A 101,525-nucleotide genomic window follows, 5' to 3' on the forward strand; every position below is an offset into this window, starting at 1 on the left:
CAAGCTGTTTTGGAAGTCTGGTCTTTGCCTACGGGAGAAGATCAAGGTTCAGTTTTAAATTGTATCTTTAATAATCTTAGTCTTCCTTTCAAAGGCATTGGAGTGGCCATTGGACCTGGAAGATTTTCCGCAACTAGAGTGGGGGTTTCTTTTGCCCAAGGCCTTTCTTTGGCTAAAAAGGTTCCTTTAGTTGGATATAGCTCTTTAGAAGGGTACCTTCCCTTGGGTGAAAAAGAGACTGCTCTTCTTCTTCCTCTTGGGAAAAAAGGAGGCGTTGTGGCTTTGGATTCAGAGGTTTCTGCTGATGGATTTCTTTTTACTGACAAAAGCATTGTTCCTGGAGCTTTGATGACTTATCCCGAAGCTTTGGAATACTGTTTAGAGAAAAGATGTTGTCAAGTAGTGTCTCCGGATCCTTTACATTTTATAGAGATTTTTTCTCCACATATCCCAGTAAAAAAAGTTGCGCCTCGTATTGATCAAATTCGTAAGTATGTTGTTTCGCAGTTTCTTTTACCTCAAGATCTTCCCTTGAGCTTGGATTATCGAAGTGTCTCTTCTTTTTTTTAAAAGGTCTTTCTCTAAGAAAAATACTTTTTCAATAGTTTATTTAATTTACCTGTTTGATAAATTCTGTAATTCGAAGGCTGTTACGTAGTCTAAGTATCTCTTGAAACCTAAATAAAAGAGATGCTACAATCCCCGGTCTTTAGTGCGTTCGAGCTAGGCGCGCGTTGTTAGTAGAACCAATTATGCAATAAGGTTGTTCATGCCCAGTGTTAAAGTTAGAGTTGGAGAGCCTATAGAGCGAGCTCTAAGAATTTTAAAGAAAAAAATTGATAAAGAAGGAATTTTAAAAACTTCCAAGTCGCATAGGTTTTATGATAAGCCTTCCGTTAAAAAACGGGCAAAGTCTAAAGCTGCAGCCAAGTATCGTGGTCGTTAGAAAATCTTTGTTAGTGGTGTTTCATCATGGATTACTACACTGTGCTGGGCGTAGCTAAGACTGCTACTCCTGAAGAAATAAAAAAAGCCTACCGTAAGCTTGCGGTAAAGTATCATCCGGATAAAAATCCCGGAGACGCTGAAGCTGAGCGGCGTTTCAAAGAAGCCTCTGAGGCCTATGAAGTATTAGGTGATGCGCAAAAGCGAGAATCTTATGATCGCTACGGTAAAGATGGTCCTTTCGCTGGTGCTGGAGGATTTGGTGGAGCTGGCATGGGGAACATGGAAGACGCTCTGCGGACATTTATGGGTGCGTTTGGCGGAGATTTTGGTGGTAACGGGGGTGGTTTCTTTGAAGGTTTGTTTGGCGGCCTAGGAGAAGCCTTCGGGATGCGCGGAGGTTCTGAAAGTTCTCGACAAGGAGCTAGCAAGAAGGTACATATCACGTTATCCTTTGAGGAGGCTGCTAAAGGTGTTGAGAAAGAACTTTTGGTTTCTGGATATAAATCCTGCGGTGACTGCTCCGGTAGTGGTGCAAAGACTTCTAAAGGAGTAAAAACCTGTGATCGATGCAAAGGATCTGGTCAGGTTGTTCAAAGCCGAGGTTTCTTTTCCATGGCATCCACCTGTCCTGATTGCAGTGGAGAGGGCCGTGTGATCACAGATCCTTGTTCGGTGTGTCGAGGACAGGGACGTATCAAAGATAAGCGCAGTGTTCATGTCAATATTCCCGCTGGAGTAGACTCTGGGATGAGACTTAAGATGGAAGGTTACGGGGACGCTGGACAAAATGGAGCTCCTTCAGGAGATTTATATGTTTTTATTGATGTAGAGCCACATCCGGTTTTTGAGCGTCATGGAGATGACTTAATTTTAGAGCTTCCGGTTGGTTTTGTTGATGCTGCCTTGGGAATCAAAAAAGAAATTCCGACTTTACTAAAGGAAGGGACTTGTCGTTTGAGTATCCCTGAGGGGATCCAGAGTGGAACGATTCTTAAAGTTCGTGGACAAGGCTTTCCTAATGTGCATGGTAAAGCTAGAGGGGATCTTTTGGTGAGAGTGTCTGTAGAAACTCCTCAGCACCTATCTAATGAGCAAAAAGAGTTGTTGCGGCAGTTTGCTGCTACAGAAAAAGCTGAAAATTTCCCAAAGAAACGGAGTTTTTTAGATAAAATCAAAAGTTTTTTTTCTGACTTTGCTGTATAGAAAGAGGGATCTTTTTAGCTAGAAGGGAGCTGCTGTGAGACACTCCATATATCAATTAGATTCTGCTGTTGAGAAAATATTCCGTTTGGTATGGACTCTTCGGTTCTCTGAGCAGAAGATGTTGTTGTTATCCCGTCAGAGTGGCTCAGGCGGTTCTTTTCAGTTATCTTGTGCTGGCCATGAGCTTGCTGGTGTTGTAGCGGCAAGAAGCCTTATCCCAGGGAAAGACTGGGCGTTTCCTTATTATCGTGATCAGGGGTTCCCTTTAGGGTTAGGGTGTGATCTCTCTGAAATTTTTGCATCCTTTTTAGCTCGGATAACGCAGAATCATTCTGCTGGTAGGATGATGCCTTACCACTATTCTCATAAAAAATTGCGGATATGTTGCCAGTCTAGTGTTGTTGGGACTCAATTTCTGCAAGCTGCAGGTCGCGCTTGGGCAGTTAAAAACTCCGGGAAAAATGAAGTTGTTTATGTGTCTGGAGGAGATGGATCTACTTCTCAGGGAGAGTTCCATGAAATGCTCAATTTCGCCTCTTTGCATCGACTACCACTTGTTGTCGTTATACAAAATAACCAATGGGCTATTTCTGTCCCCTTTGCAGATCAATGTGGTGCAGATCTGATGGCTCTTGGTAATAGTCATGCTGGTCTTGCTACTTATGCGGTTGATGGCGGAGACTTGACTGCCTTAACACAAACGTTTGATCGTGCTGTATCTGATGCAAGAGAACGATGTATTCCTGCTTTGGTTATCGTAGATGTTGTGCGTTTGGAATCTCACAGCAATTCAGACAGTCAGACTAAATATCGCTCTAAAGAAGATTTATTGTATTGCCAAGCGCGAGATCCTTTGGTGCGTTTAGAGAGATCTTTACTCGAAGATTTTGGAGTTGCTCAGGAAACTATTGAGCAAATTAAAGTGGAGCTTAAAGAAACTGTAAATCAAGCCTACGAACTTGCAGAGACTGCCCCTTCTTATTGCAAAGGAGTTACTAAACATGAGGTTTTTGCTCCTTATAATGTCTCCTTAATAGATTATGAAAATTCTTTGGAAGTTTCTTCCTTACAAAGTTCAGAGCCACGTGTTATGCGTGATGCGATAACTGAGGCTTTAGTTGAGGAGATGCAGAGAGACCCCGGGGTTGTTGTTTTTGGAGAAGATGTTGCAGGGAATAAGGGAGGTGTTTTTGGGGTTACAAGGACTCTGACAGATAAATTTGGAAAGAATCGTTGTTTCAACACACCTTTGGCGGAAGCCACGATTATAGGGACTGCTATTGGGATGGCTTTTGATGGTTTCCATAAGCCTGTTGCAGAGATTCAGTTTGCAGATTACATTTGGCCTGGAATCAATCAACTGTTTTCTGAAGCAGCAAGCATCTATTATCGTTCAGCCGGTGAATGGGAGATGCCTATTGTGATAAGAACTCCTTGCGGAGGATATATTCAAGGAGGCCCCTATCACTCTCAAAATATAGAAGCTTTTCTTGCGCATTGTCCAGGATTGAAGGTAGCTTATCCTTCGAATGCTGCAGATGCTAAAGCTTTGTTGAAAGCTGCTATCAGAGACCCTAATCCTGTAGTTTTTTTAGAACATAAAGCGTTGTATCAACGACGATTGTTTAGTGCGACGCCAGTATTTTCTTCGGATTATCTTCTTCCTTTTGGACAAGCGCGGGTTGTGCTTTCAGGAACAGATGTGACGATTGTTTCCTGGGGCATGTCTTTAGTGATGAGTGTAGAGGTTGCTAAAGAACTTTCAGAATTAGGAATTTCTGTAGAAGTTATTGATTTAAGAACGATAGTACCTTGTGATTTCGCTACGGTTTGCGAGTCTGTAAAAAAGACAGGAAAATTACTAATTGTGCATGAGGCTTCGGAGTTTTGTGGTTTCGGTAGTGAGCTCGCAGCTTCGGTTTCTGAGAGAGCGTATAGATATCTTGATGCGCCCATTAAACGTCTAGGGGGGGTACATTCCCCAATTCCTTACTCGAAGGTATTAGAGAACGAAGTTCTTCCTCAAAAAGAAGGAATTTTTCAAGAAGCAAAGTTATTAGCTGAGTTTTGAGTTACTACTGTAGATAGTTCAGAAGTCTAGAATGATTGAAAGCGCTCTCCATGAGGGGAGCGCTTTTTTCTACGGCTTTAAATGATCACTGAGTAGTCAGCCCAAGGATTATAAGCTCTTCTTATAGATAGAAATGCTCCTAAGTAGAAGAGAAGAATGGAAAAAAGAGTAATCCATTCTAAAGCAAGAGGTCTTAGTGATAACGAGATGAAGAAGTTAGGAGAATGTAGCAAGGAAAGATTGAGAATCCAGGAGATGTAGGATTCAGAGAATCGGGCCATGATAGAGTTGAAAAAGGATAGTGGGACTAGCAGAAAGATGGGCATAACGAGTGTAGGATAAAATAGATTATAAATCAATCCATCTAGAGGAAAAGTCTTAAACATCCTGATCACAGGGAAAAGGATAAAAAGTTGTGCTGAAAGGGAAATAGATAGTGAGGTGAATAGGAAGCGAAGTGGAAAAAGGAACCAGTGGTCTTTGAATAGCAATGTCCAAGGATAATAAAAGAAGCGCATAAGAGGAGCAAAGAAAAGTAAGATACCTAAGGTTGCCAAAAAGCTGAGAATGAGAGCGGGAGAGGACAAAGGGAAAAAAAGAGAGCAGAGAATAAAACTGATTCCCAATCGATTCAAACTAGAGCACGATCCTACAGAAAATGGAGTTAAACAGAAAAGAATAGAAGAGAACCATGTTCTAAACACAGATGGAGAGGTGGGGAAAACTAGATTTAAAAGCGATAACAGAAAGAGTACAAATAGATTACGTGTTTTAGGAGTAACAGTTTTTAATAAGAAGAACAAAGTGTTAGCAAATAACGAGAAGTGCCATCCTGATACAGAAAAAAGGTGAGAGAGACCTTTGCTTTTGAAAAGCTCTTTTTGTTTATAAGAGAGAGGTGTACCTAGGATTAAACTTGAGGAGAACTGACTGATATCTTTACAGAGAAATACGTTGAGAAGTTGTTGGTGAAGGAATAAGCGAACATTTTCTTTGATAGATGGTAGGGAGTGAGCAAAGTTTTGTATTTGTGAAAAGGGAGATTGGGAGGCTGAGTTGATAAGTTTTGATACTCGAAAAGTAGTCGGACATGATGATCTAGAAACTGTTCCTTGCAGATAATAAACCTTTTGCTCGTTGAGTGGAATCTTCGAAATTATAGAACAGGGATGGTTTTGGTAAGTTTGTTTGTCTTCGGTTGTTAAAGAAAGTGCAGTACTTGAGTAAGAGTGTTTTGACATCTTTTTGATAAAGAAAAAACCGGAGGCTTGACCTTTGGTGACTTTCACTTTTGAAAGACCTGTTGGGTGTTGGATGTTGAAAACGGGAAAAGGGGAGAGTAGCGGGTATCCGAAACAGCAAAAGTAGAAAATGAGCGTTTTTAAACAGCGTTTTGGAATAAATGGATGGAGAGCTACAACCAGGAACGCGCAGCAGATGGGGTTTTTGTGAGCAAAAATTCCAGCGAACCAGTAAATCCCTCCAATAAAACAAGGATGTTGTTTTTGAAAAATAGAGCAAGAACTAAATAGCCTTATCCATAAGGCAGATAAGTGATGGAATGAGGTTGAGAATGCAGTGGTATAGAGATGGCTTAACATCAGCTTTTTCTAAGCAACAGATAGAAATTTTTTCTCTGGAGCAGATGCGTAAAACACTTTCTTGGGAAGAAGTGTTTGCTAAAGTCCCACGTTTACCTAGAGGATGGTTTGAGTTAGTTGGCTTGTCTCTAGCAGACCGTATCGAGTTATTTCAAGACTTTTGGTTTTCTGCATTAGGCGTTGAGAATAGCGATTTCCCTGGTATTTGTCATTTTTTTCCTCTTTGAGCTATTTGGATGTTCAGATAGCTCGAAGTAATCAGTTTTCTCCTTACAATGCACGAATGGTGTATGGTTACAGGAACCTAGTGTATGTCGGCGCTCCGCCCTTTGAGTCTATGGGGGTAGTTTTCCCAAGATTAGGAGATGAAACATACCAGCGTTTTTTTTCTATTCATAATGGATTCTTTCGAGAAGGGGAATTGGGGATTTTCCCCTATCGTTATTTAGCTAAAGCCCAACATCTTCTTAGAGAAGAGTTGTTAAGAGAAGGGAAAGTTTCTTCAGAAGATAATTGTAGTTCTTTAGGAATCTTTCCGTTTTATACTCAAAAAAGTATAGCTAATTGTCGTTGTTTCATCATTGATGCTAAACTTCGACAATATTTTTCTTCATATAACGTACGCTTAGGTAGTCAAAGTCTATTTCCTTATGGGAAATTCGCTTTCTCAGATACTTTTTCGGAAAATGATTATCCTTCCTTTTTACTCTGGTTAGAACAGCATCTTTTGTATCAAAAAACTTAGTGTAGCTTTCTTTTTAAAAAAGTTTTCTTTTCTTTAGCTTTGAAAAGAAGCTTCAAGCGTTTATTATCATAGCGTTTTTATGAGTAGACGGAGAAGAATATTATGAACTGGGGAAATGATTTCATTCTTCATGAGTCTGTATCAGCCTCTTCCATGGAAGAGCAAGAACTTAGTGCAATCTTTACTATACGTAATCCTTCTGGGATACATGTGCGACCAGCAGGAACCATTGTTAAATTATTTGATGGCGAGGAATGTGAGGCAACTCTTACCTATTTGGGAAAAACAGTGAATGCTAGGAGTGTTATGAGTATTCTTATGTTAGGAGCTTCTTATAATGGTGAGGTTGTTGTGCGAATAAAAGGCCCTTCAGCATCTCGTGTGATGCGAAAGCTAGAAGAGGTGTTCAATTCTGGATTCGGAGAGTTATAAATGAGCACTACGGATCAGAATGAGAAGTTGCAGGAAGAGTTTGTTATTTCTGGAGAGCCAATTGTTCCTGGAATAGGGTTTGGAAAAGTTTTGCTTCTGGGGAAGTCTTCTTTGTGTATTCGAGAATTAACACTTCCTCAGGAAGAGGTGGAGCATGAAATCAGCCGTTACTATAAGGCTTTGAAGAGATCCCGATCGGATCTTGCTGCCTTAGAAAAAGAAGCTAAAGGAAAACAAGGCTATCAGGAAATAGCTTCTATTTTACAAGCTCATCTAGAGATTATAAAAGATCCTCTTCTTACGGAAGAAGTCGTTAACACCATTCGAAAAGATCGTAAGAATGCAGAATTTGTTTTTTCTTCTGTAATGGGAGAAATAGAAAAATCTCTATGCGCGGTACAAAAGAAAACTTCCACGACTGTAGATCGTATTCAAGATATCCACGATATTTCTAACCGTGTGATAGGACATTTATGTTGCCAGCATAAGAGTTCTTTAGGAGAGCCAGATCAGAATTTAATTGTTTTTTCTGAAGAGCTTACTCCTTCAGAAGCTGCAAATGCGAATCCTGAGTATATAAGAGGACTTGTATCGTTTAAAGGCTCTAAGACCTCGCATACGGCGATCGTGTCATTAGCAAAAAATATTCCCTATGTTGCTAATTTTACTGATGAGTCTTGGAGTAAAATTAAAAAATATACTGGGAACTTAGTTCTTATTAATGGAGAGAAAGGAGAAATAACGTTTAATCCTAGGTTAAGCACAATACAGACTTATTATCATAAGCAATCGATAGTTTCTGTTACTGTACCTATTCAGACAAAGACAGCATTGCCTCTTATTTCTCTGTCAGCTCAAATAGTTGATACAGACGAGCTTCCTATTATTGAAAAAGAAGCTCCAGGAACCTCTGTTGGGTTATTTCGCTCAGAATTCATGGCTTTTTCGTTAGGGCGATTGCCATTTGTGGAGGAACAGGCTGTTCAATATGCTAAATTAGTTCAAGCTTCTCATTCTGGTACGAATGTGTTGCGATTATTTGATTTTGGGGAAGATAAAGCATGTCCTTTTATATCTTCTTTTCATCGTTCGGCACGTTGGTTATTGGAACAAGAAGACGTATTGAGGGGACAATTACGAGCAATAGCTATGGCCTCTCAATTAGGGAAATTAAAAGTATTGATTCCAGGGGTTATAGATGTCTCAGAGATTGTTTTGGTAAAGAGGTTCTTCGAGGAAGAAAAGCGGCTATTGAACGGGATCAGTGAGAATATTTCCTGGGGGAGTATGATAGAAATTCCTTCTGCTGTTTGGATGATAGAAGAGATTTTACAAGAGATCTCTTTTTTAGCATTAGGAACCAATGATCTTACTCAATATACATTAGGTTATTCTAGAGAGCGGTCTTTATCTGGAGATTGGAGTAAGGTTCCGCATCCCTCGATGATTAGAACGATACATTATGTTTCAGAACATGCAAAACAAAGAAAAGTGCCTGTGTCTATGTGTGGAGAGATGGCCGGGGACCCTTATCTTTTACCCATGTTTCTAGGACTTGGGATACAGGAATTATCCGTTGTCATTCCCGCAATAAATTCTTTGAAAAGGCGACTGTTAGATTTGAATTTTAGGGAGTGCTCTAGGCTAGCAAAGCAGTTACTGCGGGCAAAAACACACGAAGAGGTGTATAGACTTCTATATGCGTGATAGGTCCACTAGAATGGCATCCTCATTTGCATAGCAGACATCTCGTTATCTAAGGCTGTTTTAGCTGCTTTAAATGCTGCACGAAACAGGTCTGCTACAACTTCCGGGTCTTCAGGATCTAGACAATCAGGCTTGATCCGGACATCCACAAGATCACATTTCCCGTTGATAGTTACCGATACAAGGCCATTTCCTGCTTCTCCGAAAAATCGTTTTTGTTCGAGAGAAGCTTCCATTTCCATGAATTGGCGTTCCATTAACTTAGCTTCTTTTTTCTTTCTAGCATAACCGCTACCCATGTTTTGGCTCCTTAGTTAAAACTCCAGAAAATTCTACAACTGCAAATTGCAACAGCGTATCAATAGCTGCGGCTTCAGAAAAAGAGGAAGATACAAGTGAGGAAGAGAGCTTCTCTTGGTTAGATGGTTCTTTTTCAAGCGGTGCAGGGGATGAGGCCAATAAACTTCCTTGCGAAAGTTTGGTTGCAATTGCTGGCTGTGACAATGGTTTAGTCTCTTCTTTGATAATAGGTTGCTTGGACGGAGAGCAAGGCTCGAGTATAGAAGAAGGTATGGAGCACGCTTGAATAGGTTGCTTTATCTGCGAAACGAGCTGTGAGAGTGTAGGGCGCGCATAGATGCGCAAGAGACGAATAATCACAGTCTCTAAAAAGGTTTTTTCAAACAAAGCAAGATTAATGTGCCGGGCAGATTCCCCAAGAAAATCAAGAATTTCTAACAAGTGTTCAGAAGAGTATTTGGTTGATATAGAATTAAATTTTGGATTGGACTGCTTTAACAAAAAGCTGCGAAAAAGCAACGTCAGATCTTGAAGAAAGTGTGTTGGGGCCACGCCCATTTGCATCGCATCAGAAACCGGAGCAAGGGCCTGTTCATAATTTTGGGTAGTGATGGCTTCTGCAATTTGATATAAAGTGTCCTCTGAGAGAATGCCGAGAGCTTTAGCTGTACCTTCAGGATCTAAAGATTCAGGGAAAAGACCGATTACGTAATCATATAGGGACTCGGCATCTCGAAGACTTCCTTGCGCAGCTTTAGCTATAGGGAGGAGAGCTTCTCGAGAAGTTGTTGTTCCTTCAAGGTTTGCAATAGTCATCAACTTATCAACGATAACGTTTTCAGGAATCCTCTTTAAGAGCATTTTTTGACAACGACTTGATATTGTATTAGGGATCTTTGCGATTTCTGTAGTGGCAAGGAAAAATTTTACATGTGCAGGAGGCTCTTCTAATGTCTTGAGCAAAGAATTAAATGCTTCCTTTGTCAACATGTGTACTTCATCGATAATATAGATCTTATATCGAGATTTTGAAGGAATAAAAAGAACGGTCTCGTTAATTTGCCGAATATCTTCGATTCCTCTGTGGGATGCGCCGTCAATTTCGATCACGTCCATTGAGGTGCCGAAGGAAATTTCTTTACAAATAGCACATTGGTTACAAGGTTCTTGATTTTCTGTCGGGTGGGTGCAATTAAGAGCTTTAGCAAATACCCGAGCTAAGGTTGTTTTCCCTGTTCCACGAATTCCAGAAAATATATAAGCGTGGGCCGCGCGGTTAAGCCGCAAAGAATTCTTGAGTATAGATACGATAGTATCTTGGCCGAGAATTTCTGAAAAATCGTTGGGACGGTATCTTCTGGAAGAAACTTGATAAGAGGTCATAATTAAGGAATTATGCTGGGCTATTCTTGATAAAGGAGGGCAAAGGGTTCGCCATCTCTTTGCTGATTAGTTTACGCATTTTCCCTTGTATTAATCCACTCTAACTTGCTTAAAAAGGAAAAGATTTAATCTTTTAGTATTTTTGTGTAAGTAGACAGTGCTTTTTGCGTAAAAAATTTTTCATTCAAAGGACGCTGTTTCGAGGTTCAGCAAAGGCTATTCGGCCACGTGTTTGCCCAATTGTGCGTTCCATTTGTATCAAAAAATCTGCATACTGAGAGAAGATTGGATGATTTTCTATGATAACTACGGTATGTCCCAAAGAAACTAAGATGTTTAATTGAGAAAGAAGAGCAGTTTTTTGTTGATAGTCAAGAGAAGTTGCAACCTCATCTAGCAAGAATAAAGCAGGTTGTTTGGGAGGAAGGAAAAGGTATTTAGTTACTTTTATAGCGATTTTTTCACTCAATGAAAGAGATGCCATACTCTGCCCTAAGGATAAATAGCCTAGTCCATTAGTAATGAGTGTTTGTAAAGGCTTTTGGATTTTTTTTAAGAAAGAGAAAGTTTTTGCAACTTCACTTAGAGGAGTTTGTAGTAATTGTCCAAAGTGCTTTCCTTCATATACAACCTCTTGTACAAGAGGTTGTAATCGAAATCCTCCACATGTTGGGCAAAGACGTTTTTCCATGGCATAGAAGGCTCGATCTATTAGTTGATATCCAAGTCCCCAACAATCCGAGCATTGCCCTTGTTTCGTATTAGGGCTGAACATAGAAGCAGAGATATTTAAGGCTTTTGCTTGGGTTAAAGAAGAATAGAAATCTCTTAAAGAAGGGGCGATATCAAAGTAAGTGCCGATATTTGAGCGAGAAGAAGCGATTTGAGGACAAGAATCTAGAAAAATAATTTCTGAGAATAAAGAAGAGTCTTTCTCAAGGAGAGAACAAGCACTCTTGTAGATGCCTTCTAACAGCAAGGTAGTTTTTCCTGATCCTGATACTCCTGAAATAGTAATGAGTCTCTGTAAAGGAATAGAGAGGTTTTTCATGCCAATGGTATGAGTGATTATAGGCATGGTGAGTTCTTGTGTTTGGTAAGGGACTTGTGGTTTTTGAGATACAGGTTGGGCATTTTCAAGAGAGCTGGTTGGCAGAAGATATCCTCCGTGGGGACCAGACTTTGGACCTAAATGGAGAACACAATCTGCATGTTTAGATAACGTCCCATTTCGATCCGTCACTATTACTGTGTTATTATTAGCTACAAGCTCTTTAATAACAGATATAAGGGAGGCCTCGTCTTCAGGATGGAAACCTGTCAAAGGATCTTCTAGAAGGTAGATAATGTCTGTGAGTCCAGAAGAAAAAGCTTTAGCTAACAGTAGGCGATAATGTTCGCCGTCGCTTAAAACACCTTGTTCCTGTCCTAAGATCATGTAGCTAAGACCAACTCGTTCAAGAAGCTCAAGCTTATGAAGGATATCTTGAACAAAAGAGGGAGGTTCTTTCAAAGAAAGAAGAAATTTTTTAAGAAAAGAGACATCTGATTGGTAAATATCTGATAACGAAATATCGTGAATTCGAGTGCAATATTCGTAGGTATAGGTTCCCTTGCCTTGACATTTGTCACAGGGGATTACAGTGATGAATTCAGAAAGAGAATCCGATGTAGATTGTGCCAACATAGCTTTGTTGCATAAAAAATTGAAACCGGGATTGTGGTTTGTCCCTAGACAGAGAGCTCGGAACGAATTTTCCTCGATTTCTTGGAATAGTAAGATAGAAGGAATTCCTAATTCTTCAAGAAGAGAATAGATTGGTGTAGGATCTTGGTTAGGGAATAGGCTAATGAATAATGATATAGGGGTGTGGTGTGCGAAACGTTTTTTGTAAGGAAGTATAGAGAATGTCGATAAAGAGCCTTCCCCATGACAATGAGGACAGAGATATGTTTCACAATCGCTGGGAAACTGCTTTTCTATTTTAGGGAACAAGTTCCCGTAGGAATCTTGTAACCCGAGTCTGTAAGTTTTAGAAACAATTGTTCCGAATTTGTCGATATGAAGACAAACAAAGGAAGATTTACTGAAAGCTAAAGAAAGAGAGGCTAAAATAGAGGAGCAATTTTTTTCTAAAATCTTAGCATGATGGATAACAAGCTCAGGATTTTCCAGAGAAGAAGGGAAAGGTCCTTCTAAATCATACAGTTGCTGGTTGGCATAAAGTTTTAAGAATCCTTCTTGAAGCATTTCCTGAGTATAGGAGAAAAAATCTTCTTCTTTAGGGAAAGGAATAGTGATAGTTACGTACCCTTGTAGGTAATCTGCTAATAATTCCTCGATGATCGTTTGCGGAGAAACTTTTTTTAACAAATGACCTGAGATAGGGGAGTAGGGATGTCCTATTTGGATGAAAAGTTTTTCTAATTTTTCGGAAATTTCCAAAATTGAAGCAACAGAGCAGTTGGAGTTTTTAGTAGTACGATTTTTTTCTATGGCAATAACAGGAGATAACCCTGTTATTTTATCAACAGAAGGAAGTGGTGTTGTTTTTATAAGAGCCTGTCGAATGTAGGGAGGAAACAATTCGGCGTAGGCAATATTTCCTGCTGCATGCAAGACATCAAATACAAGAGAATGTTTTCCTGAGGCAGATGGGCCTGTTACTGTCGTTAGAGCGTAACGAGGTATGGAAACATCAATATGTTTTAAATTGTTATGATGAGCATTTGTGATCGTGATTGCTGCTGGTACTAAAGGTTTTGGTTTTGATTCGGGAAGACAAAGGGGGGCTTGGCGTTGAGACAAGAATGGGCGAAGAGCTATAGCTGTAGGGGTGTGTTTGTGGATTAGCTCTTCAGGAGAGCAGGAAGCTATGAGATAACCACCCTTATTTCCTCCTTCGGGACCAAGTTCAAGTACATAATCTGCAACCTTCACTACATGCATATTATGTTCAATAATGATCACAGAGTGTCCTTGATCAATAAGAGACTGTAAAATGTGAATTAATTGTTTGACGTCATGAGTATGGAGACCTGTAGTAGGTTCATCTAAAATATAAAGAGTAGAATATTGAATGGGAGAGGAGAGTTCATAAGCGAGTTTTAATCTTTGAATTTCCCCTCCAGATAAGCTGAAAAGAGGTCTTCCTAAAGGAAGATACTGTAACCCAAGGGTACATAAAGCGTCTATTTTTCTATGGATGTTAGATTTCTCTAGGAAAAAATTAACCGCTTCATAAGCTGTCATCTCAAGAATATCCGCAATAGTTTTGTCTTTGTATCGGATTTCCAGAACTTGAGGTTGGAATCGTTTCCCTAAACAGGAAGGACATGTTATCGAGTTGTGATTATCAATTGTTATGTATCCGAGACCATCACATTCTAAACAAGCTCCCAGAGATGTATTGAAGCTAAAATGGCTCTTTGTTAGTCCAAGAAGTTTACTGCGAGGTTGGTCAGCAAATAGTTGACGAAGTTCATCAAAAGCTTTGATATAAGTTAAAGGAATGGAGCGTTGGGATCTTCCGGGAAGATCTTTGTTAATATGAACAAGTCGGGAGAGATTCCCTTGAACAGATAAAGAAGGGCAAGATCCTTGTTCGATAAATTCTTCTATACAAGGGACTAAGGTGTCATTGATGAGAGAAGATTTTCCTGAGCCAGAAACTCCGGTTACGACGGTCATTTTCCCTAACGGAAAAGTAACCTGAAGGTCTTTCAGATTATTTGTATTCGCATTGTACAGTATTATCTTTCCTGAAGAGGTAGCGCGTTTAGAAGGAATAGGAATTTGTTGTTCCTGACGCAAATACTGTGCAGTTAAAGTATTGCTCGCCAAAAACTCTTGAGGCGACCCATTGAAAACAATTTTCCCACCAAAAACTCCTGCTCCAGGTCCAATATCAATGACTCGGTCGGCTAAGGAGATCATTTGTTCATCGTGTTCAACAAGTAGGACAGTATTTCCTTGGTCTCTAAGTTTTTGAATCACATTCATGAGTTTATGAGTATCTTGGGGATGAAGTCCGATTGATGGCTCATCTAGAACATAAGTAACACCAATGAGTTCTGCTCCTAAATGTTTGGCTAATGCTGTGCGTTCCTGTTCTCCTCCAGAAAGAGTATTGATAGCTCTTTCTAAAGAAAGATAAGGAAGTCCTAAGTCTATAAGCATAGCAAGACGGGTTTGCAGTCCTTGGATTACCTCTTGAACAGCAGGCTCTTTTTCTGGGAGTTGATGTAGAAAGATGAACAACTCTTGAAGAGACATTTTTTGTAAATCTGCGAAGCTCTTGCCGTGCCATTTGGCAATGTTCGCATAATCTCCGAGCCCTGTTTTTCTACATCTTGGGCATTCTGTGTAGGAAATCCCTTTAGAGAGATAATGAGAAGGTTTACTTGAAAATCTGATTTTTTCTCCAATTTCGTTAAGGACTCCTTTCCATTGCTTATGTATTTGGGTCTTTTTTCCTAAAGTTCCATCAAACAATTTTACTGGGAGAGAGAGACCTTCCTTCCCATATAGAAAAATGTGTTGGATTTCAGGAGGAAGATCTTTCCATGGAGTGTCGAGATCAAACCCTAAGTTATCTGCTAGGGATTGATAAATAGTTTTGTACAAAAATGTAGAGCAATTTCCTGCAAAAGGGCAGCAGTTTTTTTCGATAGAAAGTTCTTTTTGAATGATAGAAAAATCATCAATAGATACAAAAATCCCAGAGCCTAGACATTGGGGACAACGATCTTTATGGCCGTGAGTAGAAAAAAGATCTGGGGATAACGGTCCATAGGTAGTTTGGGTCTCAGGGAGAGTCATTTGTGTAGAAAAAACACGTTTTTGATTATCAAAATGTAAAAAACATTCTCCGTGACCAAATTCTAATGTCGTGAACAAGCTAACTTTTAATCTAGGGGTGTTGGCAGCATTTTTAATCAAAGTATCAATGATGAGTTCACAAGGAACAGGAACTCCTGTTGTAAGAAACTTATAGATGGGAACAACCTCTCCATCGATCAAAACTTTTGTGAATCCTTGACGGAGGCATTCCCGGACAATAAGAACATCTTCAGATGGTAATGGGGCTAATAAAGTGAGTTGAGTTCCGTCTGGAATAGACGCTATTTCGGAAAGAATTTTTTCTTTGCTATATAAAGTTAATGGGAGCAGAGAGGTGGGATCATAAGCCTGTCCATCTAATGAAAAAAGTAAGGCTAAGTAAGCATTGATTTCAGTTGTGCTGCCAACTGTTGCGTGTACATGTTGTTCGAAAAAATTTTGTTTAACAGCAACAGTCGGGGATAAGCCTTCAATCCTTTCTACAGCAGGATCCGGTAGAGTGTGTACTTTGGTTGCAAAAAAAGAAGGCAGAGTTACGATGTAACGCTTTCTTCCTGCTGCATAGATAGTATTAAAAGCTAGAGACGACTTTCCAGACCCAGAGACTCCGGTGAATAACACGATTTCTCTAGGGAAAAACTCTAAGGAGATGTTTTTTAAGTTTCGTAAGTTAATACCAGAAAGTCTGACGATGGAAGACATGCCTACTATGCAATACGTAGATTAAAAACTTATTATGAGATTCCTTCAAAGGATGGGGATAGGACATCATTGACTGTAGTCAATGTTAGATTATTAGTATCTTGCATACCAGCTCCTCTGCTAAAGACAAGGATTTTGTCATAATTCGAAAGAATGCCTTTCTCTACACCATAAACACAGGCTTGATGACGCCAGACAGCACGATTGGATTCTAGTGTTAACATAGGATAGACACCCCATTCCACAGCTAAACGGTAATATACATGGCGGTCAGGAGTAACAGCAATAATGGGGAGATAAGGACGATACTTAGATAAAAACATGGGAGAGCCTCCCGTTTGTGTATACACAATAATCGCCTTGGCAGCAGCTCTCTCTGCTATTTGAATTCCAGCAAAACCTATAGCTTCAAGATAAGGAGAGACTTTGAGAGCGCTATTTTTGTCATTGAGTTGAAGAAGGGCATTATAATCAAAAGTTTTTTCTGTCTCTTGGATAATGGAGCGCATGGTTTTTACTGCTTCCGCAGGGTGAGCTCCTGAAGCTGTTTCTCCTGATAGCATGACGGCTGAAGTGCCGTCATAAATAGCGTTAGCCACATCGGAGACTTCTGCACGTGTGGGAAGAGGATTTCGGATCATAGATTCCAACATCTGCGTCGCTGTGATACAAAAACGACCCGTTTCCCTTGACACGCGAGCCATAAATTTTTGTAAGCCAGGCACTTCTACTATAGATAGCTCGATACCGAGATCCCCCCGAGCAATCATAATACCATCCGCAGCTTGAGCGATTTCCTGGAAATTTTGTACCCCCAGGTGATTCTCTATTTTAGCAATGATTGGCATATTGGCCTGACCAAAGTTTTCTAAAATTTTACGCATACTATGAATGTCTTCACTGCATCGGACGAAAGAAGCTGCAATGAGATCAAGATCTTGTTCTATTCCAAATTTTAGGTCTGCGATGTCCTTTTCTGTCATGAAGGGGAGGGCTATGTCAATATCCTTAATGCTAAGCGATTTATTAGATTTTATTTCCCCTGAGTTTTGAAACTCAATTTCGACTAAATTATCTTGAGCAGTAACAACTACAGCTTGGATATAGCCGTCATCAATAAGGATAGGAGCACGTTCTTGAATATAAGGGAATACACAGCTTGGATAAAGTGTAACTCCAGCTTCTTTAGATCCAAGAATTTCTTTACTAGTTAGAGTAAGGCGTTCGCCAGGGCTGACTTTTATAGGAGACTCTACCTGGCCTAGACGAATTTCTGGTCCTTTTGTATCCAACATGATGGCTAAAGGAGCTTGTCGTTCTTCTCGAATTTCTTTAAGAATATCAATAGTCCGTCCATGGCTTTCGTGAGTTCCGTGACTGAAATTGAGTCGAGCTACATTCATGCCAGCATCCAGAAGTTTTCGTAGCATTTCTGGAGTATTTGTTGCAGGTCCTATTGTACAAATAATTTTTGTTCTTGAGATCATAGAGCAGGATTCCAATATTAGTGTGTGGAATATTTCCTCAGAATATCCGAAATGAACGATGCCTTCAACCATACAAAATATTTGAAATGATTAGAAGGCTAGGCTTTAAACAAGTGTTCAACAGGAATTTGTACAGAAAAATTGAAATAAGAAAGAATTTTTTTGATAATACAGTCACTAGTTAGCCCTATTGATTTTAAAATGGTCTCTGGATCGCCATGAGGGACAAATATATCAGAAACCCCTAATGTGAGAACATCGGCTTTGAGGTTATGGCTGGCCAAGAAAAGCAGAAATTCAGTAGCTAACCCTCCACGAAGAGAATGTTCTTCTAAGATTACTACTTTCGAATGTTGGACAAGTTGGGATTGCAGAAGTTTCTCATCTAATGGTTTTATAAAAATTGGGTCAATGACAGTTGCCGAAATTCCATATTTAAGAAGGTGTTTTTGGACAGTCAAAGCAGTGTTGCACATATGTCCAAGTGCGATTAACAATAGATCTTCTCCCGTGCAAAGAATTTCGGCTTCTCCAGGGAAAATTGGAGGAAAAGGGAGAATATGATTAGAATTTTCTTCCATAGCCGGGAGATTCGGATATCGAATGGCACAAGGTCGTTTCCAAAGCAAAGAGGAAGAGAACAGCCGTCTGAGTATGAGAGCATTTCTCGGTTGGCAAATCACCATATCGGGCATTAAGCGCAAGAATCCCAAGTCGTAAATACCATGATGGCTTTGTCCATCATGGAAAGCTAAGCCTGCACGGTCAATAGCAAAGATTACGGGAAGCTTTTGCATACAGACATCGTGAAACACGTTGTCCATTGCTCTGTGCAAAAAAGTAGAGTAAATAGAGCAGAATACTGGAGCTCCGCTCTTGGCTATTCCTGCTGAAAAAGTTACAGCATGGCTTTCCGCTACTCCTACATCAGTGAACCGATCTGGAAACTGTTTGCGGAAATTTTCCAAGCAGGATCCTAGAGACATAGCTGGAGTTACGACCTGTAGTTGGGGATATTTGTTCCCTAATTGACACAAGATGTTGCCAACATGTTGGGGAAAGGAGAGAGGAAGTTTTGTTTCAGAAATATACGTTTGTTTACAAGAGGAATTAGCTTGAAAATGTGCTTTCACTCCGTGGTAACGAATAGGATCTTTTTCAGCTTCTTTTAGGCCGTTTCCTTTTACAGTGCATACGTGTAAAAGGACTGGATAAGGCAGGTTTTTTACTGTTTGTAGAGTAGAAATAAGTTTTTTGACGTTATGCCCATCGATAGGCCCTAGATAACGAATACCAAAGTGTTCGAACAAAGGATGAGAGATGGATTTTAGAGCTATATCTATCTTATGGGAAAGACCAGGAATGCCTTTGAACCAAGAAAGAATTTTTTGCGATACTCTGTTGAATTTGTGAGAATACATCCATTGAGAGATTTTTTGGGGGATATTTCCTACATTTTCGGAGATCGACATCTGGTTGTCATTGAGGATAATAATGAAATTCGATAGGTTTGGGGGGATGTTATTTATAGCTTCCAAAGTAAGCCCGCAAGAAAAGGCTGCATCCCCCAGAATGGGCAGAATATGTGAAGATTTTTTTTGTGTCCCTTTAGCCAGCCCTAAAGCTAAAGAAAGAGCGTTTCCTACGTGACCGGAGAAAAATATGTCGTGGTTGGACTCGTGGGGACAGGTAAACCCACTCAGTCCGTTATCATGCCGTATGTTAGCGAAAGCTTCTGTATTCCTTCCCGTTAATAACTTATGTACATAAGCTTGATGTCCGACATCAAAAATGAATTGGTCATCGGGAGAAAAAAAAACGTAATGCAAGGCGACAGTAAGCTCAACAGTCCCTAAATTGGAAGCTAAATGCCCTCCAGTTAAAGAAAGACTTGTAATAATTTTATTGCGAAGTTCATCGCACAAAGGAGAGAGCTCCTCTAAGGATAAAGAGCGAAGATCTCGAGGAGAAGATATTCGTTGTATGAGAGAGTTCATCATGCAGGTTTGCCAAGAATAAAAGGATGCTTGATAGGAGCTCCTGAAGCATCTTTAGAAATGAAACCATCGGAGTCCAGCTGTAATTGAAAACATTTTTGCTCGACACGATTTAAGTTTGCTTCTCCTTGACGGACAAGGAAGAACATTTTCTCATAGATAGCTAAAGTAGCTTCCAAGGAAAGGCAACCTTCTAATTGCTTCCTTAGAACGCAAAGACGTTCTACAATGACATCCAAATGACTTTCTTCGAGAACGGACATTTCCTGCATGGGTGGCTACGATTCACTCCGTTTTTCGGAAAGCTGTTTAATGCGTGCTTCCACTTCTTGAATACGAGATTCGCATACATGCATCAACTGATCGGCCTCTTCATATAAAGCAAGAGAAGCTTCTAAAGACGTTGTTGGCAGATTCATAAGATCTATAATCTCTTCTAAACGCTTCATAGCGTCTTCAAAAGGAACTTTTTCCTCGCTTTTAGCTTTTTTCGTCATTGTTAAGCCAAATTTCTTTTACTGATAAAATCGCTTCGCCGTCTTGAAGGCAGACCCGAACAAGATCGCTTTGTTTAATAGATTTCGCTGAGATGATAACAGAGCGTTTATTAAAGTCAAAGAGCTGGGCAAAACCTCGCTTTAAAACATTTTTTGGATTTAAAGAAGCGACCTGTTCTTGTACAGTTCGGCAGCGTTCTTTTGCTTTAGTTAGAAGATGTTGTGTAGAAAAAGAAATCTCTGCTTGCAAACGAGAAAGATCTTGTTGATGCATTTGTTGTGATTTTAATATTGCGGTATGTAGTCTTCGGGAAAATTGATTTAGAACCACTTGGTAATGATGAGTGCGGTGCTGAAAATTAATTAATTCATTTTTTAAGTAAGAAGTATAGAGGTACTGCAAAGAGTTTTTTTTTGCATAAATTTTATTTTTAATAGAAAGAGACAAAGCTTGATAAAGGTCGGATATATGTTTCTTTATTCGGATTGAGGTATCGTTTCTTAACCAACGTTTATATTGTGTCAGGAGTTGTTTGTGATAGTTAAGTTTAGCTTCTATAGCTTTCTCTAGAGCTTGGTGAGCGTAATCTAAGGTTTGTTGCGCTGTTTGATAAAAATCGGCTGTTACCAGACGTTTTTGCCAATAGATTAGCAGATTCTTCTTAGCTTCGATAAATTGCCTTGCGTGAGAGGAAACATAGTGAAGTAGGTTTTGAAGTTCTTGGTGGTATTGTTCACTACTTTTACAGACAATTTCTGCTGCTGCCGAAGGAGTAGGAGCACGTACATCAGCAGCAAAGTCGCAAAGAGTGAAATCGGTTTCATGTCCAACAGCAGAAATAATAGGAATCGAACTTTGTGCGACAGCTTTGACTAAAATTTCTTCATTGAAAGCCCACAGGTCTTCTATACTGCCGCCACCTCTAGCGATAATAAGGACATCAACGCCCATATCTTGTTGATTAAAAGCTTGAATAGCTCGAGAAATTTCTTGAGCGGCTGTGAAGCCTTGGACGGTAACCGGATAAAGGATCATTTGGAATTGATGACAGCGGCGAGAAAGAACGCGTAAAATATCTTGAATTACTGCTCCTGTAGGGCTAGTGATTACGCCTATGGTTCGGGCTCCTGGGGGGAGTTGTTGCTTTAGACTAGGGTTAAAATATCCTTCTGCAGCAAGACGTTGTTTTCGTTCTTCGAATTGTTGTAATAAGTTACCTTCTCCTGAGAAAATAAGAGCATGGGCTACGATTTGGTACTGTCCTCTGGGTGCATAAACGGTAAGCTTTCCATGGAGGATGACATAGTCTCCATTTTTAGGTTTGCGATCGAAATATTTATTTCGAAAATGAAAAAAAGCACCATTGAGCACAGCTTTGCTATCCTTAATGGCAAAATATAAATGGCCGCTTGTTTGTAGAGAAACGTTGCTTAGTTCTCCTTTAACCACCACTCGCAAAAAATTGGTTTCTAAAAGATTTTTGATTGAGTCTGTGAGAACAGAGACTTCTACAGGAGGAGATGATACTGACATGGGTTATATTGATTTATGAGATACCAAATTGTTCTATGATCGCAAGAAAACTTTCAGAAGATAAAGAGGCCCCTCCAACTAAAAGACCATTAATATCGGGGCAGCGAGAAAGATAGCGAGCATTATCTGCTTTTACAGAGCCTCCATAAAGAATAGGAATATGTTTTGCAGAATCTTTGGAAACAAGATTCGAGACGGTTTTTCTACAAAAGGCATGAATTTCTTGAACCTTTTCAGGATTAGCTGCTTTTCCTGTGCCAATAGCCCAGACAGGTTCGTATGCTAGAATAAAAGGGGCCTGTTTAGGGAAATCAGATAATCCTGTGGTTAATTGTTCCGATAAAACATCCTGAGTTGCTCCAGATTCCTGTTCTTTAAGGGTTTCCCCAATGCAAAGAACTGGAATGACGTTATTGTTAATCGCTGCGAGCATTTTTTTTGCGAGTATATGATTTTGCTCATGGAAGATATGTCTTCTTTCAGAATGGCCAATGAGAACAAAGTCTACTCCAATATCTTTGAGCATAGGAGCTGAAATTTCACCTGTAAAAGCCCCCGAATTTTCTTCGTGGACAGTTTGGGCTCCCAAAAGGATGTGAGAGCTTTTTAATACTTGTTGACAAGCCATCAAGACTGTAAAAGGAGGGATAATCCCTACAGTAATTTTTGAATTAGAAAAGGTCTTACAAGAGATAAAATTTTTTAAAAAAGATTGGGTTTCGGAAAAAGTTTTGTTCATTTTCCAATTCCCAAAAATAAACCGTCTTGGTGATTTAGAGGAGAGAAGGTCTGCCCATGTTGGAAACTGTTCTGTAGTTGTATGGATTTCTTTATTTGTAAGCATGAAATTCTTGAAAACCTGTACACTCGTTTTGTAAAATAGATCAAAGCGGAATATTTGATTTCTTGCAAGGAACGCTTTTTATCCGATTTATTTCTATTGCTTTGGTATAAATCTCTTAGACATGCTGGTTGCTTTGTCTTGTTTTTCTTTGAAACATTATTTTAACAATTGGTTTTAGGCCTTTTCCTTATATGAAGGTGAAAATCTGTGGTGTTACACATCCTGATGACGCACGAGAAGCTGCCAAAGCTGGGGCTGATTATGTCGGAATGATTTTCTCTAAGGATTCTCGAAGATGCGTTACTGAAGAAACTGCAAAGTATATTGTAGAAGCAATACGTGATGGTGGAGCTGAGCCTGTAGGAGTATTCCCTAATCGCTCAGTGGAAGAAATTCTGTCAATTGCAGAGACAATAGGGATTTCTAGCATTCAGTTATCCGGGCGGGATATTGTATGCAAATTTACTCAGTTGCGCGAGCTTTTTTCTATTTTTTATGTTGTGTTTGTACATTCCAATGGACAACCATCTGCGATAATTCCTTCGATGAATAAAGCTGTTACAGTAGTTTACGATCATATTGGAGGAGAGAGGGGGCGGCCTTTTGATTGGAAGGCATTTTCTCCATTTCAACACGATAACTGGATGTTGGGAGGAGGAGTAAATTTTTTTAATATCAAAGAAGCTGTACGACTTCTAAATCCTAAAGGGATCGATGTATCCTCTGGAGTTGAGAGACCGGGTCTTCTGCGAAAAGATATTGCTTTGATGCAAAAGTTGATAGATTCTGTTAAAGAACTTTCCGTTTTGACACCTTAGCTTCATAAAGGAAGAGACGAGTCCAACAAATGTGGGGCAACCTGGATTTGAACCAGGGACCTACGGGTTATGAGTCCGCAGCTCTAACCGCTGAGCTATTGCCCCAGAACAACAATAGGAGAGCTTATCACAAGCAGTTAATGTTTGACAAGAGGAAAGCTTTATAGAATAGAATAACCTCTATTTGAGACGATTCAGTTTTATCACAGCCTCCCCCTCTACCCCAATTTCTAAAAAGTTGATATTGTTCTGAACTTTTTCTTGTTTGCTTTTGGTGCTGCGATATCGTTAATTTTTATTTTACAGATGTTTGTTAAAAAAGGTAAAAAAGAACCTTCAGCAAGCGTGTAGAGTGGTTTTATTCTATTGTTTTTGAGTGTGATTTAATTAATGTAGAATATTTATTGAATAATATGTGAATTTTTACGTAATTAAATTGCGCAAAATCTCTTGCGTTTTTTCTTTAAAAAGAATAAACTGAAGTTTTTACATTGAAAAACATATATGAACACATTCAACTATAAAAACATTCTTTCTTTGATTTTAGAGTTGGGTCTGCAGAAGCAGTTCTTCGGGTGTGTTTATGCGCGAATGATGGCTTCGTGTGAAGTCATTTTCTCTAAGGCAATGCATTCTGTTACCAAACGTTGGTTTTCTATTATTAGGGGTTGGGCCGCAGGAGGTTAAACAGAGAAGGGATCAATAGTCCGTAAATAGCGTGAGAAGCTCTTTGTTAGACCTAGAGGGTCTGGCAAAGAGCTTTTTTTTTGGGCCTAATCCCTGTAGTTGGTGCGGTGCAGTTGTATCACTTAGAAAAATTTTTAGTAATTGTCGAAGAAATTTTAAAAAAAGGGGTGTATTTAAGGAGAAGTTATGCCTGATCCATGTTCCAATAATAACAAAGAAGAGACTTGTTTACGTATGTGTAGTGACGAAGAGTACTCTGCTGGGTCGATTGGTCAGAGTTCTTCGGTGGGGGGAGAAGAATCTACAAACACGTCTTCCGTACAGGCTCAGGTTACCGCAGAACATGTGAATGTAATGGTTGTAGGAGAGGGTGATAGTGGTTCTTCCTCAGCTGTAGAAACTGTAGATTGTAGTTTTAATGCTTTTGAGGATGTTCGTGCTGGAGTGCGTATTTGTGATTTTGATGATGATGAGGATAGTAATCAAATTCCATGTGTTGAAGTAGGATATGTTAATGCAAGCGGGTTATCTCCGCGTAGTGTTTGGGGAGAAAGTCTCCAGTTGAGTGAGATGCTGCATCGACCTGTGGTTGCTATCCCTAATGCAGGTGGAAGAGCTTGTAGTATGCTCGCTAGAGGATTAGGTTTATCAAATTGTTGTCAGATCTCAGCCAATCACTCAACTGTACGCGCCTTATTAAGAACGTGGTACAAATTTTTTTTACAAGAAGAAGCAAAAGTCTTTCTGCAGATTTATTATGGGGACGGAGGGTTGTTTGTAGAGAGAGCTCTTCAGCTATTTTCCTGGTCTCCTCACTGTTTACGTATTCGAGTTGTTGGAATCAATCCGTCGTTTTTTGTTTCCACTATTTCGAATAGATACTTCTATATGAGTCCTGGTAGTTGTGGAAGGTTGTTGGATATAAATGGATATTTAGCTGCTAGGCAGGAAGGGTGTGTTTCTTGTATTCCATTTTCTCCATATACACAAGGTATTATCCCTCAAGTTGGAGACGCTTGTTTTGAACTTGCTTTGCGTATGGAATTCATGAATGCCGCCGGTTTAGATTCTTTGATGATAGAGAATCTTCCTGCAGGAGAAAATCTCCATTCTCCTAATTTACAGGTGGTTAGAGTAGTTTCTTCTGAAGAAAGTCGTGCTTTTACTCGTTTAACAGCTGCTTTGAATGAGGATATGAGATCTTCTGTGCGCTCTGGAAATCCTTTCCCTGTGCCTGCTGTACGATTGATTCTTTTGTTAACTTCTCTATTTAGACATGCTCTAACTGCAACGAAGGCAGCATATTCGTATTCTCCGCAATCAATGAGTGTACTGGATGCGTTCGATGCTGGATTTACAGCTTCTTATATTGGTGGGGTTTCTTCAGAAATTTTTCTTTTGTGTACTAATCGTTCTGACAGAGCTCACCGTTTACGTTTGTTTAGGATGCTTGCAAGACTATTCTCCTCTTGGGGAGGGTTAATTGGAATGGTTGAGTTAAGTGTCTGCTATGGAGTAACGATAAACTTATTGATTCAAAATGATCCGCAAACTAGCTGTACAAGAAACGCGCTTTTATGGCTAGAATCTACTCTCACACCTGTAATTATATTAGATCTTGCATCAAGAAATTTCCCTAGATTGTGGGATGCGGTTGTAGGATTAGGAATGAGAATCATGACTCCATCTATGTGGAGAGAAGAAAGAGAGAGGATTGCTTCATCGAATCAAGGAAATATGGCTTTGGTTAGAAGTGGTCGGAGAGGGCGATACAATTCCAGACATCATACGGCTTTTGGGCTTTCTGTAGAACTGATATCCGTAATTTGTGGGGGTCTAGTACAGCTAATGTTTGTGGGATTAGATGGGTTTAATTTAAGACTGTCTGAAGAATGCCGAACATTTTCTTGCAATAATACTATATCTCAATCTTCTTCTCATAACATTACGGCAATTGCAAATACGACTAATGGATGCTCTAACGGTATTAACAGTACTGTAAGAGATATTTACCCTCAAATAATGGGAATAAGGAACGCGGATATTGAAAGTGGAAGTGTTGCTCGAGTTCTCAATACCATACGTATGATCTGGTGTGGAGTCATGCTATTATACTTTCTGTATACTGCATTCCGCTTAGTAAGAAATTCTCATCGAAGAAACTAATATTCTTATGGACACAGAAAGATAGCCAATGGGAGTCATTGGCTATTTTTTTTTTATTTAGTTTTTCGAGTCAGGTATTGAACAGCTATACGTTGCATTCTTAGAAACAGAGATTCTCCTCCACGAGATCGTCCCATAGATAGATGTTTGCTTAATTTTTCAAAAAATAGTGGTTTGCAGGTCAAAATTGTTTCAGGAGTTTCTCCGGAGTAAATATCAGAGAATAGCACCGCAATACCAGAAGAGATTAAAGCTTCAGTATAGGTAAAGAAGAATAGTGCATCATTTCTGAACTCACTATGAAGATAAAGATCACTTTGGCAGCCTAAAACCAAATTCTCTTTTGTTAAAAATTCTTTCGGGAAAGGTTTTGCTGAGAGTCCGATTTGCAAAAGCTGTTTATAAAAGGTGTCCTTAATGAAATTTTCTGGAAAAAGAAGGGTCAGAGCTTTTTCTTGTTTTTCTAGACAAGTTTTATGTTCAGAAGGGATTGTTAATATCATCGTTCAATAACTCGTGTTGGACAATCATAGAGATGAGCAAGCGATTGTTTTAGCTGGGCAATCTTGTGGTTGAGTATAGTGATTGCTGTTTTGGATTTGTTGTATAAAATATCGTTCCCCATATCTCCTGGAATGGAAATACGGTCCGTAAGAGGACGTATTATTATTGTTTTAGTCTGGTTATGAGAGCGTCTCTGTAGTATATCTAGACGCTTTTGTAAGATCATTTGATTACGAACTAACTGGCATTGTAGAATAGCTCTCCGAATCTGTTTTTCTTGCTTATTAAAAAGGTCCCGGTCAGCTACATATCCAGGCCCTGCTTTGAAACGACGTCCATAGGCTGCTAAGATACTAGTTTGATTTCCTAAAAATGCTCCAATAATGAAGCCTATAGCGTGAGGCGATGCATAGATAAGGGCTGAAATCGATGCAATGATTGTAGCAAGAAGAAATTGTCTCGTACCATTGGGATCTAATTGTTGTAACCCATGGTTAGTGATATTCCATAAGCTATTTAGATGGGGATGTTTATTGTGTTTATCCAAAAAGTTAGCGGAAATAATACCGAGAACAACCCCGGCTCCAAATCCTATTCCTAGCCAAATACTCAAAACTACAGCAACAGAACTATGGCAAATCAAAATTAGAGACCAGGCAAGGATATACAGAAGAAGGTATTTCCAATTTCTTTGTAAAAAGTCTCCGATAGTATGAATTACTGCGCGTAATCGATTTTGATTCTGAATTGGCTCTGGAACAAGTGTAGACAAAGCAGCAAGCGAAGAGGTTGAAGCTGTTGGGGTTTCTGCAACAACGGTGTTAGCAGTGTTGCAACAAAGATCCTCAGGAGGGGGTAGGGGTAGAGCACTATGAGGAGCAACAGGTAAAACGGTTTTGACCATGGCCTATCTACTTTTTAAAGCGCAATAAAAGATCTTTAGACAGGATTAACTGGAGTATCTCAGAACGTCTCAAAAAAGAAATTAAGCTTCTTATTCGGAGGACGAGGGGCCTTGCAAATGTTGAGTCTAAACGGCTCAGTCTAAAGCTTAAGGTTTTTGATTGTAAACAAATAAAAATATTATTTGTTTTAGCGTGCGCAAAGAGGAGAGGATACTTCCCTTTGCGTTTTTTGACAAGTTGTTTGACATTTTCTGCTCAGTCGATATAATCGCTCCCTCGAGTTCCCGGAGAATGACAGGTTTGTGGCTTTGTAGGGGCTTAGGCCTGTTTTTTTATTTTAAACTTGGAATAAAGAGATAGAATATTTTTTAGGTTTTTTTAGGAATGGCAAAAAAAGAAGATACGATCGTTCTAGAAGGTAAGGTGGAAGAGCTGCTTCCTGGTATGCATTTCAAGGTAATGTTGGAGAACGGGGTCCCCATTACTGCGCATTTGTGCGGTAAAATGCGTATGAGCAATATCCGTCTTCTAGTTGGAGATCGTGTAACTGTTGAAATGTCCACTTATGATTTGACAAAAGCGCGAGTTGTCTACAGACATCGTTAGAGGGTGTTTTGCTGTCCTTCGAATAAAGTCGCGCAGTTTTGAGGGGGAAAGCTTGATAATAATCTGTATCTGAAGTTACTATGCTCGTGTCGAAGCCGGGGGTGTCCTCAGTTATGTCTTGCACAACTTTTGTTTGCGACTGAGGCGAGGTTAAAACGAATGTTAGGGCTGGTTGAAGGTTTAACACGGGAAATGCGCTGTTGATTAGGTTGCTTCCTCTTTTTACGTATAGGCCCAGGTAGCTCAGTGGTAGAGCACTTGCATGGTAAGCAAGTGGTCGTAGGTTCAATTCCTATTCTGGGCAAAAGATATCGGTAGCAAACTAATTTTTAATTTGAGGATTTTTGAGATGTCAAAAGAAACTTTTCAACGTAATAAGCCTCATATCAACATAGGGACCATTGGACACGTTGACCATGGTAAGACTACGTTGACAGCTGCTATTACGCGTGCGTTGTCTGGAGATGGGTTGGCTGATTTTCGTGATTATAGCTCTATTGACAACACTCCTGAAGAAAAAGCTCGTGGTATTACGATTAACGCTTCCCACGTTGAGTACGAAACTCCTAATCGCCACTATGCTCACGTGGATTGTCCTGGTCACGCCGATTACGTCAAGAATATGATCACCGGTGCTGCTCAAATGGATGGGGCCATTTTGGTTGTTTCTGCGACAGATGGAGCAATGCCTCAGACTAAAGAGCACATTCTTTTGGCAAGACAAGTGGGTGTTCCTTACATCGTTGTTTTCCTCAATAAAATTGATATGATTTCCGAAGAAGATGCTGAGCTCGTTGATTTAGTTGAAATGGAGTTGGCCGAGCTTCTTGAAGAAAAAGGATATAAGGGATGTCCAATTATCAGAGGTTCTGCTTTGAAAGCTTTAGAAGGAGATCCTGCATACATAGAGAAGGTTCGAGAGCTAATGCAAGCTGTCGATGATAATATCCCAACTCCAGAAAGAGAAATTGATAAGCCTTTCTTAATGCCTATTGAGGATGTATTTTCTATTTCTGGACGAGGAACAGTAGTAACTGGACGTATTGAACGTGGAATTGTTAAGGTTTCCGATAAAGTTCAGTTAGTTGGTCTTAGAGATACTAAAGATACGATCGTTACAGGGGTTGAAATGTTCAGAAAAGAGCTTCCTGAAGGTCGTGCAGGAGAAAACGTCGGATTGCTCCTTAGGGGTATTGGTAAAAATGACGTTGAAAGAGGAATGGTCGTTTGTTTGCCAAACAGTGTTAAACCTCATACACAATTTAAGTGTGCTGTTTACGTTTTGCAAAAGGAAGAGGGCGGTCGTCACAAGCCTTTCTTCACGGGATATAGACCTCAGTTCTTCTTCCGTACTACAGACGTTACAGGTGTTGTAACTTTGCCTGAAGGAGTTGAAATGGTTATGCCTGGAGATAATGTCGAGTTTGAAGTGCAATTAATTAGTCCTGTGGCTTTGGAAGAAGGAATGAGATTTGCCATTCGAGAAGGCGGTCGTACAATTGGCGCTGGAACTATTTCTAAAATCATTGCATAAATGTGTAAGTAATGTGTTGGCAAGGCGTTTATGCAGCCTTGCCTTTGGGTGTGTAGCTTAGATGGTAGAGCAGTGGCCTCCAAAGCCGCCGGTCGGGGGTTCGAATCCCTCCGCACTCGTATTAGATAACTGAAAGAAGAATTCATTTATGGGGCAGGATCGCCGAAGAAAATTTCTTAAAAAAGTGTCTTCAGCAAAAAAGCAAGCGGCTTTTGCAGGCAGTTTTATTGAAGAAATTAAAAAGATTGAGTGGGTAAGTAAGCGAGATCTTAGAAGATATGTCAAAATTATTTTGGTAAGTATTTTCGGCTTTGGATTTTCCATCTATTGTGTAGATTTGGCTCTTCGGAAATTTCTTTCATTATTGGGTAAAGTAACAAGCTTTTTCTTTGGTTAATTCATGTTTAAATGGTATGTCGTCCAAGTTTTTACGGCTCAAGAAAAGAAGGTAAAAAAATCTTTAGAAGATTTTAAAGAAGCTTCAGGAATGGCTGATTTTATTCAGCAGATTATTCTTCCTTCCGAAAACGTTATGGAAGTAAAAAAAGGTGAGCACAAAGTTGTTGAGAAGTATATTTGGCCGGGATACCTCCTAATTAAAATGCATTTAACGGACGAATCTTGGTCATATGTAAAAAAGACGCAAGGTGTAGTTGAATTTTTGGGAGGGGGCGTTCCTGTAGCTCTGTCTGAAGAAGAAGTAAAAAATATTTTAGCAGATTTAGAAGAGAAGAAATCTGGAATTGTTCAGAAGCATAAATTTGAAGTAGGGTCGCGAGTTAAAATTAATGACGGAGTTTTTGTTAACTTTGTTGGAATTGTTTCAGAGGTATTTCACGACAAAGGACGACTTAGCGTTATGGTTTCCATTTTTGGAAGAGAGACTCGTGTTGATGATTTAGAATTTTGGCAGGTAGAAGAAGTCTTGCCGGGGCAAGAAAGTGAATAAGAATAAGAAATTCTGTGTATTCTTATTCTCTATGTTCTTATAATTTAACTTTTTCGTTTTTCCCTCGTTATTGAGAGGAGTGCTAAGGCTGAGTAGGGTTGAATATGTCGAATAAAAAAATTATTAAAATTATTAAATTGCAAATCCCTGGAGGGAAAGCTAACCCCGCTCCACCAATTGGTCCTGCTTTGGGTGCTGCAGGAGTAAATATTATGGGTTTTTGCAAAGAGTTCAACGCGGCAACTCAGGATCGTCCGGGTGATTTACTTCCTGTTGTAATCACTGTATATTCAGATAAGACTTTTTCTTTTGTGATGAAACAGCCTCCTGTTTCTTCATTAATTAAAAAAGCTTTAGGCCTAGAATCTGGGTCTAAAATTCCTAACAGAAATAAAGTTGGTAAGTTGTCTCGAGCACAAATAACGGCGATTGCTGAGCAAAAGATGAAAGATATGGATATTGTTCTTTTGGAATCTGCTGAAAGAATGGTTGAGGGGACTGCCCGTAGTATGGGTGTAGATGTAGAGTAATTAGTTAAAGAGCTGCATAATTATGACAAAGCAAGGAAAACGCATTCGTGGTATTCGAGAGAGTTACGATTTCGCAAGATCGTACTCTTTAGGTGAAGCGATAGATATTTTAAAACAGTGTCCTGCTGTGCGTTTTGATCAAACGGTTGATGTTTCTGTTAAATTAGGAATCGATCCTAGAAAAGGCGATCAGCAAATTCGAGGTTCGGTTTCGTTGCCTCATGGTACCGGTAAAGTGTTGCGAATTTTAGTTTTTGCCGCAGGAGATAAGGCAGCAGAAGCTATTGAGGCTGGAGCAGACTTCGTTGGTAGTGACGATTTAGTAGAAAAAATCAAAGGGGGGTGGGTTGATTTTGATGTTGCTGTTGCTACTCCCGATATGATGAGAGAAGTTGGTAAGCTTGGAAAAATTTTAGGGCCTAGGAATTTAATGCCTACGCCAAAAGCTGGTACTGTGACAACCGATGTAGTTAGAGCTATTTCAGAGTTGCGAAAAGGTAAAATTGAGTTTAAAGCTGATCGAGCGGGCGTGTGCAATGTAGGAGTTGCGAAGCTTTCTTTCGGTAGTGCGCAAATCAAAGAAAATGTAGAGGCCTTGTGTGCTGCTTTAATTAAGGCTAAGCCAGCAACTGCAAAGGGACAATATTTAGTTAATTTCACTATTTCCTCGACCATGGGACCAGGTGTTACCGTGGATACTAGGGAGTTGATTGCATTGTAATTCTAAGTTTGAAGAGGAAGAATGAAAGAAGAGAAAAAATTGCTTCTTCGCGAGGTTGAGGAAAAGATAACTGCTTCTCAGGGTTTTATTTTGTTGAGATATCTGGGTTTCACTGCTGCGCGTTCTAGAAGCTTTAGAAATAATCTTTCCGGAGTCTCTGCTGAGTTTGAAGTTTTGAAAAAGAAGATATTTTTTAAAGCTTTGGAGTCTTCTGGAGTGGAGATGGGTCCAGAAGACAGCGAGGGTCACCTTGGAGTTGTGTTTGCTTATGGCGATCCAGTGTCTGCTGCAAAGCAGGTATTGGATTTTAATAAACAGCATAATGATTCTTTGGTTTTTCTTGCAGGAAGAATAGACAATGCTTCTTTGTCAGGACAAGAAATCGAAGCTGTTGCTAAATTGCCTTCTATGAAAGAGCTCAGACAACAAATAGCTGGATTGATTGCGGCTCCTATGTCTCAAGTTGTAGGAATCATGAATTCGGTTCTTTCTGGTGTTATTTCTTGTGTCGACCAGAAAGCAGAAAAAACTCAAGAGTAGTGTTAACATTCTAAAAAATAAGGGTGACAAAGTGACAACAGAAAGTTTGGAAACTTTAGTAGAACATTTGAGCGGCTTGACGGTGCTTGAATTGTCTCAGCTTAAAAAATTATTGGAAGAGAAATGGGACGTCACTGCTGCTGCTCCTGTAGTAGCTATTGCTGGTGCTGCTGCTGGTGCTGGTGATGCTCCTGCTGCTGCAGAGTCTACGGAGTTTGCTGTAATTCTGGAAGATGTTCCTGCTGATAAAAAAATCAGTGTTTTGAAAGTTGTTAGAGAAGTTACAGGATTGGCTTTGAAAGAAGCTAAGGAAATGACCGAAGGATTGCCTAAGACTGTTAAAGAAAAAACTTCTAAAAGTGATGCAGAAGACACTGTTAAGAAGCTACAAGAAGCCGGTGCTAAAGCTGTTGCTAAAGGGCTGTAAAATGTTATGGGAAAGAGAATGCTTGATTGTTGCAAGCTTCTCTTTTCGTTTAGCTGCACAGTAGCTAGGTAAAAAAGAGTTCTCGGTATATCTTAACAGATCCGTCAGGACTTAATTTTTTTAGTGTTTAGCATGGCAAGCAGAGTGTTTCTGTTGCAATGGTTTTTTCTTAGTGGAATCAAGGCGATAATATTTATCGGATGGGCGAATGTATCTGAGACTATCTAACTTTTTAGTAGTGGATTGATTCTTTTTTGCTCTAAAAGGAAAGCGTCTATTGTACGTCTATTTAAGGATTAGATAGGGGCTGAATGAAAGAATAGTATTGCCAAAAGTCTTAAAGTCTTAGGAGAGCTCGCATGTTCAAGTGCCCGGAGCGGGTCAGCGTCAAAAAGAAAGAAGATATTTTAGATCTTCCTAATCTTGTCGAAGTTCAAATCAAGTCGTATAAGCAGTTTCTTCAAGTCGGGAAGCTAGCTGAAGAGCGAGAAAACATTGGTTTAGAAGAAGTCTTCAGAGAAATTTTCCCTATTAAATCTTACAATGAAGCTACGATTTTGGAATATCTCTCCTATAACTTAGGAGTTCCGAAATATTCTCCAGAAGAATGTATTCGTCGGGGAATCACATATAGCGTTACTTTGAAAGTTCGTTTCCGTTTGACGGATGAAACGGGTATCAAAGAAGAAGAAGTCTATATGGGAACTATTCCTATTATGACTGATAAAGGGACCTTTATTATTAACGGAGCGGAGAGAGTTGTCGTTTCTCAAGTTCACCGTTCTCCGGGGATTAATTTTGAGCAAGAGAAACATTCCAAAGGGAATGTTTTGTTTTCTTTCAGAATCATTCCTTATCGGGGAAGTTGGTTAGAAGCTGTTTTCGACATCAATGATCTTATATACATTCACATTGATAGAAAAAAACGTCGTAGAAAGATTCTAGCTATGACGTTCATTCGAGCTCTGGGCTATTCAACAGATGCAAACATTATTGAAGAATTTTTCCCTGTAGAAGAGCGTTTATTACGATCAGAGAAAGATTTCGTCGTTTTAGTTGGTAAAGTACTGGCGGATAATGTTGTTGATGCGGATTCTTCGTTAGTTTACGGTAAGGCTGGAGAAAAGCTCAGCACGGCTATGCTAAAACGTATTTTGGATGCAGGAGTACAGTCTTTAAAAATTGCTGTTGGTGCAGATGAAAATCATCCGATCATTAAGATGCTTGCCAAAGATCCCGCAGATTCTTATGAAGCGGCTCTAAAAGATTTTTATCGTAGATTACGTCCGGGAGAGCCTGCAACTTTAGCAAACGCTCGTTCTACGATCATGCGCTTGTTCTTTGATCCGAAGCGTTATAACTTAGGACGTGTTGGTCGCTATAAGTTAAATAAAAAATTAGGATTTTCTTTAGATGATCAAACCTTATCTCAAGTGACTTTGAGAAAAGAAGATGTTATCGGAGCTTTGAAATACTTGATTCGTTTGCGAATGGGTGATGAAAAGACTTCTATTGATGATATTGATCATTTGGCTAATCGACGAGTTCGTTCTGTTGGAGAGTTAATTCAGAATCATTGTCGTTCTGGATTGGCAAGAATGGAGAAAATTGTTCGAGAAAGAATGAATCTTTTTGATTTTTCTTCTGATACATTGACTCCAGGGAAGATTATTTCGGCGAAGGGGTTAGTAAGCGTATTAAAAGATTTCTTTAGCCGTTCACAGTTATCTCAATTCATGGATCAGACGAATCCTGTTGCGGAATTAACGCATAAGCGACGCCTATCAGCGTTAGGACCTGGAGGATTGAATAGAGAGCGAGCTGGGTTTGAGGTTCGAGACGTTCATTCAAGTCATTATGGTAGAATTTGTCCAATTGAAACTCCAGAAGGACCAAATATTGGATTAATCACTTCTTTATCTTCTTTCGCTAAAATTAATGAGTTTGGGTTTATTGAAACTCCGTATCGAGTAGTTCGTGACGGTATTGTGACGGATGAAATTGAATACATGACAGCTGATGTTGAGGAAGACTGTGTCATCGCTCAGGCGTCTGCAGAGTTAGATGAATACAATATGTTTAAGAATCCTGTATGTTGGGCTCGGTACAAAGGGGAAGCTTTCGAGGCAGATACGAGTACAGTCACGCATATGGATGTTTCTCCTAAACAGTTAGTTTCTGTTGTAACGGGGCTGATTCCATTTTTAGAGCATGATGACGCCAACCGGGCTCTTATGGGATCGAACATGCAACGTCAGGCTGTGCCATTATTGAAAACTGAAGCAGCTATCGTCGGAACTGGATTGGAAGGTCGTGCTGCTAAAGACTCTGGTGCAATTGTTGTCGCTCAAGAAGATGGAGTGGTTGAGTACGTCGATAGTTATGAGATCGTCGTTGCTAAGAAAAATAATCCGACCCTTAAGGATAGATATCAGCTTAAAAAATTCTTAAGATCTAATTCAGGAACCTGCATTAACCAAACGCCATTGTGTTCTGTTGGTGATGTGGTTACGCATGGGGATGTTTTAGCTGATGGGCCTGCTACGGATAAAGGAGAGCTTGCTCTCGGTAAAAACGTGCTCGTAGCTTTTATGCCTTGGTATGGTTACAATTTTGAGGATGCGATCATCATCTCAGAAAAATTGATCAAGCAAGATGCGTATACTTCTATTTACATAGAAGAGTTTGAATTAACGGCTCGAGATACCAAGTTAGGTAAAGAAGAGATTACTAGAGATATTCCCAATGTTTCTGAAGAGGTTTTAGCAAATTTAGGAGAAGACGGGATTGTTCGTATTGGGGCAGAAGTTAAACCCGGGGATATTCTTGTTGGGAAGATTACTCCTAAATCTGAAACTGAATTAGCACCTGAGGAGCGTTTATTACGGGCTATTTTCGGAGAAAAAGCAGCAGACGTAAAAGATGCTTCTTTAACGGTTCCTCCTGGCACAGAGGGTGTCGTGATGGATGTTAAGGTATTCAGTAGAAAGGATCGTTTGTCTAAAAGCGATGATGAGCTTGTTGAAGAAGCTGTACATCTTAAAGATTTACAGAAAGAGTATAAAAGTCAGCTTGCTCAGTTAAAAGTAGAGCACAGAGAGAAATTAGGGGCTTTATTACTTAATGAAAAAGCTCCTGCGGCTATTGTTCATCGTCGTTCTGCAGATATTTTAGTTCAAGAAGGAGCTGTTTTTGATCAAGAAACAATTGAGCTTTTAGAAAAAGAGTCTCTAGTTGATTTGTTGATGGCTCCTTGTGATATGTATGATGTTTTGAAGGATATTCTTTCAAATTATGAAACTGCAGTCCAACGTCTAGAAGTAAATTACAAGACTGAAGCTGAGCACATAAAAGAAGGGGATGCGGATTTAGATCACGGAGTAATTCGTCAAGTTAAGGTCTACGTAGCCTCTAAGCGAAAACTTCAAGTTGGAGATAAAATGGCGGGACGCCATGGAAATAAAGGCGTGGTTTCCAAGATTGTTCCAGAAGCGGATATGCCTTTCTTAGCGAATGGCGAAACTGTACAAATGATCTTGAATCCATTAGGGGTGCCTTCTCGGATGAATCTTGGGCAAGTTTTAGAGACTCATTTGGGGTATGCAGCGAAAACCGCGGGTATTTACGTTAAAACGCCTGTCTTTGAAGGATTTCCTGAGTCGCGTATTTGGGATATGATGATAGAGCAAGGATTACCCGAAGATGGTAAATCTTATCTTTTCGATGGTAAAACTGGAGAGCGCTTCGATAGTAAGGTCGTTGTTGGATACATCTATATGTTGAAGTTAAGTCACCTAATTGCAGACAAGATTCATGCTCGTTCTATAGGACCTTATTCTCTCGTTACGCAGCAACCTCTTGGAGGTAAAGCGCAAATGGGAGGACAAAGATTCGGAGAAATGGAGGTTTGGGCTTTGGAAGCATATGGGGTAGCTCATATGTTGCAGGAGATTTTGACTGTGAAGTCTGACGATGTTTCTGGAAGAACTCGTATCTATGAATCGATCGTTAAAGGGGAAAACCTACTTCGTTCTGGAACGCCTGAGTCGTTCAATGTTTTGATTAAAGAAATGCAAGGTCTGGGGCTTGATGTTCGCCCTATGGTAGTAGATGCTTAAAAAACACTTGTTGGAGAGAAGTTAATGTTCAAAGAAGGTTCTCGAGACGATGCAGCTCTAGTGAAAGAAGGGTTGTTTGATAAATTAGAAATTGGGATTGCTTCAGATGTGACTATTCGTGACAAGTGGTCTTGTGGCGAAATTAAGAAGCCGGAAACGATCAATTATCGCACATTTAAGCCAGAAAAAGGTGGTTTGTTTTGTGAAAAGATTTTTGGACCTACTAAAGACTGGGAGTGTTATTGCGGTAAATATAAAAAGATTAAACATAAAGGGATTGTGTGTGATCGTTGTGGAGTAGAGGTTACGCTTTCTAAGGTACGACGAGAAAGAATGGCTCATATCGAATTAGCTGTTCCTATCGTTCATATCTGGTTTTTCAAAACAACTCCTTCTAGAATTGGGAACGTATTAGGAATGACCGCTTCGGATTTGGAGCGGGTAATTTATTACGAAGAATATGTTGTTATCGATCCGGGTAACACAGATCTTGTGAAGAAACAGCTTCTTAATGATGCAAAATATCGAGAAGTTGTTGAGAAATGGGGTAAAGATGCTTTCGTTGCCAAAATGGGAGGAGAGGCCGTTTATGATCTTCTGAAATCAGAAGATTTAGAAAGTCTCTTGGGAGAGCTGAAAGATCGTTTAAGAAAAACAAAATCTCAACAAGCAAGAATGAAGCTTGCTAAACGTTTGAAGATTGTAGAAGGATTTGTATCTTCTTCTAATCGCCCAGAGTGGATGGTTTTGAAAAATATTCCTGTTGTTCCTCCTGATCTTCGTCCTTTAGTTCCCTTAGATGGGGGGCGTTTTGCGACTTCTGATCTGAATGATTTATATCGTAGGGTTATTAATCGAAATAATCGCTTGAAGGCTATTTTGCGATTAAAAACTCCGGAAGTCATCGTTCGTAATGAAAAACGAATGCTGCAAGAAGCTGTGGACGCTTTGTTTGATAATGGACGTCATGGGCATCCTGTTATGGGAGCAGGAAATAGACCCCTTAAGTCTCTTTCTGAGATGTTGAAAGGGAAGAATGGTCGTTTCCGACAAAATTTATTAGGTAAACGAGTGGATTATTCAGGGCGATCTGTGATTATTGTCGGTCCTGAGTTGAAATTCAATCAGTGTGGATTACCAAAAGAAATGGCGTTAGAGCTGTTTGAGCCTTTTATTATCAAACGGCTGAAAGACCAAGGAAGTGTTTATACTATTCGTTCTGCGAAAAAAATGATTCAACGGGGAGCTCCAGAGGTTTGGGATGTTCTTGAAGAAATTATCAAAGGGCATCCAGTCTTGTTGAACCGAGCTCCTACTTTGCATCGGTTGGGGATACAAGCTTTTGAGCCTGTGTTAATCGAAGGAAAGGCTATTCGAGTTCATCCGTTGGTATGTGCAGCCTTCAATGCTGACTTCGACGGAGACCAAATGGCTGTTCACGTCCCGTTGTCGATAGAAGCTCAGTTAGAAGCTAAAGTTTTGATGATGGCCCCGGATAATATTTTCTTGCCTTCTTCGGGAAAACCTGTTGCAACGCCTTCCAAAGATATGACGTTGGGTATTTACTACTTGATGGCTGATCCGACATATTTCCCAGAGGAACATGGTGGAAAGACTAAGGTATTTAAGGATGAGGTAGAGGTTCTTCGGGCTTTGAATGCAGGAGGGTTTATTCTCAAGGATGAGATATGTGGTTCTCGTCGGGACGAAACTGGACGGGGGATTCATATTCATGAAAAAATTAAAGTCCGAATTGATGGTCAAATTATTGAGACTACGCCTGGTCGTGTATTCTTTAATACGATTGTTCCTAAAGAACTTGGTTTCCAAAATTATAGTATGCCAAGTAAGCGTATCAGTGAATTGATTTTGCAATGCTATAAGAAGGTGGGCTTAGAGGCTACTGTACGGTTTCTGGATGATCTGAAAGAGTTAGGTTTTGTACAATCTACGAAAGCTGCGATTTCTATGGGATTGAAAGATGTTAAAATTCCTGAAATCAAGAAAGAAATTTTGAAAGAGGCTTACGATAAGGTTGCTGTTGTCAAGAAACAGTATGAGGACGGTATTATCACCGACGGGGAACGTCATTCTAAGACGATTAGTATTTGGACTGAGGTTTCTGATCTTTTATCTAATGCTTTATATTCTGAAATCAAGAAGCAAACCAACAGCAAACATAATCCGCTGTTCTTGATGATTGATTCCGGAGCCCGAGGGAATAAATCTCAGTTGAAACAGTTAGGGGCTTTGCGAGGGTTAATGGCTAAACCTAACGGGGCTATTATTGAATCCCCAATTACTTCAAATTTCCGAGAAGGTTTAACTGTACTTGAGTATTCCATTTCTTCTCACGGAGCTAGAAAAGGGTTGGCAGATACTGCGCTTAAAACAGCAGATTCTGGATATTTGACTCGTCGTTTAGTGGATGTTGCCCAAGATGTTATTATTACAGAGAAGGATTGCGGTACTTTGAATCATATTGAGGTATCAACCATTCGTCAGGGCTCTGAAGAACTTTTGCCTTTAAAAGATCGAATTTATGGGCGTACTGTTTCCGAGAATGTTTACCAACCTGGGGATAAAAGTAACGTTTTAGCTTATGCGGGGGATGTATTAACTTCTGCGCAAGCTGAAGCTATTGATGATGCTGGTATCGAGAATGTGAAGATTCGTTCTACACTTACTTGTGAGAGTCGTCGAGGGGTTTGTGCTAAATGTTATGGTTTGAACCTTGCCAACGGTCGTCTGATTGGATTAGGAGAAGCTGTCGGTATTATTGCCGCACAGTCGATTGGAGAGCCAGGAACTCAGTTAACAATGAGAACTTTCCACCTCGGGGGGATAGCTGCGACGTCCTCGACTCCAGAAATTGTTGCCGAATGTGATGGAATTCTTGTTTATTTAGATTTACGTGTTGTTGTGGATCAAGAGGGTAATAATCTTGTTCTTAACAAGATGGGAGCGCTTCATTTAGTTCGGGATGAAGGTCGAAGTCTGAATGAGTATAAGAAGCTTTTAAGTACGAAGTCCATCGAAAGCTTAGCAACATTCCCAGTAGAATTAGGAGCTAAGATTTTAGTTAATGATGGTGCTGCTGTTACTACTGGACAGAGGATTGCTGAGGTAGAGCTTCATAATATTCCTATCATTTGTGATAAGCCAGGATTTGTTCATTATGAAGATTTAGTGGAAGGAGTTTCTACAGAGAAGGTCACGAACAAGAATACAGGGCTTGTTGAGTTGATCGTAAAACAGCATAGAGGGGAATTACATCCTCAGATTGCTATATATGCTGATGCTAATATGAAAGAGTTAGTTGGTACGTATGCTATTCCTTCCGGAGCTATTATCTCTGTTGAAGAAGGGCAACGTATTGCTCCAGGGATGCTGTTAGCAAGATTGCCTAGAGGAGCAATTAAGACTAAAGATATTACCGGAGGTTTACCAAGAGTTGCAGAATTAGTAGAGGCTCGTAAGCCTGAAGATGCTGCTGATATTGCTAAAATTGATGGGGTTGTTGATTTCAAAGGTATTCAGAAGAACAAGCGAATTTTAGTTGTTAGGGATGAGATCACGGGAATGGAAGAGGAGCATCTGATTTCTCTGACTAAACACTTGATCGTTCAAAGAGGAGACAGCGTAATCAAGGGGCAGCAGTTGACTGATGGTCTAGTTGTTCCACATGAGATCCTTGAGATTTGTGGGGTTCGTGAATTACAAAAATATTTGGTTAATGAAGTTCAGGAAGTGTACCGTCTACAAGGCGTAGACATTAATGACAAACATATCGAGATTATTGTTCGTCAGATGTTACAAAAAGTACGCATTACTGATCCGGGTGACACAACGTTGTTGTTTGGGGAAGATGTAGACAAGAAAGAGTTTTATGAAGAAAACCGTCGTACGGAAGAAGATGGTGGGAAGCCTGCGCAAGCTGTTCCCGTACTGTTAGGAATCACTAAAGCTTCTTTGGGAACAGAGTCCTTTATTTCGGCAGCCTCATTCCAAGATACGACTAGGGTGTTAACAGATGCTGCTTGTAGTAGTAAGACGGACTATCTGTTAGGGTTCAAAGAAAATGTAATCATGGGACATATGATTCCTGGTGGTACAGGGTTTGATACGCATAAACGTATTAAACAACATCTTGAGAAAGAGCAAGAAGACCTGATCTTTGATTTCGATAGTGAGTTTGAGTCTGTAGCCGGTTAGTAGCCTACTGAAAAAACTTATAAAAGAGGGGGATTATGGTTTATAACCCTCTTGAATAGTATCGTTTTTTTTGATAGGCTTCACTCAAAGTCAAAAATTGACAAGGTGTTTATGTCTAGCCAGTTCGATCAGCTTAAGCTTTGGAGTGTCCTTGTTGCGGATACCGGGGATCCTGCTGTAATTAAAACATTGGAAGTTCAGGATGCAACAACAAATCCTTCTTTAATTTTAAAAGTTGCCCAGGAGCCCAAGTACCAGTCGATGTTAACAGAAGCGATCGCTTGGGGAATTCGACAGAACGGCGATGATGTCCAGACTCTGGCTTTTGTTTTAGATAAGATTCAGGTGAATCTGGGCCTGGAGATTTTAAAGCGTGTTCCTGGTCGAGTGTCGTTAGAGATTGATGCTCGGCTTTCTTTTAACACAGAGGCAATGGTTCAGCGAGCTGTTTTCTTGTCCCAACTTTTTGAGAAGATGGGGGGAGATAAGAAGCGTTTGTTGATTAAAATCCCTGGGACTTGGGAGGGTATTCGTGCTGCGGAGTTGTTAGAGAAACAAGGAATTGCTTGCAATGTGACTTTGATTTTTAGTCTTGTACAAGCTATTGCAGCAGCAAAAGCAAAGGTGACGTTGGTATCACCTTTTGTTGGTCGTATTTATGATTGGTGGATAGCTGCTTATGGTGCAGAAGGATACTCTATTGAGGCTGATCCTGGAGTTGCTTCAGTAGCCAATATCTATTCTTATTACAAAAAATTTGATATTCCGACTCAGGTTATGGCCGCTTCTTTTAGAACAAAAGAGCAGGTTCTTGCTTTGGCAGGGTGTGATTTTTTGACTATTTCTCCTAAGTTATTAGAGGAGTTAAAAAAAGAGCAACAGCCTGTGGAAAGAAAATTAAGTGTTGAAGAGGCTAAAAAGCTAGATATTCAGCCAGTAGAGTTGTCCGAAAGTGTATTTCGATTCTTAATGAATGAGGATGCTATGGCAACCGAGAAATTAGCTGAGGGTATTAGGCTTTTTTCTGGAGATACTCAGATTTTAGAATCTGCGGTTACGGAGTTTATCAAGCAGATCGCTGCTCAGAATGCATAGTCTTGCTAGGGATATAAGAGTAGCTTCGCTGTTTTAATAAAAAGGATGTCATGAAAAAAAAGGAACAGGCTTTATGCTTTTCTTGTCCACATTGTTGTGACGGAAATGTAGCTTTCTCTGTAATCGATTTAGAAAATGTCCTTACTTGCGATTGCTGCGATGCTTCTTTCGTTTTTGAGGCTGGGATGTGTGATGCGATCAGAAAGTTTTCTGCTCTTTGTTTAAGGATTTATGAAGCTAGATCCATTTTAGGGGAGGCTGCAGTCTCTGTCTCCGTGCAAGGTCAGAGCGTCGAGGTACCTTTTCAGTTACTATTCTCTCGATTTCCTGTTTTTTTGAATTTGGATTTGGCCGGCCGGCCTATTCATATTCGATTCATTTTTGATTCCCTTCGAGGAGAAGTTTTATATCATAAAGGGTAGCTTTTGCTATTTCCCTTTTTGCAAATCTTGTAAAGCTTTTTCTAAAATAGCATCCCCGCGGGCTGCTTCTTCTTTTTCCGAAAGTTGAAAGGAAGAGGCGGCCTTTAGAAGGGCGAGAGAGACGTTAGGGTAATCTTCTACAGTAGATGTACTGGTAAGAATATAGGCTGTACGATCGATTACCGCGACGCTTTGGAGACAAAAAACTCGTCCCCAAGAGGTATTTTTTTCCGTTTTAATGATTGTGAATTTACCACTAGGAGCTTGGATATGAGTAAAGATAGATGACTCCAAAGTCATTTCATTCGCGCGATGATATTCTAAAATTTCCTGAATATAAGCTTCTTCTGTTTTATTAATAAGTTCATGAGCGCTATTTATGGTGGGCGTTAGGCTGCCTGCCCCTTTTCCTATAAAAAGAGCATCTAATTTATCTGGGAGCTGGGTTTTGTCATCAATACATTGCCAATTATTGGGGATAAGAAAAGAGTATTTAAGATTAGAGTAAGTTATCCAACTTATAGAAGGCTTATTTCTTTTAGCCTCTAAAGCACGTTTTTTTAAAGCATAGCGAGGAGAGGGTTTCCCAGAAACATGCAGAAATTCTTTTCGTCTTTCTCGTAATTGTGCTGCTCTAGAAAGAGTTTTTTTTTCTAAAGAAGCTTTGAGAGCAAAAGGAAAACTTGCAAACAAGAGAGAGCAAAGGATAACTCTTTTCATAAAGGTTTAGTATTTGATTTTAAACGTTGTTATGATCTAATCTTAAGGGTTAACCGGATCATAATTGATCGTTTTTTTAAGATAAACGTTGTTTTTCTTGGTATTCAGATATGGCAGATCTCAGCGCTCAAGATAAATTAAAACAAATATGCGATGCTTTGCGAGAAGAGACTTTAAAGCCCGCTGAAGAAGAGGCTAGTTCTATCGTACATAATGCAAAAGAGCAAGCAAGGCGTATTGTTGAGGAAGCCAATGAGGAAGCGCAAAGAATTATTCGTTCTGCAGAAGAGAGAGCTTCCACTATTTTGAGAAAGGGAGAAGCGGCTTTAGTGCAGGCAGGGAAGCGTTCTTTAGAGAATTTGAAGCAAGCAGTAGAGACAAAAATTTTTAGAGAATCTTTGGATGAGTGGTTAGGTGGGGTTGCTACTGATCCTGAAGTAAGTGCTAGGCTTGTACGAGCTTTGGTACAGGCTGTTGAAACACAAGGAATTTCTGGAAATTTTTCCGCGTGTATAGGGAAACATGTATCAGCTAGGGCAGTCAATGAAGCTTTAGGCAAGGAAATTACTTCTAAACTTAAAGAGAAGGGCGTATCTGTAGGAAAATTTTCTGGAGGAGCTCAATTGAAGATTGAAGAGCGCAATTGGGTACTGGATATTAGCTCAGAAGCTTTGTTAGATTTATTGACTAGATTTTTACAAAAAGATTTTCGAGAAATGATTTTTCAATCTTGTTAAAAAATCCTTGCTGTGAAGGCCATCTTGTTTGAATCGTTCTTAGGAAGACTTATTGACAGTAGGGGGGAGCTTTTTTGTGTGGGTTGAGAAAGGAAGGTGGGTCTCTAAACCAGATTAGAGAGTGTCTTAGTTGAGGTTACAAGAGCGCGTTATGAATCAGTATTATTTTTTATCTTCTTTTCTTCCTCCTCAACAACCGGAATCTCCCCCTCTTTATTCACTTCAAGAGATTAATGATTTATTGGCGCTTAACTTTGCGGAGCGTGATTGGAAATCTTATGTGATACTACGGCATTTTTTTGATCTAGAAAATTTTGCTTTTTTTTGGACAGGAAGACCCATCTCATTTTCTTTAGGAACAGTCACAAGTAATAATGTAGAGTCTTTATTACGGCTACAGATGTGGTCAGATGAGTGGGAATTTGAAGATTTCTTTAAAGATTTTTTATTGCGTTATAAAACTTCTCAAGAGCGCTTAGCTAGTTTCTCAGAACTAGTCAGGGGTTTTCTTGATCATTATCAAAATTGTTCTTCAAAATTTCTTAGAACGTACTTTTGTTTTAAGCGAGATTTGCGAATTATTTTAGCTGGTTTTCGAGCTAGAGTAATGCAGAAGGATGTGTCTTTTGTCCTTAGAGATGAAGATAGTTCGAATCCTGTTGTCTTGCATGTATTGATGCAAAAAGATTCTCCAAATTATGAGCTTCCCGATGAATTTTTTGAGCTGAAAGATGTTTTAGGAGATTATGGACGTCTTCCGCACATGTTAAATCAGACTCTTTCTCTTTATGAGTTTCATAAAATAGAAGAGATGGCGCGAGACAACTATTTTAATGCAGATGCGATTCTTTCTCGAGTAACCACATATTTAATGGCTATTCGTAATAGTTGGGCAAATGTTCAGAAAGGGAAAGAATTGATTAATTTGATGGAGAAAGGAATCAAATGGTAGCAACTTCAAAACAAACGACGCAGGGTTATGTCGTAGAGGCTTACGGGAATTTATTGCGAGTACATTTTGATGGGCACGTGCGTCAGGGAGAAGTGGCCTATGTAAGTGTGGACGATACGTGGTTAAAAGCAGAAATTATCGAAGTCGTTGGAGATGAAGTCAAAATTCAAGTTTTTGAGGAAACTCAAGGCATTTCTCGTGGTGCTTTAGTAACTTTTTCTGGACATTTGTTAGAAGCTGAATTGGGTCCGGGCCTTTTGCAAGGAATTTTTGATGGTTTGCAGAATCGTTTAGAAGTATTAGCAGACGCAAGTTTATTCCTGAAAAGAGGAGAGTATGTCAATGCTATTTGTCGGGAAACTGTATGGACCTATACACAAAAAGCCGCAGTAGGGGATGTTCTTTCTCGAGGAGATGTGCTTGGAACAGTAAAGGAAGGCCGTTTTGATCATAAAATCATGGTTCCCTTCTCGTGTTTTGAGGAAGTAATTATAACATGGGTGATCTCTTCAGGAAATTATACGGTTGATACCGTTATTGCTAAAGGACGCACCGCAGCAGGTATGGAACTTGAGTTTACAATGGTTCAAAAATGGCCCATTAAGCAAGCTTTTTTAGAAGGAGAGAAGGTTCCGTCTCATGAGATTATGGATGTCGGTTTGCGAGTATTAGATACGCAGATACCTGTTCTTAAAGGGGGGACTTTCTGCACTCCTGGTCCTTTTGGTGCAGGAAAGACGGTGTTGCAGCACCATTTGTCGAAGTATGCAGCTGTAGATATAGTAGTTTTGTGTGCTTGTGGAGAACGTGCGGGAGAAGTTGTAGAAATTTTGCAAGAATTTCCACATTTAACAGATCCTCATACCGGTCAATCTTTAATGCATAGGACTTGTATTATTTGTAATACATCTTCCATGCCGGTAGCAGCTAGAGAATCTTCTATTTATCTAGGGATTACAATTGCAGAGTACTATCGTCAGATGGGGTTACATGTTTTGTTGCTAGCAGATTCAACATCCAGATGGGCCCAAGCTTTAAGGGAGATTTCAGGGCGATTGGAGGAAATCCCTGGTGAAGAAGCTTTCCCAGCTTATTTAGCATCTCGAATAGCGGCTTTTTATGAGCGTGGTGGGGCTGTAAAAATGAAAGATGGATCAGAAGGATCTCTCACTATTTGTGGAGCAGTTTCTCCTGCAGGAGGAAATTTTGAAGAGCCTGTTACACAAGCAACTTTATCTGTTGTCGGAGCTTTCTGCGGTCTTTCGAAGGCTCGTGCGGATGCTAGAAGATATCCTTCTATTGATCCAATGATTTCTTGGTCTAAGTATTTAGATTCTGTAGCAGGAATTTTGGAAACAAAAGTTCCAGGATGGGGAGATTCTGTTAAAAAAGCATCTCGATTTTTAGAAGAAGGGGCTGAAATTGGTAAGAGAATAGAAGTTGTCGGAGAAGAGGGGATTTCTATGGAAGATATAGAAATCTTTTTGAAATCGGAGTTATATGATTTCTGTTACTTACAGCAAAACGCTTTTGATGCAGAGGACTGTTATTGTCCTTTCGATCGTCAAATTAAGCTCTTTTCTTTGATGAGCTATATTTTTGACTCTAGATTCTGTTTTGATTGCCCGGATAATGCCCGCAGTTTCTTTTTAGAGCTTCAAGGTAAAATTAAGACGCTGAATGGTCAAAAATTCCTCTCTGAAGAATATCAGAAAGGTCTAGAAGTGATCTATAAATTATTAGAAAGCAAAATGGTACAGACGGCGTAGATATGCAAACGATATATACAAGAATTACGGATATCAAGGGAAACTTGATTACTGTAGAGGCTGAAGGAGCTTCTTTGGGAGAGTTAGTGCAGATTGAACGAGCAGATGGACGCTCGTCTTATGCTTCTGTTTTGCGTTTTGATGCTAAAAAAGTGACTCTTCAAGTATTTGGGGGTACTTCTGGATTATCTACCGGAGACAAGGTCGTCTTCTTAGGAAGACCTATGGAAGTTATTTATGGCGATTCCTTATTAGGAAGACGTTTTAATGGAATTGGAAAACCTATTGATAATGAAGATGTTTGCTTTGGAGAGCCTATACCAATTACGACGCCTTCGTTTAATCCTGTTTGTCGAATTGTCCCTAGAGAAATGGTACGTACGAACATACCAATGATTGATATGTTCAATTGCTTAGTGAAGTCTCAAAAAATACCTATTTTTTCTTCCTCTGGAGAGAATCATAATGCGTTGTTGATGCGTATTGCTGCCCAGACTGATGCTGATGTTGTGATCATTGGGGGAATGGGACTGACGTTTGTAGATTATAGTTTTTTCGTTGAAGAGTCCCAACATTTAGGATTTGCTGATAAATGTGTAATGTTCATTCATAAGGCAGTAGATGCTCCTGTTGAATGTGTGTTAATTCCAGATATGGCTTTAGCTTGTGCTGAGCGTTTTGCTTTGGAGCAAAAGAAAAATGTTTTAGTGTTATTAACCGACATGACTGCTTTTGCAGATGCATTGAAAGAGATTGCCATCACGATGGATCAAATTCCTGCGAATAGAGGATATCCAGGTTCTTTGTATTCCGATCTTGCTGTGCGTTATGAAAAAGCTGTGGATATAGCTCAAGGTGGATCTATCACTTTGATCGGTGTAACCACAATGCCTGGGGATGATATTACACACCCTGTTCCTGATAATACTGGTTTTATTACAGAAGGACAGTTTTATTTGAAAGATAATCGAATAGATCCTTTTGGTTCATTATCTCGATTGAAACAGTTGGTTATCGGTAAAAAAACTCGAGAGGATCATGGGGATTTAGCAAATGCTTTGATTCGTCTTTATGCAGACTCTAGAAAATCTGCGGAGCGAATGTCTATGGGGTTCAAGCTTTCTAATTGGGATAAAAAATTATTGGCTTTCTCCGATCTCTTTGAGACCCGGTTAATGAGCTTAGAAGTGAATATTCCTCTTGAAGAAGCGTTGGATATTGGGTGGAAAATTTTAGCTCAAAGCTTTCACTCCGAAGAAGTTGGAATTAAAGAGCAGTTGGTGCAGAAATATTGGCCTAAAGCATGTCTTCACAAATAAAATTAACAAAAAATTCTTATCGGGAAGAAAAACAGAAGCTTAATCTATTAGGGATGTACTTGCCCACATTAAAATTAAAAAAAGCTTTATTACAAGCTGAAGTACAGTCTGCGATGCGTGCTGCTACAGAAAGCCTGGCTGCTAACGAACAGGCTCGAGATAGAATGTATGCTTTTGCAGAACTTTTCAGTATACCTCTATACACAGATGCTGTGGAGCAATGTTTCTCTATTGATATTCTTGAAAAAGATGTGGAGAATATTGCTGGAGTCGAAGTGCCTCTATTGAAGCGAGTTGTGTTAACGTCTCCAGAGTATTCTTTGCTAGATACTCCTATTTGGATAGATTCTCTTATTGCATCTGCAAAAGAGTATGTTTTGAGCAAGATTCATGCTGAAAACGCTCAAGAAAGGCTTCTTCTTTTAGAAGAAGAGCTTCGACGTGTTTCTATTCGGGTTAATCTTTTCGAGAAAAAACTGATACCTACAACTTCGGAAACAATCAAAAAGATAGCCATTTTCTTAAGTGATAGAAGTATTACAGACGTAGGGCAAATGAAAATGGCAAAGAAAAAAATTCAGCAGCATAAGGAGTAGTCTGCATGCGCGTAGACGTAGATAAATATCTATTCATTGGACGTAAAAAGTCTGAATTTTTCTCTGCATGTAGAGAGATTGGAGCTGTCGAATTTTTGGCAAAAAGTAAACTTAAGGATTCAGAAAACGTTCGTAGGCTTTCTGAAGGATTAAAGGTATTAAATGCGTTAACAAAGGAGTATTCTCCAACGGATTTAGTATCGGACAGATCTGGATATCTGACAACGGAACAGCTTCTTCAGGAAATTTTTGAGATTAATCAAGAGATCACGTCCATCACAGAGTCTTTGAAAGCTTTGGGCAAAGAGATTGTTCGTGTCAAACCTTTAGGGAATTTCTCTTCAGAAGAGATTCGTGAGTTGACGTTGAAAACGGGTTTAGCTCTTCGATTTTTCTATAAGAAGCATATAGAGGGAGATTCTTTAGAGGTTAAGGAGGATAACGTTTTTTATCTAACAACGGCATATAACTACGATTACTATGTAGTTGTTGGTATTGTCTCATTATCCAAGGATGTTTTTACAGAGATGGAAGCTCCATGCTCTGTCAATGAGTTGCGAGAAGAAGAAGTTCGGCTTCAGGCTATTTTGCGCAAAAAGAGGGCTCGTGTTTGTGAGTTGCATGCGTATCGAGAGGAATTGTTAGAAGCTTTATGTGAACAATGCAATGAGCAAAACTTGCAACACGCGGAGGCAGGTGCTGATGATTTATTTGGGGACAAAGCATTTAGTGCTGTGGGATGGGTTGTTGTAGATCGTTTGGTTGAAGTCCAGGAGCTTTGTGATCGTTTAGGTGTTCATCTAGAGCGGGTACAGCCTGATCCGAATGAAGTGGTTCCTACACATTTGGAGAATCATGGGCTAGGAGCTTTAGGGGAATCTTTGGTTAATATTTATGATACCCCGGCTTCTACGGATAAGGATCCTTCTTTATGGGTCTTTTTGTCCTTTTTTGTGTTTTTCTCAATGATTATTAATGATGCGGGATATGGATTAATTTTTTTAGCAACATCGTTGTTTTTGTCTATTAAGGCTCGGAAGCAGATAAAGTGTTCTGTCGCATTAAAACGTTTTTTTAAAATGTGTACGATATTAGGGATCGGATGCATTTTTTGGGGAGGAGCTACAACTTCTTTTTTTGGTATTTCGGTTAGCTACACTAGCCCTTTTCGGGAATATTCTTTAACACATTTTCTTGCTTTGAAAAAGGCTAGTTACTATTTGACGGAACGTCCTAAAGGCTATAAAGAACTTGTTCATGATTATCCTGTACTTAAAGACAAAACAACTCCTAAAGAGTTTCTTCTTGCTCAAGGGACGAGCAGTGGAGATTCTGTATATAAAGCTATTGTTTATGACAAGTTTATAGATAATATTTTAATGGAAATTGCGTTGCTAGTGGGTGTAATACATCTGTCTTTAGGGATGCTACGCTACTGCAGACAAAGATATTCTGCTATAGGGTGGGTAGTTTTCATGTGCGGCGCCTATATGTATCTTCCTATCTATTTGCAAGCTGTTTCTCTGATTCACTATGCCCTACATCTTCCTTATGAATTAGGGGGACAAATAGGATATTACATAGCATTTGTAGGCTTAGGGGGTGCTGTTTTAGGTGGAGTTATCCAAAGAGGATTACGGGGCTTTGATGAGGTAACAGCGGTTATTCAGGTGTTTTCGGATGTTTTATCTTATTTGCGATTATACGCGCTTAGCTTAGCGGGAGCTATGGTCGGGAACACTGTCATGGTAATGAGCGAAAGATTTCCCCCAGTAGTAGGGGTTTTGATAATTATCTTCGGACACACAGTAAACATTGCACTTTCTATTATGGGAGGAGTGATTCATGGTTTGCGTCTCAATTTCATAGAGTGGTATCACTATAGTTTTGATGGAGGAGGAAGGCTTCTCCAGCCATTGAAAAGAGTGATTTGTCATAAATCTCAAGGCATTTGATGTGTGAAATTGTGTGTTATTGAAAAAAAAAGGATTTATCCAGGTTAGAGGAAAGATATGATAGATATATCGGTAGTAGGCCCTGTATTAGCTATGGCCTTGGCAATGATTGGTAGTGCTATTGGATGTGGGATGGCTGGAGTGGCTTCTCATGCAGTCATGTCCCGAATTGATGAGGGGCATGGGAAGATTATTGGTTTATCTGCGATGCCTTCGTCCCAATCTATTTATGGATTGATTTTTATGTTGTTGTTGAACGATGCCATCAAGGATGGAAAGGTCTCAGCTGTTAGTGGTATTGTTATGGGTGTAGCTGTGGGATCTGCTTTACTGCTTTCTGCTTTTATGCAAGGGAAGTGTTGTGTGAGTGCTATTCAGGCATATGCACGTTCTTCTGCCATATATGGTAAATCTTTTGCTTCAATTGGGATTGTTGAGTCTTTTGCGTTATTTGCTTTCGTTTTTGCATTGTTGTTATTCTAAATATTTGGCTGCGACACTCTTGGCGTTGTGTTTAGGGGGGTGCTCACAACCTGTATTGTCTTCATTCTTGGAATTTATAGATGAGGATTATACGGCAGCTGCTCATCTAGGTGTAGATCGAAGGTGTACTGTAGAATCCGTAGGGCAGCAACTGGTTATTACTTGGGGGCTGCCTTCACGTTTTAGGGATTCTCTTCCCATGGTTCTCCTTGTATGGGTGTATTATGGTAATGGTGAGGTTGAGAAATTTTCCTACGATGTGCACCACCTTTCTGGATATCAGGTATATGTTCTAAAAGATAATACTTATCGAGATCGCCAAAGTATCATTTCTTATAAAGTCTCATTAACAAAGGATGACAAAGAAATTCTTAGTCGGAGTCATCATCTATGGATGGAAGTAATTGCTTTGAGGGCTTTTAGTCAGTGATCGTAGGTTACCTCTTGCTTGATCATAATCAATCTCTAAAGCAAAATACTCGCTATTAAAAAAGCAATTTTCACTTAGAGTTCAGGCAGGTTAAGACCTGAGGTACGAGAACAGTCAAATAAATGGGAAGTATGGCATGAACGAAGATCAATTTCCTAAAGCGTATGATCCTAAAAGCGCAGAGGCTGGGGTGTATTCGTTTTGGGAACACTCCGGTATGTTTATCGCTAATGCAGATAGTAAAAAACCGGCGTATTCTATAGTGATGCCTCCACCAAACGTGACCGGGATCCTACATATGGGACATGCTCTTGTGAATACTTTGCAGGATATGCTTGTTCGTTACAAACGTATGCAAGGATTTGAGGTCTGTTGGGTTCCTGGAACGGATCATGCCGGAATAGCTACACAAACAGTTGTAGAGAGACATTTAAAGGCTTCACTTGGTAAACGACGAACCGATTTCTCGAGAGAAGAATTTTTGAAGCATATTTGGGATTGGAAAGAAAAAAGCCAGAACGTAATTCTTTCTCAATTGAGACAGCTAGGGTGTTCTTGTGATTGGTCTCGTTTGCGATTTACAATGGATCCAGAAGCAAACAAGGCTGTGAAAACAGCTTTTAAGATCTTGTTTGATCAAGGAGTGATCTATAGAGGATATTATCTAGTCAACTGGGATCCTATTTTGCAAACTGCTTTGGCTGATGATGAAGTAGAGTATGAGGAGCGGGATGGGTGGTTGTATTATATTCGGTATCCCATCGTAGGTTCAGAGGACTTTATTACAGTAGCTACAACACGTCCAGAGACTTTATTAGGAGATACTGCTATTGCAGTTTCTCCTGATGATGAGCGATATAGTCACCTAATAGGCTCTAAGGTAGTTGTTCCTTTTGTGAATAGAGAAATTCCTATTATTGGAGATTTTTCTGTAGACCCATCTTTTGGAACTGGAGTTGTGAAGATTACTCCCGCTCATGATAAAAATGATTATCGCACTGGGATTGATCATGATTTGCCGATGATCAATATTTTGACTCCTACGGGGGAAATTAATGAAAACGGGGGAATTTTCACGGGCTTGTCTAAAGAGATGGCTCGTGAAAGTATTGTAACGTCTTTAGAAGCCTTGGACTTGTTTGTTAAAAAAGAAGCGTATTCTTCCCGAGTGGGAGTTTCGTATCGTTCCGGAGCTATTATTGAGCCTTACCTTTCTAAGCAGTGGTTTGTTTCTGTTAATTCTTTCAGAGAATCTTTACGAGAATTTGTAAATAGCAAGGATATTCATCTTTTCCCTCCAGAATTTATAAAAAACTATCTGACTTGGGTAAATAATCTTAAAGATTGGTGTATCAGTCGGCAGCTTTGGTGGGGACATCGTATTCCAGTTTGGCATAACAAATACGAAGAAGACCGAGTAATTTGTTTCGACGGAGAAGGTATCCCTGAAGAGGTAGCGAACGATCCTGAGTCGTGGTATCAAGATCCTGATGTGTTAGACACGTGGTTCTCCTCTGGATTATGGCCATTAACTTGCTTTGGTTGGCCTAATGAAGAAAGTCTGGATTTGAAAAAGTTTTATCCAACTTCTGTTTTAGTAACAGGACATGATATCCTCTTCTTTTGGGTCACTCGTATGGTTTTGATGTGTTCATCTATGACTGATACCAAACCTTTTGCTGATGTTTTTTTGCATGGGTTAATTTTCGGTAAGTCCTATAAACAGTATGACGAGAAAGGAGATTGGACCTATGTTTCTGGGGAACAGAAGCGTGATTATGATAAAGGAAAACCTCTCCCTAAGAATGTAGTTGCTAAATGGGAGAAGCTTTCGAAATCTAAGGGTAATGTTATCGATCCCATTGAAATGATTGAATTGTACGGCGCTGATGCTGTCCGTTTGACATTATGCTCTTGTGCAAATCGTGGCGAACAAATTGATCTCGATTATCGTTTATTTGAAGAATATAAGAATTTCATAAACAAGCTATGGAATGGCGCTCGTTTTATTTTCGGACATATTTCGGAATTGACAAGTCGTGACTTGGAAGAGGGCATTAACAAAGAATTGCTTGGTTTAGAAGACTTTTACATTTTAGATCGCTTCAATGAGTTATTGGCTCGTGTAGATGAGTATTACACCAACTATTCTTTTGATAAAATAGCTTCTCTTGCCTATGACTTTTTTAAGAATGATTTATGTTCTACGTATTTAGAAATCATTAAACCTACCCTATTTAGCAAACAGGGTAGTGATGAGCAGCGAGCTAATAAACGTAAGCTTTTAGCCACCTTATTAGTTAACATTTTAGGAGTATTACATCCGGTTGTTCCTTATATTACAGAAACTCTTTTTCAGAGATTAAAGACGATATTTGGAAATAAAAAAGGGGATGGCTTAGGTGATACGGTAACGAGTCACGCTGTTAGTATGTTGCGAGCGGAAGCTTGTATGGTTACAGGGTATCCTAAGTCTATTGATCTTGCTTTTCCTGAAGAATTCAGAGAGTCTTTTGCTTTCGTGGAAAAATTAGTTTATACAATTCGTAACATTCGCGGAGAAATGCAATTAGATCCTAGACAAGCTTTGAAAGCTTTTATCATTAATTCTAAAAAGGAAGAGTTCCCGAGAGAATATATTCCAATAATTTGTACTTTAGGAGGAGTGGAAACTGTAGAACAACTTTCTGAAGCTCCCAAAGATTGCGTTTTCAGTTTAGGAGTTGTTGAAGGAGTTCAAGTTGGGGTAATTCTACCCGCTGAGCAGATTGTTAAAGAGAGAACACGCTTAGAAAAAGAAAAATCTCGCTTAGAAAATAGTATAGAAAGTTTGTCTAAATTATTAGCAAGTGAGGATTTTCGTACTCGGGCCAATCCAAAATTAGTGCAAAGTAAAGAAGACTCTTTAAGGAATAATCAGCGAGAGTTGCAAAGTATTTTAGATAAACTAGCGTCGCTTTAAAAGAGGCTTTTCTTTTGCAACGGTATGAATTGATTAGACTGATTGGCAAAGGGGGCATGGGTGAGGTGTACTTGGCTCATGACAAAGCTTGCTCTCGTAGGGTAGCTTTGAAGAAGATCCGAGAGGATCTTAATGGGAATGATTTGCTTAGGAAACGTTTTCTTAGGGAAGCAAAAATTGCGGCGGACCTTATACATCCTGGTATAGTTCCAGTATACTCGATATGTAGTGATGGTGAGTCGGTTTACTATACCATGCCCTACATAGAGGGATTTTCTTTAAAAAATTTATTAAAAAGTGTTTGGCAAAAGGAGATTTTTTCTAAAGAACTAGAAGAAAAAACCTCCGTTAAAGCTTTTCTTCCTATTTTTGATAAAATTTGTGCCACCGTAGAGTATATTCATTCTAAAGGGGTGCTACATCGTGATTTGAAGCCTGATAATATCTTATTAGGCTTATTTGGAGAAGTTGTCATTGTTGACTGGGGAGCAGCTATATTTAAGCATGCTAAAGAGCTGCTTCAAGAAAGGGGAGAGACTGATATTTCCCCCTTTAACGAAGATAATATTTGTTATTCCAGCATGACAATCCCCGGCAAGATTGTGGGGACTCCTGATTATATGGCCCCTGAAACCTTGTTAGGAGTAGAAGCTTCAGAGAAAACGGATATATATGCACTCGGGCTCATTCTTTATCAGATGTTGACTCTAGCTTTCCCTTATAGAAAGAAAAAGGGACGAAAGCTTTCTCATTATGAAGATACTATCTTGTCTCCTATAGAGATGTCTCCCTATCGGGAAATTCCTCCTTCTTTATCGCAGATTGCTATGAAAGCAATAGCTATAGATCCTAAAGAAAGATTTTCTTCTGTTCAAGAGCTGCGTAAGGCTTTGGAGCCATATCTTCACGGTGATCCAGAATGGACTGTAAGAACTGTGTTAACCGCTAAAGATAAAGGATGTTGGAAGTATTACGAACCTATACTTCTTTCTCGCTACTTTCCTGCGCTGGCACACTCTCCAACCCAATGGTATCATTTTATGCTTTCTAATATGGAAGCTGGTTCTTGTATGCGTGTTGAGTACACGATCTTGAAAAGCTCCCTAGAAGAGGGAATGGGAATTCTCTTTCCACCTTCAAAAGAAGCTGATAAAGGAGAGTTTTATTGTGGATATGGATTGTGGTTTTTTGTTCAAAAGAATGAACTCATAGTTTCTCTCATCAAAAATGGGATAGAGATTCAAAAAAAGACTCAGGGGATTATTGCTCAACAGTCTCGTTTTGCAATCACGATAGAGAAATCCGATAACAAGATTGCAGTCTTTGTTGATCAAACTTTGTTCATTATACACATAGATTATCTTCCTAGTTTAGGAAAGCGGATAGGGGTAGTTATTCAAGATTTGTTGGGAGTCAGTGATATCATAATCTTAGAAAGCAGTGGGGCTTTACGTGTAAGTTGCTTAGCTATTCCTGATGCATTTTTATCCGAAAAATTATACGATCAGGCTGCAAGTTTCTACCGAAAAATCAGGGATTCTTTTCCTGGACGAAAAGAAAGTTATGAGGCTCAGTTTCGTTTAGGCGTGACACTATTAACTCAGATAGAGGAACAAGGAGGGGATTTAACCCAAGCTCTTAGTTTTTTCGATGATTTGCATGAGAGTGCAGGGGCTCCTCTTGAATATTTAGGTAAGGCTTTAGTTTATCAGAGAAATGGAAGTTTTATAGAAGAGATAAGATGTCTACTTTTGGCTTTAAAAAGATATGCACAGCATCCTGAGATTTCACGTTTAGAGGATCACCTTTGTTTTCGTTTGTATGACAGCTTGCATAAGCATCGTAGTGAAGCCTTAGTATTCATGTTATTGATTTTGTGGGTTGCTCCCAAAAAAATCAGCGTAAGAGAAGAAGAACGGTTTCTTGAGGTCATATATTACAAACAACAAGCTACTTTGTTTTGTCGGATAGATAAAGCTCCTTTGCAGTTTAGGTCTTCTAAGATGGAGCTATTCCTTTGTTTCTGGACAGGCTTTTCTTTATTTCTTCCAGAACTTTTTCAAAGAGCTAGGGATTTACGAGATTATCAAGCCGTTGCCGATATTTTTTATGTTGTATGTGCTTCTGGAAATCAGGAAGCTTTTTCTCAATTTTCAGCAGCTTTAGTAGATTTTGCTGATGAGGCTATTTTTTCTGAATCACCGCAAAACGAAGAGATTGCAAATCTAGTCTTATTTGTTCAAGGGATAGAGGCCTTACAGAATAAGGAGTATCAGAAAGCAAAAGAACTTTTACTAAAAACTTCTTTTGTCCTACAGCTATATGCTTTAGATTTATTCAGCTTGCAAGCTTTTATCAATGAGGAAGTAGAGTTCTTTGTTGATCTTTTGCAAGCTGTTTACAATCTCGCTGATGAAGAAGAGCGTAAACACATTCTGGTTTATAGAATACAAATTTGTTTGTGGAATAGAGACCAGGATCAGGCCTATAAGTTGTTAAGTAGTAATTTTTTTAAAAATAATGGGGAATCAGAGTGTTCAGAAGCCTTTATTTTGTGGGGGTATTATTTAGCGTTAACAGGAGATCAGGCAGCCGTTAAAGCTCATTTTTCCCGTTGTCAATGCAAATACGGAAGGTCGGCTCTAATTGGGAAATGTTTGGATGGTGATTCATTGAGTTATTTAGATGGGCTTATCTGGCGGGAGAAGAAAATATTTTTATTTCAGAAGTTTTTTCTACTTCGCTGCTTAAACGATCCGCAAAAGCAATATGAGGTTTATCGGCAAGCTTATCTGTCTATGGCACAAAGTTTTTTTGATTAAATACAGAGAAAAAACATAAGAAAACCTTTTCCTTATAGAAAGAAAAAGGTTCTAGAAATTAGCACTTACTTACTCAAAAAGAAAAAGGAACTATTGATAATTTACATTAGGTGACGAGCAGCAACAAAGTTGGCGCACTCCTAAGTATAGCAAGTGGAAGATTGAGAAGACTATCGATACAAGGAGCAAAGCAGCCATGCTAGCAACAAAAACACCGAGTCCTCCAGCAATAGCAACTTTAGCGGATTCTTCCCAATTTTTAGTAGGACGTACTAAGCATAAATAAGCGGCCACTCCTAATCCCAGAACAGGAAGCAAAGCCAAAACAAACAGCAGATGTCCAGAGACGGTATTCTTCTTAGGTTTGTTGTGCTCTTCTGCTGAAGAAATTGGGTCATGCGAAAAAGACGCCGAAACCTCTGAAAGAGATGCAATAGGATCCATACTTTATCTCCGTAAAATTTTTCAGGAGGCCGGAGCCTCTCAATGTTATTAAAAAATTGTTTGTTCAAAGATACTTGGCACTATTTAGTTGCGGCGACGGTCAACCATACAGCTAATCCCTTGGCCTAACAAATAGAATAGACAGGAGATTACAACTAAAGCGATAGTGGCCATAAGAGCCATGACAAGCACACCAGATCCTCCAAGCATAGACAGACAGAACCTTAATTCCCACTGATCGTTGCTCTTTTTTGTAGCTCTATCATGAATCAGCTTCCCTGCGATGATCAAACCGACAAAGGGAAGCAGCTTCCAAGGATCAGAAAAGAATGCTCTGGCGATTGATGCTAACCTGTTAAGGAGGCTTTCCCAGTCAAAATTACTGAGGCTGGATTCTATTGAGCCTGTGTTGAATCTTCGCTCATCTGTAGACGGGGATTGAGGTGAAGCAGGCCGTGAGTTATCTAAATTTGTAGGAGAGATTGGCATAATTTCTACCTAAAATTAAAAACGTTGAGAAAAAGTTTTCCTCAAAAAGTCTTTTTTTTAAAGGTTTTTTTTTGTTTAAAAAATCTTACGGATTCTTTTTAGTAAAAAAAATTAAGCATCTCTGTACTTTCTGTTATTTTACAGGTTAAAAATAAATTTTTCCATTTTTCTATATGTTGTGAAGCTGTAATTGCTAAGCGTCCCTGAAAAGGGTGATAAGGGGGCGGTAGAATTTGTGTATAAGGAAGATGCAGTCCTATTCGATTGATAGCTGCATTTGCTACAACAATGGCATCAAATTTTTTTTGTTTTAAAAGTGTTAATCTAGTTTGGATAGTCCCGCGAATATCTACAATAATGGCTGAAGGATATAGAGAAGAAAGAAGTTCTTTTCTACGCACAGAAGAGCTTCCTATACATGGGCGGAGAGGAAAGGGGCTGTAGAGGTATTTTTCATGAAATACTAAAACGTCTCGAGGATCAACGCTTGCTGTAATGGCTACCACAGTGGCTTTGGGGTTTTCAGGGAGATCTTTGGCAGAATGTATTCCAAGATGAGACTGCCCAGATTTAGTGAGAAAGTCGACAGCATCAGTGAAAAAGCCTGTATTTTCTACAGAATGTAAGGGAGTTTTTTGATCGAGATCTCCGGTGGTTTTTGTCGTGATAACTTCTCCCCATAAGCGAGGGAAAAAAGCCTGTAACTTTCTTAAGCATTCATGAGCTTGTAGAATTGCTAAAGGCGATTGTCGAGATGCTAAACGTAGAGGGCGGTTTCCTAGACAAAAATCAGCTAAAAAAGGGTCATTGTAGTAAGCGGACAGCATCTTTGATTGTTTTTACTCCAATAATGTCAATTTGGTTCAGGAATTCTTTAGACAAACTTTTTATTTGCCCAAAGGGTACAATAATGCCTTTGAATCCCATGGTAATGCTTGCTTTGATCCGATGTTCTATGTGTGTAACATGGCGAATTTCTCCTCCCAAGCCAATTTCACCGGTATACGTGTAATCTTTAGGCAAGCTACGGTTATGCAAAGAAGAAACAACGGACAAAACTGCGCCTAAATCTGCAGAAGGTTGTGTGATTTTTAATCCACCAGCTATCGAAAGAAAAACGTCAGATGAATATAGCTTAATATTTGCTCTTTTTTCCAAAACTGCCAAGAGTAGAGAAAATCGGTTAGGATCGAACCCTGAGGTTTTGCGTACAGGATTAGAGAACGGAGAAGACGAAACGAGCGCTTGAACCTCTACGAGAAGGGTTTCTGATCCTTCGACAATAGGAATGATGATAGAACCTGTCGTTTCTACGATTTTTTCTTGCAGAAAGAGCCCTGAAGGATTCTCTACTTCACGTAATCCATTTGCATGCATAGCTAAAATCAATAATTCGTTAGTTGGTCCAAAGCGATTTTTAACGGAGCGAATCATACGATAATTAGCGTGTGCATTTCCTTCGAAATAAAGAACGGTATCTACTAGGTGCTCCAGAATACGAGGCCCTGCAATTTCTCCTGATTTGGTAATGTGTCCGATGATAAAGGTCGTGATTTGTTTTTGTTTAGCGATATGCATAAGCTCTGCTGTAGCTTCTCTGACCTGAGCAACAGATCCTGGAGCAGAGCTTAACGATGGAGAAAAAATGATCTGAATAGAGTCTATGATTAATATATCTGGAGCAATGAGGGTAATTTGCTCTTTAATATCTTCAAGGTTAGTTTCAGGAAACAGGAAAATATTGTTACTGAAGACTTGCAAGCGTTGAGCTCGTAACGAAACTTGAGATACTGACTCCTCTCCACAAACATACAATATTTTATAACCCTGTTCTGCGAATTGGGAAGACATTTGAAGTAATAAAGTAGACTTACCTATACCAGGATCTCCTCCTAATAAGGTTAGGCTGCCGCGGACGGTTCCTCCTCCAAGAAGGCGATTCCAGCCTTGGGATCGTGTTTGGATCCGTATTTCTTCCTGAAATTCGATATGATTAAGTGGTATGGGTGTGGCGATACCTGATAAAGAAGACGATACTTTTAGTTTAGAAGAGGTTTTTTCTTCGACTAAAGTGTTCCATTGAAGACACCCAGGACATTGTCCTAGCCATTTTGGAGAATAAGAGCCGCACTCCGTACAAGCCCATTGTGTTTTAATTTTTGTTGTCATGTGTTGATAATGCCTGTTTGGCTGCAAGTTTTTCTGCTTCTTTTTTTGATCCAGCAAAGCCTTCTCCCCAAAGTTCTCCGTTAACAGAGACTTGTACACGATATCCAGGAGAGCCATCTTCTGATGGCCACGGAACAGCTGTATAAGAAGGGAGGACTTTCAGCGTTTGTTGTGTCAATTGTTGCAAGCGATTTTTAGGATTGACAAGCATGAGAGGAAGAATAGCATTTTTGTCTGGGAGTAAGGGAACAACGATCTGTCTAGCTGGAGACAACCCCCCATCTAGGTAAACAGCTCCCAAAACAGCTTCAAAGAGATTGGCATAAGCAGAGATTTTTCCTCTATCACTTTGCATTTTTTCTCCACGCCCTATCAAGAGATGCTCTCCTAGAGACAATTTCTGAGTATATCCGAAACAAGCCTCTGCATTTACCAAGGCTGCTCGTGTAGTTGACAGGAGGCCTTCATCCAATGAAGGAAAAAGAAGGAAAAGATGTTCAGTAACTATTAATCCTAAAACAGCGTCCCCAAGAAACTCTAAACGCTCACTGTCTTCTCCTGCTAAAGGAGATTCATTCCGATAAGAAGGGTGCGTAAGGGCAGTAATTAGAAGACGAGGATGAGAAAATGTAAAATTTAATTTAGACTCAATAGTCTGGATATCTACAGTGTGTTGCATAACTATTTTTTAAGAATACAATATCTCAAACATCAATCGGGTTTTTATAGGCGGAAATATTCTTAAAGTCTATAGTACTTTCGGGTTTCGTCGCTTAAATAGATGAGTATGAGGGCTGTTTTACACTTAGAGCATAAGCGTTATTTTCAAAACCACGGACATATTTTGTTTGAGGGATTGGTTTTGCCTTCTGATTGTAAAAAATTAGAAGACGAGTTGAGAAAATTCTTGAACGAGGCTGTGATACCAAAAGATCGGCATCTTCGGCGTTGGAGAGAAAATATGTATCGCTCGCTTCCTGAAGTGCAGACTGTAGTGAAAAAGGCTCATTTGGATAAGTTAGCTGCTGAACTTGTTCATCGTTCAAGGGTCGCCTTGGTTAAAGATCTTTGGATTCAGGGTAAGGAAGAAGTTTTTTTTGATGACTGTGATTGCAGTGTTGTGCTTTGTTTATCTAAGGAAAAGTCTGGGTGGGGACTCTTTTTCTCTGGCGAATGTCCTTTAGACATTCTTGAGTTAAACGTAAAAGATTCGGCAATTGTTTTGGGTTTTTCCTCTGCAGGATTTCCTAATTAGTTCTTCAACTTCTTGTTTCTATCTTCAGTGTAAGCAAATTTTTTACAAAAACGGGATCCTAAAGTATAGTCCCGTTTGTCTGCGCTTGCATCTGTGTTTAGAGGAAGTAAGGGTGGATCTCTCGCACGTATTAGAAGGTTGTCTTATTATGGAGATCCTAAGAAAGAAAATAGAGGGGCTGTTTGATCGCAAAACTGCAAAAAATATCATATCCTGGCTTGAGGACGATACTTGTGACAATGCCCTCGTTTTAGATTTACTTGATAAAGATTCTGAAAAGCTAAAAGAGTTGTTTGGAGATATCTTAACATTTGGGACAGCTGGATTGCGTAGCCTAATGGGGGTAGGAACAAACCGTTTGAATGTTTTTACTATTCGAAGGGCGACACAAGGTTTAGCCGAAGTACTAAAGCGACGGTATCCTTACGAAGATATTAGCGTTGTTGTTGGTTATGATACTCGACATCATTCTTCTGAGTTTGGGTTTGAGACTGCTAAAGTTTTGGCTGGAAATGGTATTCGTGCTTATTTGTTTCGAATTCCAGAGCCTTTAGCACTGGTTTCTTATTCGGTTCGAGAACTTCAGGCTAAGGCTGGGATTATGATTACGGCATCTCATAATCCTCCTGCGTACAATGGTTATAAAGTGTACATGTCGACGGGGGGACAGGTTCTCCCTCCTATGGATCAAGAAATTGTAGAAGAATTTCAGGTTGTTGATTTTGTTCGCGCTGTTGAGACAGTAGATCATCCCCTTATTCACTTTATTATGGAGGAGATGGAAGATTGTTACGAGACTACATTACATGAACTGCAGTTGTGTAAAGAAGATAATCGTCAGCACGGCCCGTTGTTACGAATTAGCTACTCACCATTACATGGTACTGGAGTAACAATGGTCCCAAGGATATTGAAAAGTTGGGGCTTTTCTTCTGTTTCTTTAGTCGAAAAACAGATAGTCCCTGATGGAGATTTCCCTACAGTTATTCTTCCCAATCCAGAAGACCCAGAAGCTTTAGTATTAGGCATCCAACAGATGCTGGAGCAGCAGGATGATTTGTTTATCGCAACGGATCCTGATTCCGATAGGATAGGAGTTGTTTCTTTGGAGGAAGATGGCCCTTATCGATTTAACGGAAATCAGATAGCGTGTCTATTGGCAGCACATATTCTTAGCCAGAAAGCTAAACAAGCTCCTTTAGGTTCTGAAGATAAAGTTGTGAAGAGTCTTGTCACGACGGAGCTTTTAACAGCGATCACCGAGGCTTATGGTGGGAGCGTGGTTAACGTTGGTGCTGGGTTTAAGTATATTGGTGAGAAAATAGAAATGTGGCGATCCGGCATGGAGCGTTTCATTTTTGGAGCAGAAGAATCCTATGGGTATTTGTATGGTTCTCATGTAGAAGATAAAGACGCAATGATAGCAGCTGCTCTCATTGCAGAGACTGCTTTGCAGCAAAAATTGCGAGGATATACGTTGCGTGACGCTCTTTTGGAGCTTTATGAGATCTATGGTTATTACGCAAATCTAACAGAATCCATCGATCTCCCGATTGATCAACCTAATAGAAAGAAAGAGTTATTGGATCTATGGGAGACTCAGGACCCTCTTTGCATGTCATTATCTAGCTGTAAATTAATTGCTTTTGAAAATTACAAAACAGGTGAAGGACAGGATTTAGTTACCGGAACTATGTACAGACTTACTCTACCTAAGATGTCAATGCTTTGCTTTTATTATGAGGGTGGCGGCAGAGTTATTGTACGCCCTTCAGGAACAGAGCCAAAAATCAAGTTGTATTTCGAACTCAAACAAAGTTTCCCTCAAGCTTCTAAAGAGCGATCAGTTCGCGAAGAGCGCGAGAAGAAAAGTTTTGAAGCTTTGAAAAAGTTTGCAGAAGAAGCTAAGAGTAGGCTTTTTTATTCTGGGAATAGTAGATAAGGGGATAAATCTTGACAGTGAATATTTTATTGATAAGCTAAAAGCATCTATCCCATTTGTCCCTAGAAACAAGTAAGATAGCTAGTAGCAAAGATAGTAATTTATTTTTTAAGGATGGCTATGGTTTTTTCTTCTTATATGCTTCCCGATTTGCCTTACGAGTACGACGCTTTAGAGCCTGTGATTAGTGCAGAGATTATGCAGATACATCACCAAAAGCATCATCAGGGATATATAAATAATTTAAATGAAGCATTGAAAAAGTTAGATGTTGCAAATACCACTCAAGATCTAACCAGGCTAATTTCAATTAGTCCTGCTCTGCGTTTCAATGGTGGGGGGCATATTAATCACTCTCTGTTTTGGGAGATGCTTGCACCACAAAATAAGGGAGGAGGAGTTCCCCCTCGTCATGAGCTACTTAAACTAATAGAAAAGTTTTGGGGCTCTTTTGATAATTTTTTAAAGAATTTCGTTGACACTTCTGCTGCTGTACAGGGGTCCGGTTGGGGATGGTTAGCTTTTTGTCCCCAAAAACAGAAGCTTATGATACAGGCTACAGCAAACCAAGATCCTCTAGAGGCGACAACGGGTATGATCCCACTTCTTGGAGTAGATGTATGGGAGCATGCATACTATCTCCAATACAAAAATGTAAGGCTGGACTATCTAAAAAATTTCCGGCATATCATTAACTGGGATTATATAGAAAGTCGCTTTGTAGAAATGAGTAAGCAATAATTTTATTATTGATTGATTAAAAAAATTAAAATAAAATTATCGCTCAGTTTTTTGTAAAGAGGATGGTTTGTGCGTTTATTTTCTTATGATAAACCAAAGATCAAAGTGCAAAAAATAAAAGCTGATGGCTTCAATGGTTGGCTGAAGTGTACGCATTGTAGCGAGATGATTCATGCCAATGAGTTGGGGCAGAATTTTAATTGCTGCCCTAAATGTTCTTATCACTATCGAATGAGCGTTTCGGAACGGATAGCGCTGTTGGTAGACAAGGATTCTTGGAGTCCCTTATTCTCAGATTTAAGATCACAAGATCCTCTAAATTTTGTTGATACGGACTCTTATCCTAATCGTCTAAAGAAGGCTCGGAAGGATAATCCTAACAGTGAAGGAGTCTTAGTAGGGGTCTGTAAGATCGGAGGACATCCTGTTGCCCTAGCTGTCATGGATTTCAGTTTCATGGCCGGCTCTATGGGAGCTGTTGTGGGAGAGAAACTAACCCGTTTGATAGAGAAGGCTATAGATTCTAGACTCCCGATTATCATTGTCTCAGCTTCCGGGGGGGCAAGGATGCAAGAGTCTGTTTTTTCTCTCATGCAAATGGCAAAGACAGCTGCGGCTCTCGCGAAGTTGCATGAGGCAAGGCTCCCGTATATCTCCGTTTTGACCAATCCTACGTCTGGAGGAGTCACTGCTTCTTTCGCCTCCTTAGGGGATGTTATTATCGCGGAACCAAAGGCCCTTATTTGCTTTGCTGGTCCACGAGTTGTTTCCCAGGTAATAGGGGAAGATCTGCCAGAAGGAGCTCAGAAATCTGAGTTTTTGTTGGAGCACGGGATGATTGATAAGGTAGTGGAAAGAAAACAGCTCAGAGAAACTTTAGCAAGTTTATTGGGCTTTTTCAATTGTCAGGCATATTCCGGAAAGAAAGACAATGCCTCCAGAGATATTTCTAAGACTCTTAAAGAGATTTTTTTGTTGACAGATGACAACGAATAGAAGATCATGGGCGGCTCTTCAAAAATAGGGCTTTCTATGAAATTTTTCTGTAAACTAGAGTCTGGGAACTCCTTGCCTGAGTACGCCACTGTTGGAGCTTCTGGTGCGGACGTCCGCGCAAATATTAATGAGCCATTAGCTATTTTACCCGGACAGCGAGTTTTAATTCCCACAGGAGTTTCAGTAGAAATTCCTCAAGGTTATGAAATTCAGGTTCGTTCTCGGAGCGGGCTGGCTAGTAGGTATGGAGTTATCGTTTTGCAGTCTCCAGGAACTGTAGATGCGGATTATCGAGGAGAGATTCGGGTTATTTTGGCCAATTTCGGAGAGTCTACATTTATTGTAGAGCCAGGGATGCGTATAGCTCAGCTTGTTGTTGCCAAGGTTGAACAGGTGTCTTTTGTCGAGACTCAAGCAGAGTTAACCGCTACAGGGCGGGGAGTCGGTGGATTCGGGCATACTGGGGAATATTAAGATGTCTTGCGTTGCCGATCATAAGCAAGCTTTTGCCTTAAGTTCTTTACTTTCATCAGATTTAGTTACTTTTTTGCATTCAGATACTAGGGAAGGTATTCTCTTTGAACTTTCGGAACTGGCAGCTAAAGCCGGTCTATTAAGGGATAGAGAAGCCTTTTTCCGTGCTTTATTGGCACGAGAGAGTATTATGTCTACGGGTATCGGTATGGGAGTGGCTATTCCTCACGGAAAGATAGACGGAAGAGCAGATTTTTTTATTGCGTTAGGTATTCATTCGGAAGGCATTCTATGGGATGCTATAGATGGGCTGTCTGTGCGTCTTGTCTTTCTTATTGGAGGGCCATCTGATGCCCCTTCGGAATATCTTAAATTGTTGTCAGCATTAACACAATCTTTGCGAGATGAAGCCAAAAGGTCACAACTTTTACAGGTACAAACTGTTGAAGAAGTGATAAGAGTTTTTTCAGGAGTCTAGTTATGGATTTGCGATTAGATGAGTTAGCTGTTTTGTTAGATGTTACAGAAGATTCTATTCGGCAATGGATTTCTTGTGGGGGTATTCCTAGTTATAAAATCAATAATGAATTGCGCTTCAATAGAGAGGAAGTTGAAGACTGGCTTATCCACAACTACGGGGTAGTTACTGACGAGAAAAAAGAAGATCGAGGAGAGTCGAAAGATTTATCTCTTAGATACAGTCTTTATAGAGCTATCTATAGGGGAGGTGTCCTTAAAAATGTTCTTGCAGAGAGTAAGGAAGAAGTTTTGCGGTATACTGCTCATTATATAGCTAATAAGTTTGAATTGGATCCTGGAGTGCTATTCGAAATGCTGATGCATCGGGAGAATCTCATGTCTACCGGAATAGGGGAAGGGATAGCTTTACCTCATGCTAAAGATTTTTTAATTAATATGGGGTATGACGTTGTCGTGCCGGTATTTTTATCAAAAAGTATTGAATATGGCGCGCTTGATGGTAAGCCTGTTGATAAGCTATTTTTTCTGTTCGCAAGTCAAGACAGAAATCATTTAAATTTAGTGAATAAAATTGTGCATTTGGGGATGTCTCTTGAAGCACGTCAGTTTCTTCAAGGACACCCAGACCAACCACAGCTTTTAGCTTTCGTTAAGAATTGGGAAGCTCAAATTCATTAGTTTACCCGTAAAAAAGATTTTTACGTCCAAGTTGTGAAAAAAGCTTTAATGTTGTTATGGTGATCCTTAAGGTGGATCTAGGAGACAGTGTCGTCATGATGGGTTATAAGCTTACTTCGCAACTTGCTATGCTTTCGATCTTATTGACTTTCACGCATAACGTAGGTCATGCTAATCAGATGAGCCAGACTCTTCCGAGTGCTGTAGAAGCTCGTGCTAGTTCAGAGAAAGTGGAGCAGCCTCGAAAAGCGAAGAAAAAAGCTGAAGTAGATGCCTCAAAGAATAAGAAAAGCGTTGCTTCTGGTAGGAAGACACTTTTTTCCTGTATTAAGACTGGTATGTTCTTAGCAAACTATGAGCAACGTTTGGTAGCGAAAAAAGAGAATAAGCTTCGTGGGAAACAGTCCAAGAAAGTTTCTCAATCAATTAAAAGGAGATCCAAGGCTCCGTCAGAGGAAAGGTTTTTCGATTGGCTATGTAATAGTAGGAAAGCCGATAAGCAAAAGCTTTTTGAGAAAAAAATTAGAGATGCTGCAGCTGTGAAGACTGAAGAGCCATGTCCTAAGGCTGCTGCCGTTGCCGCTGCTAGGGCTTCTTTATCTCCAGAAGAGAAACTACAGTTGATTCGTGAGTGGTTGGCAGAAGAAAAAACTGCGCGTAAGTCTAGTCGTGCAGCTCTCAAAATGAGTAGCAAAATCAAGAGAGATGGGCGTGTCACTTCAACTTTACGTTATGATGCGGAGAAAGCATTGGCTACAAGAGTCAGACGTAATGAAAATTCTATAAATGCTCGTGTTCGTCAAAAAGCAGCTCTTCAAAGAGCTAAGAAAGCCGGGGAGGAGAAACCTACTACAAAGAAACATGTTGAAGCTAATCAAAAAACTAAAGCAGACTCCGCACTGCTTCCATCTGAGCAGGCCAACGAAGAAAAGTCAGCTGTAGCTCCAGAAAACTATTTTGCGGCAACAGCTTCAACAAATAGTACTAATGTCGCGACGTATTTAAATGCACGTCAATACCGTTGTGATTCTTCAGAAACAGACTGGCCTTGTTCTTCTTGTGTTACGAAGCGTCGAGCCAATTTTGGTATTTCAGTATGTACAATGGTTGTTACTGTAATTGCTATGATTGTTGGAGCCGTTATTATTTCTAACGCCACCGACTCTACTGTTGCTAGTGGTTCAGGAACAAGTGGAGGAGGTAGTGGTGGTACTGGAGCACAGCCGTAGATGCTTACTTGTATAATTGGTTCAAAAAGAAAAGAGAGCTATTCTATTAGCTCTCTTTTTTATTTTAATTCTAATCGACTAATTTTGTATTAGTTATCTATCTAATAGATGTTGCGCTAGCTGCTGTAATTCAAAAAGGATTTTCAAAAGGCGATGATTTTCTTGGTTTACTCTAGCCATATCCATCATAGTTAAGTTAGATTCATAAGAAGCCTCTAAAACTTGTTTTTCCAGATATGCAAAATCTTTTTGCACGGCTTTCAACTCTTGGCTTACTTTCTCAAGCGCAGCACGACATTCTAAAGTTTTGTAACTCATATAATCTTCTAGAAGAATAGCTTGTTGTTCTTCAGTACAAGCTTCGTAGGCTTTCCATAAGTCTTCAAAAGCAAGATGTTTTGTTGACGTCCAAATGGAGAAAAGAGTCTCTTCTTCTCCAGAATCTTTCTGAGATTGAGATTTTAGCTTATTTTCTGCTCTTCGTTTTTTAGCTGCTTCAGTGCCTTTTTTTACAATTTCCTGAAAACCTGAGTCCGAATCGTCTTCCGAGACAGCGGAACGCTGCGATTTTTGAGATTCTGGCGAAAAGGGGAATAGATAAGCTCTTTTTTCTAGCTGAGAACGTAATACAGCATCTTCTCTTAATGCTTGTTCAAAGGCAGTATTTAAGACATTGTATTGTTCTGTTAGTTCTTCCAATTTTGTTTTAAGGTTGGAATGCTCAATGAAAAGAGGCTGGTTCCATCTGGCTGTAATAGCCTCATTTAACAAAGTTTCATGGAGATTGGATAGCAATTGATGTTGGTAATGAACCATAGAGGTTAAAACATCCTGGCCTATAGTTGATTGGATGTCTTTGGCTAGCTGTTTTCTGTTTATTGAAGATTGTTCTAGCAGATACCTAATGCCACGAATTATGAGAAATGTTGCAGTTCCCAGTGCTAAGGATGCCAGTCCTATAACAGCAATGAAAGGAATGCAAGGAGGAAGAAAGATAATAAGACTAGCAATTCCTGCTATAACTCCCAAAGACAAAGAGATTTTCAACACAGTGTAAAATGCATAACTTGCCCGACTAAGAGAGTGAGCTTTGATAGAAAAGACTCCTCCACTACGTGGTAAAAGTCTAATCATATTAGAAGTAATTTGTGTGAGGAAGCGGTTTTTCCTAAGCAACGGAGTATTTAGGTATTTGTCGTGACGTTCCTCTCCTCTATAAAAATGTTCCCTTAGTCGAAGGAGAGAGAGTATTTCTGTAAATCGAGATGGGAATTTCTCAATAACTTGACTAAGAGAGTCATATTTAGAACCAAAGATATCTTTTAGCAGTTTTTTTTCAGAAGATTGGATTGTTAGATCAATTTCTGAAAGTTGATTAACAAGAATTTTTAAAGAATCCCAATTGTTCATTCGGAACTTGTCTGTTGTGAGGTATTGAACGTGCTCCGAAGCATCTGTTAGGGGAAGGGAATCAGTTAGTTGCTTTTTTTTCTGTTTAGCTAAAGCATTTTTTGCGGAACAAATGGCAGCAGTAGCAGAGAAGAGGCCAGATATCGCGGCCATTCCTCCCATAACAGCAAAAGGAATGGCAGCTCCTCCAGCAGAGACGGCAATGATACACCCGATCAGAGCAATTAAAGCTAGGGAAGCTAGAACTATAGTTGTAACTTGTAAGGCTTTAGCAAAGTGGGGATGTTTTTCAGAAAACGAGCGGTTTATTTGTAAAGGAAAATTTTGAGGAGTATGTTTGGGCTGGTGAACTCTAAAATAAACCATAAAAGATTCTCAAATAAAATAATTTGTTGTTTTTTATAATAATCTTATTTTTGAAAATATTAAGCTATTCCAAACCTTTTTGTGAAAAATTTTTTTAATTATTTTGCAACTTTTTTTGCAAATAAAGAGAATTTTTCTTCAAGAAAGAGTTTTTTTGATCCCGTATTTGTGTTAGCATAGACCCCCTTCCTTTAAGGGTTTTTCTCAGGTTTGTTGTGCGTAAGACTGTTGTTGTTGCTATGTCTGGAGGAGTAGACTCCTCTGTTGTTGCTTACCTTTTGAAAAGGCAAGATAAATACAATGTTATTGGCTTGTTTATGAAAAATTGGGAGGAACAAGACGAGAATGGCGAATGTACTGCGACAAAAGACTTTCTTGATGTTGCTAGGATTGCTGAGCAGCTATCTATTCCCTATTATACCGTTTCTTTTGCTAAGGAATATAAAGAGAGAGTATTTTCTAGGTTTTTGAGAGAGTATGCGAATGGCTATACTCCTAATCCTGATGTTCTTTGTAATCGAGAGATTAAGTTTGATTTATTGCAGAAGAAGGTACGAGAGCTAAAAGGTGATTTCCTCGCCACAGGTCATTATTGCCGGGGAGGAATAGATGGGACAGGTCTGCTTAAGGGATTGGATCCCAATAAAGATCAAAGCTATTTTCTATGCGGAACACCAAAAGAAGCTTTGTCAAATGTCCTTTTCCCATTAGGTGGAATGTATAAAACCGAAGTTCGTCAACTTGCTCAAGAAGCCGGGTTAGCGACGGCTACAAAAAAGGACAGTACAGGGATCTGTTTCATTGGTAAGCGTCCTTTTAAGAGTTTTCTTGAGCAGTTTGTAGCGGACTCTCCCGGGGATATTGTTGATTATGATACGCAAAAAATTATTGGTTGTCATGAAGGTGCTCATTATTACACCATCGGACAAAGAAGAGGATTAAATATTGGGGGAATGGAAAAACCTTGCTATGTTCTTGGAAAAGACATGGAAAAGAATATTATTTATATCGTGCGCGGCGAAGATCATCCTCTTCTATATCGAAAAAAGCTTGTGGCAAAGGAACTTAATTGGTTTTCTCCTTTACAAACCCCCATTACTTGCAGTGCGAAAGTAAGGTATAGATCTTCTGATGAGAAATGTTCCGTGTATCCTTTGGAAGACGGAACTGTGCGGGTCGTCTTTGATACCCCTATCAAAGCCATCACCCCCGGACAGACTGTAGCGTTTTACCGGGGAGATGTTTGTTTAGGAGGAGGGGTAATTGATGTGCCTATGATTCCTCTTTCACAAGAGGCGGAAACCCATCCTCCTCTGTAGCTGGAGTAGCAGCCTCTTCCTCTCGCTCGAAAATTACACGTTCTTCTAGCAGACGGGCACGTAGTTTTCTGGCCTCCTGGCGGCAGGATTCTTTCAAAAGCATCTCCGCTAAAGGATCCTCCAAATATTGCTCCACAACTCGACGTAGCGGACGAGCTCCCATTTCTGGAGAATGCCCTTTAGTTACTAAGAAAGAAATTACAGAATCAGGAATGTTCAAAGCCATCTGATGATTTTGTAAACGCGATCCCAATTTATTAATTTCTAGGTGAATAATTTCAGAAAGAGCGTCCTTCTCAAGAGGTTTAAAAATCACGCTTTCATCCAAACGATTAATAAACTCTGGTTTTAAGTGTTTTTTAACAGCAGCGTCTATTTTCTCTTTAATAACCCCATAATCCATGTGAGAACGAAGTCCGAAGCCAATCTCTCCACTTTTACGAATCAAGTCAGCTCCTAAATTGGAAGTCATAATGATAATCGTGTTACGAAAATCTATTTTACGTCCGAAGGAGTCAGTTAGACGCCCTTGCTCGAGAATCTGCAGCATGAGGTCCATAATATCCGGATGAGCTTTTTCAATTTCATCAAATAGGACCACACAATAAGGACGGCGGCGTACTTGTTCTGTTAAGTGCCCACCTTCTTCATGTCCTACATATCCAGGAGGAGAGCCCATCATCTTAGTTGCAGCAAATTTCTCCATATATTCAGACATATCTACTTGAATGAGAGAATCTTCTCCTCCAAACATCTCAATAGCTATTTGCTGTGCTAATAAAGTTTTTCCGACTCCTGTAGGACCTAAGAATAGGAAAGATCCCATAGGTCTATTAGGATCCTTAATGCCAGTTCTTGAACGACGGATAGCTCGACAAATACTTGCCACAGCTTGGTCTTGACCTATCACTTTTTTTTGCAAAGTGGTTTCTAGTGTTAAAAGTTTTTCGCTTTCAGCTTCTGTTAATCGTGCGGCAGGAATACCTGTTTGAACAGAAACGACTTGAGCAACAGCTTCTTCATCAACAGGAACTTGGTGTTCCTCTTTATTAGACTCCCATTGGAGCTTCATAGTTCCCAGTTTTTCCCTGAGCTTCTTCTCTTCATCACGTAGACTAGCAGCTTTTTCGTATTCCTGAGTTCCTATAGCTTGTTCTTTAGCTTGTTTTGTACTTTCTATTTCAGCTTCTAAACGTGCCAGCTCTGAAGGTTGTCCCATTGTGTTGACTCTTACGCGAGCCCCAGCTTCATCTAAAAGATCAATAGCCTTATCTGGGAGGAATCGACCATGAACGTATTGGTCAGCTAATTTAGCCGCAGCAACGAGAGCTTCATCTGTGATAAAGACATTATGATGCTCCTCATATTTTTTCTTCAGACCTCGAAGAATTTCTACAGTTTCGTCAACACTAGGAGGCTGAACAACAATTTTTTGGAATCGACGTTCTAAAGCTGCATCCTTTTCAATATGCTTTCGATATTCATCCAAAGTAGTAGCTCCAATACACTGAATTTCTCCTCGAGCCAAAGCGGGTTTCAAGATATGAGAGGCATCTATAGCTCCCTCGGCTGCTCCAGCGCCAACAATTGTGTGAAGCTCGTCAATGAAAAGGAGGACATTTCCATGTTTACGCACCTCATCCATAACAGCTTTTATTCGCTCTTCAAATTGTCCACGATACTTTGTTCCCGCAATCATGAGTGCTAAATCTAGGGTGATTAATCGTTTTTTGCGAAGAGCCTCTGGAACTTCCCCTGAAACAATTTTTTGAGCTAATCCCTCAACAATAGCTGTTTTACCTACACCGGCCTCTCCGATCAAGACTGGATTATTTTTTCTCCTACGACAAAGGATTAAAATTAATCGTTCCACTTCCGCAGAGCGTCCAATAACTGGGTCCAGACGAGACTCTTTAAACATTTCTGTTAAGTCGTACCCGTATGCCTTGAGAGCAGAAAGTTTTTCTGGTTTATCTCCACCTAAAGTATGGCCTCCTAAGGAAGAGGAAGATTTTGATGAAGAAGAACTATTTGTATTTCTAGGAGTAGAGGAGGAGGAAGGAGGAAGCTGGAGGTTGAAAGTTTCCAGTTCTTTCAAAATTTCTTTTCGGATCTCTTTTGGATCTATGTGTAAGTTTTCTAAAACTTGCAAGGCTACGCCGTCAGCCTGGTTTAAGATTCCTAATAAAAGGTGCTCCGTTCCAACATAATTATGCTCTAAAAGAGCCGCCTCTTCATTAGCAGATTCAAAAGATTTTTTTACTCTTCCTGTGAGGGCTGGATCCCCATATATTTGTATCTCCGGCCCATATCCGATAAGCTTTTCTACCTCGTGCTTTGCTGTATCAAAATCAACTCCAAGGGTGCGCAAGACATTGACTGCGACCCCTTGTCCTAGTTTTAGTAATCCTAGTAAGATATGCTCGGTTCCTAGATAGTTGTGATTGAGTCGTTGAGCTTCTTTTTTCGCCAACTTAATCACTTGCTTTGCGCGATTGGTAAATTTCTCAAACATAAAAACCTGAATGGCGAGGTGGAATACTTTTCAAGCATATACGACATTTATGATAATGATGCAACTCTTCGTCAATAGAATGATGAAGGAGAAGGAGAGTGTTGTTTTGTAATAATCTTTTTTTTGCGCTCGAGAATCTTTTTTTTGAGCAGACCATTATTTAATTTTATTAGATCGTTGTTTTGATGTAGTATAGTTCCCTTCTTTAAATAAATAAAAGAAGGATAGAATGGTTCCTGTTTTTTTTAGAAGAAAGGGTATAGAAATTTATTGAATGATGAAAGTGCGTATTATCGATTCTATTAGAGGAACTCCTAAAGAATTAATGAAAAAAGATCGTTTACTCCTAGATACCTTAAAAGAGGGGGAAGCGGTTCTTCACCTGTATGATTGGGAAGGTATTTGTCCCGTAACTTATGGGTATTTTATTAAGCCTGAAAAATTCTTTCGGGCTAATTGGGAATTTTTTGGGGTAAGCGCTGCAAGTCGTCCTACAGGAGGAGGGGTCACGTTTCATAACGGTGATTACGCTTTTTCTTTGCTTGTGTCTTCGAAGCATTCTTCTTATAAAAACTCCATTTTAGCAAACTATCATACTGTTAATCATCTTGTTCTTAAGACGATTAATAAATTATTCGGATTAGAAGGTTCTTTGGCTCCGGAAGAAATAGGAACAAAACAGGTAGAGTCTTCTAATTTTTGTGTAGCTAAAACTTCAAAATATGATGTCCTTGTAGGGAATAAGAAAGTTGGGGGAGCTGCTCAAAGGTCTGTTAAACAAGGATTTTTACATCAAGGTTCTATCTTTTTATCGGGAAACTCTCTCGAATTTTATCAACAAATTCTGCTTCCTGCTCTTGTGGAGAAGATGGGGTTAGAAATAGAGAAGGATGCTTTTTTTCCATTGGGGATGGAAGCTGCCCCATCTGTTCTGAAAGAAGCCAGAAAAGAAGTTAAGGACTCCTTGATGCGAACTTTTATGTGGGAAGGGATTTAAAGGAAGGATGAAAATATCATTTTTACGGAACATATTCCTATTTTTGGCTTGTACTGCGACTGTTCACGGTTTCGCACAGACACTAGCTATTCCAAATAAAAACAAAGCAGCCAAGATTCTGGTTCATGATAACGGCTATGAAATGTATGAGCACTTATTAGCTGCTATTGATAACGCCAGGTATACTGTAGAGTTGTGTCCCTGTATGACAGGAGGGGAGATTTTAGCTACCATTCTTCGGCATTTAGATCAGCGTATGGAAGACGTGCCACAGCTAGTGGGCTATATGCTGATACAGCCGACTCTGATTGATGAAAATGACCGGAAAAACTTAAAAACTTTTAAAGAAAAGCACGGAGAAAGGTTTCATTACCTATTTTCTGATTGTCCTCCGTATTGTAATATCTTGTCTCCCAATGTTATAGAGAGTCATATTAAGCTTTCCATCGTTGATGGTAAATATATTTTCATTGGAGGGACTAATCTAGAGGACCTAATGTGTTCCAGAGGTGACTTTGATCTAGGAGTGGTGGATTCTCCTCGAGCAATAGTAGGGGGGACGAGAAGACCTTCGGCTTTTCGTGACCAAGATGTCACGATTGTTTCAGAGGAACTAGGAGCATTGCTTCGTAAGGAATTTTGTGCGCATTATGCGTTATGGAAGGATTTTACTAAAAAATTTTGGTTTAATAAAAAATTAGATGATTTCAGAGGAATAGATCCTATTAATCTTCCGTTAGAAAAGGCAAAGCTTTCCTTTTGTAATATGATTGAAATGAATTCTTGTGCTGTTTCTGTTCAGTTAGACAAGATTCGTTTTATTTTTTCTGGTCCAGACGAAACTAGCAATACGATTACTGAAGAATATACGCGCTTAGTGAATCAAGCACGGCATTCGATTCGTTTAGCCCAAATGTATTTTATTCCTGCAGAAAAAATATATGACAGTTTAATGGATGCTTGCTGGGGAAGGGGAGTAAGTATTCGGGTTATAACGAATGGGAGAACAGACCGAAGTCCTACAATTACCAGGTCATATGCTTGGGGGAATCGGATTAATTATTTCCCTTTGACCTTTGGTTCTCGACCTCTTTTATGGAAAAGATTCTTATTTTCTCCTAGTCATGCTACTAAAAAGTTCTCTGTCCATGAATTTTATGTCGCTAATACTCAGTTACATAAAAAATGTATGCTTGTAGATGACCATATTATGGTGATTGGCAGTTACAATTTTGGCAAAAAAAGTGATGTCTGTGATTACGAATGTATAGTTGTCATTGAATCAGAAGAAGTCGTAGCTAAAGCGCAGGCAGTGTTTGAAAAGGATCTTACTCTCTCCAAATTGGTAACTGGTGAAGAAATTATAAACTGGTATTTTGATCCCGTGAATTATTGTTTGGGACATTTAGAGGATAAATACATGCCCGCCTAATTTTGTTTGAGAGGATGTAAAAGGTCTCCACCTGCTTTTGTAGAAAACTTGATAATAATCTTCTGCAACAAGTACCATGAAGTCTTCTGGGAAGAGCCTTTCTCTCTCCTGAGAGAGTCTGTAAAAGTTTTTTCCCTTTCTTAGTACGGTGTTTCTCAAAAAAAGAAGGGTCTCTTGTTAGCATTTTTTAACAAGCATCAAAAAAAATTTATCGGATTAGTTATTGCTGGCGTTTGTCTGTCTGGAGTTGGTGTAGGTGTTAGTCAGACCGTTAAAATCCAGAAAAGGGGGAGCTGTAGAACGGTTTACAGAGCTCCTTCAGGTAAAAAGTATTCTGAAAGAGAGTTTTTCCTTTTGAAACACTTTTTATCTAATGAGGCCTATCCTTTTACGGGGAATCCTAAGGAATGGAATTTTTTGAATGAAGGACTGATCACAGAGCGTTTTCTGACTAATCATTTAGGAGAGAAACTATTTTTAAGTGTGTATCAATCAGGTTTCCCAGCTTTTGAAAAAGAGCGAGTCTATGAAGGGTATCGCCGTTTCGATGCTCCATTCATTTCTTCTGAAGAAGTTTGGAAATCTTCTGCGCCTCAGTTGCAAGAAGCCTTTAGTGTGTTCCGGCAGTTGGAAGACCCAGTTTCTCCAGAAGGGTTTGCTGCTCGGGTAAGGTTGTTCTTGGAAGAGAAAAAATTCCCCCACTATGTTCTTAGACAGATGTTAGAGTATCGACGGCAGATGTTTAATCTTCCAGTAGATGGCTCTTTGGTGAAAGGTCGAAATCTTCGTTTGTTTGGATATCAAAATGTTAGGGATTGGTTTGGAGATAAGTATGTTTCTGCGACAGTAGAAGCTATGTTACGTTTTATAGACGAACAAAAAAAGTATATGGCTTTTCCCTCTTTGAAGGAAGCGCGGCAAGATTTTTATGATAAAGCGCAACAAGCTTTCTCTAGGCTTAGCAAGCATTCGGAGTTCAAGTTAACATTTGATCAACTAGTGGCTTCTTTCTACAATTTTATGGGGTCTGAGGAAACAGAATTTCTTCAAATATATCGAGAGATTTTATTCTATAAGAAAGCGTTTTTGGCATTAGAAGGGACTGTTTCCTTTGATTACTATCCTTTACAACAATTCTTTTCTATGGGGAAAGATTCTGTTTCTGTAGAGCTTTTTTGTCTTCCAGATAGTTTAGTTTTTAAAAGTAGGGAGGATTTGGCAGCTTTCGAAACTTACCTTAGTTTGGTAGCTTTACCTCCTAAACACTGTTTAGATGTGCAGATGACAGCTCTCCCTGTGGAGACGGTAAGAAGCAAAGCAGAATGTTTAGTAGGGAAACGATTTTCTGTTTGGTACCGTAGTGTGAAGCTAACAGATCTTGAGAAATATATTCCCATGTCTCAAGTATATCAGTGGTATCAGAATTCTGAAAATTTTGAAGAAATTTTGTTAGAGTTCCCTGAATTAGAAACGAGTTCTTCATTACGTGATATTTTGAACTTGAAACCTTCTGTAGTGGAGAAAGTTCACTCTTATGTTAGAAGAGCTATTCTGCGCGCAGATCCGGAAAGAATTCAATCTGAATTATCCAGACAGGAGAGAAAAGAAGAGGATCTTTTTTTATCAGTTGGCCCAGACTATTTGTTGCCTGGTATTCAGGATGGAGCTCGTCTTGCTAATGTTCTTATGCAGCAAGACAGTGTGGATAATTACACCCAAGATGATGAACATTTTTATTCTATCGACGTGAAAAATCGAGCAATAAGAGATGAAGTGTTACCTTATAAAGAGGTTGTTCGCAAGGGATTGAAGAACTTCTTGTTAGAAAAATACAAATCTGAAGATCGTATCAATCGTGTTTTAGTTGCTTTGCAGGAAGTTTTTCCAACTATCCAAAAAGAGGAGTTGTATCAAAGACGTTTAATTAGTTTTGTTAAAGCTTATCAAGAAGGGAAGATTTCTCATGGGGATCTTTTTGGAGGATTGGAAAGGACAATAAAGACTTTTTCCAGGGGAGATTCAGGCGCCCCACTGGAATTTGAAGATTTGTTGGCCTTAGACGAAGGACAGTTATCAGGTATACTATTTGATTTGAGTAAAGGACCTTTTTATTTCAAATTTATTTCCAAAACATATTGTGATTGTCCAGTAAATTTAGACAAACTGCTGTTTGCTAAAGGTCATCTGAATGAGGAGCTTTTAAGACCTTACTTAGAGGACATTTTTTTCCACCCCAAAAGTTAGAGCATTTAAGTGGGATGATTATGAAAGGAAAAAAATATTATTCTGATTACCATGTATGGATAGAACCTATACATCTCCAGGTCGTGAGACTTGGCTTGTCAGCACAGATGCGCGAGCATTTAGGAAATATTTTACATATAGATCTGCCTTCTTTAGGAGTCTTTATCAAAGAAGGAGAGGAGCTTTGCATCTTAGAATCTTCGAAGTCTGCTATTGAAGTGCTTTCTCCTGTTTCTGGAGAGATATTGGAAGTAAATGCTGCTCTTGAAGACAACATCCTTCCCATTAATAATACCCCGGAATCTGAGGGATGGTTTGTTATTATGCAGCTCGCAGAAGACTTCGATGAAGCGAAGTTTTCTTTAGAGCCTTAATCTCTCTGCAATTAATTCAGATTCTAGGCCTTGTTCTCTCCTTCTTTTCCTTTGTTTTTAGGAGCAACGTTCTTGGCGACTACTGATTTAGTAGTTGGTTTTGAGATGTCTATTCCCGTTAGACCCATAAACGCCATGGCTATGAGGCCTGTTGTAATAAAAGAAATTCCCATTCCTTGCAAATGTTGAGGGATATCGGAATAGGCAAGTTTTTCTCTAATTGTTGCAAAAAGAACGATTGCCAACCACCAACCGCATCCAGAACCTAAAGAAAATACAACCATAGGAAGAAAAGGATAGTTGCGGGTAATTCCAAATAACACTCCACCCAAAATAGCACAGTTTACTGCAATAAGAGGGAGAAATATTCCTAAGGCTAGGTAAAGGTTTCTTGAAAAACGTTCAAGAAGCAATTCTAAAATTTGTGTAAACGCTGCAATGACAACAATGAATGTGATCAGTTCTAAAAAACTAAGATCTATGTCTGCCAATTTCGGAGATAACCAGGATAGAGCTTGAGGTCCTGTAATGAAGCGGTGCACTAGCCAGTTAATACTTCCTGTAATAGTGAGCACCAAAGCTACTGACATTCCTAAGCCATTAGCCGTTGATAGGCGAGAAGAGCATGCAAGATAACTGCACATTCCTAGGAATGTAGACAATAAGATATTTTGAATAAAGGTTGCTTGTAAAAAGATCCCAAAGAGATTGAGTAAAGAATAGTCTCCTAACCACATATACTACCTCTTTGCCTTTGAAGCTCTAATAATATTCACGATCCAAATCATGATTCCTAAAAGGAAAAATGCAGATGGGGCCAAAACCATTAATCCTAAATTTTCGTATCCGTCAGGATGAGCTTCTGAGGCATAAAAAATCTTAGGAATAACGCGAAAGTTTAAAATTGTTCCGAATCCAAATAATTCTCTAATGATACTAATACAAACAAGCACCCAACCATAGCCTAGGCCTGATCCCAGCCCATCTAGAAATGCAGGAATAGGAGAGATATGTCTAGCCATACTTTCTGCACGTCCCATGACAATACAGTTAGTAATGATTAATCCCACAAAAACAGAAAGTGTTTTAGAAATATTGAAAAAAAATGCTTTTAAAAATTGGTCAATAAGAATCACGAATAGACTGATAATGATAAGCTGTGCAATCATTCGGACACTTTCAGGAGTAATTTTTCTTAGCAAAGAAACAATAAAAGAAGAGCAGGCTGTAACAAGACTCACGGCCAATCCCATGGTCAAGGCTGTTGTTACAGTAGTAGTAACAGCTAAAGCTGAGCAGATTCCCAATATGGCTACAAGGGGTTGGTTATTGACCCATAAAGCATCTGTAAAATAGCTTAAGCTAGACTTATTGGTTGTCATGAAGACGCTCCTTGGGGGTTAAGCTTGGAAAAAGAAATCAGCAAGGACCGATAGGGAACTAGTGAATTTGCAAAAGCTTCGGTAACACCATTACAAGTCAGTGTTGCTCCTGAAATTCCATCAATAGCAGAAGCTGCTTTTGGAGAATTTCCTAATGATGCAGAAACGGATCCTTTTATTATTTCCAATCCCAGGGTAGTTTTAGCAAAGTCTGTTTCTCCAGAAGAAGAGGAAAGAAATACTTTTTTACCAAAAAAATTTTTTTGCCATTGAGGGCTAGCAATATTTGCCCCTAGTCCTGGAGTTTCACCGTGCTGGTACCAAGACGTTCCTAAAACAGTGTTTCCATCTTTTTCCAAAGCAAGGAACCCATAAATAGGTCCCCATAATCCAAAACCTTCTATAGGAAGAACGATTGCTTCTATAGATGTAGGATTTTCAACTATTTGAGATGAAGATAAGGTCCTAGAAGACCCTTTATTTGCTAGAATGGCGTAAACAACGTACAAGGAACCATTCTCTACAGAAGGTGTTGGCTGTGATAAAAAAGCTTCTAGATTGAGATGATGATCCTCAAAAGAAGAAAGGCGACCCTGTGTATCTGTAAGTAAAACTCTTACAAAGTTTTGAAAATAAGAATTTAAGGCTAGCGGAGTTACGCGAGAAGGAGTAAGAGCGTTTTCTAGTATCTGTGTTTTTAGGTTATAGGTGGCAGGTTTCCAAGTTCCATCCTCATATATTTGGAATCTATTATCAAAGGAAATAACTTGAGCAGCCATTAGCATTTGTTGATTGCGATCAAACTCTGCGGCTTGCTTTTGGATAGGAGCAAGAATGTAATAGACGGAAGAGAGGAGAGTTCCCGCAATTAGACTAAGAACAAAGATGAATAAGATAATGTACCAAGGCCGATTAAGATAACGAGGAGTCTTGGATGCCATAATTTTATATTCTCCGTTGTCTGTACTGCTTGAGCGCTATATTGTCGAATAATGGAGCGAAGACATTCCCTAACAAGATTGCTAACATGACCCCTTCAGGGTAAGCAGGATTAATTAATCGTATGAGGATTGTGAGAAAGCCTATAAACGCGCCATAAAACCACTTAGCTAATTTCATAGCTGGTGAAGAAACGGGATCTGTTGCCATGAAAACAAGGCCGAAAGCTAATCCTCCAATGAAAAGATGACGATGGATAGGAATGAAAAATTTTGCTGGAGCCCAAGCGCCCGATTGCCCGACTGCAAGGATGCTAATAATTTTAAATAACCAAGCAAAAAATAGGGCGCTAAGTCCAAATGAGAGCATTGTTCGCCAGGAGGCTATGCCTACTAACAGTAATAGCCCAGCTCCAAGTAAACAAGCAAAGGTTGAGGTCTCTCCCAAAGAACCTAACATGTTCCCAAAAAACAGATTTCCGGTAGAAAATTTCCCAACACCATAGATAGCATCAGTAAGAGAATAGGCTGAATCAAAATGAGCTGGAAGAAGTCCGAGTCCACCCTCAGCTATAGGTGTTGTTATAAAATTTTGAAGTTGCTCTAAAGAGAGTTGATCTATAGTCAAATCTGGGTAAGATTCTGCCCATGTAGCAAATTGGGTTTGAAGAACTTCTTGAGAGGGAACATGATCAAGTTTTAAAATATTGGAGGCAATGGCATCAATATGAACGCGTTTGACAGAAGGTGGAGTTGAGTTAAGAATTTGTAGGCAAGTAGATTGAGAAAAACCATCGAAACCATTTCTTTCTGCTAAAGAGTTCATAGCGAAAAGACTTTCTTTAATTTTGTTTGGGTTGCTACCAACCCAGACATCCCCACTCATTTTAGCTGGGAACGTAAAAAATAAAAAAGCTCTCCCTGTTAAAGCTGGATTAAGAATATTCATTCCTGTGCCTCCGAAAAGCTCTTTCCCTATAACGACGCCGAAAGCAATTCCTAAGGCTGCCATCCAGTAAGGAATAGTAGGAGGGAGAACAAGTGGATAGAGCAAACCTGTAACCAAAAGTCCTTCTGCTATTTTATGCTTACGTATAATAGCAAATAGCACTTCACAAGTTCCTCCAACAGCATAACTGATCATCAAAAGAGGAAGGAAAATTTTGCATCCGGCAAAAAGGATTGCTGCAAAGCTAAATTCTTGAGTGATAAACGAAAAGTAGCTCTTAAATCCAGATATATGCGAGAACGCTTCCATAATTCGTGGGTCTGAAGATTGGTAGACCAAAGCTTGTAGACCAGCGTTCCAGATAGCTGCAAACATTGTTGGCATTAAGGCTATTACGACCAACATCATCCAACGTTTAACATCAACAGCATCTCTCACAAACGGGGGAGAGGAAGGAGTATGTAGAGGCTCGAAGCAGAAGCTATCGACAGCATCTGCAATAGGAGTCATGTATTGAAATTTGCTTTTATGACAAAATTTCCAAAGAGAATCGACGAGTTTTTCGAGCATTGTGTTTGAGAGAAGGGTTGAAAACGTTACACGTCCAAAACGTAACAAATCATTAAAATTTTTACGAATAAAAAACTTTCTTGTTTATAAGATTTTAACATTTGTTATTCGACAAATATTCCCAGTACTTTGCTGCATTTGTAAAACTCCTGGAAGAAGTTTGTGTGTGTCTTGCTTGCAAAAATGTAAAAAGTATGTTTCGGAACAACGGTGTTCTCGTTGCTTAGAAATAATAATAGCTAATGAAAAAAGCACAATTTGCGATGCATGCACTTCTTTGCTCCCATATACTTCACTATATTTATACGACCCTTCTCCAGAAGCTTTAGCTTTATATTATTGTGCTTGTCTAGGAAACAAGAGTGGGATAAAAAATTTTGCCATGGCGATATCAAGAGCCTTAATTCTAAATGAAAAAGCCATTAGCTTAATTGTTTTTTCTCCCAATCATCTTGAAAAGAGCTTTGTGGTTTCTATAGCGAAATATTTAGGTGTTCCTTACAAGAAAGTGTCTGTTTTTAGGAAAAGAAAAATTCCAACTTCGACAGAAAGACCCTGTATTCTCTCCGCTTATCCTTTAGACGCAAACTTGCGAGAAGAAATTGCGTACAATCTCTCAGAAGTTTTATTTATGAGCTTGTTTCCTCCGATTGATTAGAAACGCCATAGACGGAAACATAACCACAGAGACGGACGCCTTCTGCTACATAAAGGCTTCCTGCTTGAATATCACCGGTGACTACAGCTTGCCCTTGAAGAGACACCTTCCCTGTTACTGTGATATTACCTTCGACAACTCCTGCAATAACAGCTTCTTCAAGTTCTATGTTAGCCTTTACATATCCTTGAGGGCCAACGATAATTTTCCCTTTAGAAACAAGAATCCCTTCGAAAGTTCCATCAATACGAAGAAGCCGTTCAAAGGTTAGTTCTCCTTTGAAGGAGACTCCTTCTCCTAAGGTAGTTTCAGGCTCTTCCGAGAAAATATTTTCCCGGACCATAGAATCCTCATTTTGCTCTATCCATTGAGACTGTTCTTCCTGAGATAGTAATCGTGTTTCTGCGGGTTTAGTAGTTTCAAAAATATTTGAATTTTCTAAATGTTCTGATCTTTGAGAATAAGCACCATAATTTGTGGAACTACTATTATCCTCGTACAAAGTCTGAACTCCATCAAAAAAATTTTTTGTAGGTCTTTTGAACATTTCTCTCCCAAGCAAAACGATCTCTGTCAAATTAAGAAAAGCGCTTGAAGACTACACAAAGTGTTGCGGTGAGTCTGTCGCTATATTATTCTTGCATAAGCTAATCTGATTTTTTAGCAGAGCGTCTTTTTCTATTTTCTGTTCAATTGTTTTGCAAGCATAGAGCACTGTTGAATGAGTTTTTCCAAAAGCAGCACCAATTGCGACAAGAGAATCTGTAATTAAAGTTTTTGCTAAATACATTGCTACTTGTCTAGCTAAAGGAACATTTTTGGCTCTAGAAGTTCCTTTAAGGTCCTGAATTTTTACTTGAAATACTGTAGCAACACTTTTCAAAATGCTTTCAACGGAAACTTTTTGTTTAGATGGTGTCCGGAAAAGCTCCTTTAAAGTATCCCTAACGGTGGTTTCCGTTAAAGGTTTATTGAACAAGAGACAATACGCTGTGAGTTTGTTAATAGCTCCTTCTAATTGACGAACATTTCCGTAAACGTGGTCCGCTATGTAGAAAGCAATTTCGCTAGGGATATTTAACCCTTTTTGTTCGGCCTTATGCTGCAAAATAGCAACTCGAGTCTCCAAATCTGGGACCCCAACATGAGCAACAAGCCCCCATTCCATTCTAGCAATGATCCGCTCGGATAATTTGAGTTGACCAGGAGGTTTATCGCTAGTTACAACAATCTGTTTAGACAAGTGGATCAGAGTTTCGAATGTATTGCAGAACTCTTCCTCAAAATTTTGCCGATTTTGTAAAAATTGAATATCGTCAACTAGAAGAAGATCTAAAGATCTATAAAAATTCTTCATTTTATCAATAGACTTAACACGTAGATGATGAACTAAGTCATTAATAAAGGCTTCTGTTGTGATACAATGTATACGGAGATTTTTGTGATGTTCGCGAACATAATGTCCGACAGCATGAAGCAAGTGAGTCTTACCTAACCCTACCCCACCATGAATAAACAGAGGATTATAGGATCGGCCTGGACGAGCAGCGATTCCTAAGGCAGCTGATTTTACAAATTGATTCGATGGACCTTCGATAAAATTATCAAAGCGATAGGCGCTATTAAGCTTAAGCTGAAACTCTTTATTTTCCTCAGCAATCTCTACAGAAGGTTTAGTAACAGGAGAAGCTATCTGGGGAGAAGAACGTTTGACTTCAGCCACAACGAACTCAAGGGCAGGATTGCCTTCAGCATCAAGAGGAACAAAAGAACAAAGATCCTTCTTGTAATTATCCAAAAGGTAACTTTGGACAAATATATTAGGAATCTCCAATCGAATTTTTTCTCGAGTTTCTTCCAAAACATGGATAGGAGCAATCCAATTTTCGAAAGCTGTTTTAGAACAGCGAGTCCTGATGTAATTGATGAACTGTTCCCACGTGCTGCAGTCGTTGCAAGTTAACATCGCTCTCTCTTTATCGCTTGAGGAATTAAGGATTTGGTAACACACCCTCCTCCTGGAGAAAACCGCAAATGTAGCATTGCTATTGATAAGCAATCAATACATTTCGTTCAAAAATACACTTGAGGATAAGAAGTTTTTCTATTCTCATTTTCTGGAATTCAAAGAGAAAAAAAGAATTTTTAAGTAATACAGGAAATATATTCAAGTGGTTGTGATTAGGTATTATTATTTTTCAAAAAATAAATTTAATGAGATGCAGCTAATGGGGTTTTTACGTAGCTGAGCAGCAAAGCCTCTGCATCGTCTGCAATGATAGGATCAGGACAAGAAGTTAGATACCCAGCGATTGCTGAAGCTTCTTCTATGCGCCCAAGACAAAACAGAGCTTTAGTTTTATTTAGTAAAGTGGGGAGATGATCTCCTTGCATACGCAAAGCTTGGTCTAAAACTAAAAGAGCTTTAGCATTTTCATTGATCTGTAAGTAAAGCCCTCCTAAGGTTTGAAAATCATAAACACTTAAAGGATCTAAAATAATCAGGGCTTCAAAAAAAAGAATAGCTTTTTGATAATGCCCCTGACGAAGAAATGAATACCCAGAAATGCGAAGTTCTTCAAGTTCTTCTTCTCCCCACCCCAAAATAGCTTTCCACTCGTTATCAATCATATTGCTTAACCTTGTACAAATTGAAAAATACGGGAAATAACGTAGTCAATTAGGAGATTAGAGCTTTTGATCCCTAAGTCTAAAGCTCTGAGCAACACTTCTCCTTCACGGATAAGGGTTTCTTCTTGCTCCTCTTCCCGATCGAATTCTTGTTTTGTCGACTCTTGATCCGATTGGTGCCTATTTTTTTTCGATAAAGGGCTGGTTACTGAGCGATATGAAAACTTACCTCTGGTCAAAATTTTGAGATAAGAGGAAATTTTTTCCATATCTTGGTCTTGTCTATCTGGTGAGCCTAGAGATGGAACTAAGTAAGGCGTGGAAAACCGTTGTTTGTGAAAATTTGCTGGAGGAGAGAAAGATGCCCAACAGGTTTTTTTATTTGTCTGCATGAGCGTAGACAGCGCGGAAGGCTTGGGTGTCATATCCAAGATTTGGGCATGTCGAGCTATATCGCGAATAGCTGCGCCTTCCATTTGAATTTCTTTGCGAAAATCGCTAACAAGCTTATTCGTAGAGCTGTGTTTCTCGTAAACCGAGGCACTATAGTTAAAAATTTCGACCATAATCTTCCTTGAAAGGCTTATAGTCTCAATCATAACCGAGGAGAGGAAAAAGTCAAGTATGGTAGAGAATAGAGATTAAAACAAAGATTTTCAATATGTTAGACAAGGAATTAGGTGTGAAGAACTGTGTTTTTAACTAAATATGCGATAAACTAGGACTTTTCATTTTTTTTGCCGCTAGAAAAGTATTTATGTGCGGCCTACATAAAGCGGAGAGATAATAAAGAAGGTTCCTTGTGGTTGATTCAATTCCTCATATTCCTGTCTTGGTAAAAGAGAGTCTTGCACTATTTCATGATTGTTATCCAACAACTTTTTGTGATGTTACTGTTGGGGCTGGTGGCCATGCAGAAGCTTTTCTCACAATGTTCCCCTCGATAAAACGTTATGATGGATCTGATAGAGACTTGTCTGCTTTGACCTTATCAGAAAAACGTCTTTCTTCTTTCAAAGACCGCGTGCGTTTGCGACATGCTTCTTTTGAAGAAGTTAACGCTTTAACTCCAGATGGGGTGTATGATGGAGTGCTTGCTGATTTGGGAGTATCTTCGATGCAGCTCACAGATCTTGAAAGAGGATTTAGTTTTCAAGGGGAAGAGCATCCTTTAGATATGAGGATGGATATGTCTCGAGGAATTACAGCTAGTGAGGTGTTGAATTCTCTAAAAGAAGAGGAGATTGGAGAAATTTTTCGTAAATATGGTGAAGAGCCTCTTTGGAGAAGCGCTGCAACTGCTGTAGTTCATTTCAGGAAAAAAAAGAAGATTTTAACAGTCAAAGATCTAAAAGAAGCAACGTCAGGGATTTTCCCTTCTTATCGATTGCGAAAGAAAATTCACCCATTAACATTGATATTTCAAGCTTTACGTATTTATGTTAACCAAGAAGGAGAGCAGTTAAAAATTTTATTGGATTCTGCTCTACGTTGGTTACGTCCTGGAGGGCGTTTGGCTATTATTTCTTTTTGTAGTTTAGACGATCGACCTGTTAAGTGGGCATTTAGAGAGGCGGAGTTAGCTGGTGCAGGACGAGTTTTAACTAAAAAGGTGATTATGCCTACTTATGAAGAAACCAGAAAAAATCCTAGGTCGCGTTCAGCTAAGTTGCGTTGTTTTGAAAAAAGTGTTGAGATGAAGCATGAATAGGTATCGATTCTCAAGACTGTTTTTGTGTTTAAGTCTGTTATGTTACGCTCTTTATCGGTACATAGATAAACAGAATGATCTTACCAAGCTTCGGTTAGAAATTCCTTGTTTGTGGGCTCAGTTGCGACAAGTAGAACAGGAAAATGTTACTTTAAGTTTTTTGCTTGAGAAACTAGAAAGCCCTGAACATCTATTGCAGATTGCATCTCTTCCTGAATATCAGTATTTAGAATATCTTAGTGAGGAGAAAATAAGTGTTTTAGCTCATGAACTATCGTAGGCAATTAACTCTAATCGCTATTGGGATCTTGTCTTTATATGCGTTCTTAATAGTTCGTTATTACAAAATTCAAATTTGTGATGGAGAGCACTGGGCGGTAGAGGCTGCAAATCAACATGAGTTTCGGGTTACAGATCCTTTTCAGAGGGGGACTTTTTTTGCCAATACCAGCTTACGTAAAGGAGAAAAGGAACGATTTCAGCCACTTGCTATTGATGTTACTAAATTCCACTTATGTTTAGACGCTGTTGTTGTCCCTCAAGAATATCGTGACGAGATAGCTCATATGGTTGTTGTCATGGTCGGAGAGGGGAATTATGAACATATTCGTAGTGAGTTCGATAAAAAATCACGATATCGTAAATTATATATTTCTTTAGATGTTTCTATTCGAGATCGTATTTTAGCTTGGTGGAAGCCTTATGCGATTAAGCATAAAATTCCATCTAATGCGTTGTTTTTCATTAGCGATTATCAACGTTCTTATCCATTCGGAAAGTTATTAGGGCAAGTGTTACATACTCTTCGAGATGTAAAAGATGAAAAATCTGGAAAAGCTTTTCCAACAGGAGGTTTGGAGTCTTATTTCAATCATTTATTAGAAGGAGAAAATGGAGAACGTAAGTTATTACGTTCTCCATTAAATCGTTTAGATGTGGATAAGATTACAAAGATTCCTAGAGATGGATGTGATGTTTATTTGACTATCGATGCTAATATTCAGACGATTGCTGAGCAGGAAATAGCTTTAGGAGTGTTGGAGGCAAAAGCGCGCAGCGGACGGGCTATTGTACTCAATTCACATACAGGAGAAATCTTAGCTTTAGCACAATATCCCTTCTTTAATCCAATGGAGTATCGAGAGTTTTTTAATTCTGATGATCGCATAGAAGATACCAAGGTTAAAGCGGTTAGCGATGTTTTTGAGCCAGGATCTATCATGAAACCGTTAACTATAGCTATTGCTTTGTTGGCAAATGAAGAAATGAAAAAACGTTGTGAAAAAGTGCTTTTTGATCCTTGTGAGCCTATAGATGTTAGTCGGAGACTATTTCCTGGTCGTCAAAAAACGCCTCTTAAAGACATCGTTAGCAATCGATACCTAAATATGTATATGGCCATCCAGAAATCTTCCAACGTTTATATGGCACAGCTTGCGGATCGCATTGTACAAAAACTAGGTGCTGACTGGTATGAACAGCGTTTACAAGATTTCGGTTTCGGGAAAAAAACGGGAATAGAATTACCCGCAGAAGCTGTAGGATTAGTTCCTTCAAGAAAGCGTTTCCATAAGAACAAATCACCAGAATGGTCTTTATCAACACCATACTCCTTAGCTATGGGATATAATTTGTTAGCTACAAGTATGCAGATGGTACAAGCCTATGCTGTTTTTGGGAATGGAGGTTTTTTAGTTCAACCTACCTTAGTAAAAAAAATAGTTTCTTCTTCAGAAGAAGAAAGAAGTCTTCCCTCTAGACGAGGGAAAGTACGATTGCTTTCCGAAACAATTGTCTCAGAAGTAGTACGGGCTATGCGTTTCACAACATGTGCGGGAGGAACAGGATTCCGTGCTTCTCCTAAGAAATATTCCAGTGCAGGGAAAACGGGAACAACGGAAAAATTGGTCGATGGGCGTTATGATAAAAAACGACATATAGCTTCGTTTATTGGACTATCTCCTGTAGAAGCTGTGTCAGAAACAGCAGTACCTTTAGTAATTCTTGTTTCTATAGACGATCCTGCCTATGGAATGAGAGAAGATGGTACTAAGAACTATATGGGGGGGCGATGCGCCGCCCCAGTATTTTCCAGAATAGCCTCTCGAGTATTGCCTTATTTAGGCATTCCAGAAGACAAGCAACAACATTCTTGCTACGAAGAATTAGCTCAATTAAAAGCTCTTTACGAAGAGTGGAATCGTAAATAATAGCCTTACTTTTGTTGAATCGAATGTGTTAGCGCTTGTTGTTTAGGTATAAGCGTACAGCCTGGCATCAGGAATGCAGGAGAGGAAAATAGTAGTAAAGAGAAAAATATTTTCATAATTAGGATCTCGAGAACAAAGCATTTATTCGCTCCGTATAAAAGTTTTCTTTTTTTATGAAAAAGTAAAAAATTGGGTGTTTTATCACTGTTATTTCTTTGTCAGTGTTTGTTAGTTGGTTGACAAAGCTTGACAACGAATATTTGTGTAGTAAATTATTCGGGAATATTTTTTGAGGCCCTCACACGCGTTTTCTAGGGGTTTAGTATGTATTTAGATGAACTTCTTCGGGATATTCCGGCTAAAGTTTATGGAAAGATTGGTTCGATTCCTGTGAGAAATCTAACCCGGGATTCTCGTTGCGTGGGGGTTGGAGATATTTTTGTTGCTCATCAAGGCCAATTTTGTAATGGGAATGACTATGCGGTTCAGGCTATTGAGAATGGGGCAATTGCGGTTTTATCTTCTTTATATAACCCTTTTTTGTCAGTTGTGCAGGTTGTCACTGAGGATCTGATTGCTATAGAAGCTCTTCTAGCTGCTAGATTTTATCTGTATCCTTCGCAACAGTTAGATGTTGTGGGCGTTACAGGAACTAATGGGAAGACGACGGTTTCTCATTTAGTAAGAGAGCTTATGGAGCATCAGGGGCGTCGTTCGGGGCTGATTGGAACCATAGAGCATATTTTAGGCGAAAGTAGAATTGTTGATAGTTTTACAACTCCTGATGCTATCTTGCTACAGAAGTATTTTGCTGAAATGGTTAAACAAGGCTTATCAACTGCCGTTATGGAAGTATCTTCGATAGGACTTTCTTTGGATAGGGTTCGTGAAACTTATTTTTTAGCGGGAGTTTTGACTAACATTACATTGGATCATTTGGATTTTCATGGTTCTCTTGAAAATTATATTGCAGCTAAGCAACAGCTGTTCGCTTCTCTTCCTGAGAAAGGTGTCGCTGTTGTTAATTTAGATTGTCAATATGCACAAGAGTTTTTAAAGGTGACACCCGCTAGAGGTGTTTCCTATGCTGTACATCAAGAGGCTGATTATCGAGCTATAAATTTAAAATTTTCTTCTTCAGGATCTGTTTATGACATTTCATATCAAGGAAAAATTTTCCCTTGCAAGACAGCTTTAGTAGGAGAGCATAATGTATACAATGTTTTGGCTGCTTTAGCCGTCGTTCACCAAGTTTCGGGTGGAGATTTTGAAGAGCTAGTACACTATGTTGGCTATCTATCCTCTCCTAAGGGGCGCTTAGATCCTGTTCTGTCTGGGCCTTGTCCTGTTTATGTTGATTATGCGCATACCCCAGATGCTTTAGACAATGTGTGCAAAATTTTATTGCAACTGCTTTCTGAAGGCGGCCGATTAATTATTGTTTTTGGATGTGGGGGGGACAGAGATCATAGTAAAAGGCCTCTCATGGCAAAAGTTGCTGAGCAGTACGGTTTTTCTGTTGTAACTTCAGATAATCCTAGAACTGAAGATCCGGATCAGATTATTGCAGAGGTCTGTGCAGGTTTTTTGACGGATCAATATGTTATTGAGAGTGACCGAAAATCGGCTATAGTTAAAGCAATATCAATGGCCTCAGATAAAGATATTGTATTAGTTGCAGGAAAGGGACATGAGAGTTATCAGATCTTCAAACATCAGACGATTGTTTTTGATGATCGAGAGGTTGTGCGTGAAGTTTTGGCCTCGCTTTGTTAGTTTGAAACTTATTCTTGTTTTGGTTGTTTTTAACACTTCAGAGAAATGTTTGGCAGAGTCCACGAGCACCTCTAAGGTAAGTAGGAATGAGCTTGTCGTCATAGATCCTGGTCATGGGGGTAAGGATGAAGGAACTGCAGATAAAGAGTTACGATATAAAGAGAAGACTTTGGCTTTATCTATAGCTTTGAGTGTGCAGGGGTATTTGCGTCGCATGGGTTATAAAACCATAATGACGAGATCTACGGATATCTATGTGGATTTGAATAGACGAGCTGCAATTGCGAATCAGAATAAAGCAGATGTTTTTGTCAGTGTTCACTGCAATCATTCTTCTAATACGTCTGCTTTAGGAACAGAGATATATTTTTACAACGATAAGAACGCATTAAGAACAAAAAAATCAGAGAATTTGGGTAAATGCATCTTAGCTTTTATGCAAAAAAATGGAGCTTTGCGGGAACGCAAGGTTAAAGAAGGAAATTTTGCAGTTATTCGTGAAACCACAATGCCTGCTGTGCTTGTAGAAACAGGGTTTCTTTCTAATCCAAAGGAGCGAGCTGCTCTTTTGGATCCTCGTTATCGAGCATATTTGGCTAAGGGGATCGCAGAAGGGATACATGCTTTTATTATTAATCGACAAGTTGAAAAAGCAGGATCACCGGTTCGTGAATTGAAAAAAATACATAAATAGGCTGGGAGAAATAAGATGTTAATAAACCTTTAAGAATACTAAAAAGTATGTCGCAAAGGAAAGAAGGTTTCATTGAGTGCAACTCGTAGAAAGATTATATGTGTTTATAGAAAGGTTAAAAAAAAGTCTTGAATCCAAAGGATGAATGCATATTATACGCATATATTGCGGTATTTAGGGACGCAAGGGTTACCACTTTAACTAGGAGGCAACAAGCTACCATGGCAACGATGACTAAGAAGAAACTAATTAGTACGATATCTCAAGATCATAAAATACATCCTAATCACGTGAGAACTGTCATCCAAAATTTTTTGGATAAGATGACAGACGCTTTAGTTCAGGGAGATAGACTAGAGTTCAGAGACTTTGGTGTTTTGCAAGTTGTAGAAAGAAAACCTAAGGTTGGTCGTAACCCTAAGAATGCAGCAGTGCCTATCCATATTCCGGCTAGAAGAGCTGTTAAGTTCACTCCAGGCAAAAGAATGAAACGTTTGATTGAAACACCAACTAAATCTTCTTAGTCTCCCTCCCTTTTCCCGGCTTTGCTTTCGATCATAGAGTCATGCCTTAGAGGCGAGCGGGCTTGACTCTAAAGTTTCTCAAGGTTACTTTTTCATTCTTGGACTTCGTTTCGTTAACTATGCTAGTAGAATCACGATTAGAACTTGAGAATGGATTAAGAGAAGCATTCTCCGGAAAGAATTTTGATCTTCAGAGTAAGTATCTTATAGAGCTTTTCCAGAATAAAAAACTGAGAAAGACTGCTGTACGGTATTTCCTTCATCATCCATTGTTGCGTGTTCATGATATTGCTCGAGCAGCTTATTTATTGGCCGCTTTAGAAGAAGGATTTGATTTAGGATATCAGTTTCTTTGTATGCATCAGGCTCAGTCTGGAGCCGTATTGCTATTTCATAAGGCAGGTTTTTTGTGGGGAGGGTTACCTTATCCTGGAGAGCATGTTGAGATGGCTATGTTTTTATCTCGTATCTCAGAATTTTATGATGAAGGTCGGGAGTCTGTGGAAAGAATGATGACGTTTCAACAGGCTTTGTTTTCTCATGAAAGGAAGATTTTCCCTGCATTGTGGAGTCAAGAAGGCACGAGATCCGAACAGGCAACTACTGTTAGTAAGCTCCCTTTTTACCAAAAAGAAGAGAGTTTTCAAGATTGCATGAGGCTTACAGAAAATTCTCTTGGTTTTTGGATGAGAAGAACAGCTTCTTTTTCCGCTTATGTTAGTGGTAGTGGTTGTAAAAGTGGTGTCGGAGCATTTTTTTCTGGGGATGTTGGAGTTGTTAACTATGGGCCTTGTATTGGTGATCCAGGAGAATGTTTGGGTTTTGGCTTATGTGGTGGCGTAAAAGAGTTTTTTTGTGAAGAAAGAAATGAGGAGACAACGATAACTTTTTCTGCGTCTTTATCTTCGCCTTGTTCTAGGATAACAGGCTTTCCGCATTTGCAGGACGCTTTGTTTGGGACTGAGTCCAGACATTGTATTGATATCTCTGAGAACAAATGTTATATTCGCTCTTATTTAAAAGAAGAAAATCCAGAAGTATTTTTTACGGTTTTTTGTAAAGGAGTTCAATGTCAGGTATCTAATGGGCCAAAATTGCGCACCGGAGCTCCAGATTCTTACAAAGGACCTGCTCGCGATATATTCATCAAAGGAGAGAAAGAGAGTATTCGGATTTTATCTTCCAGCCCTTATATGGAAATTTTTTCTTTACAAGGAGAAGATCGTTTTTGGGGGAGCAGCTTTTTAGTTAATCTTCCTTACACCCAAAACAATGTCAATGTTTTATTTGAAAAGGTTTGATTTCTCTTTATGAGACATTAAAAAATTTTTCTTGAAGGCAAGATCATTGTAATCAGTTAGTTTATTTTGGGTTGTTTTTGATGATTATTTGTATTAAAATAACTCTTTTTTATAAGAAGGGAGCATACTGCGGTGGAACTACTTCCTCATGAAAAACAGGTTGTCGAATACGAAAAAACAATCGCGGAGTTTAAAGAAAAAAATAAAAAGAACAGCCTGCTTTCTTCTTCAGAGATTCAAAAATTGGAAAAGCGCTTAGATAGATTAAAAGAAAAAATTTACTCCGATCTTACCCCTTGGGAAAGAGTTCAGATTTGTCGGCATCCCTCAAGACCTCGAACGGTTGACTATATTGAAGGAATGTGTGAGGAGTTTATTGAGCTTTGTGGAGATCGAACATTTCGGGACGATCCTGCAGTAGTTGGAGGATTTGCAAAGATCCAAGGACAACATTTCATGCTCATAGGTCAGGAAAAGGGATGTGACACAAAATCGCGTATGCACCGCAATTTTGGTATGCTTTGCCCTGAAGGATTCCGAAAGGCGCTCCGTTTAGCTAAACTGTCGGCGAAGTTTTGTTTACCGATTATTTTTCTTGTCGACACTCCGGGAGCTTTCCCAGGATTAACTGCCGAAGAACGTGGTCAGGGTTGGGCTATAGCAACAAATTTATTTGAGTTATCTAGGCTGGCTACGCCCATCATCGTGGTTGTTATTGGAGAAGGGTGCTCGGGAGGAGCTCTAGGAATGGCTATTGGAGATGCTGTTGCCATGTTGGAGCACTCTTATTACTCCGTTATTTCTCCCGAAGGATGTGCTTCTATCTTATGGAAAGATCCCAAAAAAAATAGCGATGCTGCAGCCATGTTAAAAATGCATGGAGAGGATCTGAAAGGATTTGCTATCGTGGATGCAGTGATTAAAGAGCCTATAGGTGGGGCACATCACAATCCTGCAGCCACATATCGTAGTGTTCAAGAATATATCCTTCAAGAATGGCTTAAACTGAAAGATCTGCCAGTAGAAGAGTTACTAGAAAAACGATATCAGAAATTCCGAACGATAGGTCTATATGAAACTTCTTCTGAAAGCGGTTCTGAGGCATAAGAAGCATTTAGTTCTACTCGTTTTTTCTCTTCTGTCTATAGTGGGATTGACGGTAACATCCCAGGCAGAGATTTTTTCTTTAGGACTTATTACTAAAACTGGTCCTGATGCTTTTCTCCTGTTTGGAAAGCAGGAAGACAGTACATTAGTTAAGAGAAAAGAGCTTTCTAAACAGCAACTTCTTGACCAATGGGATCTTATTGTTGGTGATAGCGATACTCTCTCCTTGACGCAGGCAAATACTTATATCGCTAAAAATTCAGGTACAGGGACTCAATCCATAACAAAAAGATTATCCGCCTATCTGTCCAAAAGTTTTGATCTTTCTCGATTGCAATATCTCTCTATTTTTCTTGTTGTTGTTGCGATTTTGAAATCAACAGCCCTCTTTTTTCAAAGATTTTTGGCACAGCTAATTTCTATTCGTGTAAGTTGTTCCTTACGTAAGGATTATTTTCTAGCCCTGCAAACTCTTCCAATGACTTTCTTTCATGCCCATGATATGGGTAATTTAAGCAGTCGGGTTATTGCGGATTCTTCGATGATTGCATTAGCGATCAACGCTCTCATGGTGAATTATATACAAGCTCCGCTCACTATGATTTTCGCTTTAATTGTCTGTTTATCTATTTCTTGGAAATTTTGCGCTTGCGTTTGCTTGGCTTTTCCTATCTTCATTTTGCCAATTGTTGTAGTTGCAAAGAAAATTAAGTCTTTAGCTAGACGGATTCAGAAAAATCAGGATCATTTTGCGGCTGTATTACTCGATTTTTTGCTTGGAATTCTAACTGTGAAAGTATTCCGAACCGAAAATTTTGCTTTCAAAAAATATTGTCAAAAGAATGATGAAATCGCACGTTTAGAAGAACGTAGTGCAGCATACGGACTAATTCCTAGACCACTTCTTCATACTATTGCGGCTCTTTTCTTTGCTTTTGTAGTCATGATAGGACTGTATAAATTTCATATCCCGCCCGAAGAACTTATTGTTTTTTGTGGACTATTATACCTTATCTATGATCCTATCAAAAAATTCGCTGATGAGAACGTAAATATTATGCGAGGCTGTGCAGCGGCAGAGCGGTTTTATGAGGTGCTTGATCTTGCAAAACAGCAAGTTAGCGAGTCTGAGCAGCTAAATGAATTTCAAGGGTTGCAGCATAGTCTTGAGTTTTGCAACGTATCATTTGGATACTCAGAAGATAGGTTCGTACTTTCAGATTTCAACTTGGCACTAAAAAAGGGGGAGGCTATAGGGATTGTAGGCCCGACAGGATCAGGAAAATCTACCATAGCTAAATTATTACCAAGGCTTTACGAGGTTTCGTGTGGTGAATTGTTAGTAGACTCTCTCCCAATAAAAAGCTATAGCAAAAACTCTTTGAGAAAACATATTGGATGCGTGTTGCAACATCCTTTCTTGTTTTATGACACAGTTTGGAATAATCTGACTTGTGGAAGAAATTTTTCAGAAAAGGAAGTTATTGAAGCCTTAAAACAAGCACATGCTTACGAATTTGTTTCTAAAATGCCTCAAGGAGTCTATAGCTTATTAGAGGAATCTGGAAAGAATTTATCTGGGGGACAGCAGCAGCGCTTAACTATAGCGAGAGCATTACTTCATAATGCATCCATTTTAGTACTTGATGAGGCAACATCAGCATTGGACGCTATTAGTGAAAATTATGTCAAAGAAATGGTTGGGAAGTTGAAAGGCCGTTGTACGCAAATAATTATTGCGCACAAACTTTCTACATTAGAATACGTAGATCGCATTGTTTATCTGGAGCAAGGTAAGAAAATTGCAGAAGGGACGAAAGAGGAGCTACTGGTTGCTTGTCCGGCTTTTCAAAGAATGTGGGTCTTATCAGGAGCGAAGGATTGGGAACTTAGTTCCGCTGTAAAGTGATAAAATCTGTGGATAGTGCAGGTTTTATCTCATGAACCAAGGAAGAATGTATCCTCAAAAAAGCTTGCGCTAGTTTTTGAGATAAACGAATCTTATTCTTGTTTAAAAAAACATTTCCTTTTTGGGTAGTATAATCAGAAGTAACTTTAATCATTGAACAAGGAGAGGCTGATAGAAAGGCCTGTTGTGCAACGAAAAACCCTTCCATGTCTACAAGTTGTAGATTATTGTGAAATCCCTCACGATACGGAGATTTTACTGTAGTCAGTTGCGCTTGGGGGAGGCCTGAAATTGGTGTTACCATGAACTCCCTCGCTACAAAAGTCTTCTTCGTTAATTCCTTCACATTTGTAATGGTATAAGTAGTAAGGAGTGGTATGTTCGGATTAGTAGCTCCCGCAAATCCTAGATTTATCCAAAGATTGTATCCACTTGGAGGCGGTGTTAAAGCTTGGAGAACTCCTTCATACCCCCATTTTTCTAGTACTAGAACGTCAAGATGAAGATGTTCTGTACAGTAGGTATAGAAGTTATCGCAGGCAGAAAAAGGAAATAAAGCGAGAGTTTCTGAGGCTTCTATTGGGTCTGCAAAGATCAGAAGAATTTTAAGCATCACGGCAAGCTGTCCATAGCATAGAAAGAGCCTGTTTCCCTTTAGGAGAAAGGTTAAAAGTCTCTTCTGTTACGTAAGTGTTTATAAAATGCTGAATAGTTTGCAGGCTTTTGTCTCGAGAATATTCGGAAGCTTTCTGTGTAGCAAGAGAGCTTTCTGTTAAGGATCGTCGTAAAGATCTCTGAAGAGCATAATTCAATGAATAAACATCATCAGAAGGAATATTCTTAGAGATTGCAATGCAGCCTAAAGGTAGGGGAAGATGCCATTTTTCTGTCCAAAGGTGCCCAAGATCTCCAACAATGCGTAACTCTTTTGGAAAAGAGAAACGTTCTTCATGAATCACTACTCCGCCATCCACTTGATTCGCAAGAATAGCAGGAATAATTTTATGATACTTCATTGGGATTAGCTTTGCTTCAGGATAAAATAAACGACAAAGAGCATGAGCTGTTGTTGTTGTTCCTGGGGTAGCGAGATTGTGTAAAGGTTTATCTAGTTGTTTAGAAAGAACTAAAGGCCCCATTTCATATCCCAAAGTGGTACCAACATTTAAGATGTCATAAGAATCTGCAATCAGGGGGTAAAGACTGGCAGAAATTTTAACTAACGAAAAGTTCGCTTCTAAGGCGTAATGATTTAAAGAAGCGATATCAGAAATCATAATCTGATGAAAAACAGGAAAACCCTTATGCTTTTCCAAAAAAGACCGAAACAGAAAGATATCATTAGGACAAGGAGAAAAAGCTGCAGAAAAAGTCATTTCAGTTGTTGGTAGGCTTCAATAGCTGCTTTAATTTCTTTATTCTCAGGTTGTAGCAAATAATCTCCTTTTTGTAACCAATCAATGTAGCTAGAAGGAACCTCAGAAAGAGGTTTCCCCTTATATTTGCCAAAAGGCATTTTAAAGACCTTCGGATGACACGTTGCATTCAGTAAATCATAAATTTGATCAGGGGACAGATCACCAACTAAAGCCGAAAACACTCTATAAAGTGTAATGACGTCATCTAATGCACGGTGAGCCTGATTTTCTTCAAATCCATATACTTGGCGGAGATATTGAAGACTATGTTGAGGTAGGTCTGTTCGATATTTTTTTGCCCATTTTAAAGAATCTATGGTGCGGAGCTGAGGCTCAGACAAACCATGTCTACGACACTCTCTAGCCAATAGTGGGTAATCGAACGTGTTATTATTATGTGCCACAAGAATATTGTCTGTACCACAAAATTTACTAAATTTCTTATAAGCCTCAGGAAACTTAGGAGCATTGGCGACTTCTGAAGTTGTAATGCCGTGAATTTTAGTGGCTTCAGCTGGAATGGGAATTTCTGGATTCACTAAAGTTTGAAAAGACTCTCCTGTAGTTCCATTGTAGGCTGCTATTTCTACTATACGGTCTTTTTCAATCTGTGTTCCTGTTGTTTCTGTATCATAAAAGATTAAATCTGGCACGCTCCCTCTCAGCCTTGTTTATTGTTGTTTTCTAGGTTTGCTTGTTTTTTCAGCTCATCAAGATCCATGTTTCCTGTAGAAATTAGTCCTATTGCATGGAAGAAGCTGTCACAGATTAATTTAATTGTATCAATGTAGACTCGTAGCAAATTTTCATTAATCTCTCCTTTCAAACAAGGAATCACTAATCGATAGAAAATAATGTTTTGTTCTTCATCCATCCCAAATCCTGGAATATCGATATCTCTGTTGACAAGATGCAAAAGTCTTGCTGTAGCATCACGTTGACCTTGCTGTATTTGGTAGGGAAAATAACAGACTAGTTGTAGTACTTCGCCCTCATTACGAATAACAAAAAAAAGAGGAAGTTCGTGCTCTCCTGCAGGAATAGTAATATAGATCAACCCGCTTTCTCTTTCTAAAGAGGGCTCAAGTTGTGCGTGAGTGAGAAATTTTGTGAGATTATTTTGATTTAAAGTCCACGTTGTCATTACGAAATCCTCTAAGTTTGGCTTGTTGAAAAGGAACCAACCTTTGAACACAAAACTATACTTGAGCGTTGTTTTTTGGGCAGAGTAAAATGCTTCCATTTAGGAAGACTTTACAAAGTTATACGATCAACAAACTTTTTATCTACAAGGGCAATTGTCCTTTTGATAAACAAAAGTTTACATTCTTTTAAAAAAAAAACTTTGCTATACCTCCAAATGTCTTAAGCGATGAAGTGTATCGACCGTCTATGGAAAGCTCCTAGACGAGAGGGCGTCATGATTGTTGCGGAATTTGAGTATTTTGGGTTAAGCGATGTCGGTTTAGTCAGAAATAATAATGAAGATTTTTGGCAGGTAAACTGTGATTCTCAGATCATCGCTATCGCAGATGGAATGGGAGGGCATCGCGCTGGAGAGGTTGCTTCTTATGAGGCTGTCTACAATCTTATGCAGCTCGTTGATTTACACAAAGTTGATTTAGAACGCTTTAATGACGATCAGTATAAAAACTCCATAAAAACGATTTTATCAGAAGTTAACTCACTAATTTATCGGCAAAGCCTGTTGAATGAACAATTCAAAGGAATGGGAACCACATTGAGTTGCATGCAGTTTCGTAGAGGAAAGGCTTGGTTATTTCATGTAGGGGATTGTCGCATTTATCGACTAAGACGCAAAATGTTGGAGAGATTAACGGAAGATCATTCTTTAGCAAATCATTTGGCATCTCGATATGGGCTTTCAAAACAAAGTGTAAAAAGGTATCCTTGGCGGCACGTTCTGACAAATGTTTTGGGAAGCCGTCCTCACGTGTCTCCTGATATTCGAGAGATTTCTTACGAGAAAGAAGATTTGTTTGTTTTCTGTTCTGATGGCTTGACTAGCGCGGTTTCTGACAGCGACATGCTGGAGATTTTAACACAGACAACTACTTTAGAAGAAGGCGGAAACATTCTTATTTCCCTAGCAAACAGTCGGGGCGGTAGAGATAATGCTACTGTTATACTTGTTCGGATGCGTTAGTTGTTATGACGATATATTTGGATACCAATGCTTCGGCTCTCATAGAGCCTGGCGTCTTGACGTATTTGCATGCCTTATTTGTAGAAGAGGGAGGGTTTGGAAATCCTTCTAGCGTTCATTGTTTTGGAAAAAAAACAAAACAATTAGTCAAAGAAACTTCTGCTCTTATAGAAAGAGTTTTAAGTTTTGATAAATGCCGGGTAATCTACACAGCAGGAGCTACAGAAAGTTTAAATCTTGCAATTCGAAATATTCCTGAGGGAAGCCATGTGATTACCTCGAGCATGGAACATCCGGCAGTTATAGAACCTTTAAAAAAAGCTAAACTTTCTGTTACTTACTTAGATCCCAATCCAGGGGAATGCGTTATTACTTTAGAACAGATTAAGAATGCCTTGCAGACAAATACGTTCGCTATTGTTTTGGGATGGGTGAACAGTGAAATAGGAGTAAGGATCGATCTTGAGGCTATAGCTACGTTTGCTAAAGAATGTCAGCTAATGCTTATTGTTGATGCTACAGCCATTGTGGGAAAAGAAGTCATTCGGGTTCCAGAAGGAGTTTCTTTGATGGCGTTTTCTGGACATAAGTTCCATGCTTTGTCTGGAATAGGAGTGCTCCTTATTGCTCCGACCGTGAAACTGTCTCCGTTTATTTTAGGGGGGGGACAACAGGGAGGATATCGTTCGGGGACAGAACCCATTCATGGCATTGCTTCTTTGCATTACATTTTTAAAAAATTATTGTATA

The 101,525-nt window shown here is 39.4% G+C and carries 89 protein-coding genes, 3 tRNA genes and 1 pseudogene (1 of these 93 only partly in view); 60 read left to right on the top strand and 33 right to left on the bottom strand.

Annotated features, from left to right (window positions below; genetic code table 11):
- The 4 genes from IJ490_RS00330 to IJ490_RS00345 form a co-directional block, all read left to right on the top strand.
- A protein-coding gene (locus IJ490_RS00330) for a tRNA (adenosine(37)-N6)-threonylcarbamoyltransferase complex dimerization subunit type 1 TsaB (RefSeq protein ID WP_291891247.1) crosses the window boundary here: on the top strand, nt 1–570 show its 3' portion. Its footprint begins 63 nt before the window's first position; the window shows 570 of its 633 coding nt (coding positions 64–633); its start codon lies off the left edge, out of view; it ends in the stop codon at nt 568–570.
- Nucleotides 571–769: 199 nt separating this feature from the next.
- Nucleotides 770–946, top strand: coding sequence for a 30S ribosomal protein S21 (gene rpsU / locus IJ490_RS00335; protein WP_291891249.1), 177 nt, complete (start codon nt 770–772; stop codon nt 944–946).
- Nucleotides 947–972: 26 nt separating this feature from the next.
- Nucleotides 973–2,151 carry a molecular chaperone DnaJ gene (dnaJ, locus tag IJ490_RS00340; protein WP_291891251.1) on the top strand — a complete coding sequence of 393 codons (1,179 nt, stop codon included), beginning with the start codon at nt 973–975 and terminating at the stop codon, nt 2,149–2,151.
- Nucleotides 2,152–2,185: 34 nt separating this feature from the next.
- Entirely contained in the window at nt 2,186–4,222 is a 2,037-nt protein-coding gene (locus IJ490_RS00345) for a thiamine pyrophosphate-dependent enzyme (protein WP_291891253.1), read from the top strand.
- A 77-nt stretch (nt 4,223–4,299) separates the two neighbouring features.
- On the opposite strand, the gene IJ490_RS00350 is transcribed toward IJ490_RS00345, so the two are convergent.
- Entirely contained in the window at nt 4,300–5,823 is a 1,524-nt protein-coding gene (locus IJ490_RS00350) for a ComEC/Rec2 family competence protein (RefSeq protein ID WP_291891255.1), read from the bottom strand.
- On the opposite strand from IJ490_RS00350, the gene IJ490_RS00355 reads away from it, so the two are divergent.
- The 4 genes from IJ490_RS00355 to ptsP all read left to right on the top strand — a co-directional run bounded on the left by IJ490_RS00355 (nt 5,796) and on the right by ptsP (nt 8,707).
- Entirely contained in the window at nt 5,796–6,050 is a 255-nt protein-coding gene (locus IJ490_RS00355) for a hypothetical protein (protein WP_291891257.1), read from the top strand. The genes IJ490_RS00350 and IJ490_RS00355 overlap by 28 nt on opposite strands.
- A 56-nt stretch (nt 6,051–6,106) precedes the next feature.
- Nucleotides 6,107–6,568, top strand: coding sequence for a hypothetical protein (locus tag IJ490_RS00360; protein WP_291891832.1), 462 nt, complete (start codon nt 6,107–6,109; stop codon nt 6,566–6,568).
- A gap of 102 nt (nt 6,569–6,670) precedes the next feature.
- Complete coding sequence (locus IJ490_RS00365; protein ID WP_291891259.1) at nt 6,671–7,000, top strand: HPr family phosphocarrier protein; 330 nt, start codon at nt 6,671–6,673, stop codon at nt 6,998–7,000.
- A complete protein-coding gene (ptsP, locus tag IJ490_RS00370; RefSeq protein WP_291891261.1) occupies nt 7,001–8,707 on the top strand; it encodes a phosphoenolpyruvate--protein phosphotransferase in 1,707 nt (568 codons plus the stop codon).
- Nucleotides 8,708–8,715: 8 nt separating this feature from the next.
- Here ptsP and IJ490_RS00375 read toward each other — a convergent pair whose 3' ends face one another.
- The 9 genes from IJ490_RS00375 to tpiA all read right to left on the bottom strand — a co-directional run bounded on the left by IJ490_RS00375 (nt 8,716) and on the right by tpiA (nt 22,294).
- Nucleotides 8,716–9,006: a YbaB/EbfC family nucleoid-associated protein gene (locus IJ490_RS00375; protein ID WP_291891263.1), complete on the bottom strand. Its 291-nt coding sequence runs from the start codon at nt 9,004–9,006 to the stop codon at nt 8,716–8,718.
- Entirely contained in the window at nt 8,999–10,390 is a 1,392-nt protein-coding gene (gene dnaX, locus IJ490_RS00380; protein WP_291891265.1) for a DNA polymerase III subunit gamma/tau, read from the bottom strand. Before dnaX ends, IJ490_RS00375 begins: the two co-directional genes overlap by 8 nt.
- Before the next feature lie 184 nt (nt 10,391–10,574).
- On the bottom strand, nt 10,575–15,935 hold the full coding sequence (gene uvrA / locus IJ490_RS00385) for an excinuclease ABC subunit UvrA (RefSeq protein WP_291891266.1): 5,361 nt from the start codon (nt 15,933–15,935) through the stop codon (nt 10,575–10,577).
- A 32-nt stretch (nt 15,936–15,967) separates the two neighbouring features.
- Nucleotides 15,968–17,422 carry a pyruvate kinase gene (gene pyk, locus IJ490_RS00390; protein WP_291891835.1) on the bottom strand — a complete coding sequence of 485 codons (1,455 nt, stop codon included), beginning with the start codon at nt 17,420–17,422 and terminating at the stop codon, nt 15,968–15,970.
- Between the two features lie 98 nt (nt 17,423–17,520).
- Nucleotides 17,521–19,422: a 1-deoxy-D-xylulose-5-phosphate synthase gene (locus tag IJ490_RS00395; protein WP_291891268.1), complete on the bottom strand. Its 1,902-nt coding sequence runs from the start codon at nt 19,420–19,422 to the stop codon at nt 17,521–17,523.
- Nucleotides 19,419–19,691 carry a hypothetical protein gene (locus IJ490_RS00400; protein WP_365820936.1) on the bottom strand — a complete coding sequence of 91 codons (273 nt, stop codon included), beginning with the start codon at nt 19,689–19,691 and terminating at the stop codon, nt 19,419–19,421. Before IJ490_RS00400 ends, IJ490_RS00395 begins: the two co-directional genes overlap by 4 nt.
- A 6-nt stretch (nt 19,692–19,697) precedes the next feature.
- Entirely contained in the window at nt 19,698–19,916 is a 219-nt protein-coding gene (locus IJ490_RS00405) for an exodeoxyribonuclease VII small subunit (protein ID WP_291891272.1), read from the bottom strand.
- Nucleotides 19,900–21,450, bottom strand: a complete 1,551-nt coding sequence (xseA, locus tag IJ490_RS00410) for an exodeoxyribonuclease VII large subunit (RefSeq protein ID WP_291891274.1) — start codon at nt 21,448–21,450, stop codon at nt 19,900–19,902. The genes IJ490_RS00405 and xseA overlap by 17 nt, the downstream gene beginning before the upstream one ends.
- Nucleotides 21,451–21,463: 13 nt before the next feature.
- Nucleotides 21,464–22,294 carry a triose-phosphate isomerase gene (tpiA, locus tag IJ490_RS00415; protein ID WP_291891276.1) on the bottom strand — a complete coding sequence of 277 codons (831 nt, stop codon included), beginning with the start codon at nt 22,292–22,294 and terminating at the stop codon, nt 21,464–21,466.
- A 191-nt stretch (nt 22,295–22,485) separates the two neighbouring features.
- Between tpiA and IJ490_RS00420 the strand changes: the two genes are divergently transcribed.
- A complete protein-coding gene (locus tag IJ490_RS00420; protein ID WP_291891278.1) occupies nt 22,486–23,112 on the top strand; it encodes a phosphoribosylanthranilate isomerase in 627 nt (208 codons plus the stop codon).
- 32 nt (nt 23,113–23,144) lie between these two features.
- Here the strand turns inward: IJ490_RS00420 and IJ490_RS00425 are convergent.
- A tRNA-Ile gene (locus IJ490_RS00425) sits at nt 23,145–23,217 on the bottom strand.
- Between the two features lie 399 nt (nt 23,218–23,616).
- On the opposite strand from IJ490_RS00425, the gene IJ490_RS00430 reads away from it, so the two are divergent.
- Together IJ490_RS00430 and IJ490_RS00435 are read left to right on the top strand one after the other, a co-directional pair.
- Nucleotides 23,617–23,799, top strand: coding sequence for a hypothetical protein (locus tag IJ490_RS00430; RefSeq protein ID WP_291891280.1), 183 nt, complete (start codon nt 23,617–23,619; stop codon nt 23,797–23,799).
- 186 nt (nt 23,800–23,985) lie between these two features.
- Nucleotides 23,986–25,965 (top strand): DUF687 family protein, encoded by a 1,980-nt coding sequence (locus IJ490_RS00435; protein ID WP_291891282.1) that lies wholly within the window; start codon nt 23,986–23,988, stop codon nt 25,963–25,965.
- A gap of 53 nt (nt 25,966–26,018) precedes the next feature.
- On the opposite strand, the gene IJ490_RS00440 is transcribed toward IJ490_RS00435, so the two are convergent.
- The gene (locus IJ490_RS00440) at nt 26,019–26,468 is read right to left on the bottom strand and encodes a SufE family protein (RefSeq protein ID WP_291891284.1); all 450 of its coding nucleotides are present in this window, start codon (nt 26,466–26,468) and stop codon (nt 26,019–26,021) included.
- Nucleotides 26,465–27,244 (bottom strand): annotated as a pseudogene (locus tag IJ490_RS00445) (hypothetical protein); the annotation flags it as partial. The gene IJ490_RS00440 and the pseudogene IJ490_RS00445, both read right to left, overlap by 4 nt.
- A 514-nt stretch (nt 27,245–27,758) precedes the next feature.
- Between IJ490_RS00445 and infA the strand changes: the two are divergent.
- The 14 genes from infA (at nt 27,759) to IJ490_RS00515 (ending at nt 42,531) form a co-directional block, all read left to right on the top strand.
- Entirely contained in the window at nt 27,759–27,980 is a 222-nt protein-coding gene (gene infA / locus IJ490_RS00450) for a translation initiation factor IF-1 (protein ID WP_291891286.1), read from the top strand.
- A 232-nt stretch (nt 27,981–28,212) separates the two neighbouring features.
- Nucleotides 28,213–28,284, top strand: a tRNA-Thr gene (locus tag IJ490_RS00455).
- A 45-nt stretch (nt 28,285–28,329) separates the two neighbouring features.
- Complete coding sequence (gene tuf / locus IJ490_RS00460) at nt 28,330–29,514, top strand: elongation factor Tu (protein ID WP_291891288.1); 1,185 nt, start codon at nt 28,330–28,332, stop codon at nt 29,512–29,514.
- A gap of 46 nt (nt 29,515–29,560) precedes the next feature.
- Nucleotides 29,561–29,633: transfer RNA gene (locus IJ490_RS00465), tRNA-Trp, on the top strand.
- 29 nt (nt 29,634–29,662) lie between these two features.
- Nucleotides 29,663–29,911: a preprotein translocase subunit SecE gene (gene secE, locus IJ490_RS00470; RefSeq protein WP_291891290.1), complete on the top strand. Its 249-nt coding sequence runs from the start codon at nt 29,663–29,665 to the stop codon at nt 29,909–29,911.
- A gap of 3 nt (nt 29,912–29,914) precedes the next feature.
- Nucleotides 29,915–30,463, top strand: a complete 549-nt coding sequence (gene nusG / locus IJ490_RS00475) for a transcription termination/antitermination protein NusG (RefSeq protein WP_291891292.1) — start codon at nt 29,915–29,917, stop codon at nt 30,461–30,463.
- Between the two features lie 104 nt (nt 30,464–30,567).
- Entirely contained in the window at nt 30,568–30,993 is a 426-nt protein-coding gene (gene rplK, locus IJ490_RS00480) for a 50S ribosomal protein L11 (RefSeq protein WP_291891294.1), read from the top strand.
- A 22-nt stretch (nt 30,994–31,015) separates the two neighbouring features.
- Nucleotides 31,016–31,714 (top strand): 50S ribosomal protein L1, encoded by a 699-nt coding sequence (gene rplA / locus IJ490_RS00485; protein ID WP_291891297.1) that lies wholly within the window; start codon nt 31,016–31,018, stop codon nt 31,712–31,714.
- A gap of 21 nt (nt 31,715–31,735) precedes the next feature.
- Entirely contained in the window at nt 31,736–32,254 is a 519-nt protein-coding gene (gene rplJ, locus IJ490_RS00490) for a 50S ribosomal protein L10 (RefSeq protein ID WP_291891299.1), read from the top strand.
- Nucleotides 32,255–32,285: 31 nt separating this feature from the next.
- A complete protein-coding gene (rplL, locus tag IJ490_RS00495; RefSeq protein ID WP_291891301.1) occupies nt 32,286–32,681 on the top strand; it encodes a 50S ribosomal protein L7/L12 in 396 nt (131 codons plus the stop codon).
- A 359-nt stretch (nt 32,682–33,040) separates the two neighbouring features.
- Nucleotides 33,041–36,799 carry a DNA-directed RNA polymerase subunit beta gene (gene rpoB / locus IJ490_RS00500; protein ID WP_291891303.1) on the top strand — a complete coding sequence of 1,253 codons (3,759 nt, stop codon included), beginning with the start codon at nt 33,041–33,043 and terminating at the stop codon, nt 36,797–36,799.
- Between the two features lie 24 nt (nt 36,800–36,823).
- Entirely contained in the window at nt 36,824–41,014 is a 4,191-nt protein-coding gene (rpoC, locus tag IJ490_RS00505; RefSeq protein WP_291891305.1) for a DNA-directed RNA polymerase subunit beta', read from the top strand.
- A 111-nt stretch (nt 41,015–41,125) separates the two neighbouring features.
- A complete protein-coding gene (tal, locus tag IJ490_RS00510) occupies nt 41,126–42,109 on the top strand; it encodes a transaldolase (protein WP_291891307.1) in 984 nt (327 codons plus the stop codon).
- Between the two features lie 50 nt (nt 42,110–42,159).
- Nucleotides 42,160–42,531: a ferredoxin gene (locus tag IJ490_RS00515; protein ID WP_291891309.1), complete on the top strand. Its 372-nt coding sequence runs from the start codon at nt 42,160–42,162 to the stop codon at nt 42,529–42,531.
- A gap of 6 nt (nt 42,532–42,537) precedes the next feature.
- Here the strand turns inward: IJ490_RS00515 and IJ490_RS00520 are convergent, their stop codons facing one another.
- The gene (locus tag IJ490_RS00520) at nt 42,538–43,251 is read right to left on the bottom strand and encodes a hypothetical protein (protein WP_291891311.1); all 714 of its coding nucleotides are present in this window, start codon (nt 43,249–43,251) and stop codon (nt 42,538–42,540) included.
- 110 nt (nt 43,252–43,361) lie between these two features.
- On the opposite strand from IJ490_RS00520, the gene IJ490_RS00525 reads away from it, so the two are divergent.
- The 10 genes from IJ490_RS00525 to pknD all read left to right on the top strand — a co-directional run bounded on the left by IJ490_RS00525 (nt 43,362) and on the right by pknD (nt 57,276).
- Nucleotides 43,362–43,988, top strand: a complete 627-nt coding sequence (locus tag IJ490_RS00525) for a V-type ATP synthase subunit E (protein WP_291891313.1) — start codon at nt 43,362–43,364, stop codon at nt 43,986–43,988.
- A 151-nt stretch (nt 43,989–44,139) separates the two neighbouring features.
- Nucleotides 44,140–44,940, top strand: a complete 801-nt coding sequence (locus IJ490_RS00530; protein ID WP_291891315.1) for a DUF2764 domain-containing protein — start codon at nt 44,140–44,142, stop codon at nt 44,938–44,940.
- The gene (locus IJ490_RS00535; protein ID WP_291891317.1) at nt 44,934–46,709 is read left to right on the top strand and encodes a V-type ATP synthase subunit A; all 1,776 of its coding nucleotides are present in this window, start codon (nt 44,934–44,936) and stop codon (nt 46,707–46,709) included. Before IJ490_RS00530 ends, IJ490_RS00535 begins: the two co-directional genes overlap by 7 nt.
- 2 nt (nt 46,710–46,711) lie before the next feature.
- Nucleotides 46,712–48,028: a V-type ATP synthase subunit B gene (locus IJ490_RS00540; protein ID WP_291891319.1), complete on the top strand. Its 1,317-nt coding sequence runs from the start codon at nt 46,712–46,714 to the stop codon at nt 48,026–48,028.
- On the top strand, nt 48,013–48,624 hold the full coding sequence (locus IJ490_RS00545; protein WP_291891321.1) for a V-type ATP synthase subunit D: 612 nt from the start codon (nt 48,013–48,015) through the stop codon (nt 48,622–48,624). Before IJ490_RS00540 ends, IJ490_RS00545 begins: the two co-directional genes overlap by 16 nt.
- A 5-nt stretch (nt 48,625–48,629) precedes the next feature.
- Nucleotides 48,630–50,579 carry a V-type ATP synthase subunit I gene (locus tag IJ490_RS00550; RefSeq protein WP_291891323.1) on the top strand — a complete coding sequence of 650 codons (1,950 nt, stop codon included), beginning with the start codon at nt 48,630–48,632 and terminating at the stop codon, nt 50,577–50,579.
- Nucleotides 50,580–50,636: 57 nt separating this feature from the next.
- A complete protein-coding gene (locus IJ490_RS00555) occupies nt 50,637–51,062 on the top strand; it encodes an ATP synthase subunit C (RefSeq protein ID WP_291891326.1) in 426 nt (141 codons plus the stop codon).
- Nucleotides 50,983–51,492: a hypothetical protein gene (locus tag IJ490_RS00560; RefSeq protein ID WP_291891328.1), complete on the top strand. Its 510-nt coding sequence runs from the start codon at nt 50,983–50,985 to the stop codon at nt 51,490–51,492. Before IJ490_RS00555 ends, IJ490_RS00560 begins: the two co-directional genes overlap by 80 nt.
- 136 nt (nt 51,493–51,628) lie before the next feature.
- Nucleotides 51,629–54,454, top strand: coding sequence for a valine--tRNA ligase (locus tag IJ490_RS00565; protein ID WP_291891330.1), 2,826 nt, complete (start codon nt 51,629–51,631; stop codon nt 54,452–54,454).
- Between the two features lie 14 nt (nt 54,455–54,468).
- Complete coding sequence (pknD, locus tag IJ490_RS00570) at nt 54,469–57,276, top strand: serine/threonine-protein kinase PknD (RefSeq protein ID WP_291891333.1); 2,808 nt, start codon at nt 54,469–54,471, stop codon at nt 57,274–57,276.
- 90 nt (nt 57,277–57,366) lie between these two features.
- Here pknD and IJ490_RS00575 read toward each other — a convergent pair whose 3' ends face one another.
- The 5 genes from IJ490_RS00575 to rnc form a co-directional block, all read right to left on the bottom strand.
- Nucleotides 57,367–57,720: a hypothetical protein gene (locus IJ490_RS00575; RefSeq protein WP_291891335.1), complete on the bottom strand. Its 354-nt coding sequence runs from the start codon at nt 57,718–57,720 to the stop codon at nt 57,367–57,369.
- An 84-nt stretch (nt 57,721–57,804) separates the two neighbouring features.
- Entirely contained in the window at nt 57,805–58,209 is a 405-nt protein-coding gene (locus IJ490_RS00580) for a hypothetical protein (RefSeq protein WP_291891337.1), read from the bottom strand.
- A 98-nt stretch (nt 58,210–58,307) separates the two neighbouring features.
- Nucleotides 58,308–59,036 carry a hydroxymethylbilane synthase gene (locus IJ490_RS00585; protein ID WP_291891339.1) on the bottom strand — a complete coding sequence of 243 codons (729 nt, stop codon included), beginning with the start codon at nt 59,034–59,036 and terminating at the stop codon, nt 58,308–58,310.
- The gene (gene radA, locus IJ490_RS00590; protein ID WP_291891341.1) at nt 59,014–60,378 is read right to left on the bottom strand and encodes a DNA repair protein RadA; all 1,365 of its coding nucleotides are present in this window, start codon (nt 60,376–60,378) and stop codon (nt 59,014–59,016) included. Before radA ends, IJ490_RS00585 begins: the two co-directional genes overlap by 23 nt.
- On the bottom strand, nt 60,362–61,057 hold the full coding sequence (rnc, locus tag IJ490_RS00595; protein ID WP_291891343.1) for a ribonuclease III: 696 nt from the start codon (nt 61,055–61,057) through the stop codon (nt 60,362–60,364). The genes radA and rnc overlap by 17 nt, the downstream gene beginning before the upstream one ends.
- Before the next feature lie 108 nt (nt 61,058–61,165).
- Here rnc and IJ490_RS00600 point away from each other — a divergent pair, with 108 nt between their 5' ends.
- The 8 genes from IJ490_RS00600 (at nt 61,166) to IJ490_RS00635 (ending at nt 68,173) form a co-directional block, all read left to right on the top strand.
- Nucleotides 61,166–61,633, top strand: a complete 468-nt coding sequence (locus tag IJ490_RS00600) for a DUF5070 domain-containing protein (RefSeq protein ID WP_291891345.1) — start codon at nt 61,166–61,168, stop codon at nt 61,631–61,633.
- A gap of 148 nt (nt 61,634–61,781) precedes the next feature.
- A complete protein-coding gene (locus tag IJ490_RS00605; protein WP_291891347.1) occupies nt 61,782–63,575 on the top strand; it encodes a phospho-sugar mutase in 1,794 nt (597 codons plus the stop codon).
- Nucleotides 63,576–63,695: 120 nt separating this feature from the next.
- Nucleotides 63,696–64,316 (top strand): superoxide dismutase, encoded by a 621-nt coding sequence (locus IJ490_RS00610; RefSeq protein ID WP_291891349.1) that lies wholly within the window; start codon nt 63,696–63,698, stop codon nt 64,314–64,316.
- A 69-nt stretch (nt 64,317–64,385) separates the two neighbouring features.
- Nucleotides 64,386–65,312 (top strand): acetyl-CoA carboxylase, carboxyltransferase subunit beta, encoded by a 927-nt coding sequence (gene accD, locus IJ490_RS00615; RefSeq protein WP_291891351.1) that lies wholly within the window; start codon nt 64,386–64,388, stop codon nt 65,310–65,312.
- 36 nt (nt 65,313–65,348) lie between these two features.
- Nucleotides 65,349–65,786, top strand: coding sequence for a dUTP diphosphatase (gene dut, locus IJ490_RS00620; protein WP_291891353.1), 438 nt, complete (start codon nt 65,349–65,351; stop codon nt 65,784–65,786).
- Between the two features lies 1 nt (nt 65,787).
- The gene (locus IJ490_RS00625; protein WP_291891355.1) at nt 65,788–66,264 is read left to right on the top strand and encodes a PTS sugar transporter subunit IIA; all 477 of its coding nucleotides are present in this window, start codon (nt 65,788–65,790) and stop codon (nt 66,262–66,264) included.
- A 2-nt stretch (nt 66,265–66,266) separates the two neighbouring features.
- A complete protein-coding gene (locus IJ490_RS00630; RefSeq protein ID WP_291891358.1) occupies nt 66,267–66,944 on the top strand; it encodes a PTS sugar transporter subunit IIA in 678 nt (225 codons plus the stop codon).
- A gap of 56 nt (nt 66,945–67,000) precedes the next feature.
- Nucleotides 67,001–68,173: a hypothetical protein gene (locus tag IJ490_RS00635; protein ID WP_291891360.1), complete on the top strand. Its 1,173-nt coding sequence runs from the start codon at nt 67,001–67,003 to the stop codon at nt 68,171–68,173.
- A gap of 93 nt (nt 68,174–68,266) precedes the next feature.
- Here the strand turns inward: IJ490_RS00635 and IJ490_RS00640 are convergent, their stop codons facing one another.
- Nucleotides 68,267–69,949, bottom strand: a complete 1,683-nt coding sequence (locus IJ490_RS00640) for a hypothetical protein (RefSeq protein ID WP_291891362.1) — start codon at nt 69,947–69,949, stop codon at nt 68,267–68,269.
- 215 nt (nt 69,950–70,164) lie between these two features.
- Here IJ490_RS00640 and mnmA point away from each other — a divergent pair, with 215 nt between their 5' ends.
- Nucleotides 70,165–71,268 (top strand): tRNA 2-thiouridine(34) synthase MnmA, encoded by a 1,104-nt coding sequence (gene mnmA / locus IJ490_RS00645; protein WP_291891364.1) that lies wholly within the window; start codon nt 70,165–70,167, stop codon nt 71,266–71,268.
- Here mnmA and IJ490_RS00650 read toward each other — a convergent pair.
- Nucleotides 71,222–73,783 carry an ATP-dependent Clp protease ATP-binding subunit gene (locus IJ490_RS00650; protein ID WP_291891366.1) on the bottom strand — a complete coding sequence of 854 codons (2,562 nt, stop codon included), beginning with the start codon at nt 73,781–73,783 and terminating at the stop codon, nt 71,222–71,224. The two genes, mnmA and IJ490_RS00650, sit on opposite strands and share 47 nt — an antisense overlap.
- A 277-nt stretch (nt 73,784–74,060) precedes the next feature.
- On the opposite strand from IJ490_RS00650, the gene IJ490_RS00655 reads away from it, so the two are divergent.
- The 4 genes from IJ490_RS00655 (at nt 74,061) to IJ490_RS00670 (ending at nt 78,830) form a co-directional block, all read left to right on the top strand.
- On the top strand, nt 74,061–74,780 hold the full coding sequence (locus IJ490_RS00655; protein ID WP_291891837.1) for a lipoate--protein ligase family protein: 720 nt from the start codon (nt 74,061–74,063) through the stop codon (nt 74,778–74,780).
- A gap of 7 nt (nt 74,781–74,787) precedes the next feature.
- Nucleotides 74,788–76,212 (top strand): phosphatidylserine/phosphatidylglycerophosphate/cardiolipin synthase family protein, encoded by a 1,425-nt coding sequence (locus tag IJ490_RS00660; protein WP_291891369.1) that lies wholly within the window; start codon nt 74,788–74,790, stop codon nt 76,210–76,212.
- A 174-nt stretch (nt 76,213–76,386) separates the two neighbouring features.
- Nucleotides 76,387–78,456 carry a hypothetical protein gene (locus tag IJ490_RS00665; protein ID WP_291891371.1) on the top strand — a complete coding sequence of 690 codons (2,070 nt, stop codon included), beginning with the start codon at nt 76,387–76,389 and terminating at the stop codon, nt 78,454–78,456.
- A 20-nt stretch (nt 78,457–78,476) separates the two neighbouring features.
- Entirely contained in the window at nt 78,477–78,830 is a 354-nt protein-coding gene (locus IJ490_RS00670) for a glycine cleavage protein H-like protein (protein WP_291891372.1), read from the top strand.
- Between the two features lie 23 nt (nt 78,831–78,853).
- Here IJ490_RS00670 and nqrE read toward each other — a convergent pair whose 3' ends face one another.
- The 4 genes from nqrE to IJ490_RS00690 are packed head-to-tail and all read right to left on the bottom strand — an operon-like array spanning nt 78,854 to nt 82,669.
- The gene (nqrE, locus tag IJ490_RS00675; protein WP_291891375.1) at nt 78,854–79,567 is read right to left on the bottom strand and encodes an NADH:ubiquinone reductase (Na(+)-transporting) subunit E; all 714 of its coding nucleotides are present in this window, start codon (nt 79,565–79,567) and stop codon (nt 78,854–78,856) included.
- Nucleotides 79,568–79,570: 3 nt separating this feature from the next.
- Entirely contained in the window at nt 79,571–80,212 is a 642-nt protein-coding gene (nqrD, locus tag IJ490_RS00680; RefSeq protein WP_291891377.1) for an NADH:ubiquinone reductase (Na(+)-transporting) subunit D, read from the bottom strand.
- A complete protein-coding gene (gene nqrC, locus IJ490_RS00685) occupies nt 80,209–81,153 on the bottom strand; it encodes an NADH:ubiquinone reductase (Na(+)-transporting) subunit C (RefSeq protein WP_291891379.1) in 945 nt (314 codons plus the stop codon). Before nqrC ends, nqrD begins: the two co-directional genes overlap by 4 nt.
- A gap of 4 nt (nt 81,154–81,157) precedes the next feature.
- Nucleotides 81,158–82,669, bottom strand: coding sequence for a Na(+)-transporting NADH-quinone reductase subunit B (locus IJ490_RS00690; RefSeq protein ID WP_291891380.1), 1,512 nt, complete (start codon nt 82,667–82,669; stop codon nt 81,158–81,160).
- 166 nt (nt 82,670–82,835) lie between these two features.
- Here IJ490_RS00690 and IJ490_RS00695 point away from each other — a divergent pair, with 166 nt between their 5' ends.
- Nucleotides 82,836–83,327, top strand: coding sequence for a hypothetical protein (locus tag IJ490_RS00695; protein ID WP_291891382.1), 492 nt, complete (start codon nt 82,836–82,838; stop codon nt 83,325–83,327).
- Here IJ490_RS00695 and IJ490_RS00700 read toward each other — a convergent pair.
- The 4 genes from IJ490_RS00700 to IJ490_RS00715 form a co-directional block, all read right to left on the bottom strand.
- Nucleotides 83,299–83,874 (bottom strand): polymer-forming cytoskeletal protein, encoded by a 576-nt coding sequence (locus IJ490_RS00700; protein WP_291891384.1) that lies wholly within the window; start codon nt 83,872–83,874, stop codon nt 83,299–83,301. The two genes, IJ490_RS00695 and IJ490_RS00700, sit on opposite strands and share 29 nt — an antisense overlap.
- Before the next feature lie 51 nt (nt 83,875–83,925).
- Nucleotides 83,926–85,293 (bottom strand): chromosomal replication initiator protein DnaA, encoded by a 1,368-nt coding sequence (gene dnaA / locus IJ490_RS00705; protein ID WP_291891386.1) that lies wholly within the window; start codon nt 85,291–85,293, stop codon nt 83,926–83,928.
- A gap of 245 nt (nt 85,294–85,538) precedes the next feature.
- Nucleotides 85,539–85,958: a type III secretion chaperone gene (locus tag IJ490_RS00710; RefSeq protein ID WP_291891388.1), complete on the bottom strand. Its 420-nt coding sequence runs from the start codon at nt 85,956–85,958 to the stop codon at nt 85,539–85,541.
- 5 nt (nt 85,959–85,963) lie between these two features.
- Entirely contained in the window at nt 85,964–86,524 is a 561-nt protein-coding gene (locus IJ490_RS00715) for a DUF5399 family protein (protein WP_291891390.1), read from the bottom strand.
- 236 nt (nt 86,525–86,760) lie between these two features.
- On the opposite strand from IJ490_RS00715, the gene rsmH reads away from it, so the two are divergent.
- The 9 genes from rsmH to IJ490_RS00760 all read left to right on the top strand — a co-directional run bounded on the left by rsmH (nt 86,761) and on the right by IJ490_RS00760 (nt 97,190).
- A complete protein-coding gene (rsmH, locus tag IJ490_RS00720; RefSeq protein WP_291891392.1) occupies nt 86,761–87,669 on the top strand; it encodes a 16S rRNA (cytosine(1402)-N(4))-methyltransferase RsmH in 909 nt (302 codons plus the stop codon).
- Entirely contained in the window at nt 87,662–87,949 is a 288-nt protein-coding gene (locus IJ490_RS00725; protein WP_291891394.1) for a hypothetical protein, read from the top strand. Before rsmH ends, IJ490_RS00725 begins: the two co-directional genes overlap by 8 nt.
- Nucleotides 87,936–89,879 carry a penicillin-binding protein 2 gene (locus IJ490_RS00730; RefSeq protein WP_291891396.1) on the top strand — a complete coding sequence of 648 codons (1,944 nt, stop codon included), beginning with the start codon at nt 87,936–87,938 and terminating at the stop codon, nt 89,877–89,879. The genes IJ490_RS00725 and IJ490_RS00730 overlap by 14 nt, the downstream gene beginning before the upstream one ends.
- 324 nt (nt 89,880–90,203) lie before the next feature.
- A complete protein-coding gene (locus tag IJ490_RS00735; protein ID WP_291891398.1) occupies nt 90,204–91,655 on the top strand; it encodes a UDP-N-acetylmuramoyl-L-alanyl-D-glutamate--2,6-diaminopimelate ligase in 1,452 nt (483 codons plus the stop codon).
- Nucleotides 91,570–92,349, top strand: a complete 780-nt coding sequence (locus IJ490_RS00740) for an N-acetylmuramoyl-L-alanine amidase (RefSeq protein ID WP_291891400.1) — start codon at nt 91,570–91,572, stop codon at nt 92,347–92,349. Before IJ490_RS00735 ends, IJ490_RS00740 begins: the two co-directional genes overlap by 86 nt.
- 221 nt (nt 92,350–92,570) lie before the next feature.
- The gene (locus IJ490_RS00745; protein ID WP_009871614.1) at nt 92,571–92,873 is read left to right on the top strand and encodes an HU family DNA-binding protein; all 303 of its coding nucleotides are present in this window, start codon (nt 92,571–92,573) and stop codon (nt 92,871–92,873) included.
- A gap of 119 nt (nt 92,874–92,992) precedes the next feature.
- Nucleotides 92,993–94,174: a hypothetical protein gene (locus IJ490_RS00750; RefSeq protein WP_291891840.1), complete on the top strand. Its 1,182-nt coding sequence runs from the start codon at nt 92,993–92,995 to the stop codon at nt 94,172–94,174.
- 132 nt (nt 94,175–94,306) lie between these two features.
- Nucleotides 94,307–95,281 carry an acetyl-CoA carboxylase carboxyltransferase subunit alpha gene (locus IJ490_RS00755; protein ID WP_291891801.1) on the top strand — a complete coding sequence of 325 codons (975 nt, stop codon included), beginning with the start codon at nt 94,307–94,309 and terminating at the stop codon, nt 95,279–95,281.
- Nucleotides 95,247–97,190, top strand: coding sequence for an ABC transporter ATP-binding protein (locus IJ490_RS00760; RefSeq protein WP_291891804.1), 1,944 nt, complete (start codon nt 95,247–95,249; stop codon nt 97,188–97,190). The genes IJ490_RS00755 and IJ490_RS00760 overlap by 35 nt, the downstream gene beginning before the upstream one ends.
- Here IJ490_RS00760 and IJ490_RS00765 read toward each other — a convergent pair.
- From IJ490_RS00765 to IJ490_RS00780, 4 genes are read right to left on the bottom strand one after another with little or no spacing between them, the layout of a single operon-like run.
- Nucleotides 97,171–97,803: a hypothetical protein gene (locus IJ490_RS00765; protein WP_291891841.1), complete on the bottom strand. Its 633-nt coding sequence runs from the start codon at nt 97,801–97,803 to the stop codon at nt 97,171–97,173. The genes IJ490_RS00760 and IJ490_RS00765 overlap by 20 nt on opposite strands.
- Nucleotides 97,796–98,566: a menaquinone biosynthesis family protein gene (locus tag IJ490_RS00770; protein ID WP_291891807.1), complete on the bottom strand. Its 771-nt coding sequence runs from the start codon at nt 98,564–98,566 to the stop codon at nt 97,796–97,798. Before IJ490_RS00770 ends, IJ490_RS00765 begins: the two co-directional genes overlap by 8 nt.
- The gene (locus IJ490_RS00775; RefSeq protein ID WP_291891809.1) at nt 98,563–99,261 is read right to left on the bottom strand and encodes a DUF3820 family protein; all 699 of its coding nucleotides are present in this window, start codon (nt 99,259–99,261) and stop codon (nt 98,563–98,565) included. The genes IJ490_RS00770 and IJ490_RS00775 overlap by 4 nt, the downstream gene beginning before the upstream one ends.
- 8 nt (nt 99,262–99,269) lie before the next feature.
- Nucleotides 99,270–99,752 (bottom strand): YbjN domain-containing protein, encoded by a 483-nt coding sequence (locus tag IJ490_RS00780; RefSeq protein WP_291891812.1) that lies wholly within the window; start codon nt 99,750–99,752, stop codon nt 99,270–99,272.
- A gap of 276 nt (nt 99,753–100,028) precedes the next feature.
- Between IJ490_RS00780 and IJ490_RS00785 the strand changes: the two genes are divergently transcribed.
- A complete protein-coding gene (locus tag IJ490_RS00785; protein WP_291891843.1) occupies nt 100,029–100,775 on the top strand; it encodes a PP2C family serine/threonine-protein phosphatase in 747 nt (248 codons plus the stop codon).
- Between the two features lie 5 nt (nt 100,776–100,780).
- Nucleotides 100,781–101,525, top strand: a 745-nt coding sequence (locus IJ490_RS00790; RefSeq protein WP_291891815.1) for an aminotransferase class V-fold PLP-dependent enzyme, incomplete at its 3' end; no start/stop codon positions are given.

The sequence above is a fragment of the Chlamydia sp. genome (assembly GCF_017472245.1).
Classification (GTDB): Bacteria; Chlamydiota; Chlamydiia; order Chlamydiales; family Chlamydiaceae; genus Chlamydia.

Bases quoted from the DNA above. Each gene is read 5' to 3' on its own strand.
- rpsU (WP_291891249.1), top strand. From the start codon at position 770: ATGCCCAGTGTTAAAGTTAGAGTTGGAGAGCCTATAGAGCGAGCTCTA.
- dnaJ (WP_291891251.1), top strand. From the start codon at position 973: ATGGATTACTACACTGTGCTGGGCGTAGCTAAGACTGCTACTCCTGAA.
- IJ490_RS00355 (WP_291891257.1), top strand. From the start codon at position 5,796: ATGCAGTGGTATAGAGATGGCTTAACATCAGCTTTTTCTAAGCAACAG.
- IJ490_RS00350 (WP_291891255.1), bottom strand. From the start codon at position 5,823: ATGTTAAGCCATCTCTATACCACTGCATTCTCAACCTCATTCCATCAC.
- IJ490_RS00360 (WP_291891832.1), top strand. From the start codon at position 6,107: ATGGTGTATGGTTACAGGAACCTAGTGTATGTCGGCGCTCCGCCCTTT.
- IJ490_RS00365 (WP_291891259.1), top strand. From the start codon at position 6,671: ATGAACTGGGGAAATGATTTCATTCTTCATGAGTCTGTATCAGCCTCT.
- ptsP (WP_291891261.1), top strand. From the start codon at position 7,001: ATGAGCACTACGGATCAGAATGAGAAGTTGCAGGAAGAGTTTGTTATT.
- IJ490_RS00375 (WP_291891263.1), bottom strand. From the start codon at position 9,006: ATGGGTAGCGGTTATGCTAGAAAGAAAAAAGAAGCTAAGTTAATGGAA.
- dnaX (WP_291891265.1), bottom strand. From the start codon at position 10,390: ATGACCTCTTATCAAGTTTCTTCCAGAAGATACCGTCCCAACGATTTT.
- uvrA (WP_291891266.1), bottom strand. From the start codon at position 15,935: ATGTCTTCCATCGTCAGACTTTCTGGTATTAACTTACGAAACTTAAAA.
- pyk (WP_291891835.1), bottom strand. From the start codon at position 17,422: ATGATCTCAAGAACAAAAATTATTTGTACAATAGGACCTGCAACAAAT.
- IJ490_RS00395 (WP_291891268.1), bottom strand. From the start codon at position 19,422: ATGATGAACTCTCTCATACAACGAATATCTTCTCCTCGAGATCTTCGC.
- IJ490_RS00400 (WP_365820936.1), bottom strand. From the start codon at position 19,691: ATGCAGGAAATGTCCGTTCTCGAAGAAAGTCATTTGGATGTCATTGTA.
- IJ490_RS00405 (WP_291891272.1), bottom strand. From the start codon at position 19,916: ATGACGAAAAAAGCTAAAAGCGAGGAAAAAGTTCCTTTTGAAGACGCT.
- xseA (WP_291891274.1), bottom strand. From the start codon at position 21,450: ATGTCAGTATCATCTCCTCCTGTAGAAGTCTCTGTTCTCACAGACTCA.
- tpiA (WP_291891276.1), bottom strand. From the start codon at position 22,294: ATGCTTACAAATAAAGAAATCCATACAACTACAGAACAGTTTCCAACA.
- IJ490_RS00420 (WP_291891278.1), top strand. From the start codon at position 22,486: ATGAAGGTGAAAATCTGTGGTGTTACACATCCTGATGACGCACGAGAA.
- IJ490_RS00430 (WP_291891280.1), top strand. From the start codon at position 23,617: ATGAACACATTCAACTATAAAAACATTCTTTCTTTGATTTTAGAGTTG.
- IJ490_RS00435 (WP_291891282.1), top strand. From the start codon at position 23,986: ATGCCTGATCCATGTTCCAATAATAACAAAGAAGAGACTTGTTTACGT.
- IJ490_RS00440 (WP_291891284.1), bottom strand. From the start codon at position 26,468: ATGATATTAACAATCCCTTCTGAACATAAAACTTGTCTAGAAAAACAA.
- infA (WP_291891286.1), top strand. From the start codon at position 27,759: ATGGCAAAAAAAGAAGATACGATCGTTCTAGAAGGTAAGGTGGAAGAG.
- tuf (WP_291891288.1), top strand. From the start codon at position 28,330: ATGTCAAAAGAAACTTTTCAACGTAATAAGCCTCATATCAACATAGGG.
- secE (WP_291891290.1), top strand. From the start codon at position 29,663: ATGGGGCAGGATCGCCGAAGAAAATTTCTTAAAAAAGTGTCTTCAGCA.
- nusG (WP_291891292.1), top strand. From the start codon at position 29,915: ATGTTTAAATGGTATGTCGTCCAAGTTTTTACGGCTCAAGAAAAGAAG.
- rplK (WP_291891294.1), top strand. From the start codon at position 30,568: ATGTCGAATAAAAAAATTATTAAAATTATTAAATTGCAAATCCCTGGA.
- rplA (WP_291891297.1), top strand. From the start codon at position 31,016: ATGACAAAGCAAGGAAAACGCATTCGTGGTATTCGAGAGAGTTACGAT.
- rplJ (WP_291891299.1), top strand. From the start codon at position 31,736: ATGAAAGAAGAGAAAAAATTGCTTCTTCGCGAGGTTGAGGAAAAGATA.
- rpoB (WP_291891303.1), top strand. From the start codon at position 33,041: ATGTTCAAGTGCCCGGAGCGGGTCAGCGTCAAAAAGAAAGAAGATATT.
- rpoC (WP_291891305.1), top strand. From the start codon at position 36,824: ATGTTCAAAGAAGGTTCTCGAGACGATGCAGCTCTAGTGAAAGAAGGG.
- tal (WP_291891307.1), top strand. From the start codon at position 41,126: ATGTCTAGCCAGTTCGATCAGCTTAAGCTTTGGAGTGTCCTTGTTGCG.
- IJ490_RS00515 (WP_291891309.1), top strand. From the start codon at position 42,160: ATGAAAAAAAAGGAACAGGCTTTATGCTTTTCTTGTCCACATTGTTGT.
- IJ490_RS00520 (WP_291891311.1), bottom strand. From the start codon at position 43,251: ATGAAAAGAGTTATCCTTTGCTCTCTCTTGTTTGCAAGTTTTCCTTTT.
- IJ490_RS00525 (WP_291891313.1), top strand. From the start codon at position 43,362: ATGGCAGATCTCAGCGCTCAAGATAAATTAAAACAAATATGCGATGCT.
- IJ490_RS00530 (WP_291891315.1), top strand. From the start codon at position 44,140: ATGAATCAGTATTATTTTTTATCTTCTTTTCTTCCTCCTCAACAACCG.
- IJ490_RS00535 (WP_291891317.1), top strand. From the start codon at position 44,934: ATGGTAGCAACTTCAAAACAAACGACGCAGGGTTATGTCGTAGAGGCT.
- IJ490_RS00540 (WP_291891319.1), top strand. From the start codon at position 46,712: ATGCAAACGATATATACAAGAATTACGGATATCAAGGGAAACTTGATT.
- IJ490_RS00545 (WP_291891321.1), top strand. From the start codon at position 48,013: ATGTCTTCACAAATAAAATTAACAAAAAATTCTTATCGGGAAGAAAAA.
- IJ490_RS00550 (WP_291891323.1), top strand. From the start codon at position 48,630: ATGCGCGTAGACGTAGATAAATATCTATTCATTGGACGTAAAAAGTCT.
- IJ490_RS00555 (WP_291891326.1), top strand. From the start codon at position 50,637: ATGATAGATATATCGGTAGTAGGCCCTGTATTAGCTATGGCCTTGGCA.
- IJ490_RS00560 (WP_291891328.1), top strand. From the start codon at position 50,983: ATGGTAAATCTTTTGCTTCAATTGGGATTGTTGAGTCTTTTGCGTTAT.
- IJ490_RS00565 (WP_291891330.1), top strand. From the start codon at position 51,629: ATGAACGAAGATCAATTTCCTAAAGCGTATGATCCTAAAAGCGCAGAG.
- IJ490_RS00575 (WP_291891335.1), bottom strand. From the start codon at position 57,720: ATGGATCCTATTGCATCTCTTTCAGAGGTTTCGGCGTCTTTTTCGCAT.
- IJ490_RS00580 (WP_291891337.1), bottom strand. From the start codon at position 58,209: ATGCCAATCTCTCCTACAAATTTAGATAACTCACGGCCTGCTTCACCT.
- IJ490_RS00585 (WP_291891339.1), bottom strand. From the start codon at position 59,036: ATGCTGTCCGCTTACTACAATGACCCTTTTTTAGCTGATTTTTGTCTA.
- radA (WP_291891341.1), bottom strand. From the start codon at position 60,378: ATGACAACAAAAATTAAAACACAATGGGCTTGTACGGAGTGCGGCTCT.
- rnc (WP_291891343.1), bottom strand. From the start codon at position 61,057: ATGCAACACACTGTAGATATCCAGACTATTGAGTCTAAATTAAATTTT.
- IJ490_RS00600 (WP_291891345.1), top strand. From the start codon at position 61,166: ATGAGGGCTGTTTTACACTTAGAGCATAAGCGTTATTTTCAAAACCAC.
- IJ490_RS00605 (WP_291891347.1), top strand. From the start codon at position 61,782: ATGGAGATCCTAAGAAAGAAAATAGAGGGGCTGTTTGATCGCAAAACT.
- IJ490_RS00610 (WP_291891349.1), top strand. From the start codon at position 63,696: ATGGTTTTTTCTTCTTATATGCTTCCCGATTTGCCTTACGAGTACGAC.
- dut (WP_291891353.1), top strand. From the start codon at position 65,349: ATGAAATTTTTCTGTAAACTAGAGTCTGGGAACTCCTTGCCTGAGTAC.
- IJ490_RS00625 (WP_291891355.1), top strand. From the start codon at position 65,788: ATGTCTTGCGTTGCCGATCATAAGCAAGCTTTTGCCTTAAGTTCTTTA.
- IJ490_RS00630 (WP_291891358.1), top strand. From the start codon at position 66,267: ATGGATTTGCGATTAGATGAGTTAGCTGTTTTGTTAGATGTTACAGAA.
- IJ490_RS00635 (WP_291891360.1), top strand. From the start codon at position 67,001: ATGGTGATCCTTAAGGTGGATCTAGGAGACAGTGTCGTCATGATGGGT.
- IJ490_RS00640 (WP_291891362.1), bottom strand. From the start codon at position 69,949: ATGGTTTATTTTAGAGTTCACCAGCCCAAACATACTCCTCAAAATTTT.
- IJ490_RS00650 (WP_291891366.1), bottom strand. From the start codon at position 73,783: ATGTTTGAGAAATTTACCAATCGCGCAAAGCAAGTGATTAAGTTGGCG.
- IJ490_RS00655 (WP_291891837.1), top strand. From the start codon at position 74,061: ATGAAAGTGCGTATTATCGATTCTATTAGAGGAACTCCTAAAGAATTA.
- IJ490_RS00660 (WP_291891369.1), top strand. From the start codon at position 74,788: ATGAAAATATCATTTTTACGGAACATATTCCTATTTTTGGCTTGTACT.
- IJ490_RS00670 (WP_291891372.1), top strand. From the start codon at position 78,477: ATGAAAGGAAAAAAATATTATTCTGATTACCATGTATGGATAGAACCT.
- nqrE (WP_291891375.1), bottom strand. From the start codon at position 79,567: ATGTGGTTAGGAGACTATTCTTTACTCAATCTCTTTGGGATCTTTTTA.
- nqrD (WP_291891377.1), bottom strand. From the start codon at position 80,212: ATGACAACCAATAAGTCTAGCTTAAGCTATTTTACAGATGCTTTATGG.
- nqrC (WP_291891379.1), bottom strand. From the start codon at position 81,153: ATGGCATCCAAGACTCCTCGTTATCTTAATCGGCCTTGGTACATTATC.
- IJ490_RS00690 (WP_291891380.1), bottom strand. From the start codon at position 82,669: ATGCTCGAAAAACTCGTCGATTCTCTTTGGAAATTTTGTCATAAAAGC.
- IJ490_RS00700 (WP_291891384.1), bottom strand. From the start codon at position 83,874: ATGTTCAAAAGACCTACAAAAAATTTTTTTGATGGAGTTCAGACTTTG.
- dnaA (WP_291891386.1), bottom strand. From the start codon at position 85,293: ATGTTAACTTGCAACGACTGCAGCACGTGGGAACAGTTCATCAATTAC.
- IJ490_RS00710 (WP_291891388.1), bottom strand. From the start codon at position 85,958: ATGATTGATAACGAGTGGAAAGCTATTTTGGGGTGGGGAGAAGAAGAA.
- IJ490_RS00715 (WP_291891390.1), bottom strand. From the start codon at position 86,524: ATGGTCGAAATTTTTAACTATAGTGCCTCGGTTTACGAGAAACACAGC.
- IJ490_RS00725 (WP_291891394.1), top strand. From the start codon at position 87,662: ATGAATAGGTATCGATTCTCAAGACTGTTTTTGTGTTTAAGTCTGTTA.
- IJ490_RS00730 (WP_291891396.1), top strand. From the start codon at position 87,936: ATGAACTATCGTAGGCAATTAACTCTAATCGCTATTGGGATCTTGTCT.
- IJ490_RS00735 (WP_291891398.1), top strand. From the start codon at position 90,204: ATGTATTTAGATGAACTTCTTCGGGATATTCCGGCTAAAGTTTATGGA.
- IJ490_RS00740 (WP_291891400.1), top strand. From the start codon at position 91,570: ATGAGAGTTATCAGATCTTCAAACATCAGACGATTGTTTTTGATGATC.
- IJ490_RS00745 (WP_009871614.1), top strand. From the start codon at position 92,571: ATGGCAACGATGACTAAGAAGAAACTAATTAGTACGATATCTCAAGAT.
- IJ490_RS00750 (WP_291891840.1), top strand. From the start codon at position 92,993: ATGCTAGTAGAATCACGATTAGAACTTGAGAATGGATTAAGAGAAGCA.
- IJ490_RS00760 (WP_291891804.1), top strand. From the start codon at position 95,247: ATGAAACTTCTTCTGAAAGCGGTTCTGAGGCATAAGAAGCATTTAGTT.
- IJ490_RS00765 (WP_291891841.1), bottom strand. From the start codon at position 97,803: ATGCTTAAAATTCTTCTGATCTTTGCAGACCCAATAGAAGCCTCAGAA.
- IJ490_RS00770 (WP_291891807.1), bottom strand. From the start codon at position 98,566: ATGACTTTTTCTGCAGCTTTTTCTCCTTGTCCTAATGATATCTTTCTG.
- IJ490_RS00780 (WP_291891812.1), bottom strand. From the start codon at position 99,752: ATGACAACGTGGACTTTAAATCAAAATAATCTCACAAAATTTCTCACT.
- IJ490_RS00785 (WP_291891843.1), top strand. From the start codon at position 100,029: ATGATTGTTGCGGAATTTGAGTATTTTGGGTTAAGCGATGTCGGTTTA.